This is a genomic window from Paraburkholderia phenazinium, assembly GCF_900142845.1.
GTDB lineage: Bacteria > Pseudomonadota > Gammaproteobacteria > Burkholderiales > Burkholderiaceae > Paraburkholderia > Paraburkholderia phenazinium_A.
On sequence record NZ_FSRU01000002.1, the window covers coordinates 402,632 to 515,432 of the forward strand.

Annotated in this window: 104 protein-coding genes, 4 tRNA genes and 1 pseudogene (1 of these 109 only partly in view); 53 read left to right on the plus strand and 56 right to left on the minus strand. The window is 64.6% G+C overall.

Features of this window, described 5'->3' with window-relative positions; all coding sequences use genetic code 11:
• The 7 genes in view from BUS12_RS18860 to BUS12_RS18890 are tightly spaced (at most 47 nt apart) and all read left to right on the plus strand, a layout consistent with a single transcriptional unit that may run on beyond the window.
• On the plus strand, positions 1-988 hold the 3' portion of the coding sequence (locus tag BUS12_RS18860) for a type II secretion system F family protein (RefSeq protein ID WP_074298195.1). It extends 23 nt beyond the left edge of the window; only the last 988 of its 1,011 coding nucleotides appear in the window; the start codon falls outside the window, past its left edge; the stop codon is at positions 986-988.
• Positions 988-2,004, plus strand: a complete 1,017-nt coding sequence (locus tag BUS12_RS18865; RefSeq protein WP_074301577.1) for a type II secretion system F family protein — start codon at positions 988-990, stop codon at positions 2,002-2,004. The genes BUS12_RS18860 and BUS12_RS18865 overlap by 1 nt, the downstream gene beginning before the upstream one ends.
• Positions 2,005-2,007: 3 nt before the next feature.
• Positions 2,008-2,910, plus strand: a complete 903-nt coding sequence (locus BUS12_RS18870) for a tetratricopeptide repeat protein (RefSeq protein ID WP_253190162.1) — start codon at positions 2,008-2,010, stop codon at positions 2,908-2,910.
• 23 nt (positions 2,911-2,933) lie between these two features.
• On the plus strand, positions 2,934-3,281 hold the full coding sequence (locus BUS12_RS18875; RefSeq protein WP_074298198.1) for a DUF3613 domain-containing protein: 348 nt from the start codon (positions 2,934-2,936) through the stop codon (positions 3,279-3,281).
• A gap of 8 nt (positions 3,282-3,289) precedes the next feature.
• Positions 3,290-5,077, plus strand: coding sequence for a TadG family pilus assembly protein (locus BUS12_RS18880; protein WP_074298200.1), 1,788 nt, complete (start codon positions 3,290-3,292; stop codon positions 5,075-5,077).
• Between the two features lie 10 nt (positions 5,078-5,087).
• The gene (locus BUS12_RS18885; RefSeq protein WP_074298202.1) at positions 5,088-6,479 is read left to right on the plus strand and encodes a sigma 54-interacting transcriptional regulator; all 1,392 of its coding nucleotides are present in this window, start codon (positions 5,088-5,090) and stop codon (positions 6,477-6,479) included.
• A 47-nt stretch (positions 6,480-6,526) separates the two neighbouring features.
• The gene (locus BUS12_RS18890; RefSeq protein WP_074298204.1) at positions 6,527-7,249 is read left to right on the plus strand and encodes a DUF2968 domain-containing protein; all 723 of its coding nucleotides are present in this window, start codon (positions 6,527-6,529) and stop codon (positions 7,247-7,249) included.
• A 96-nt stretch (positions 7,250-7,345) separates the two neighbouring features.
• Here BUS12_RS18890 and BUS12_RS18895 read toward each other — a convergent pair whose 3' ends face one another.
• Both BUS12_RS18895 and BUS12_RS38820 read right to left on the minus strand, forming a co-directional pair.
• On the minus strand, positions 7,346-8,563 hold the full coding sequence (locus tag BUS12_RS18895; RefSeq protein WP_074298206.1) for a low temperature requirement protein A: 1,218 nt from the start codon (positions 8,561-8,563) through the stop codon (positions 7,346-7,348).
• Between the two features lie 105 nt (positions 8,564-8,668).
• The gene (locus BUS12_RS38820) at positions 8,669-8,842 is read right to left on the minus strand and encodes a hypothetical protein (protein WP_171991680.1); all 174 of its coding nucleotides are present in this window, start codon (positions 8,840-8,842) and stop codon (positions 8,669-8,671) included.
• 204 nt (positions 8,843-9,046) lie between these two features.
• On the opposite strand from BUS12_RS38820, the gene BUS12_RS18900 reads away from it, so the two are divergent.
• A complete protein-coding gene (locus tag BUS12_RS18900) occupies positions 9,047-9,274 on the plus strand; it encodes a hypothetical protein (protein WP_074298208.1) in 228 nt (75 codons plus the stop codon).
• A 19-nt stretch (positions 9,275-9,293) separates the two neighbouring features.
• On the opposite strand, the gene hfq is transcribed toward BUS12_RS18900, so the two are convergent.
• Positions 9,294-9,788, minus strand: coding sequence for an RNA chaperone Hfq (gene hfq / locus BUS12_RS18905; RefSeq protein WP_074298209.1), 495 nt, complete (start codon positions 9,786-9,788; stop codon positions 9,294-9,296).
• A gap of 408 nt (positions 9,789-10,196) precedes the next feature.
• On the opposite strand from hfq, the gene BUS12_RS38825 reads away from it, so the two are divergent.
• The 6 genes from BUS12_RS38825 to BUS12_RS39120 all read left to right on the plus strand — a co-directional run bounded on the left by BUS12_RS38825 (position 10,197) and on the right by BUS12_RS39120 (position 14,309).
• Complete coding sequence (locus BUS12_RS38825) at positions 10,197-10,343, plus strand: hypothetical protein (protein WP_171991681.1); 147 nt, start codon at positions 10,197-10,199, stop codon at positions 10,341-10,343.
• Positions 10,344-10,367: 24 nt separating this feature from the next.
• Positions 10,368-10,886 (plus strand): sigma-70 family RNA polymerase sigma factor, encoded by a 519-nt coding sequence (locus BUS12_RS18910; RefSeq protein WP_074298211.1) that lies wholly within the window; start codon positions 10,368-10,370, stop codon positions 10,884-10,886.
• Complete coding sequence (locus BUS12_RS18915; protein ID WP_074298213.1) at positions 10,886-11,683, plus strand: anti-sigma factor family protein; 798 nt, start codon at positions 10,886-10,888, stop codon at positions 11,681-11,683. The genes BUS12_RS18910 and BUS12_RS18915 overlap by 1 nt, the downstream gene beginning before the upstream one ends.
• 254 nt (positions 11,684-11,937) lie before the next feature.
• Positions 11,938-12,417, plus strand: a complete 480-nt coding sequence (locus BUS12_RS18920; protein ID WP_074298215.1) for a hypothetical protein — start codon at positions 11,938-11,940, stop codon at positions 12,415-12,417.
• Positions 12,418-12,472: 55 nt separating this feature from the next.
• The gene (locus BUS12_RS18925; RefSeq protein WP_074298217.1) at positions 12,473-14,050 is read left to right on the plus strand and encodes an FAD-binding oxidoreductase; all 1,578 of its coding nucleotides are present in this window, start codon (positions 12,473-12,475) and stop codon (positions 14,048-14,050) included.
• A 70-nt stretch (positions 14,051-14,120) separates the two neighbouring features.
• Positions 14,121-14,309 (plus strand): hypothetical protein, encoded by a 189-nt coding sequence (locus BUS12_RS39120; RefSeq protein WP_074298219.1) that lies wholly within the window; start codon positions 14,121-14,123, stop codon positions 14,307-14,309.
• A gap of 300 nt (positions 14,310-14,609) precedes the next feature.
• On the opposite strand, the gene BUS12_RS18935 is transcribed toward BUS12_RS39120, so the two are convergent.
• From BUS12_RS18935 to BUS12_RS18975, 9 genes are all read right to left on the minus strand, one after another.
• Positions 14,610-15,653: a DUF1571 domain-containing protein gene (locus tag BUS12_RS18935; protein WP_074298221.1), complete on the minus strand. Its 1,044-nt coding sequence runs from the start codon at positions 15,651-15,653 to the stop codon at positions 14,610-14,612.
• Between the two features lie 78 nt (positions 15,654-15,731).
• Positions 15,732-17,501, minus strand: a complete 1,770-nt coding sequence (locus tag BUS12_RS18940) for an AMP-binding protein (protein ID WP_074298223.1) — start codon at positions 17,499-17,501, stop codon at positions 15,732-15,734.
• Positions 17,502-17,594: 93 nt separating this feature from the next.
• Entirely contained in the window at positions 17,595-18,896 is a 1,302-nt protein-coding gene (locus BUS12_RS18945; protein WP_074298225.1) for an acetyl-CoA C-acetyltransferase, read from the minus strand.
• 102 nt (positions 18,897-18,998) lie between these two features.
• Complete coding sequence (locus tag BUS12_RS18950; RefSeq protein WP_437123875.1) at positions 18,999-19,934, minus strand: MaoC/PaaZ C-terminal domain-containing protein; 936 nt, start codon at positions 19,932-19,934, stop codon at positions 18,999-19,001.
• A gap of 2 nt (positions 19,935-19,936) precedes the next feature.
• Positions 19,937-21,388: a 3-oxoacyl-ACP reductase gene (locus BUS12_RS18955; protein WP_074298228.1), complete on the minus strand. Its 1,452-nt coding sequence runs from the start codon at positions 21,386-21,388 to the stop codon at positions 19,937-19,939.
• 134 nt (positions 21,389-21,522) lie between these two features.
• Positions 21,523-24,021: an acyl-CoA dehydrogenase gene (locus BUS12_RS18960; protein ID WP_074298230.1), complete on the minus strand. Its 2,499-nt coding sequence runs from the start codon at positions 24,019-24,021 to the stop codon at positions 21,523-21,525.
• A gap of 143 nt (positions 24,022-24,164) precedes the next feature.
• Positions 24,165-25,025 carry a TetR/AcrR family transcriptional regulator gene (locus BUS12_RS18965; RefSeq protein WP_074298232.1) on the minus strand — a complete coding sequence of 287 codons (861 nt, stop codon included), beginning with the start codon at positions 25,023-25,025 and terminating at the stop codon, positions 24,165-24,167.
• Between the two features lie 306 nt (positions 25,026-25,331).
• Entirely contained in the window at positions 25,332-26,549 is a 1,218-nt protein-coding gene (locus BUS12_RS18970) for an MFS transporter (RefSeq protein WP_074298234.1), read from the minus strand.
• Positions 26,550-26,795: 246 nt separating this feature from the next.
• Positions 26,796-28,445, minus strand: coding sequence for a hypothetical protein (locus BUS12_RS18975; RefSeq protein WP_143788401.1), 1,650 nt, complete (start codon positions 28,443-28,445; stop codon positions 26,796-26,798).
• A 388-nt stretch (positions 28,446-28,833) separates the two neighbouring features.
• Between BUS12_RS18975 and BUS12_RS18980 the strand changes: the two genes are divergently transcribed.
• On the plus strand, positions 28,834-30,204 hold the full coding sequence (locus BUS12_RS18980) for a chloride channel protein (RefSeq protein ID WP_083640517.1): 1,371 nt from the start codon (positions 28,834-28,836) through the stop codon (positions 30,202-30,204).
• Positions 30,205-30,413: 209 nt separating this feature from the next.
• On the opposite strand, the gene BUS12_RS18985 is transcribed toward BUS12_RS18980, so the two are convergent.
• Positions 30,414-30,500: transfer RNA gene (locus BUS12_RS18985), tRNA-Leu, on the minus strand.
• A gap of 224 nt (positions 30,501-30,724) precedes the next feature.
• Positions 30,725-30,811: transfer RNA gene (locus tag BUS12_RS18990), tRNA-Leu, on the minus strand.
• A gap of 261 nt (positions 30,812-31,072) precedes the next feature.
• Between BUS12_RS18990 and rnr the strand changes: the two genes are divergently transcribed.
• From rnr to BUS12_RS19015, 5 genes are all read left to right on the plus strand, one after another.
• The gene (gene rnr, locus BUS12_RS18995; RefSeq protein ID WP_074298240.1) at positions 31,073-33,571 is read left to right on the plus strand and encodes a ribonuclease R; all 2,499 of its coding nucleotides are present in this window, start codon (positions 31,073-31,075) and stop codon (positions 33,569-33,571) included.
• A gap of 176 nt (positions 33,572-33,747) precedes the next feature.
• Positions 33,748-34,491, plus strand: coding sequence for a 23S rRNA (guanosine(2251)-2'-O)-methyltransferase RlmB (rlmB, locus tag BUS12_RS19000; RefSeq protein ID WP_074298242.1), 744 nt, complete (start codon positions 33,748-33,750; stop codon positions 34,489-34,491).
• A gap of 102 nt (positions 34,492-34,593) precedes the next feature.
• Positions 34,594-35,289: a ribose-5-phosphate isomerase RpiA gene (gene rpiA / locus BUS12_RS19005; protein WP_074298244.1), complete on the plus strand. Its 696-nt coding sequence runs from the start codon at positions 34,594-34,596 to the stop codon at positions 35,287-35,289.
• A 330-nt stretch (positions 35,290-35,619) separates the two neighbouring features.
• Positions 35,620-36,801 carry a glycosyltransferase family 4 protein gene (locus BUS12_RS19010; RefSeq protein ID WP_074298246.1) on the plus strand — a complete coding sequence of 394 codons (1,182 nt, stop codon included), beginning with the start codon at positions 35,620-35,622 and terminating at the stop codon, positions 36,799-36,801.
• A 184-nt stretch (positions 36,802-36,985) separates the two neighbouring features.
• Positions 36,986-37,408, plus strand: coding sequence for a helix-turn-helix domain-containing protein (locus BUS12_RS19015; protein WP_074298248.1), 423 nt, complete (start codon positions 36,986-36,988; stop codon positions 37,406-37,408).
• Positions 37,409-37,700: 292 nt separating this feature from the next.
• On the opposite strand, the gene BUS12_RS19020 is transcribed toward BUS12_RS19015, so the two are convergent.
• The 5 genes from BUS12_RS19020 to BUS12_RS19040 all read right to left on the minus strand — a co-directional run bounded on the left by BUS12_RS19020 (position 37,701) and on the right by BUS12_RS19040 (position 43,104).
• On the minus strand, positions 37,701-39,128 hold the full coding sequence (locus BUS12_RS19020) for a UbiA family prenyltransferase (RefSeq protein ID WP_074298250.1): 1,428 nt from the start codon (positions 39,126-39,128) through the stop codon (positions 37,701-37,703).
• Positions 39,129-39,279: 151 nt separating this feature from the next.
• Positions 39,280-39,729: a GtrA family protein gene (locus BUS12_RS19025; RefSeq protein ID WP_290439574.1), complete on the minus strand. Its 450-nt coding sequence runs from the start codon at positions 39,727-39,729 to the stop codon at positions 39,280-39,282.
• On the minus strand, positions 39,726-40,466 hold the full coding sequence (locus BUS12_RS19030; RefSeq protein WP_074298254.1) for an SDR family oxidoreductase: 741 nt from the start codon (positions 40,464-40,466) through the stop codon (positions 39,726-39,728). Before BUS12_RS19030 ends, BUS12_RS19025 begins: the two co-directional genes overlap by 4 nt.
• The gene (locus BUS12_RS19035) at positions 40,463-41,785 is read right to left on the minus strand and encodes an FAD-binding oxidoreductase (RefSeq protein WP_074298256.1); all 1,323 of its coding nucleotides are present in this window, start codon (positions 41,783-41,785) and stop codon (positions 40,463-40,465) included. The genes BUS12_RS19030 and BUS12_RS19035 overlap by 4 nt, the downstream gene beginning before the upstream one ends.
• A 128-nt stretch (positions 41,786-41,913) precedes the next feature.
• Complete coding sequence (locus tag BUS12_RS19040) at positions 41,914-43,104, minus strand: glycosyltransferase family 4 protein (protein ID WP_253190163.1); 1,191 nt, start codon at positions 43,102-43,104, stop codon at positions 41,914-41,916.
• A gap of 574 nt (positions 43,105-43,678) precedes the next feature.
• Between BUS12_RS19040 and BUS12_RS19045 the strand changes: the two genes are divergently transcribed.
• The 5 genes from BUS12_RS19045 to BUS12_RS19065 all read left to right on the plus strand — a co-directional run bounded on the left by BUS12_RS19045 (position 43,679) and on the right by BUS12_RS19065 (position 50,228).
• Positions 43,679-44,872: a glycosyltransferase family 4 protein gene (locus BUS12_RS19045; RefSeq protein WP_253190164.1), complete on the plus strand. Its 1,194-nt coding sequence runs from the start codon at positions 43,679-43,681 to the stop codon at positions 44,870-44,872.
• A gap of 114 nt (positions 44,873-44,986) precedes the next feature.
• Complete coding sequence (locus BUS12_RS19050; protein WP_074298262.1) at positions 44,987-46,147, plus strand: hypothetical protein; 1,161 nt, start codon at positions 44,987-44,989, stop codon at positions 46,145-46,147.
• An 82-nt stretch (positions 46,148-46,229) separates the two neighbouring features.
• Positions 46,230-47,432: a hypothetical protein gene (locus tag BUS12_RS19055; protein WP_143788402.1), complete on the plus strand. Its 1,203-nt coding sequence runs from the start codon at positions 46,230-46,232 to the stop codon at positions 47,430-47,432.
• A gap of 229 nt (positions 47,433-47,661) precedes the next feature.
• Positions 47,662-48,870 carry a hypothetical protein gene (locus tag BUS12_RS19060; RefSeq protein ID WP_143788403.1) on the plus strand — a complete coding sequence of 403 codons (1,209 nt, stop codon included), beginning with the start codon at positions 47,662-47,664 and terminating at the stop codon, positions 48,868-48,870.
• 194 nt (positions 48,871-49,064) lie between these two features.
• On the plus strand, positions 49,065-50,228 hold the full coding sequence (locus tag BUS12_RS19065; RefSeq protein WP_074298268.1) for an acyltransferase family protein: 1,164 nt from the start codon (positions 49,065-49,067) through the stop codon (positions 50,226-50,228).
• Positions 50,229-50,354: 126 nt separating this feature from the next.
• On the opposite strand, the gene BUS12_RS19070 is transcribed toward BUS12_RS19065, so the two are convergent.
• The 10 genes from BUS12_RS19070 to BUS12_RS19115 all read right to left on the minus strand — a co-directional run bounded on the left by BUS12_RS19070 (position 50,355) and on the right by BUS12_RS19115 (position 63,987).
• Positions 50,355-52,745: a polysaccharide biosynthesis tyrosine autokinase gene (locus tag BUS12_RS19070; protein WP_074298270.1), complete on the minus strand. Its 2,391-nt coding sequence runs from the start codon at positions 52,743-52,745 to the stop codon at positions 50,355-50,357.
• Positions 52,746-52,770: 25 nt separating this feature from the next.
• Complete coding sequence (locus tag BUS12_RS19075) at positions 52,771-54,021, minus strand: polysaccharide biosynthesis/export family protein (RefSeq protein WP_074298272.1); 1,251 nt, start codon at positions 54,019-54,021, stop codon at positions 52,771-52,773.
• A 40-nt stretch (positions 54,022-54,061) separates the two neighbouring features.
• The gene (locus tag BUS12_RS19080; RefSeq protein WP_074298274.1) at positions 54,062-55,006 is read right to left on the minus strand and encodes a glycosyltransferase family 2 protein; all 945 of its coding nucleotides are present in this window, start codon (positions 55,004-55,006) and stop codon (positions 54,062-54,064) included.
• 27 nt (positions 55,007-55,033) lie between these two features.
• Positions 55,034-56,437, minus strand: coding sequence for an undecaprenyl-phosphate glucose phosphotransferase (locus BUS12_RS19085; protein ID WP_074298276.1), 1,404 nt, complete (start codon positions 56,435-56,437; stop codon positions 55,034-55,036).
• A 30-nt stretch (positions 56,438-56,467) separates the two neighbouring features.
• Positions 56,468-57,202, minus strand: a complete 735-nt coding sequence (locus BUS12_RS19090; protein ID WP_074298278.1) for a Crp/Fnr family transcriptional regulator — start codon at positions 57,200-57,202, stop codon at positions 56,468-56,470.
• A gap of 612 nt (positions 57,203-57,814) precedes the next feature.
• Positions 57,815-60,394: a glycoside hydrolase family 2 protein gene (locus BUS12_RS19095; protein ID WP_437123876.1), complete on the minus strand. Its 2,580-nt coding sequence runs from the start codon at positions 60,392-60,394 to the stop codon at positions 57,815-57,817.
• A 24-nt stretch (positions 60,395-60,418) separates the two neighbouring features.
• Entirely contained in the window at positions 60,419-61,384 is a 966-nt protein-coding gene (locus BUS12_RS19100; protein WP_253190255.1) for a DUF1839 family protein, read from the minus strand.
• A gap of 47 nt (positions 61,385-61,431) precedes the next feature.
• Positions 61,432-62,463 (minus strand): amino acid--[acyl-carrier-protein] ligase, encoded by a 1,032-nt coding sequence (locus BUS12_RS19105; protein WP_074298282.1) that lies wholly within the window; start codon positions 62,461-62,463, stop codon positions 61,432-61,434.
• Position 62,464: 1 nt separating this feature from the next.
• Positions 62,465-63,739 carry an acyl-CoA dehydrogenase family protein gene (locus tag BUS12_RS19110; protein ID WP_074298284.1) on the minus strand — a complete coding sequence of 425 codons (1,275 nt, stop codon included), beginning with the start codon at positions 63,737-63,739 and terminating at the stop codon, positions 62,465-62,467.
• Complete coding sequence (locus BUS12_RS19115) at positions 63,736-63,987, minus strand: acyl carrier protein (RefSeq protein ID WP_074298286.1); 252 nt, start codon at positions 63,985-63,987, stop codon at positions 63,736-63,738. Before BUS12_RS19115 ends, BUS12_RS19110 begins: the two co-directional genes overlap by 4 nt.
• 259 nt (positions 63,988-64,246) lie before the next feature.
• Here BUS12_RS19115 and BUS12_RS19120 point away from each other — a divergent pair, with 259 nt between their 5' ends.
• The 4 genes from BUS12_RS19120 to BUS12_RS19135 are packed head-to-tail and all read left to right on the plus strand — an operon-like array spanning position 64,247 to position 68,615.
• Positions 64,247-64,780, plus strand: a complete 534-nt coding sequence (locus BUS12_RS19120; RefSeq protein WP_074301580.1) for a GNAT family N-acetyltransferase — start codon at positions 64,247-64,249, stop codon at positions 64,778-64,780.
• Between the two features lie 9 nt (positions 64,781-64,789).
• A complete protein-coding gene (locus tag BUS12_RS19125; RefSeq protein ID WP_074298288.1) occupies positions 64,790-66,292 on the plus strand; it encodes a hypothetical protein in 1,503 nt (500 codons plus the stop codon).
• The gene (locus BUS12_RS19130) at positions 66,289-67,467 is read left to right on the plus strand and encodes a glycosyltransferase family 4 protein (RefSeq protein ID WP_074298290.1); all 1,179 of its coding nucleotides are present in this window, start codon (positions 66,289-66,291) and stop codon (positions 67,465-67,467) included. The genes BUS12_RS19125 and BUS12_RS19130 overlap by 4 nt, the downstream gene beginning before the upstream one ends.
• Positions 67,464-68,615 (plus strand): glycosyltransferase family 4 protein, encoded by a 1,152-nt coding sequence (locus BUS12_RS19135; protein ID WP_074298292.1) that lies wholly within the window; start codon positions 67,464-67,466, stop codon positions 68,613-68,615. Before BUS12_RS19130 ends, BUS12_RS19135 begins: the two co-directional genes overlap by 4 nt.
• A 76-nt stretch (positions 68,616-68,691) precedes the next feature.
• On the opposite strand, the gene BUS12_RS19140 is transcribed toward BUS12_RS19135, so the two are convergent.
• Positions 68,692-69,867 (minus strand): glycosyltransferase family 4 protein, encoded by a 1,176-nt coding sequence (locus tag BUS12_RS19140; RefSeq protein WP_171991682.1) that lies wholly within the window; start codon positions 69,865-69,867, stop codon positions 68,692-68,694.
• Positions 69,868-70,234: 367 nt separating this feature from the next.
• On the opposite strand from BUS12_RS19140, the gene BUS12_RS19145 reads away from it, so the two are divergent.
• Positions 70,235-71,188: a glycosyltransferase family 2 protein gene (locus BUS12_RS19145; protein WP_171991683.1), complete on the plus strand. Its 954-nt coding sequence runs from the start codon at positions 70,235-70,237 to the stop codon at positions 71,186-71,188.
• Between the two features lie 42 nt (positions 71,189-71,230).
• Positions 71,231-72,412 (plus strand): glycosyltransferase family 9 protein, encoded by a 1,182-nt coding sequence (locus BUS12_RS19150; RefSeq protein WP_074298296.1) that lies wholly within the window; start codon positions 71,231-71,233, stop codon positions 72,410-72,412.
• A 58-nt stretch (positions 72,413-72,470) separates the two neighbouring features.
• Here BUS12_RS19150 and BUS12_RS19155 read toward each other — a convergent pair whose 3' ends face one another.
• The 3 genes from BUS12_RS19155 to BUS12_RS19165 all read right to left on the minus strand — a co-directional run bounded on the left by BUS12_RS19155 (position 72,471) and on the right by BUS12_RS19165 (position 78,261).
• Entirely contained in the window at positions 72,471-74,435 is a 1,965-nt protein-coding gene (locus tag BUS12_RS19155) for an ArnT family glycosyltransferase (protein ID WP_074298298.1), read from the minus strand.
• A gap of 12 nt (positions 74,436-74,447) precedes the next feature.
• Entirely contained in the window at positions 74,448-75,914 is a 1,467-nt protein-coding gene (locus BUS12_RS19160) for an oligosaccharide flippase family protein (protein WP_074301582.1), read from the minus strand.
• Between the two features lie 172 nt (positions 75,915-76,086).
• On the minus strand, positions 76,087-78,261 hold the full coding sequence (locus BUS12_RS19165) for an acyltransferase family protein (RefSeq protein ID WP_083640520.1): 2,175 nt from the start codon (positions 78,259-78,261) through the stop codon (positions 76,087-76,089).
• Between the two features lie 281 nt (positions 78,262-78,542).
• On the opposite strand from BUS12_RS19165, the gene BUS12_RS19170 reads away from it, so the two are divergent.
• From BUS12_RS19170 to lepB, 7 genes are all read left to right on the plus strand, one after another.
• Positions 78,543-80,411 (plus strand): alpha/beta fold hydrolase, encoded by a 1,869-nt coding sequence (locus tag BUS12_RS19170; RefSeq protein ID WP_074298299.1) that lies wholly within the window; start codon positions 78,543-78,545, stop codon positions 80,409-80,411.
• Positions 80,412-80,576: 165 nt separating this feature from the next.
• The gene (locus tag BUS12_RS19175) at positions 80,577-82,130 is read left to right on the plus strand and encodes a mannose-1-phosphate guanylyltransferase/mannose-6-phosphate isomerase (RefSeq protein ID WP_083640521.1); all 1,554 of its coding nucleotides are present in this window, start codon (positions 80,577-80,579) and stop codon (positions 82,128-82,130) included.
• Positions 82,102-82,650 carry a flavin reductase family protein gene (locus BUS12_RS19180; protein WP_074298301.1) on the plus strand — a complete coding sequence of 183 codons (549 nt, stop codon included), beginning with the start codon at positions 82,102-82,104 and terminating at the stop codon, positions 82,648-82,650. Before BUS12_RS19175 ends, BUS12_RS19180 begins: the two co-directional genes overlap by 29 nt.
• Before the next feature lie 326 nt (positions 82,651-82,976).
• A complete protein-coding gene (locus BUS12_RS19185) occupies positions 82,977-83,696 on the plus strand; it encodes a FadR/GntR family transcriptional regulator (RefSeq protein ID WP_074298303.1) in 720 nt (239 codons plus the stop codon).
• Between the two features lie 94 nt (positions 83,697-83,790).
• The gene (locus BUS12_RS19190; RefSeq protein WP_074298305.1) at positions 83,791-84,942 is read left to right on the plus strand and encodes an acyltransferase family protein; all 1,152 of its coding nucleotides are present in this window, start codon (positions 83,791-83,793) and stop codon (positions 84,940-84,942) included.
• A 219-nt stretch (positions 84,943-85,161) separates the two neighbouring features.
• Positions 85,162-86,139, plus strand: coding sequence for a Gfo/Idh/MocA family protein (locus BUS12_RS19195; protein ID WP_074298307.1), 978 nt, complete (start codon positions 85,162-85,164; stop codon positions 86,137-86,139).
• A gap of 215 nt (positions 86,140-86,354) precedes the next feature.
• On the plus strand, positions 86,355-87,053 hold the full coding sequence (lepB, locus tag BUS12_RS19200; RefSeq protein WP_074301585.1) for a signal peptidase I: 699 nt from the start codon (positions 86,355-86,357) through the stop codon (positions 87,051-87,053).
• A gap of 102 nt (positions 87,054-87,155) precedes the next feature.
• Here the strand turns inward: lepB and BUS12_RS19205 are convergent, their stop codons facing one another.
• From BUS12_RS19205 to BUS12_RS19230, 6 genes are all read right to left on the minus strand, one after another.
• Complete coding sequence (locus BUS12_RS19205) at positions 87,156-87,815, minus strand: amino acid ABC transporter permease (RefSeq protein WP_074298309.1); 660 nt, start codon at positions 87,813-87,815, stop codon at positions 87,156-87,158.
• Between the two features lie 173 nt (positions 87,816-87,988).
• Positions 87,989-88,786: a cystine ABC transporter substrate-binding protein gene (locus BUS12_RS19210; RefSeq protein WP_074298311.1), complete on the minus strand. Its 798-nt coding sequence runs from the start codon at positions 88,784-88,786 to the stop codon at positions 87,989-87,991.
• 176 nt (positions 88,787-88,962) lie between these two features.
• Complete coding sequence (locus tag BUS12_RS19215; protein WP_074298314.1) at positions 88,963-89,985, minus strand: quinone-dependent dihydroorotate dehydrogenase; 1,023 nt, start codon at positions 89,983-89,985, stop codon at positions 88,963-88,965.
• 129 nt (positions 89,986-90,114) lie between these two features.
• Positions 90,115-90,936: an arginyltransferase gene (locus tag BUS12_RS19220; RefSeq protein WP_074298316.1), complete on the minus strand. Its 822-nt coding sequence runs from the start codon at positions 90,934-90,936 to the stop codon at positions 90,115-90,117.
• A 72-nt stretch (positions 90,937-91,008) separates the two neighbouring features.
• Positions 91,009-91,746, minus strand: a complete 738-nt coding sequence (gene aat / locus BUS12_RS19225) for a leucyl/phenylalanyl-tRNA--protein transferase (protein WP_074298318.1) — start codon at positions 91,744-91,746, stop codon at positions 91,009-91,011.
• A gap of 11 nt (positions 91,747-91,757) precedes the next feature.
• Entirely contained in the window at positions 91,758-92,303 is a 546-nt protein-coding gene (locus tag BUS12_RS19230; RefSeq protein ID WP_074298320.1) for an NUDIX hydrolase, read from the minus strand.
• A 225-nt stretch (positions 92,304-92,528) separates the two neighbouring features.
• Here BUS12_RS19230 and BUS12_RS38830 point away from each other — a divergent pair, with 225 nt between their 5' ends.
• Positions 92,529-92,705 carry a hypothetical protein gene (locus BUS12_RS38830; protein WP_171991684.1) on the plus strand — a complete coding sequence of 59 codons (177 nt, stop codon included), beginning with the start codon at positions 92,529-92,531 and terminating at the stop codon, positions 92,703-92,705.
• Between the two features lie 2 nt (positions 92,706-92,707).
• On the plus strand, positions 92,708-93,049 hold the full coding sequence (locus tag BUS12_RS38260; protein ID WP_143788405.1) for a hypothetical protein: 342 nt from the start codon (positions 92,708-92,710) through the stop codon (positions 93,047-93,049).
• A gap of 115 nt (positions 93,050-93,164) precedes the next feature.
• Here the strand turns inward: BUS12_RS38260 and BUS12_RS19240 are convergent.
• Positions 93,165-93,241, minus strand: a tRNA-Met gene (locus BUS12_RS19240).
• 302 nt (positions 93,242-93,543) lie between these two features.
• Between BUS12_RS19240 and BUS12_RS19245 the strand changes: the two genes are divergently transcribed.
• Positions 93,544-94,041 (plus strand): heme-degrading domain-containing protein, encoded by a 498-nt coding sequence (locus BUS12_RS19245; protein ID WP_074298324.1) that lies wholly within the window; start codon positions 93,544-93,546, stop codon positions 94,039-94,041.
• A gap of 10 nt (positions 94,042-94,051) precedes the next feature.
• Positions 94,052-94,384, plus strand: coding sequence for a DMT family transporter (locus tag BUS12_RS19250; protein ID WP_429305257.1), 333 nt, complete (start codon positions 94,052-94,054; stop codon positions 94,382-94,384).
• Between the two features lie 11 nt (positions 94,385-94,395).
• On the opposite strand, the gene BUS12_RS19255 is transcribed toward BUS12_RS19250, so the two are convergent.
• A complete protein-coding gene (locus BUS12_RS19255) occupies positions 94,396-94,785 on the minus strand; it encodes a hypothetical protein (protein ID WP_253190165.1) in 390 nt (129 codons plus the stop codon).
• Positions 94,786-94,900: 115 nt separating this feature from the next.
• The gene (locus tag BUS12_RS19260; protein ID WP_074298328.1) at positions 94,901-95,098 is read right to left on the minus strand and encodes a hypothetical protein; all 198 of its coding nucleotides are present in this window, start codon (positions 95,096-95,098) and stop codon (positions 94,901-94,903) included.
• A gap of 301 nt (positions 95,099-95,399) precedes the next feature.
• Here BUS12_RS19260 and BUS12_RS19265 point away from each other — a divergent pair, with 301 nt between their 5' ends.
• Positions 95,400-95,687 carry a DUF1488 family protein gene (locus tag BUS12_RS19265; protein ID WP_074298330.1) on the plus strand — a complete coding sequence of 96 codons (288 nt, stop codon included), beginning with the start codon at positions 95,400-95,402 and terminating at the stop codon, positions 95,685-95,687.
• Between the two features lie 118 nt (positions 95,688-95,805).
• On the opposite strand, the gene BUS12_RS19270 is transcribed toward BUS12_RS19265, so the two are convergent.
• A complete protein-coding gene (locus BUS12_RS19270) occupies positions 95,806-96,774 on the minus strand; it encodes an NAD-dependent epimerase/dehydratase family protein (protein WP_074298332.1) in 969 nt (322 codons plus the stop codon).
• 132 nt (positions 96,775-96,906) lie between these two features.
• On the opposite strand from BUS12_RS19270, the gene BUS12_RS19275 reads away from it, so the two are divergent.
• Both BUS12_RS19275 and BUS12_RS19280 read left to right on the plus strand, forming a co-directional pair.
• Complete coding sequence (locus BUS12_RS19275) at positions 96,907-97,725, plus strand: TetR/AcrR family transcriptional regulator (RefSeq protein ID WP_074301587.1); 819 nt, start codon at positions 96,907-96,909, stop codon at positions 97,723-97,725.
• Positions 97,726-97,771: 46 nt separating this feature from the next.
• Positions 97,772-98,902 carry an enoyl-CoA hydratase/isomerase family protein gene (locus BUS12_RS19280; protein ID WP_074298334.1) on the plus strand — a complete coding sequence of 377 codons (1,131 nt, stop codon included), beginning with the start codon at positions 97,772-97,774 and terminating at the stop codon, positions 98,900-98,902.
• 76 nt (positions 98,903-98,978) lie between these two features.
• Here the strand turns inward: BUS12_RS19280 and BUS12_RS19285 are convergent, their stop codons facing one another.
• Positions 98,979-99,404 (minus strand): hypothetical protein, encoded by a 426-nt coding sequence (locus BUS12_RS19285; RefSeq protein WP_074298336.1) that lies wholly within the window; start codon positions 99,402-99,404, stop codon positions 98,979-98,981.
• Between the two features lie 601 nt (positions 99,405-100,005).
• On the opposite strand from BUS12_RS19285, the gene ssuD reads away from it, so the two are divergent.
• From ssuD to BUS12_RS19310, 4 genes are all read left to right on the plus strand, one after another.
• On the plus strand, positions 100,006-101,163 hold the full coding sequence (gene ssuD, locus BUS12_RS19295) for an FMNH2-dependent alkanesulfonate monooxygenase (RefSeq protein ID WP_074298340.1): 1,158 nt from the start codon (positions 100,006-100,008) through the stop codon (positions 101,161-101,163).
• A gap of 80 nt (positions 101,164-101,243) precedes the next feature.
• Positions 101,244-102,050: an aliphatic sulfonate ABC transporter permease SsuC gene (gene ssuC / locus BUS12_RS19300; RefSeq protein ID WP_074298342.1), complete on the plus strand. Its 807-nt coding sequence runs from the start codon at positions 101,244-101,246 to the stop codon at positions 102,048-102,050.
• Positions 102,047-103,045, plus strand: coding sequence for an ATP-binding cassette domain-containing protein (locus BUS12_RS19305; RefSeq protein ID WP_074298344.1), 999 nt, complete (start codon positions 102,047-102,049; stop codon positions 103,043-103,045). Before ssuC ends, BUS12_RS19305 begins: the two co-directional genes overlap by 4 nt.
• 48 nt (positions 103,046-103,093) lie before the next feature.
• Entirely contained in the window at positions 103,094-103,309 is a 216-nt protein-coding gene (locus BUS12_RS19310; protein ID WP_011488137.1) for a TOBE domain-containing protein, read from the plus strand.
• Between the two features lie 83 nt (positions 103,310-103,392).
• Here the strand turns inward: BUS12_RS19310 and BUS12_RS19315 are convergent, their stop codons facing one another.
• Both BUS12_RS19315 and BUS12_RS19320 read right to left on the minus strand, forming a co-directional pair.
• Positions 103,393-103,638: a hypothetical protein gene (locus BUS12_RS19315; protein ID WP_074298346.1), complete on the minus strand. Its 246-nt coding sequence runs from the start codon at positions 103,636-103,638 to the stop codon at positions 103,393-103,395.
• Between the two features lie 232 nt (positions 103,639-103,870).
• Positions 103,871-104,158 carry a hypothetical protein gene (locus tag BUS12_RS19320; protein ID WP_253190166.1) on the minus strand — a complete coding sequence of 96 codons (288 nt, stop codon included), beginning with the start codon at positions 104,156-104,158 and terminating at the stop codon, positions 103,871-103,873.
• A gap of 626 nt (positions 104,159-104,784) precedes the next feature.
• On the opposite strand from BUS12_RS19320, the gene BUS12_RS19325 reads away from it, so the two are divergent.
• Entirely contained in the window at positions 104,785-105,582 is a 798-nt protein-coding gene (locus BUS12_RS19325) for an SH3 domain-containing protein (RefSeq protein ID WP_074298350.1), read from the plus strand.
• 518 nt (positions 105,583-106,100) lie between these two features.
• On the opposite strand, the gene BUS12_RS19330 is transcribed toward BUS12_RS19325, so the two are convergent.
• The 6 genes from BUS12_RS19330 to BUS12_RS19355 form a co-directional block, all read right to left on the minus strand.
• A complete protein-coding gene (locus BUS12_RS19330) occupies positions 106,101-106,502 on the minus strand; it encodes a type II toxin-antitoxin system HicB family antitoxin (RefSeq protein WP_074298352.1) in 402 nt (133 codons plus the stop codon).
• Positions 106,503-106,554: 52 nt separating this feature from the next.
• Positions 106,555-106,737 (minus strand): type II toxin-antitoxin system HicA family toxin, encoded by a 183-nt coding sequence (locus BUS12_RS19335; protein ID WP_074298354.1) that lies wholly within the window; start codon positions 106,735-106,737, stop codon positions 106,555-106,557.
• 189 nt (positions 106,738-106,926) lie between these two features.
• Positions 106,927-107,619 carry a hypothetical protein gene (locus BUS12_RS19340; protein WP_074298356.1) on the minus strand — a complete coding sequence of 231 codons (693 nt, stop codon included), beginning with the start codon at positions 107,617-107,619 and terminating at the stop codon, positions 106,927-106,929.
• Positions 107,588-107,815, minus strand: a complete 228-nt coding sequence (locus BUS12_RS19345; protein ID WP_074298358.1) for a DUF4224 domain-containing protein — start codon at positions 107,813-107,815, stop codon at positions 107,588-107,590. The genes BUS12_RS19340 and BUS12_RS19345 overlap by 32 nt, the downstream gene beginning before the upstream one ends.
• Positions 107,812-108,024 carry a hypothetical protein gene (locus BUS12_RS19350; protein WP_074298361.1) on the minus strand — a complete coding sequence of 71 codons (213 nt, stop codon included), beginning with the start codon at positions 108,022-108,024 and terminating at the stop codon, positions 107,812-107,814. The genes BUS12_RS19345 and BUS12_RS19350 overlap by 4 nt, the downstream gene beginning before the upstream one ends.
• A complete protein-coding gene (locus BUS12_RS19355) occupies positions 108,021-108,452 on the minus strand; it encodes an ASCH domain-containing protein (RefSeq protein ID WP_074298362.1) in 432 nt (143 codons plus the stop codon). Before BUS12_RS19355 ends, BUS12_RS19350 begins: the two co-directional genes overlap by 4 nt.
• A gap of 35 nt (positions 108,453-108,487) precedes the next feature.
• Between BUS12_RS19355 and BUS12_RS19360 the strand changes: the two genes are divergently transcribed.
• Complete coding sequence (locus BUS12_RS19360; protein ID WP_143788406.1) at positions 108,488-108,961, plus strand: DUF2441 domain-containing protein; 474 nt, start codon at positions 108,488-108,490, stop codon at positions 108,959-108,961.
• A 32-nt stretch (positions 108,962-108,993) separates the two neighbouring features.
• On the opposite strand, the pseudogene BUS12_RS19365 reads toward BUS12_RS19360, so the two are convergent.
• Positions 108,994-109,350, minus strand: a pseudogene (locus BUS12_RS19365) (DUF5131 family protein); the annotation flags it as partial.
• Positions 109,351-109,433: 83 nt separating this feature from the next.
• On the opposite strand from BUS12_RS19365, the gene BUS12_RS19370 reads away from it, so the two are divergent.
• The gene (locus BUS12_RS19370) at positions 109,434-110,063 is read left to right on the plus strand and encodes a tyrosine-type recombinase/integrase (RefSeq protein ID WP_074298365.1); all 630 of its coding nucleotides are present in this window, start codon (positions 109,434-109,436) and stop codon (positions 110,061-110,063) included.
• 36 nt (positions 110,064-110,099) lie between these two features.
• Here BUS12_RS19370 and BUS12_RS19375 read toward each other — a convergent pair whose 3' ends face one another.
• The 3 genes from BUS12_RS19375 to dusA all read right to left on the minus strand — a co-directional run bounded on the left by BUS12_RS19375 (position 110,100) and on the right by dusA (position 112,131).
• The gene (locus BUS12_RS19375; protein ID WP_143788407.1) at positions 110,100-110,339 is read right to left on the minus strand and encodes a hypothetical protein; all 240 of its coding nucleotides are present in this window, start codon (positions 110,337-110,339) and stop codon (positions 110,100-110,102) included.
• Between the two features lie 626 nt (positions 110,340-110,965).
• Positions 110,966-111,041 (minus strand) — tRNA-His (locus tag BUS12_RS19385).
• A gap of 88 nt (positions 111,042-111,129) precedes the next feature.
• On the minus strand, positions 111,130-112,131 hold the full coding sequence (gene dusA, locus BUS12_RS19390) for a tRNA dihydrouridine(20/20a) synthase DusA (RefSeq protein WP_074298370.1): 1,002 nt from the start codon (positions 112,129-112,131) through the stop codon (positions 111,130-111,132).
• A 356-nt stretch (positions 112,132-112,487) separates the two neighbouring features.
• On the opposite strand from dusA, the gene BUS12_RS19395 reads away from it, so the two are divergent.
• On the plus strand, positions 112,488-112,742 hold the full coding sequence (locus BUS12_RS19395; RefSeq protein WP_074298372.1) for a hypothetical protein: 255 nt from the start codon (positions 112,488-112,490) through the stop codon (positions 112,740-112,742).
• The last annotated feature ends 59 nt before the right edge of the window (positions 112,743-112,801 follow it).

Consider the following 112,801-nt stretch of genomic DNA (forward strand, 5'->3'; position numbering starts at 1 on the left):
CGCGGCGCTCGCGGTGCTGTGTGCGGCCGGCGCGCTGCTGTTGTTGCAGCGCGGGGCGCAACGCGAAGAGCGGGCGAGCACGGAGCGCTTTATCGACAGCCGGATGGCGCCGACCATGCCGGGCGGCGTCAGCGCGGCGCGCACCGCGCCGCTGCGGCAAGCCACGGCGGCGCATGGCGGCATGGCCCCGCACGCCCCTGAGGAGGGCGCCGGTTCGCGCGTGCAATGGACCTACCTGAAAGCGCGAGTGGGCTTTGCCATCGACAACACGATGAGTCGCGCCGGCATCGCGAACGCCCGCACGCCGGCGCTCATCATGCTGGTTGCCACCTCGGTGCTGTGCTTCTGGGCGGTTCGCGAGGGCGGGGTGCTGGCCGGGGCCGTGACGCTGCTCGCGTGCCTGAGTTTCGTCTTCTTCCTGGTGTCGATGCGCACGCAAAAGCGCCGCCAGTCGATCGTGCGGCAACTGCCGTCGTTTCTCGACGGCATCGTGCGGCTCATCACGTTGGGCAACAGCGTGCCGGCGGCATTCCAGGGGGCGATGCAAACCACCGACGCGCCGTTGCGCGACTGTCTCGATCATGTGTCGCGCATGCTGCGCACCGGCGTCGAGATCGACCGCGCGCTCTCGCAGGCGGCGGTGCTGTACGGCGCCCGCGAGCTCGAACTGGTCGGCGCGGTGTTGCGCCTGTCGGTGAAGTACGGCGGCCGCGCGGATGTGATGCTCGACCGCATGGCTTCGTTCATGCGCGATCTCGAACAGGCCGAGCGCGAACTGTCCGCGATGTCTGCGGAGACGCGCCTGTCGGCATGGATTCTGGCGCTGCTGCCGGTTGGTATCGGCGGTTTTCTGATCCTCACCAATCCACGCTACTTCGGCGCCATGTGGTTTGATCCGACCGGACGCGAACTCGTGTATCTCGCGTTCGGCTTGCAACTGGTCGGCGCCTGGTTGCTCTACCGCCTCACGCGGCTGAGGGCGACATGATGCAAGCCGATCACGTTGCCGCCATCGCGCTGGGGCTCGGTGCGCTCGCCTTGCTGCTGATCGCCGGCGTGCTGCTGGCGCGGCTCGCCGCCGCGCGGCGCAGCGAGCGCACGCTGGCCCACGCACTCGATGAACGCGCGCTGCAAAGTGCTGCGCTCGCGGCCGCCAGTGCGACGGCGCGGGGGACGGACGCCGTCCCGAACGCGGCTGCCAGGACGACGAAGGCGGAGCACGCCACCGGTATCAAGGCCCTGGTGGAGCGCTTCGCGCACACCGGCATCCGCTGGCTCGATACGCCGTTCGGGCGCCAACTGGTCGCCGATGAAGACCGGCGCCTGCTCGAACAATGCGGCTTCGTCGACACTCGCACACGCGGACTGTTCCTGATCGCGCGGGTCGGCCTCGCGGCTGTCTTGCCGTTGCTCGCGGGCACGCTCGCAGGCGGGCATGTCGACGGCAAGCGCTATGTCGCGCTGGTGATCTGCGCGATGATCGTCGGCTTCATGCTGCCGAAATTCTTTATCCAGCGCCGCGCGGGTGCACGCCGGCGCGGGGTGATCGAAGAACTGCCGATGCTGGTCGACCTGTTGCGCCTGCTGCAAGGGGTGGGCCTGTCGCTCGACCAGAGCTTGCAGGTGATGGTGAGCGATTTCCGCGGCGTGCTGCCGGTGCTGTCGAGCGAGCTGGAAATCGCCCAGCGGCAGTTCGCGGCGGGCCGCACCCGCGAGCAGTCGCTGCAGCGGCTGGCCTCGAGCTATGACAACGAAGACATGCGCGCGATCGTGCGGCTGCTGGTGCAGGTGGACCGCCACGGCGGCGCGGTGCAGGAGCCGCTCAAGCAGTTCGGCGACCGCTTGCGCGAGACGCGGCGCTCGATGTTGCGCGAACGGGTCGGGCGACTCGCGGTGAAGATGACGGGCGTGATGATCCTGACGCTGCTGCCGGCGCTTCTGATCGTGACCGCGGGACCGGGCGTACTCGCGGTGACGCATTCGCTCAATTCAATGAGACGGTAAGCCATGCTAATGACGTACGACCTAACCCTCGATGGCGCCGCTCCTGCATGGCAGGCGGCGTCGGTGCGTACAGCACGCACAGCGTGCGGGGCACGCAGGGCGCGGCTGGTCCGGCGCGCGACCGCCGTGCTGGCGCTCGCGTTGCTCGGCGCTTGCGCGTCGAAGGAGTCGGGATACGGCGTGGGGCCGCAGGCCGAACGCGCGGCCGAGATCCAGCAGGCGGGCCGCGACCCGGCGCCCGACACGCCGGATGTGTACCTCGACCTGATCGGACGGATGCAGTCGGAGGGGCTTTACTACGCCTCGCTTGCCCATATCGACGCCTTCGAGAAGCAGTATGGCGTGAGACCGGAGACGATCCTGATGCGCGCAGACGCGCTGCGTATGACCGATCAACCGGATGCAGCTGCGGATGCCTATACGAAACTGCTGCCCACGCCGCTCGCGGCGCGCGGTTATCGCGGACTGGGCTTGATCGCGGGCGCGGCGGGCGATTTTCCGCGGGCCGCCCAGCAGTTGCAGGAAGCGGCGCGGCTCGCGCCGACCGATGCGCCGACCCTGTCGGATCTCGGTTACGCGCGCCTGCGCGAGGGCGACGTGAACGGCGCGCGCGTGCCGCTCATGAAGGCCGCGGAACTCGATCACAACAATCCGAAGATCATCAGCAACGTCGCGCTGTATCTGCTCGCCGACGGCGACAACGTGCGGGCGGCGACGTTGATGGATCAGCAGAAATTCTCGCCGGACGTGCGCGCGGCGATCCGCCGCGACGCGGCCAAGATCGCGGTGGCCGGCATGGCGCGGCCGGGCGTGGCGCAAACGCAGCAGGATGCCCGTAACGCGCCGGTCGCGAGCGCGTCGGCGCCCGGACCAGCGCCGCGCCTGTTGCAGCGATTCTCACAATAGCAGGGTGGCAGAAGGGGGCGAACATGACAAACCAATCCATCAATCGAAGCAAGGGCCGTCTGGCGAGCCTCGTGCTGACCCTGGCCGCGCTTGCGCTGGCCGGTGGCGCGAACGTGGCCCGCGCGCAGAACGACGCCAGCCAACCGCCTGTGCCGAACAGCGAAATCGACCACGCGACGAGCCAGTGGCTCGCGCTTCAGCGCAGCAATGCAATGGCCGCACCGGCCCAGCCGATGCTGGGCGCGGAAGCAAGCCTCGCCTACAAGCGCTACCTGGAGTCGTTCAATTCGAAGATCCCCGATTACTACGGTTCCGCGATAGGGCAGTCGAGCAGCGGCAGTTCACAGGGCGGCACGCTGCCGCAGAATTGAGAACTGATATGTCGGTCTCCGAATCATCCTCCTCGACGATTGGGCGCTTCGCGCAGCGGCGCCGCGCGGGCCATGTGTCCGTGCGCCGCCAGCGCGGCGTGACCGCCATCCTGGCGGCGGTCTGCATTGGCCTTGCGATCGCGGCGCTGGGGGTGATCGACGTCGGCAACTACTATTTCGCGCGTCGCGAGATGCAGCGGACCGCCGATCTGGCGGCGGCGGCCGGCGCGCAGACCATCAGCAACGGCGGCGGTTGCACGTCGGCCACCAACTCGGCGAACAACAATGCCGTGAAAGGCAACGGTCTGTCGACCGGCGCTACCGTCACGGTGGTGTGCGGCCGCTGGGATCCGACGGTCAATGCCGGTCAATCGTATTTCGCGACCAGCGGTGCGCCGATGAATGCCGTGCAGGTCACGGTCAGCCAGACCGTGCCGTATTTTTTCGCCGGGCCGGCGCGGGTGATCCAGGCGGTGAGCACGGCGCAGGCGACCAACATTCGCTCGTTCTCGGTGACCCCAACCGTGGCGAGCTTGTCGGGCGGCCTCCTGAATGGCCTATTGAACGGTTTGCTGCCTGGCGCCAACCTGAATCTTAGTGTGGCGTCGTATCAAGGCCTGGCCACGACCCAGATCAAGCTGGGCGATCTGGCGGCCGCACTCGGCGTCGGATCGATGAGCCAGTTGCTCGGGACGCAAGTGTCGCTCGCGAAACTCGTGTCGGCGATGATTACCGCTGCGGGCAAGAGTGCGACGGTGGGGGTGACCGCGATTACCGATCTGGGCACGATCCAGGCCGCCATCCCATCCGGACTCAACGTCGCGCTAGGCGCGAATTCGACCACCAACGGTCTGTTGACGGTGGCGCTCGACGATCCACAGGCGGCGGTCAACGCCACCGTGAACCTGCTCGATACGTTGCTGGTGGCCGCTGAGGTCGCGCAGGGGCAATCCGCGGTCAACCTTGGCACTGCGCTCAATCTGAGCCCGCTTGCCAACGTGACGGCGCAGGTGAAGATCATTGAACCGCCGGTGATTGCGGTTGGCGAGGCAGGGCAGAACGCAGACGGCACGTGGCGCACCAGCGCGCACTCGGCAGACGTGCGGCTCTACCTGAACATCAATCTGCTCAGTATCAACCTGGGACTGGCTACGGTGACTGCGTTAAACCTGCCCATCTACATCGAAGTGGGAACGGGCACGGCGTGGCTGCAGAGCACGCAATGCACCACCAGCAAGGCCACGAGCCAGAGCGTGATCTCGGCGCAGCCTGGCCTCGCTTATGTTTGCGTCGGTAACGACGCGATCAGTAACTTTACCAATACTACGACGACAGCCACGTGCAATCAGGCGGCGTTGGTGACCAATGCCACGGTGGGGACGTATTCGTTGATCAGTATTTACGCCGGCAATCCCACCACCAATGCCGGGTTGTCCTTCAAGGTACAGCCTCCTGCGGCGACCCCATTGACGTTCAACGGTATCTCGGGCGATTCCGACGACTATCAGACCGCCAACTCGAACGCCGTGGGCTCGGTGGCGATCAACCTCCTGACGCAAATAAATAACAGCTTGCTTTCGTCGCTCTATCTCACCGTGGGCGGTGTGAATCCTGGCCCCATCGTCGCGGCGCTGCTACAGCCCTTGCTGACCGCGGTGGATACGTTGCTGAGTCCGCTACTGACTGCACTCGACGGACTGCTCGTGCCTTTACTCCAACTGCTGGGGGTCCAGATCGGCGAAGTCACGGTCCACGACCTCGGACTCGCCTGCGGTCAGGCCCAACTGGTTTACTGATTCTTCGCCAATGAGAACCACCGCCAAAATCGACGAACTCGATATCTACGTTTGGGAAGGCAAGGCCGACATCGTCGACCGCGTCGCGCGCTGCATGGCGAGCTTCGACGTCGAGGTGATCCGCGCGGACGACATCGCGATTTCGCCCGAGCGCACCGCACTGCGGCCGTCGCTTGCGATCATCAGCGTTTCCGTGATCGATAGCGGCGCGCTGATCCTGCGCGACTGGCAGGCCGCGCACGGCATGCCGGTCGTGTGGGTCGGCGCCGCGCCGCGCGATCACGATCCCGCCATGTACCCGTCCGAGTATTCCCATATCCTGCCGCTCGACTTCACCTGCGCCGAACTGCGCGGGATGGTCACCAAGCTGGTGTTGCAAATCCGCGCGCACACGGCGCAGACGCTCGAGTCGAGCGCGCTGGTCGCCAACTCCGAATGCATGCAGGCGCTGCTGCACGAAGTCGACACGTTCGCCGACTGCGACACCAGCGTGCTCGTGCATGGCGAGACCGGTGTCGGCAAGGAGCGCATCGCTCAACTGCTGCACGAAAAGCACCGCCGCTACGGTCAGGGACCGTTCGTGCCGGTCAACTGCGGCGCGATTCCGGACGGCCTGTTCGAGTCGCTCTTTTTCGGCCACTCGAAAGGCTCGTTCACCGGGGCAGTGGTGGCCCACAAGGGCTATTTCGAGCAGGCCGACGGCGGCACGCTGTTCCTCGACGAAATCGGCGACCTGCCGCTCTACCAGCAGGTCAAACTGCTGCGTGTGCTGGAAGACAGCGCGGTGACGCGGATCGGCTCGGCGACGCCCATCAAGCTCGACTTCCGTCTGGTCGCCGCCACCAACAAGCACCTGCCGCAACTGGTCAAGGACGGCACGTTCCGCGCCGATCTTTACTACCGGCTTGCGGTGATCGAATTGAAAATCCCGTCGCTCGAAGAACGCGGCGCGGTCGACAAGATCGCCATCTTCAAGGCGTTCATCGCGTCGGTGGTCGGTCAGGAGCGGCTCGAGACCTTGCCCGACATCCCCTACTGGCTGGCCGACGCCGTCGCCGACACCTATTTCCCCGGCAACGTGCGCGAACTGCGCAACCTCGCCGAGCGGATCGGCGTGACGGTGCGGCAGATCGGCGCGTGGGACGCGGCGCGGCTGCAACGGCTGCTGGCGCTCGCGCGCAGCAATCAGCCGGTGCCCGCCGAGAGTGCGGCGGAGGTGCTGGTCGATCGCAGCAAATGGGACATGGCCGAACGCAGCCGCGTGCTCGCGGCACTCGACGCAAACGGTTGGCGCAGGCAGGATACCGCTGGTACGCTAGGCATCAGCCGGAAGGTGTTATGGGAGAAAATGCGTAAGTACCAAATTTTCGACGAAGAGCCCGAAACACGCGAAAGTGAGTAATAATGAGACAGATGTACTAAAACAAAAACTGTTCAAGCAGGATTTACATGGACCACAAGTCGAAACTTCGACAGATTGCCTTGGGCGCTTTGGTGGCGCTGGGGACCGTGCAGGGCGTTTATGCGCAGGCTCTGACGGATAGCGGGGCAAGCGCAGCCGTTGTTTCCCAGCCGGGTACGACGACAGCACTGCCGGCCACGACGCAGGACCAGGCGGGACAGTCGACGGCGCTCACGCCCGACGAGGCGAAGCAATCCGCCGCCGGCAACGTTGCGGAACTGCAGCAGATGATCCGGGGGTCGGATCTGAAGGAGCTGCGCACGACGTACAACGGTAGCTACGGCGCGAGCATGCTGTTCTACCCGAAGGAGATGACGTACTACGTCGCGCTGTTCCAGCAGAAGACCTTCTGGCGGGTCGTCAAGACCGAGGACGAAACGCGCGCTGAGATGATCTACAAGGACTTCGTCCGTCAGACCATGCAGTTGTCGGACGTCGAAATCCGCCGCACCCGCCTGGAGGCGCAAAAGGCCTTCACGGAGCGCATGATCGCCCTGTCGCAGGACCGTGCGAATCGTCTGCAGGCCGACCTCGACGTGGCCCATCAGCAACAGAACATCGTCAACAGCCAGCAGCAGCAGACGCGCGCGGAAGCCACGGCGCTTGCGCAGCAGAAGACTGCCGCTCAGGCCCAGTTGCGCGAAGCACAACGTCAGGTGCAGGAGCTGCAACGTCAGCTGGATAGCGGTCTGCCGACTACCCAGCACTAAGGCAGCAGCCAGTCTGCGTCGCCAGCGGGGCTGGCGGCAGACCCAAGACCTCGCCCGGTTCGCCGCGCGAGGTTTTGTCGTTTCCAGCGAGTTCGGCTACTCCGCGCCGAGCGGTCCCTCGGCTTGCGCCGACCTGCGCCGCGAGACGCTTTCCCACGCGGCCACCACGATCATCACGACGGTGGTGAGGCCGCCCGTCATCAGCAGATCGGTGTGGAACGCGAACGGCGCGACGAGCGCGAGGAGTCCAAGCCCGATCCAGTGCGACAGCGGAAACCAGCCGTAGACGACGCGCTTGTACAGTCCATTGCCCGCGATGTAGATCGCCGGACCGCCGAGCAGCAGCCAGGCCGTCGGCCAGTCGATGTGCTCGGGCGGATGCAGGATCACGAGATCGTCGGCGGCCGCCGACACGATCACGCCGGCCACCAGGATCACGTGCACGTAGTGGAAATACGCCGCCATCAGACCAGGCTCGCGGGCGCGCGCGATAGCGCGGCTGCCGGCGCTGCTGCTGGTGTCGAAGTAGACCCACCACATGGCGACGCTGCCGGCAAAACAGACCAGAAACGCAATGATCGACGGCGCGCTCCACGTGCCCAGATCCGAGAGCGTGCCGCCCGTCACGACCACCGACTCGCCGAGCCCGAGGATCACGAAGGCCTGACAGCGTTCGGCGATATGGCCGCCCTCGGTGCTGCGCCAGTCGGCGGCGCCCGAGCGGCCGAGCACGGGCAACGGGAAGCCGAACATCGGCGAAATGTACTCGCACAGCACCGCCACGCTCCAGCAGGCGAAGCGCGGCAGCCCGTCCAGCAGGCCGCCCGCGATCCACGCGATGCCCGAGATTGCGAGCCATCCGCAGATGCGGCGAAAGTTTGCAGTAAGCGCATGATGGCGGCCGAGAAACCCCAGCACCACGAGGCTGCGGCCCACCTGGATCGCCACGTAACTGATCGCAAAGACGAGCCCGCGCTCGCCATAGGCAAGCGGCAGGCTCGCGGCCATTACCATGCCGATCACCATCACGCCGAACAGCAATAGCCGCACCTGGATGCGCTCGGGGTTGAACCAGTTCGTCACCCAGCAGGTGTACTGCCAGCCGAGCCAGACCGCGAACCAGAGCACCAGCGTCTCCAGCGCTCCGAATGCAGTCAGGTTGTGCACCAGTCGATGCGAGAGTTGCGTAACCGCAAACGCGTAGATCAGGTCGAAGAACAGTTCGACGTTGGTGACACGGGCTTCGTGTCCGTCGCGTTCGCGCAGGTAGCGCGCAGAGGTGGGGGCGAGCGGGCGGGGGGTGTCGCTGGGCATGCTGTCGTTCCTTCTGGCGGGAGCGGGCAGGGGTCGGCGTGCCTGCTACGGTCAAGCTACGTCACACCGCGTGGTGTGACGTAGCGTGTCGTTCAGGTAATGCGTCTACGGATGTTTCTTTTCTTTGGCGGGCGAGCGCGGCGCCTTGTCGGGATGCGGCCGTTCGGTCGGATCGACGGCGATCGGGTCGCTGGCGGGGAAGGTTTCGTCGAGGGCCTCGTCGAGACGGTCTTCGGCCGTTTCACCGGGGGGCGGCGCGTGGGGCTTCGGCTTGGTCATGGGGTCCTCCGCATAGGGTATCGAGCAGTCAGGATAGCGCAATCCTGCCGCCGCTCGCACCCCTGCCTGCGCGCATGCCGCGCCGAGCCACACGACGCCACAAAATTCCTTGAAATTGACGGTGATTGACTCGTCTTGGGTGTGTCGCGGGAGATGGCCTGTACGGGCCGCCGCCGGGCGGCAACGAGACGAGGTGGCGCAGCTATGGAATCGAACGGGTCGCGGCAGGCGCAACGCTTTAACGCGTCACACGTCGTGGAGGCGGAACTGGAACATCTTGACTGGGCCACGCGGCAACCGATGGTCCGCATGTTCAGCGCCGACTACTGGCGGCGCCGCGTGCTGGCGGTGAAAGCCGCCTACGAACTGACGCACCAGCAGGGGGTGCGTATCGAACAGATCCTGCAGCGGCTGGGCGACCCGGTGGAGTAGCCCGCCGCGCTTCCAGGCCTTATTCGTGGCCGTTGTTGTTGCCGCCGCCGTTACCGTGGCCATTCCCGTCGCCATTGCCATTGCCGGTGCCGAACAGGCGCCGGCGGCGCGTGACGACCACCGGACCGTCCGACGGCGTGCGCTCGGATGACGGCGTACGTTCGGCAGGCGGCTGGGCGCCGTACGACTCGCGCGGTTCACGGGGTTCACGCGGCTCGCGATGCTCACGCGGTTCGCGCGAACCATGCGGGCCCCGCGTGGTGTGTTCGCCGTGCGACGGCCGGCCGGCGCGCGGCGCGGGCCGGGTGCCGGTATCCAGCTGGACGGTGGAGATGGCGCGCTTGTAGATGCCTTGCAAGCCGACCGGCGTGCGCAGCATCACCAGGTATTGATCGAACGACTCGATGCATCCCGTCAGGCGAATGCCATTGACAAGATAGATTTCGACGCGCTTTCGTTCTTTGCGCGCTGCGTTCATGAAGTCGTTTTGCGGATGCGATTCTGCGGATGCCATGGACAAGTCAGGTAAGAAGGACAGTTGCTCGCCGCGATTCTACCCTTTTCGGGGAAAAGCGCGCGGGGGGGAGCGATGTGGGTCCACTATAACGGCTTGCGCGCCTGGAAGCATCTGATAACTGGCCCTCGTAACGTTGAGTTACGAATCTGGCTAGGGATCTGGCCGACAAATGCTGACCGTTCAGCGCCGGGGTCAGAGATATCTGTAAGGGCGCGGAATAAAACCTCTCCTGGGTACGTTTATCCCTTATAGCAGCGCACATATCGTGGGCTGCAATTCGGCTTCGCACTGTCTGGCGGCCCACGTTGGGCGAGCTGCCGGACACGCAGGCTGCGACGGCTTGCTGCGCCCGCTGCGCGGCAATACGCCACGCCGGCGACGCCGAGCGCCTCCAGGAGACATTCTATGAAATTATTCCGTATTTTTTCGACTGCATGCATGCTCGTGGCGCTCGGTTTGGCGTCACTCGCCGTCACCGGCTGCACCTCGCCCGGCGACTCCGGTTCCAGCAACAGCAGCACCGGCTCGACCAGCAGCACCGGCGGTTACTGACCGCCCGCGCGTCGCGTTCGCCGCGTGAAGTTCGAAGCGGAAGTGATTTCATGGCTCCCGCAGTTGCGTCGCTATGCGCGCGCACTGACGGGCGATTCCGCATGGGCGGACGATCTGGTGCAGGACACCGCGGAGCGCGCCTTGGCGCGCTGGGCCGCGTTTCGTCCTAACAGCAATCTGCGGGCGTGGCTGCTGACGATTCTGCGCCATCTCTACATCGACCAGCTGCGGGCCCGCCGCGAGATCGCGGTTGACGAAGAGAGCGCACCGTGGCGCAATCTGGAAGCGCCGCCGGGAGAAGTCGACGGCCTCGTGCTGCGCGATCTGCAACGGGCGTTGTACTGCCTGCCGCTCGAGCAGCGCGAAGTGCTGCTGCTCGTTTGCGTGGAGGAGCTGACTTATCAGGAAGCATCGGTTGCGCTCAGCGTGCCGGTCGGCACGGTGATGTCGCGTTTGTCGCGTGCGCGCGAGCACATGCGTGTGCTTCTGATCGAAGGGCCGACGCGCAAATCCGCGCCGCTCAAAGTAGTGAGAAATCCGTGATGAGCCACAACGACCACGATCCCGCTGTGCCCAAGCCGCCTGACCCGGAGGCGCTGTCGGCGTTCGTCGACCGCGAGTTGCCGGACGAGGCGGACGCCGTCGTGCTCGAGCATCTCGCGCGCGATCCGCAGGCCGCCGCGCAGGTGGCGGCGTGGCGCGCGCAGAAGGCGGCGCTCAAGGCCTTGTGCGGAGCGCCGCTCGCTCACGAGCCGTCGTTCATCGTGTTGCGTGCGCCGGTGCCATGGTGGCGGCGTGCCGGCCTCGCCGCGTGCTGGCTCGTTGCCGGCGCGGGTCTCGCGCTGGTGTTAGGGCCGCTCGCGCCGCGCCTCTCGGGCGGCTTGATCGGCCATGATCCGATGGGCCTCGCGCAACGCGCCGACATCGCCTACGCCGTCTATACGCCGGAGCAGCGCCATCCGGTCGAGGTTGCCGCGAGCGAGGAACAACATCTGATTACCTGGTTGTCCAAACGCCTGAACCGGCCGCTCTCGGTGCCGTCGTTGCAGGAGTACGGCTATTCGCTGGTGGGCGGACGTCTGCTGCCGGGCGAAGCGGGGCCGGCGGCGCAGTTCATGTACGAGAATCCCACGGGTTCGCGGCTCACGCTCTACGTGACCGGCATTCCCGACGACGAAACCGCCTTCCGTCTGTTTCGCGACGGCAATCGCCGCACCTTCTACTGGGTCAGCGATCACATGGGCTATGCGTTATCCGGGCCGATCTCGGAGGGCAAGCTGCGCACGATGGCCATTGACGTGTGCAGCGCGCTCGGCGGCAAGCCGGAGTCCTGGCAGTAGGTCCCCGTCAGCGTGCTGCCCGGATTCTGCCGGGTATGTCGCGCGCTGAAACATGCTGTAACGCACACGCGTCGTGTGACTGACGCGCAGCCGGAATAGTGCGGTGCGGCGCCTCGTTTAGATAGTGCGGGTCCGTGCTGCTGCTGCGTTTTCACGCAGACGGCGGAGCGGACGGATGCGAGGCAAACGATGGGGTCTTCACGGTGACAACCGCGTGGGCGGTTGCGACGCCGGACCGTCGGGCGAGACGAATCATGCGTAATATCAAAGGGCGCTGCACCGTACTATGCCTGTGTCTGGCGTGTGCGGCGCCGGTGGCGGCGCAGTCCGCCGCGGACAGCGTGGCGAATGCCGCGCCGCCGTGCCAGACGATCGCGGGTGAGGCCGAGATCGACGGCACGATGCAGCAGATCACAGGCCTCGCGTGCCAGCAACCGGACGGCACCTGGCAGATCGTGCAGGGCGCCGACAATACCGTGGCGCTGTATCCGGCGCCGGTCTATCCGTACTACGATCCATGGTATTGGGGCGGTGTCGTTTCAGTCGGATTCGGCGGGACGTTTGTTTTCGTCGACCGCTTTCATCATCGCTATCCGATCGGTTATGTGCATTTCAGCCGTGCGTCGTACGGCGCGCGGGTGCGCACGGGCGGCTGGCACGGGGGTGCCGGCACCTGGCAGGGCAGCGGCGGAATGCATGGCGGCTGGGGCGGTGGGGGCGGGATGCATCGTTGAGCGCGGCCGCACTCCGGGTGGCCGTCCCCCGGCCGTCGCAGTCAAAGGAGTCGCCTTGACACGTATCTTGCCGCCGAACGTTTCGCAAGCGCAGTTCGACCGGGCGCTCGCCGCATGGAGCGCGGTGCTGGGCGAGCAGCATGTGGTGTCGTCCGGGTCCGAACTGGCCTCGTATCGCGATCCGTTTGCGCCGGGCCAGGCCGCGGCGTTCGCCGCGTCCGCCGCGCTGCGGCCGGACTCGGTCGAGGCTATCCGCGCCGTGTTGCGCATCGCCACGCAGTACCGCATGCCGCTCTGGACCGTTTCCACTGGCCGCAACTTTGCGTACGGCGGCGCCGCGCCGCGGCTGACGGGTTCCGTCGTGCTCGATCTGCAGCGGATGAACCGCATTCTTGAGGTGAACGAAACGCTGGCTTACGCCCTCGTCGAACCCGGCGTCAGTTACTTCGACCTGTATGCGTACCTGCGCAACAACGGTCATCGCTTGTGGGTCGATCCGCCGGCGGCCGGTTGGGGCAGCGTGATCGGCAATACGCTGGAGCGCGGTTTCGGCTATACGTCCTATGGCGATCATGCGGCCAGCCAGTGCGGCATGGAAGTGGTGCTGGCCAATGGCGAGGTCGTGCGCACGGGGATGGGGGCGATCGAGATCGGCACGTCATGGCAGGCGTTTCAGCCGGGCTACGGCCCGTCGTTCGATGCGATGTTCATGCAGTCGAACTACGGCGTGGTCACGAAGATGGGCGTGTGGCTGATGCCTGCGCCGCCGGCGTATCTGCTCGGCGAAATCCAGTTTCGCCGCGAGGAGGATCTGGAAGCGATCGTCGAGATTCTGCGGCCGCTGCGGCTGGACGAAACCATCCGCAACAATGCCGTGATCGAGGGTGGCTTGCGCCGCGCGGCAGGCCTGACGCCGCGGGCGCAATGGTACGAGGGGACGGGACCGATGCCGGAGCCGGCGATCGAGGCGATGCTGAAGAAGCTCGAAGTGGGGCGGTGGAATCTGCATTTCGCGCTATACGGTACGCCCGAATTGATCGACGCGCGTTACGCGATCGTGCAACAGGCGTTCGCGCGGGTGCCGCAGGCGAAGCTGCTCGCGCGTCTCTATCGCGGCGACGAGCAGCCCGCCGGCGGCGGCGATCGCAACATGGCCGGCATTCCCGCCATGAGCGCCTTCCGGATGCTCGACTGGCGCGGCGGCGCGGGCGCGCACGTCGATTTTTCGCCGGTGTGTCCGGCGACCGGGCGCGATGCGATGCGCCAGTACACGATGGCGAAGGCCCGCGCCGCCGAATACGGCTTCGATTACTACGGCGGCTTCACGGCCGGCACGCGCCATCTGAATCATATCTTTGCGGCCATTTTCGATCGCGACAACGCCGGGCAGGCGGAGCTGGCTGGCGATCTGCTGCGCGCGCTGATGAGCGATGCGCGTGCGGCCGGTTACGGCGAATATCGGGCGCATCTGGCGTATATGGATTTCGCGGCCGCGCAGTACAGTTTCAACGACGGTGCGTTGCTGCGCTTGTCGGAGACGATCAAGGATGCGCTCGACCCGGCCGGCATCCTGTCGCCGGGTAAACAGGGCGTGTGGCCGGCAGCGTGGCGCGATCGGCGCGGTTATACGTGACGGGGCGTGGTGTGTTGCGATGGACGGCGATGATGTTCTGACTTGCGATTGAGAGAACCGAAAACAGCCCATGGACAGACGCGCTTTTATCATGACCGGTGCGTGGCTTTCGGCGGCGACCGGCGCGTTGCCGTGGACGACGCAGACGCAGACACAGACGCAGACGCACGCCGCCGTGACGCGCAATACGATGGCGCTGGTGGACACGAGCCTCGCATCGGCACGCGCGTTCTCTCACGATGCCGCGCGCAGGGGATAGCCGTCTTCGAAATCGACCACGACGCCGGCAACGACATCGGCACGCTCTGGTACACGACCCTGGCGCCGCGCCTCGCTGCGGCACCCGGTCTCGTGATTGGCGTCGTGCGTGCGTCCGATTACTTTGTGCTTGGAGAACTCGCGTTGCGTTCAACGGGCCTGGTCGAACACCGCTGCGAACGATGCGCGGGCCGGCGCACGCCAGTGGCATTCCTGCTTGGACCTGCCACGAAGGCGACGCGCGGGACCCGCGGGTCCCGCGTCATACGATGCACGTCCGGGGCCTGAAGAACAACGTCGCTCAGAACTTGTACGCCGGATTCTTCGGATCGAAGGTCGCATCGTCGAGGGTCTTCGGCGTGACGCTTTCGAACACGATCTTCTCGAAGATCTTGCCGTCGTTCGCGTACGATTCGACCGTGCGGAAATACGGATGGCGCAGATCGAGCCCGAGCGTTTCCTTCTTCGCGTAGAACTGCGGCTGGCCGATCGGCGTTTCGTACGTGAAGGTGACGACCCGCACGCCTTCGATGGTCTGCACGGCGATCTGCGTCGAGCGCGGCACGCCGGCTTCGACGTACTTCTTGCCCTCGGCGAGATACTGGTTGGCGATGTAGCCGGTGCCGAGGTCGCGCACCTGGTGGTTCGACTGTGCGCGGGCCAGCGCGCCGGTCGTCGAGGTCCAGATGGGCACGACGCCGAGCAGGCCGCCGAGGTGCCCGTACATTTCGTCGGTTCGTCTGGATTCGTCGTAGATGATTTCCTGGCCGGCGTGCGCGCCATCCGGCAGCCATCTGGCGTAGATGCGCAGCGGATCGTGGGCGATGCGCACCAGCATGTGATCGGGCTTGTCCGGCCACTCGCCCTTGATGCGTTCCCAGCGCAACATCCTGAACTCATACGAGGGATAGCCGTTCGGCCCTTCCTGAATATAGCGCGGCAGCGTAAGCGGATCGAGCGACTGGAAGAGAGCCGTGAGCTGCGCATCGTCGAGTTTCTCGAGCACGCCGCTTTGCTGCGCTTGCCGTAGCCAATGCACCTGCTGGTCGAGCGTCAGCTTGCCCGCCTGCGCCGGTGGCGTGGACGGCGCCTGCACGGCGCTGGCGGCCTCGGTGTCGGCTGCGGGGTTTGCCGCGGGGTTTGCCGCTACGTCTGCAGCAGAGACCACACTGGCCGGCTGCGAGCCGGCTTGCGCGAATGCGACCGCCGACGCACAGGCGAGGACCGTGCCCGCGAGCCACGGCCGCAACAGGTTCAGGTTGCCAAAGCGCATCGGGCGCATTGAGCGCTTCAAGCGCACGAAGGCCGGCGCAGCTTGCGAACGCGTGAACAGACGATGCTTCATTCATTGCCCTCCAGATCCAGAATCGGCGGAACCGACCGCACTGTCGCCGTTCGACGGGTGCTCGATAGGTGCTGCTTGTCAGGCAGGCTTTTGTTTGGCGAGTTCCTCGTCGCGCAGCGCACGCCGCAGAATTTTTCCGACGTTGGTTTGCGGCAGCTCGTCGCGGAACTCGACCACCTTCGGCACCTTGTAGCCGGTCAGATTCTTGCGGCAGTGTTCGATGACCTGCTCGGCGGTGAGCGCCGGATTGCGCGAGACGACGAACACCTTGACGCGTTCGCCCTGCGCGACATCGGGAATGCCGATGGCCGCCACCTCGCGCACGTCGGGGTGCATGGCGATCACGTCTTCGATCTCGTTCGGGTAGACGTTGAAGCCCGACACCAGAATCATGTCCTTCTTGCGGTCGATAAGCCGCATGAAGCCGCGCGAATCCATTACGCCGATGTCGCCGGTGGCGAGCCAGCCGTCCTCGTCGAAGACCTTGGCGGTTTCGTCGGGACGGTTCCAGTAGCCCTTCATCACCTGCGGACCCTTGACGCACAATTCGCCCGGCTCGCCGATATTGGCGCAGCTACCGTCGTCCTTCCTGAAGCGCACCTGGGTGGAAGGCGCGGGCAGGCCGATCGAGCCTTCGAAATCGCGCATGTTTTTCAGGTCGACCGGATTCATCGACACGATCGGCGAGCACTCCGTGAGCCCATACCCTTCGATAATCGGCTGTCCGGTGACGGCCTTGAAGCGTTCGGCGACGGCCTTCTGCGTGGCCATGCCGCCGGCCATCGCGAGTTTCAGGTCCGAGAAGTCGCGCTTCCTGAACTCTTCGTTTTCGAGGAACGCGTTGTAGAGCGTGTTGACCGCCGTGATGCCGGTGAATTTCTCGTGACGGATGATCATCATCACGCGCTTTGTGTCGCGCGGATTGGCGATCAGGATGTTGCGCCCACCCAGTCCCATGAAGATCATCGCATTCACAGTGAGCGAATAGATGTGATAAAGCGGCAACGGCGTGAGCACGGTTTCGATGTCGCCGGTCAGTTGCCCCTGCGACCACACCTTGGCCTGCAGCAGGTTGGCGATGATGTTCTGGTGCGTGAGCATCGCACCCTTGGCGACGCCGGTGGTGCCGCCCGTGTATTGCAGGAACGCGAGGTCGCCATGCGTCAGGCGCACTGGCGTCAGCGGCCGGTTGTACCCGGTGGCGAGCGCATCGAGCAGACGCACGGCCTTCGGCAAATGATACTTCGGCACCATCTTTTTCACGTGCCGCAGCACGAAATTGAGCATCCGTCCTTTCAGGTTCAGCCCGTCGGCGAGCAGGTCGCCGAGACCGGTGACGATCACGTTCTGCACGCGCGTGCCCGGCAACGCATCTTCGACGGTCTTCGCGAAGTTCTCGAACACGATGATGGTCTGCGCACCGCTGTCCTTCAACTGGTGCGCGAGTTCGCGCACCGTGTAGAGCGGGTTCACGTTGACCACCACCGCGCCGGCTTTCAGGATGCCGAACAATGCAACCGGATACTGGAACGTATTCGGCAGCATGATGGCGACGCGCTCGCCCGGTTTGACACCGATGCTCTGCAGATACGCCGCGAAGGCGGTGGCCTTGCGCGCCAGCTCGCCATAGGTCAGGTTGGCGCCGACGCTCACATAGGCGACCCGCTCGCGGAACTGTGCAGTGCATTCGTCGAAGAACTGCACGATCGACTCGTACTGCCGCACGTCGATTTCGTGCGGCACGTCAGGCGGATACGAGGCGTACCAGATGCCGTCGGTGTTCGGCGCACGCGGCGCCGGTTTGGCTTCGACGGATGGAATCGGCGCCGATTGGGTAGGCTGGTTCATTGCATGTCTCCTGAAGCGCAACGCTTCGTCTGTGTCTGTTTATATGCTGCTGTATCGATGCTGCGATGACGCATAAAAAATACCGCTGGCGCGCTAGCGCTCAAGTATCGCGACGACCCCCTGGCCGCCCGCGGCGCAAATCGAAATCAGGCCGCGCGCGGTGCCGGCGGGTTTGTCGAGTTGCGCCAGCATCTTCGCGAGACCGGCGACGATCCGTCCGCCGGTCGCGGCAAACGGATGCCCGGTGGCGAGCGAACTGCCGTTGACATTCAGTTTTGCACGATCGATGGCGCCGAGCGGACCCGCAAGGCCAAGTTGCGTGCGGCAATACTCGTCGTCCTGCCAGGCGGTGAGCGTGCACAGCACCTGGGCCGCGAACGCCTCGTGAATTTCGTAAAGATCGAAGTCCTGCAGGGTCAGGCCGGCACGCGCCAGCATGCGCGGCACGGCGTAGGCCGGCGCCATCAGCAGGCCTTCTTTCCTGTCGAAGAAATCGACCGCGGCCGTTTCCGACCAGGTGAGGTACGCGAGCACCGGCAGACCATGAGCGGCGGCCCACGCCTCGCTGGCGAGCAGGACGGCTGAGGCGCCGTCGGTGAGCGGCGTGGAATTGCCGGCGGTCAGCGTGCCGGCGTCGCGGTCGAATACGGGCTTCAGGCCCGCGAGCTTCTCCAGCGTCAGGTCGGCGCGCAGGTTGTTGTCGCGCGCGAGGCCGCGGTATGGCGTCATCAGGTCGTTGAGGAAGCCGCGTGTGTAGGCATCGGCGAGCTTGCGATGGCTTTCGTAGGCCAGTTCGTCCTGGGCTTCGCGCGCGATTGCCCAGCGCTTGGCCATCAGTTCGCAGTGTTCGCCCATCGACAGGCCGGTGCGCGGTTCGCCGTTGCGCGGCAACAGCGGCTTGAAGAACATGCCCGGCCGCAGCTTGGTCAGCGCGCCGACGCGCTGGCCGGCGGTCTTGCCGCGATTCGCTTCGAGCAGGATCTTGCGCATCCGCTCGTTGACGCCGATCGGCGCGTCCGAGGTCGTATCGACGCCGCCTGCGATGCCCGCTTCGGTCTGCCCGAGGGCGATCTTGTTGGCTACCAGAATGGCCGCTTCGAGACCGGTGCCGCAGGCCTGCTGCACGTCGTAGGCGGGGGTTTCTTTCGCGAGGGTGGTCGAGAGCACGGATTCGCGCGTGAGGTTGAAGTCGCGCGAATGCTTGATGACCGCGCCCGCCGCCACTTCGCCGAGACGCTCGCCGTGCAGGTTGAAGCGGTCGATCAAGCCCTGCAGCGTGAAGGTCAGCATGTCCTGATTCGACGCGTTCGCGTAGGCCGTGTTCGAACGCGCAAACGGAATCCGGTTGCCGCCGATGATGGCGACGCGCCGCACAGCGGGAAGCGGGTGGGACATGCGTGACTCCTTTGAGGGCGAGGCGGGTTGAGGGTGGGTGCTTTGGCGTCGTGCGTTACGGGATGAACGGAGGCGCGCGCCAGCTCGTGAAGGGGCGTGGGTTCATAGCGTGGTCCACTGAAACCGGCCGCGCAAATGCGGTTTGTCGCCGGCCGCGTCGCGCACTTCGAGTTCGCGCGTGGTCGTCGCGGCGATCGCTGCCGCGGCCGTTGCGGGGATGTTGGTCCATAACGACGCGTCGCCGGGCAGCAGCATCGGCAGCTTGAACTCGGCGCTGATTACCGCTTCGGCGAGCGGCTTGGGCGGTTGCAGCGCGGCGGCCGCGCGTGCGAGGGTCCACATGCCGTGGGCAATCGCGCGCGGAAAGCCGAACGCCTTGGCGGACAGTGTCGTCAGGTGAATCGGGTTGTAGTCGCCGGACGCGTGTGCGTAGTCGCGCCCGAGTTGCGCGGGAAGCTGCCAGCGCGCCACGCGCTGCAACGCGCCGCGTTCGATTTCGAGCGCGGCCAGCGGGTCGCCCACCGGCGCGGCGCCGCGCTTCAGATACACGCTGTCGCCGTCCCATACGGCTTCGCCGCGTCGATACAGGCGCGTGTGCAGCACGAACGCCTGGCCCTTGTCATGACGCAGCAAGGCGCCGAATTCGACCTCGACGCGCAGCACTTCGTTGTACGCGAGCGGGCGTCGCATGCGCACATGATTGGCGAGGTGCACGAGGCCGAGCGCGGGCCACGGGAAGGCGGGGTCGGTCAGCATCAGCAGATGCAGCGGGAAGGCGAGCAGATGCGGAAAGGTCAGCGGCACGCCGTGCTCCGGGATAAAGCCGCAGACGCGCGCGTAGCGTTCGATGGCCGCGGGTTCGAGCGGCGCCGCGGGACGCACGAGGCGCAGCGCGGGCAACTGCGAGGGGCGGCCGCGCTTGATCACGCCGGACAAGGCGCGCGCATACAGCCTGGCGGGCGCGGGCAACTGTTCGACCACCACGGTGCGGGGGCGCGCCGCGCCGTAGGCTTGACCGATGCCGGAGGGCTCGCCCATGCTCATGCTCCGATCAGGCTTTGGCCGCACACGCGCACCACCTGGCCGGTGATGCCCGCGCAACCGGGATGCGCGAGCCATGCGATGGTCTGGGCTACATCCGCCGGCTGGCCGCCCTGGCTCATCGAATTCATGCGGCGGCCGGCTTCGCGGATCGCCAGCGGAATCTTCGCGGTCATCTGGGTTTCGATGAACCCCGGTGCGACGGCGTTAATCGTAATGCGCCGTGCGGCGAGCTGCGCCGCCATGCTTTGCACGCGGCCGATCACGCCGGCCTTCGAGGCCGCATAGTTGGTCTGGCCCAGGTTGCCGGCGATGCCGCTGATCGACGATACGCAGACGATGCGGCCACCGTCGCGCAGCGTGCCGGCGGCGAGCAAGGCCTCGTCGAGGCGTTCCTGCGCGGACAGGTTGATGTCGATCACGCTGTGCCACGCGGCCTCGGTCATGCGCGCGATGGTCTTGTCTTTGGTGATGCCCGCGTTGTGCACGACAATGTCGACACCGAGTTCGTCGAGTGCGGCGGCGATTTGCGCGGGCGTTTCGGGCGCGGCGATATCGAAGGCGAGGGCGGTGCCGGCGAGCGGCCGGATCGTCGTCTCTAACGCTTCGCGGGCGGATGGGATATCGATGCCGATCACATGCGCGCCTTCGGCGGCGAGCGCGTTGGCGATGGCCGCGCCGATGCCGCGTGCCGCGCCTGTGACGACGGCGCGTTTGCCGGCGAGCGGTTGGGACCAGTTGAGGGTGGTTGTGCCAGAGGCAGCAACTGCACCGGCGCCGGCGGTGGCATCCGGGTCCGCATGACCATGCGCGCCAATCCGCACCGCCTGCCCCGAGACATAAGCCGAACGCGGCGACAGAAAGAAGCGCAATGTCGCTTCGGCCTCGTCTTCGGCACCTTGCGCGACATACACCAGATTGGCCGTGATCCCGCGCCGCGCTTCCTTGCCTAGCGAGCGCGTCAGTCCTTCGAGCGCCCGTTGCGCGGTCCATTGCCGCGGACTCGCGCAGGCCTCGGGCGGCCTCCCCAATACAACAATTCGCCCGCACTTGCCGAGCGAGCGCAGCGTGTCGTGGAAGAACGCGAACAGGCTATCGAGCTGGCTGCTGTCTTCGATGCCGCTCGCGTCGAAGATCAGCGCGGCGAGCCGTCCGTGCGGCCCGGCGTCGGCCGGCTCGAAGCGGCCTGTCATCAGAGCGTGGCGCGCGGCGAGCGGTATCCACAGGCCGGCGCTTTCATGTGCGACGCTAGTGAAGCCGCTGCGTGCGATCACACCCGCCAGCGCATCGAGCAGATGCGGCTCGCGCCCCGCACCGATCGCGACGAGCCCGTCGAACTCGGGCTGATCCGCGCGATAGCGGCGCAATACCTCGGGCTTCGGCAAGCCGATCGAATGCGCGAGGCGCGCGCCGAACGGCGAGTTGACGAAGTTCAGGTAGGTGTCTTTCATCGTCGGTTGCTCCGCTGGCCGGTCGGGGTTGCGTCGTAGGGTTTCAGGGGTGCATCAAAGGGTGCATCAGGGGCGTCTCAAGGGTTTGCCTCAGTATGCACGGCGGCCTTGCCTCAGTGTGCACGGCGCGACACTCAGGCCGCAAGCTGCATCGCTTTTTCGAGCGCCTCCTTGCGCTGTTGCAGATCCTCGAGCATGCCGAAGTCGGGCGCGAAGTCGTCGACCTTCACCACCTCGGCGCCATAGCGCGCATAGTCGTCGAGCACCTGGCGCTCGTCGGCGTCGATCAGGCCCTGCTGTTGCGCTTGCTCCGTCCACGCGGCGAGGTGCGCGAGGCTTTGCGGCATCGGTGTGAGCAAGCCTTGCTTGACCGCCTCGCGCAGTTTCTGGTCGATCGCATTGATGCGCGGATTGAGCGCGAACAGCAGTTCGCCGTAGCCGAGCGGATCGACGTCCGGGTGCGGCACATACGAATCGGACACGAGCCGCTCGCGCGCGGCGCCCGGCGTTTGCATCAACTCGGCAATCGCGCCGCCGAGGTGGTCCGACGGCGCGCGATGCGGCAGGCCGAACGGAAACGCCAGCACCCGCACGAGACCCGCCGCTAGCCGGTTCGGATAGTTGACGAGCACGCCGTCGATGGCTTCCTGCGCCTGATGCAACGCATCCTCGACACCCCAGCGCACGAGCGGCAGATCGCTTTCCTGACGGCCTTCGTCCTCGAAGCGCTTGAGCGTCGCGGAGATCAGGTAGAGCTGCGACAGCACGTCGCCGAGGCGCGCGGAAATCCGCTCGCGCCGTTTCAGATCGCCGCCCAGCACGAACATCGAGACATCGGCGAGCAGCGCGAACACGGTGGAGATGCGTGTCGCCGCGCGGTAGTACGGCAGGAGCGGCGCATAGGCGCGCTGCGGTTGGCGGATGAAGGCGCCGGCCGTGATGCCGTAGACGAAACTGCGCACCACGTTCGACAGCGTAAAGCTGACATGGCCGAAGAACGCCTCGTCGAAATCGCGCAGGGCTTTGCCGCGATCGGCTTCGCGCGTCGCGGCCATTTCCTTCAGCACATACGGATGGCAACGGATCGCCCCCTGGCCGAAGATGATCAGGCAGCGCGTCAGAATGTTGGCGCCTTCGACGGTGATCGCAATCGGCACCTGTTGATAAGCGCGCGCGAGGAAGTTCGACGGGCCCATGCAGATGCCCTTGCCGGCGGCGACATCCATGCCGTCGTTGATGACCTTGCGGGCCCGCTCGGTGATGTGATACTTCGCGATCGCGGAGATCACCGAGGGCTTTTCGCCAAGGTCGACCGCATGCGCGGAGAGCCGCCGCGCCGCGTCCATCACGTACAGGTTGCCGCCCATGCGGCCAAGCGCTTCCTGCACGCCTTCGAACTTGCCGACGGCGGTGCGGAACTGGCGCCGCACGGCGGCATACGCGCCGGTGCCGCGCACGGCGATCTTCGCCATGCCCACGTTCGACGACGGCAGCGAAATAGCCCGGCCGGCAGCGAGACACTCCATCAGCATGCGCCAGCCGTTGCCCACTTGCGCGCGTCCGCCGATCACCCAGTCGAGCGGGATGAACACGTCCTTGCCCGAATTCGGACCGTTCTGGAACACCGCGTTGAGCGGCCAGTGACGGCGGCCGATGTTCACGCCGGGGTGCGAGGTGGGAATCAGTGCGCAGGTAATGCCGGGCTCGTCCGCGGAGCCGAGCAGATGATCGGGATCGAGCGCGCGAAACGCGAGGCCTAGCACGGTCGCAATCGGTCCCAGCGTGATGTAGCGCTTGTCCCACGTCACGCGAAAGCCGAGCGTCTCGCGGCCTTCGAAGCTGCCCTGGCAGACGATGCCGACATCGGGAATCGCCGCGGCATCCGAGCCGGCATAGGGGCTCGTCAGCGCGAAGCAGGGGATCTCCACGCCGCGCGCGAGACGCGGCAGATAGTAGTTCTTCTGTTCTTCGGTGCCGTAGTGCATCAGCAACTCGGCCGGGCCGAGCGAGTTCGGCACCATCACCGAGACCGCCGCCGCCGAGCAGCGCGTGGCGAGCTTCATGATGACCTGCGAATGCGCGTAGGCGGAGAACTGCTTGCCGCCATACTGCTTCGGAATGATCATGCCGAGGAAGCCGCGCTCCTTGATGTATTGCCAGGTCTTCGGCGAGAGGTCTTGCCATACGGCGGTGGTTTCCCAGTCGTTGGCGAGATCGCACAGGTGCTGGCATTCGACATCGAGAAACGACTGTTCTTCCGCCGTGAGCCTGGCGGGACCGTGCCCGAGCAACGTGTCCCAATGCGGACGTCCCGAGAATAAGGCGGCGTCCCACCAGACCGTGCCGGCTTCGATGGCATCGCGCTCGGTCGGCGACATCTCAGGCAGGATCTTGCGGAAGATTTCGAGCACGGGCCTGGCGAGCCACGCGCGGCGCAGCGGCCTAAGCGTCAGAACCAGCGCAGGCAATACAAGGACGATAGCGAGGAGGGCGGTGGCGAGCGGTCCTGCCGCGCCGCTCAGATGCGCGGCCGCGACCCAGACGATCAGGAAGGCGAGCCACCATGAGGCGCGAGCCTGAACGTAGACGAGCGCCGCAGCGGCGATGATCAGCACTAAGAAGAACCACGACATAACCCTTCCTCCTGTTTTCATGGTGCGTGCGGACGCTTCCGCTGGATGCGGAAGGCTCGCCTTGATTGTTTGACAGCACGTGCGGTGCCAGGTGCACCGCGGTGCCTGGGTGGCAACCTCTAAGCCACCCAGGCACGCCCGGTTCAGGCTGCGCCGTGTGCGAGGTGCCGCAAGGGCACCGAGCCGCTGCCGATACCGCCGTGACGCTCCGGTTCGTGCGACTGAACGTTGGACGCCGCGGCGCTCGCCTCGGCGCCGGACAGGCCGCCGCAAGCACTGTCCTGACCGTCGGCCGTACCGTCGGTGGCGTCGCCCAGCACGGCCGCGAAAGCGGCCAACTGGTTGGCGTCGGGCAGCGGCGCCTTGAGCGCTGCCACCATCAGCGACGCAAGCCGTGCGATCAGTTGCAGATCGTTCATCGACTTGCCCTGCGAGAACTCCGTGATGAGGCTGTCGGTGTCCGTGCCGGCCAGTACGCCGGACAGCGCGCCGATGGCGAAGTGCAGACGCCAGCCGAGTTCGTCGCGCGGCAGATGCGGCAGCGCGCGCTGGAACGCATCGAAGAAGCGCTCGGCCACCAGTGCGTAGTGCCCGTTCAGGAAGTCGCGAATGAACGACGACGGATCGGTGTAAGCGCGCCCGAGCAGTCGCAGGAACGCTTTGCCGCCCACCCGCGGGTCGCGCGAGAGGCGCAACGCCGGAATGAACATCGCGCCGAGCACGTGTTCGCAGGTGAGCCGCGGGCCGAGCATCGCATCGAAGCGATCGAGCAGCTTGACCCGTTCCTGGTTGAGATGATCGAGGCGGCGCGCGAGCATCGCGTGAATCAGCGCTTCCTTACTGCCGAAGTGATAGTTGACCGCTGCGAGATTGACCTCGGCACGCGAGGTGATCTGGCGCAACGACATGGCCTCATAGCCGCATTCGATAAAAAGCGCTTCTGCGGCGTCGAGGATGCGTGACTTCGTGTCGCCGGTATGCCGGCCTGTCGTGCGAACTGCCATGTTGCGTCTCCCAATTGCCGGTCACCCGGCCGCAAACAAGCGATTCAAATGCGCATTTGAAACGCGCGTTTTTTTCAGGATAAGAAGAATCTGGATCATCGGGCAAGGGCTCTGTGTGGACTGACTCCTCTAAAAAGGCACCGCTGCATTGCATCAAAACATTTCGGGCGCCGAATAAAAAAGGCCGTTCCGATCGAAATCGGAACGGCCTCGTCATTACTGCCTGGCGTGGCGGCCTGTGGCCGCCTGTATGTATTTCGTACTGCTCGCGTTCGTGCTGCGGGGTTGAATCCGCGTCAGGCCGCTTTAAACCGCGGCGACCTCTTTGGCAGATTGTGTCATATCTATGCCTCGACGTTCACGACTAAACGGAATCAGTACCGCAATTACCACGGCCACGATGCCGATGACCACCGCCATCACCATCGCATAGTTGTTGCCGTGCTGCTCGGCGAGGCCTGCTTGCAGCGGCGCGTTGACCGAGGCGAACAGGTTGCCGAGCTGGTACACGAGGCCCGGGAACGTGGCGCGGATTTCATCCGGCGAGATTTCGTTCAGATGCACCGGGATCACACCCCATGCGCCTTGCACCGAGATCTGCATCAGGAAGGCGCCCACTGCGAGCAGCACCGGCGTGGTCGAAAAGGCCCACACCGGCAGCACCGGCAGGGCGATCAGCGCAGCGATAAAGATGGCGCGCTTGCGGCCGATCTTCTCCGACAGGAAGCCGAAGAACAGCCCGCCGCAGATGGCGCCGATATTCAGCACGATGGAAATCAGCGAGACCGTATGCGCATCGAAGTGATGCTGTTCGCGCAGGAAGGTGGGGTACAGGTCCTGCGAGCCGTGCGAGAAGAAATTGAACGCGGTCATCAGGACGATCGCGTAGATCGACAATGTGACGTTCTTCTTCAGCGTGGCCAGCAGCCCCGGCCGTGCGCGCTTTTCCAGTGTCTTGAATGCCGGCGACTCAGGCACATGCGCGCGCACATAGAGGACCAGCAGCGCGGGCAGCACGCCGACCATGAACATGCCGCGCCAGCCGATGTACTGGTACAGCACCCCGAATACCACCGAGGCGAGCAGATAGCCGCTTGGATAGCCGGCTTGCAGCAGACCGGAGACGATGCCGCGCGATTTGGCCGGCACGGTTTCCATGGTCAGTGCGCCGCCGACACCCCATTCGCCGCCCATGGCGATACCGAACAACGCGCGCAGCACGAGCAGGGTGGTGAGGTTAGGCGAGAAACCCGATAACAGTTCGAGCAGCGAATAGCACGCGATGTTGACCATCAGCGTGGGGCGGCGGCCGAATTTATCGGCGAGCCAGCCAAAAATGAGCGCGCCGACCGGGCGCATCATGAGACTCAACGTGATCCCAAAGGCGACGGTCTTCACGTCGGTACCGAATTCGCTCGCGATATCTTTCAATATGAACACCATTAGAAAGAAATCGAATGCGTCCAGTGTCCATCCCAGGTACGCCGCAATCGTGACGTTTTTCTGTTCCCGAGTCCAACTCATGTGTTTTTTCTCCAAGTCTCCGAACAACCCGTGCCTTACGGCGGGCCGCTTTGCGACCCGCACGCCCCGTGGAGCGGGCTTCGGGGGAGTGTACGCCGACCGTTAAGCGTCTGCATGCTTGAAATGCGCTTTCTCAGTACATGTCCCTAAGTGCGGACGGCGCGGACGGCGAGATGGAGGACCGATTGTCGGCTATATGTAATGAATGCTGCGGAGGTGTTATTGAATTGTTTGTAAGGCGTAATGCTATTGTTTGGTGTCGATTTCGACACCCGACGCCGCCAGGTTCGCGACGATGGCATTCACATGGCTTCCCGATCGGGCGACACACACCACCTTGCCGATGCGATCGGCGTTGGCGGCGCTGTTGCAGACATAGAGCGTCTTGAAGTCGGGGAGAATCTCGAGAAAGGTGTAGCGGCTATCTCCGGTATCCGATTTTCGAACGTACACATCCGGCATGCCGAAATCGTTGCGCAGGTAATTCTCCAGCAGGACGGGGTAGTCCGGCTTGTTCCGGTTGTTCGCCACGAAGAAGTCATTGAGGCCGAGCGTGTCGAAGAATTTCTTGCCCGAATAGGCGGCCAGTTTGCCGGCTTCGGGCGAGGCAATGCTGATGCCGTCGATGGTGCCCAGTTCCTTGCCGATATCCGCGAAATCCGTATGGTCGACTCTGAGCATCTGCGCTTCCCGTTTGCCGGCAAACAGCAGGGTGGTATTGCCGATGGCCAGAAGCAGCCCGATCGAAAAGATCAGGATATGGGCACGTCTCGCAGGGACACCGGCTTTCACGATGAGGTCGAAGAAATGGACGATCGCAAACGAAAGCCCGATCAGCAAAGGCAGTTGAAAGCGGTAGGCAACGTCCATGATGGGCAGGACGGAACACAGATAGGCAAAGTAGACCGCACAGGCGCCGTAGACGGGGAGGTATTTCTTCGATTCCTGCAGGTCGAGCGCGATCATGGGAATCAGCGCCAGCAGGATCAACGGCAGCAAATAGCTGAGAAATCCCAGTTGGGAACCGAGGATGAAATTGTATTGCGACAGAGGCAGGCGCCCGAGCAACAGGTCGCTGAGCGCAAACTTCAGGCTGGCCGACAACGGCAATGCCGTGCCCGTAGCGATTTTCGCCAGAAATAACGAGAGGACCCCTGTCACGAGCGCGCCCATTAGCAACGCGAGCCCATTCCTGATCCGCAGGGTATTGCCTTCCGAATTGAGTGCGAAAGCAATGACGAATAGCGAAATGGGAAATAAAGGCAAATCCGGTCTGATCAATGCGGTGAATCCGGAGAATAAGCCGAGCCCAATGGCTTCCTTGAACGAGCCGCGACAAAACCGCAGCAGATAAATGGAAAGCGCCACGAAAAATAGTGTGATGGAGGTTTCAAGTCCATTCGCCGAGGTCCTCGTAAAATACGGGCTCGAAATGATCGGAATCAGGGCGCATACCGCCACCCAGCGGTTATTCCGGTTGAAGTTGCGCAGCGTCGCGGCGTACACCACCAGCAGCGTCAGGAGGGCGAAAATCAGACCCGTGTACGAATTGACGGCGATGACGTTGAAGCGGGTCAGGCGCGCCACCAGGGTGACCAGCGTGACCCAGGCGATTCCGGTGGTGCCCTGCACCGGCGCGGAGTCCCGGTTCCATTCGAACATGAAGCCATCGACGCCGTTCTGCGCATAGCGATGCATGATGTAGCTATCTTCGAAATCTGCCGGAAAAGGCATGAATGAGCAGGTCATCCAGAGATAGGTCATCAACGCCAGAAACAGCAGCGCATAACTCAAATGTTTCGGTTTCATTTTTAAATTTACGCTCTCTGTTTTGACCTGCGAAATTCGACCCGCGTGTCGAATGCCGTCCGGCGGAGGGGAAAAGCAGCACGCCATTGAATGGCTGACAATCTGCTTTCAAATCCAGTCTCTCGTGCGTTCTCTTCCGGTTCGAAGACCGTGCTGCACCACGCTAGTCGTGCTGCATGCAATTGTTACGGGGAAATCTAGCAGTACCGGAACGTCTACTATGTGCGTTGGGCAACGCGTATAAATCGCAGGCGATAAAAGGCTTTGATATAAGCAATTTGAAAGTAATTGGCGGAGAAAATGGCGGATATTGACTTGCTGGCGACATATCGTGGTCGAGGCTGCAAGCGCGGCCGTAGCAGGCGCGCCATATATGCAGCTAATGCATCAGTCGAGTCGAAAAATCAATTTGCCTCATGATGCTGTGCGCCATAACATGGCGTAATCCTGAAATTAGCCTCCATCGCCCGCCATCATGCCGCTCACCACGCCCACCCGATCGACTCCTCGCGAGCCCGTGACCTCCGAGCGTAGCCCGCTCACCGTGTTCATTGCCGTTACGCTGCTGACCGGCGTCGGCGCGGGTCTCGGCGGCATGCTGCTGGCGTTGTTGCTGCACTGGATCCAGCACGTCGCGTACGGCTACAGCATCGACCACGTCATCAGCAGCGAGAGCTTTCTGGACGGCGTGAGTGGCGCGTCACCCGAGCGGCGCGTGCTGGTGCTGGTGATCTGCGGGCTGGTCGCCGGTCTCGGCTGGTGGGCGCTGTATCGTTTTGGACGGCCGCTCGTCAGTATCAAGAAAGCGGTGAAGTCGGACGATCCGCGCATGCCCGTGGTCAGCACGGTTGTGCATGCGGTGCTGCAAATCGTGACGGTCGCGCTGGGCTCGCCGCTCGGCCGCGAAGTGGCGCCGCGCGAAATCGGCTCGGTGTGGGCCGGCTGGCTATCGCATCGCGCGGGGCTGTCCGCCGCCGAAAGCCGCATCATGGTGGCGTGCGGCGCCGGTGCGGGTCTCGCCGCGGTGTACAACGTACCGCTCGGCGGCGCGGTGTTCGTGCTCGAAGTGCTGCTGGGCACGTTCGGCTGGGCGGCGCTGGTGCCGGCGGTGGCGACCTCGGCGATTGCCGCGATCGTCGCGTGGATGGGTCTCGGCAACGAGCATCAATACACGGTCTCGCCGTTGATGCTGAGCACGCCACTGGTCGTGTGGTCGGCGTTGTGCGGTCCGGTTTTCGGCGTGGCGGCGTGGGGCTTCACGCAGTTGACCACACGCGCCCGGGCGCAGGCGCCGAAGGACTGGCGGCTGCCGGTTCTGGCGCTGCTCAATTTCGCCATCATCGGTGGACTCGCGATTGCGTTCCCGCAGTTGCTGGGCAACGGCAAGGGGCCGGCCGGTCTGTCGTTCAATAGCGAACTGACCATTGGACTTGCGGCGGTGCTGCTGGTGCTCAAGGTGGCCATCACGGCGGGCAGCCTGCGCGCGGGCGCCGAAGGCGGCCTGCTCACGCCGGGCATCGCCAACGGCGCGCTGCTCGCAATCGTGCTCGGTGGGGTGTGGAATCTGATCTGGCCGGGGACGTCGTCGGGCGCGTTTGCGGTTGTCGGCGCGGCGGCTTTTCTTGCCGCCTCGATGCAGATGCCGTTGACCGCCGTCGTGCTGATCGTCGAATTCACCCGCGTGAATCACGACTTCCTTATTCCGATTCTGTTTGCAGTGGCCGGTTCGGTGTCGACCTTCAAGTTGCTGGCGAAGGCGTGGGCCGCGCGCAGTGCGACGAGCGCGACGCCGGTGGCCAAGCCTGCGGGTGCGGCGCTGGCGCGAAATACCGTGGGGGGGAATTGAGGAGGAGGCGCGAGGAGGAGACGCGGAGGCACTGACTCGCGCGGGATCAATTTACGCAATATCAGCGCCATGCACTCGCTGCAGCACTGCAGCGACGGATGCAAGTACCCGGGAGTTTGGCTTGGACCAACCGGGCACGGACCGTAGAAAACAAAAAACCCCGCATGCTCATCGCCTTGCGGGGTGTTTCGTTTTTGCCTGAAGAGGGGTGGTGCCCAGGAGAGGACTCGAACCTCCACGATGTTGCCACCGCTAGGACCTGAACCTAGTGCGTCTACCAATTCCGCCACCTGGGCACGTCTTCAAGCTAGACCGCTATTTTAACGGGATGATTTAGCGTGTCAATGGGGACTTCAACAATCGCTTCATTAAACCGTTCGGATCTTCATGCATCGAATCGAGTTCGATATTGACTTCCCGCCCTGCCGATACTCCGCCATCTGTTCGAAACACGTTCGAACCCACAGCAGAGCCTTACATAAAAAGTAAAGCCGCTCGGAAGCGGCTTTACTTTTGAATCTGGTGCCCAAGAGAGGACTCGAACCTCCACAGTGTTGCCACCGCTAGGACCTGAACCTAGTGCGTCTACCAATTTCGCCACCTGGGCAGGTGTCTGTACAGCAGAGACCGCCATTATAGCGACAGATTCAGGCCTGTCAAGCATTTCGGGAAAGCCGCCAAAGGCGCGCCGATTGTGCCGCTGAGCGCCTGTTGACGCGGCGCGTGGCGCGCAATACGGGTGTTAGAATGCCTCGCAGTAGTTCGTTGGCACGGTGCACAAGCCCGTCGGACTCAGCCTTGAACGAGCCAGACCCGAGCAGTCAATCGCAGGTGCAACAGAGCCGCGTCATTACGCCGACCGACGTCCATGCAACGAGAAAAAATCATCGACAAGCCCTTGAGCAAATATCCGTACCCGATTCCGAGCCGCGAAGAAATCCTCGGCGTGCTACGCACGAGTGAAGCGCCGCTTGCAGCGAACGACATCGCCGAAGCCTTGTCGATCAAGCGCCAGGAGCGCGAAGGATTTTTCAAGCGTCTGGCGGCAATGGAGCGCGATGGCCAGATCCGGCTCGATCAGCGCAATCATTACCAGCTTACGCATCCCTCCAATTTCGTCGGCGGCCGCGTGCAGGGCCACCGCGATGGCTACGGGTTTCTCGTGCGCGACGACGGCCAGGACGACCTGTTCCTGCCCACCGGCGAGATGCAGAAGGTCATGCACAACGACCGCGTGCTCGCGCGGATCGTCGGCTACGACCGGCGCGGCCGGCCCGAAGGCCATATCGTCGAAGTCACGGACCGCGCCAACAAGCGCGTGATCGGCCGCCTGCTCAACGAGAACGGCGCCCTGATCGTCGCGCCGGAAGACAAGCGCATCGGCCACGACATTCTGATCACGCAAAACACCAAGAAGGCGAAGGTCGGCCAGGTGGTGGTGGTCGAACTGACGGATTTCCCGAGCCGCCATTCGCAGCCGCTCGGCCGCGTCGTGGAAGTGCTGGGCGATATCGACGACCCGGGCATGGAAATCGAAATCGCCGTGCGCAAGTACGGCGTGCCGCACGAGTTCAGCCAGGCCGCGCTGGATGACGCCGCGCGGCTGCCGGACGAAGTGCGTCCCACGGACATCCGCCATCGCGTCGACCTGCGCGATGTGCCGCTCGTCACGATCGACGGCGAAGACGCCCGCGACTTCGACGATGCGGTGTACTGCGAACCGGTGGCGGTCGGCAAGGGCGAGGGCTTCCGCCTGATCGTCGCCATCGCCGACGTCTCGCACTACGTGCATCCGAAGAGCGGCCTCGACGTCGATGCGATCGAGCGCAGCACCTCGGTCTACTTCCCGCGCCGCGTGATCCCCATGCTGCCGGAGAAGCTGTCGAACGGGTTGTGTTCGCTGAATCCGCACGTCGACCGCTGCGTGCTGGTGTGCGACATGGTGATCACCGCGCGCGGCGAGATCAAGGCGTATCAGTTCTATCCGGGCGTGATGCATTCGTCGGCGCGCCTGACCTATACCGAAGTCGCCGCGGTGCTGAAGAACACCAAGGGCCCCGAAGCGACCCGTCGCGCGGCCTTGCTGCCGCAACTGCAGAACCTGTACGGCGTCTACAAGTCGCTGTTCGCCGCCCGGCAAAAGCGCGGCGCGATCGACTTCGACACTACCGAGACCTACATCGTCTGCAATGCGCAGGGCAAGATCGAGCAGATCATTCCGCGCACTCGCAACGACGCGCACAAGCTGATCGAAGAATGCATGCTGGCCGCCAACGTCTGCGCGGCCGACTTCATGAAGCGCAACAAGCACCCGGGCCTGTACCGCGTGCACGCGGGGCCGACGACCGAGAAGCTCGAGAACCTGCGCACCTTCCTGCGCGGCATGGGCCTCACGCTGGGCGGCGGCGACTCGCCGCATGCGAGCGACTACGCCGCGCTGATGGCGCACATTCGCGACCGGCCCGACGCGCAGATGCTGCAGACCATGCTGCTGCGCTCGATGCAACAGGCCGTCTACAGCCCCGAGAACATCGGCCACTTCGGTCTCGCCTATGAAGCGTACGCGCACTTTACGAGCCCGATCCGCCGCTATCCCGATCTGCTGACCCACCGCGCGATCTACGCGATCCTGCAGGGCCGCAAGTACACGCCGGAGGCGCCGCACGGCGTCGATCTGAACACGGCCTTGTCGCCGCGTGCCCGCGCCATGCAGCAGGCCGACGACGAAAAGCGCGGCCGCACGCGTTCGAACAACGTGGCGATCTGGGAAGAGCTCGGCCTGCATTGCTCGGCCAACGAGCGCCGTGCCGACGAAGCCTCGCGCGACGTCGAAGCGTGGCTCAAGTGCTACTTCATGCGCGACAAGCTCGGTGAAGAATACGGCGGCATGGTGAGCGGCGTGACGTCGTTCGGCATCTTCGTGCAGCTCGACGCGCTCTTCATCGAAGGCCTCGTGCACGTCACCGAACTCGGCTCCGATTACTTCCAGTACGACGAGATCAAGAACGAGCTGCGCGGCGAACGCACGGGTATCCGCTATCGTCTGTCGGACCGCGTGCGCGTGCAGGTGAGCCGCGTCGATCTGGATGCGCGCAAGATCGATTTCCGGCTGGTGCGCGATACGCCGATCAAGTCGCCGGGCTCGCGTGCGCCGCTCGCCGACAAGGCCGTCGCCGAAACCGGCGGCGCGCGGGTGCGCTCGCTGCCGCCGGCAGAAGGCGGTGCGGGTGCGCGCCGTAAAAAGGCGGCACCGGCGCCGACGCTGGCAGTCAAGGAAGCACGCGCGGCACGCGGTGCGGCCAAGAAGCATGGCGCCTCGGCCAAGTCCACGTCGTCGTCGAAGCCACAGACGCGCAAGAAGCGCTGAGCGCGCGAGGCGGGCCGCCTGCCGGCGGCTGTGCTGCGGCGCCTGGCGTGCAGCGGGTTCACCGCGCGCAACGGGTACATGTCCATGTGCCGGTTGCGCGCGGTCTGCATTTGATTTGTCTTTATCCCAGTAGCGCATCCGCATGGCGGAGCGCTCAATCAAAGGTTGTTTCAGTCATGTCACGTCTCAAGGTTCTATACGGTTTTCACGCAGTGACCGCACGTCTGCGCCACGATGCTGCAACGGTCGAAGAGGTGTATTACGACGCGACACGCAAAGATCGCCGCATGACGGAGTTCCTGCATGCCGCGAAGGAAGCGGGCGTGCGTCTGATCGCGGCTGACGAAACGCGTCTGTGGGGCCTCGCGCACACCGAGCGGCATCAGGGCGTCGTGGCGCGCGCAGGCGACCTGCCGCTCGCGCAGAATCTCGCGGAACTGCTGGACGGCATCGCCGGTTCGCCGCTGATTCTCGTGCTCGACGGCGTGACCGATCCGCACAATCTCGGCGCGTGTCTGCGGGTCGCGGATGCGGCCGGCGCCCACGCTGTGATCGCGCCGCGCGACCGGGCGGTCGGCCTGAACGCCACCGCAGCGAAAGTGGCGAGCGGCGCTGCCGATACGGTGCCGTACATCACCGTCACGAATCTGGCGCGCGCCCTGCGCGAGCTCAAGGATGCCGGCGTGTGGGTGGTCGGGACGGCCGACGAAGCCACCGCAAGCCTCTACGACACCAAGCTCGACGGTCCGGTTGCGCTGGTGATGGGCGCGGAAGGCGAGGGCATGCGCCGTCTCACGCGCGACACCTGCGATATCGTGATGCAGATTCCGATGGCGGGTAGCGTCGAGAGTCTGAATGTGTCCGTGGCGAGCGGCGTGTGCCTGTACGAAGCGGTGCGGCAGCGCTCGGTCAAGAAATAGCCGGCTGCGCTCGCGGCCGTCTTTAGCGGACTTGCCGGATAAACCGGGGCGGCGCATGCTACTCCGGTAAACTTGCGGTTTTTCCGCCTCTCTGCAATTTCCATGACTCAAGACGAACTCAAGCAACTGGTCGGCCAGGCCGCCGCCGACTATGTGAATGCGAACGTGCCCGAAGGCGCCGTAATCGGCGTCGGCACCGGCTCGACGGCGAACTGTTTCATCGACGCGTTGGCCGCGACGAAGCATCGCTATCGCGGCGCGGTGTCCAGCTCGCTCGCCACCACGACGCGCCTGCAGTCGCATGGCTTCAAGGTGCTCGACCTAAACGAAATCGATTCGCTGCCGGTGTATGTCGACGGCGCCGACGAGATCGACCATAGCGGCGCAATGATCAAGGGCGGCGGCGGTGCGCTCACGCGCGAGAAGATCGTCGCATCGGTGTCGGACGTGTTCGTCTGCATCGCGGACACCACCAAGCGCGTCGACGTGCTCGGCCAGTTCCCGCTGCCGGTGGAAGTGGTGCCGATGGCGCGCACCGCAATCGGCCGCCGCGTGACGGCGCTGGGCGGCGTGCCGGTGGTACGCGTGACGAAGGACGGCGCACCGTTCATCACGGACAACGGCAACGAGATCATCGACATCAAAGGTCTGAAGATCGGCGATCCGCGCGCGCTCGAAGCGCAGATCAATGCGTGGCCGGGCGTCGTGACCGTGGGCCTGTTCGCAGGACGCGGAGCGAATCTGTGTCTGCTCGGTACCGACACCGGCGTCGAGACGATCCAGTATCCGCGGGACTGAACCCGGGTCTTGCCGGCAACGCGCGCCGTCGAATGCCGCGCGTTGCCGTTGTACTTTGCCACGCCTTGACGGGACACCGCGCTGCGTCATCCACACATGCCTCCGCGCACGCCGCGCATCTTCGCTTCGCCTGACACCCACTTCACGCAATCCCTGACGCGACGCTAAACACGCGACGCGTGCCGCGTGCCGCATTCACCGCGCTTCAGCAAGCTTGCACGCTTTGACGATTGTCGCGCGTGGAGTGTGGTCGTGCGCACGCACGCCCGGAAACGCTGCCCGTACACTGCTTTTCATGGCCGTGGGCCGTCTTCTACAGGTGTCGACATTATGAAAGTGGCGATCGTGCACGACTGGCTCGTCGCGCCAGGCGGCGCCGAGAAAGTACTGGAGCAGATCATTCAGTGCTTTCCCGATGCTGACCTGTTCAGCCTCGTCGACTTTCTCGAAGACCGCGCGCCGGTGTGCGGCAAGCCTGTGACGACCTCGTTCATCCAGCATCTGCCGTTCGCGCGCCGCCGCTATCGCGCCTATCTGCCGCTCATGCCGCTGGCGATCGAGCAGCTCGATCTGTCCAGCTACGACCTCGTCATCACGAGTTCTTATGCGGTCGCCAAGGGCGTGCTGGTCGGTCCGGATCAAACCCACGTGAGCTACGTGCACTCGCCGATGCGTTACGCGTGGGACCTGCAGCATCAATATTTACGTGAAGCGCGACTCACGCGCGGCCCGCGTTCATGGGCCGCGCGCGCGCTGTTGCATTACCTGCGCGGCTGGGATTCGCGTTCCGCGAACGGCGTGGACCGTCTGATTGCCAACTCGCAATTTGTGGCGCGTCGCGTGATGAAAACCTATCGGCGCGACGCGGCCGTGATTCCGCCGCCCGTCGACGTCCACAAGTTCGATCTGTGCGTACAGAAGGACGATTTCTATCTGACGGCATCGCGCCTCGTGCCGTACAAGCGGATCGACCTGATCGTCGAAGCCTTTACCGCGACGCCGCACCGCAATCTGGTGGTGATCGGCGACGGTCCGGAGATGGCGGCGATCCGCAGCAAGGCAGGGCCCAACGTGAAAATTCTTGGCTATCAAGCTTTCGCTGTACTAAAGGATTACATGCAGCGCGCCAAGGCCTTCATCTTCGCGGCTGAAGAAGATTTCGGCATTGTGGTGATCGAAGCCCAGGCGTGCGGCACGCCCGTGATTGCGTACGGCAAGGGCGGTGCGCTCGAGACGGTCGTGCCGCTCGGCGAAGCCCGCCCGACTGGCGTGTATTTCGCACGCCAGACGGTCACGGCGATTCTCGACGCCGTCGAGACCTTCGAACGGCAACGGTCGCTGATTACGCCGGCGGCTTGCCGCGCGAATGCCGAGCGGTTCTCCGCGGCGACGTTCCGGCACTCGTTCATGATCGAAGTGACCCGGACCATCGCCGCGGCAGCGGGGCCGCGCACGCGTGTCGAACGCGTGCAGGCGGATCTCGCATGGCCCGGCGACGCAGTGTCTCGCTAATGCTTTACCGCATGAGTGCAGTCAGACAGGTGTGCTGAGTCTGCGTCGTCGTAGTAGGAGGGGAACAATGCGCGGCGATCGGCCGCTGCTTGCCGGGGCCATCCGCCCTGGCGGACGGCGGCGCTTCGCCGCGTATTGCAGCACGCCATTCAATAAGACTTTCGAACAGGGATAATCGAAGCACATGAACGCCGATCGCCTTTCGGGACATTTCCCCGACATCATCGAAGCCTGGGCTGCCTTGCAGCAAACCGTCTCTATCAGGCCGATTCGCAACGAGAAGGACTACCAGACGATGCTGCAGCTCTCGAGGGAGCTCGCCACGCATCTGAACGGCGACGCGCAGAGCGCGCTCGACGATCTGCACGGCGTGCTCGTCACGTTGATCGAGGCGTGGGAAACGCGTGTGGTCGCCATGCCCAAAGCGGAGCCGCGCGAGGTGCTGCGCCATCTGCTGGAGACGCACGGTCTCAAGCAAAAGGATCTGGCCGGCATTGCTTCGCCGACGGTCGTCAGCGATATTCTCGCTGGGCGCCGGGCGATCAGCAAAAACGTCGCCAAGGCGCTTGCCGCCCGATTCCATGCGGACGTGAGCGTGTTTCTTTGAGGCGCTGAGACGCGGGTTTGGCCGTCGTTCGGGTTTGGGTTTGAGTTTGAGGTTGCCTGACGGCTCGATGCATCGAAAGACCGCGCGGTTGCTACGCGCGGTTTTTTCGTTTTCTATGGAAGTTCTGGCGAGGTGCAGCAGTCCCCACTGCGATAGAGCGGAGTGCTGACGAAAGCGTGAAGCAATGGGGGAGGCTGAAGCCGGACTGCAGAAATGAAACCGCCCGCCGGAACTGACGACGGGCAGCGGGTGGTGATCCGTTCGCTAGCTGGTGCGGGTTCTTGCCCGCCGCTCAGATGGCAAACAGCATGCACAGTCCGCACAATCCGATCACGCCCACACTGACACGATCCTTGAAGGCGAACACAATCGGGTCGTCGTGCATCTTGCCGCGAAACGCAAACATCCAGATGCGGCTGACCCAGTAGAGCGTCAGCGCAAACACGGCCCACAGTGCCGGCGGATGACGGTACAACTGCTTGAGTTCCGGCGAGTTCAGATAGAGCGCCAGCACCAGCACGGCGAGGTAGGCCGACGAGGTGCCGAACGAACGGAGAATCGACAGATCCTGCGTGATGTACCCGCGTCCGGCGGCTTCCACTTTGCCGTCGCGCAGGATCGCGTCGAGCTCGACATAGCGCTTGACCATGGCGAGGCTCAGGAAGATCGGCACGCAGAACAGGATCAGCCAGTACGACAGCGTGATGCCATTGGCGGCGCCGCCGGCAATGACGCGCACCGTGTACAGGCAGGCGAGGGCGAACACGTCGATCAGCGCCATGCGTTTGAGCGCGAACGAGTAGGCCAGCGTGGCGACGAAGTAGGCCGCCAGCACGGCGCCGAAGCGCCACGGCAGCAACACGCCGATCCCCACCGAGGCGGCCAGCAGCAACACGGTCAGCACCGCGCCGAACGACAGCGGCAGCTTGCCCGAGGCGAACGGCCGGTTGCGTTTGCGCGCATGCCGGCGGTCGGCGTCGAGATCGAGCATATCGTTGAGCAGATACACGGACGACGCACACAGGCTAAACGACAGGAATGCCAGGCAAACGGCGACGATCGAAGGGAGGTCGAAGCGGTGGGCGGTCAGGAGCGGTACGAACACGAGCACGTTCTTGACCCACTGGTGTACGCGCATTTCCTTGAGCACCAGCGGCAACAGGCGGCGCTTTTGCTCGAAGAAGATGATCGCCGCGTTGACCTTGCGCGCGGCGGCCGCAATGTGCTTGTCGCCGACCACAATGGCGCGGCGCGACTGGCGCCACACCGGCACGTCGGCCATCGCATCGCCGCAGTAATCGAAGCCGCCGTCGCCGAACTGGTCGACCAGCGCCTGCGCTTTGCTGCGGCCAAACAGGTTGCGGTCCTCGGTGCTCGCCAGCACGCCGGTAAACAGGCCGAAGTGCGCTGCGATCTGGGTGGCGAGACGTTGATTGGTGGCGGTGCACAGATAGAGGTGCCGTCCGCTCGAATGTTCGTCGCGCAGATATGCGACCAGCTCGGTGTTATACGGCAGCACGCCGACGTCGATCGTCACGCGGCGGGCAATCTGTTCTTTCAGATACGCGCGTCCGTGCAGCAGCCAGCCGATGCACAGGAAGATCGCAAAGGGGTTCTGCTTGAAGAGGACGAAGAAGGCTTCGAAAAGCAGATCGGTGCGTGTGAGCGTCCCGTCCAGATCGACGCATAACGGAACCGAATTGACTGCCGGGGTTGCCATGACCAATCTCCGCACCGGGGGAACAGATAGTCCGATCCGGTGCGATGCCGCAGCCGTATCAGCAGGTGGCGGGACGAACCAGCGTGGTCCGAGCCTGAATGCATGCTATCGACGGCACGGATAAACCTCTGTGCGCCAGCGCACTTCGCGCTTACGCAAAAACAAATCGTTTGTCGAGGTGATACTTCGCGACGTAGCCGATGGCGAGCCCCAACGCGCCGCCGGCAAGTCGTGCGTTCTCCGTATGAAAAACTGCGCTTGCTGCGAACTCCACCGCCCAGAACACGAAGGTCGTACCGAGCCCCATCAGGACGTAGAGCGCAAAGGTGCGCGCGCCGTGCGCGACGCTGCGATGCTCGTAGCGAAAGATCCATGCCTTGTCGAGCAGATACTTGACGACAAGTCCGGCGCCTGTGCCGACGCATACCGACAGCGGCACGGCAAACGCCGCCTGGTACACGAGGTAGGCGAGCTTCTGACTGCCCAGGTTCGAGGCCATCGAGATCGCCGCGAACACGGCATACCAGAAGACGAGGCGCGAGCGGCTCGCGGTCAATCCGCCGGCAGGACGGGCAGCGGAACTCGAGGCGGGACTGTTCACAGCGAGATCCGCTTGAACACGAAGTCGGGCACCGAGCGGATCACGAACATGATTTGCGCCCAGAACCACGGGGTGTAGAGCGAATCCTTGCCGCGCGCGATGGCGCGCACGATGTCGGTGGCGACCCGTTCGGGCGTGGCGACGAGCGGTCCGGGCAGCGGCAGGCCGGCGGTCATCGGTGTGTTCACGAAACCCGGCTTGATGGTCAGCACTTTCACGTTGAATTTGAACAGGCGCGCGCGCAGTCCTTCGCAGAACGTCGTGACGGCCGCTTTGGCGGTGCCGTACACATAGTTGGAAGGCCTGCCACGGTCGCCGGCAACGGATGAAATCACCGCAATCGATCCGCTTTTCTGCGCTTCGAAGGTGCAGGCGAGCAGCGTGAGCAGGGCGATGGTGGAGAGCGCGTTGGTCGAGATCTCGCGTACGGTCGCTTCCGGATCGCGTTCGCAGACGGATTGGTCGGACAGCGTGCCGTGCGCCAGCAGCACGATGTCGATGCGGCCCATGGCGGTCAGACAGGCATCGAGCATCGGGCGATGCTGCGGGTAATCGTTGACGTCGAGCACGTAGGTGCCGACACTGCCCGCTCCACGCACCCGCAGGTCCTGGGCGACGGCTTCAAGACGGGTTTCGTGACGTCCGGCGAGAAACAGGTTGGCGCCTTCCTTGACCCACTCGCGTGCGCACGCAACTGCAATCGCCGAGGAACCGCCGATGATCAGAATGTTTTTCATTGCTGTGTGGTCCGTTGCCAGAAACGCGACATCAAAGCGGGGTCGCGAAGTTGTTCGATTGCCTGCCACGCCGGATAGGCGGCGCGAAAATCCGCGCCGCTCATATGGGCGTCCTTGGCAGGATAGAGACGACCGCCTGCGTCGCGCACGATCGCGTCGAGCCTCGCGAACAGCGCCTGGTTCTTCGCTTCGTGTTGGGGAAAATCGAGCGCGAGCGAGATGCCCGGCATCGGGAATGACAGCAGTCCCGGCGAAGCCAGCGTGCCGCAGCGCTTGAGTACGGCGAGAAACGAACCGGAACCGCTCGACGCAATCGTCTGCAGGAAAGCGCGCAAGGCATCGCGCGCCGCCGTCTCCGGCACCACGAACTGGTATTGCTGGAAACCGAGGCGGCCATACATCCTGTTCCATTCGAGCAGGCTGTCGAGCGGATAGAAGTAGTCCGCGTAGTCCACCTCGGCGGTGCCTGCCCGGGCCGCCTGGCGGCGATAGTAGAGGGCGTTGAATGCCTTCAGCGTGACCCGGTTCACGGGCGACCACGGCAGCGCGAACGGCACCCGCCGCACGCGCCGTGCGTGGCTGGAATAGTGGCCGTCGGCCGCGTGATCCGCCGACATATAAATGCCGCGTCCGAGCGAGGCGCCGCTGCTGAGGCAATCGATCCACGCCACCCCGTATTCGTGGGCCGGATCGAGTACCTGCGAGAGCGCAAGGAATTCGTCGAGGTTGTCGAACGGCAGCGTCTTGACCGTGAGGCGGCTCGAGCCGACCTTCAGCAACTGTATTTCGACCCACTCGACGATGCCGGTGAGCCCCAGGCCGCCGATCGTCGCGCAAAACAGCGCGGCGTTGTCATCGGCGGCGCATTCGAGCGGCGCCGAGTCTGAGCGCAGCAGCGAAAAACGCCGCACATGTCGCCCGAAAGTCCCCCGCACATGATGGTTCTTGCCATGCACGTCGTTCGCCAGCGCGCCGCCCAAAGTCACGAACTGGGTGCCGGGCGTGACCGCCAGCATCCAGCCGTGCGGGACCGCGAGCGCCAGCACTTCGCCCAGCGTCACACCCGCTTCGGCACGCAGCACGCCCGTGTTCCAGTCGGCGCTGATGAAGCGATCGAGACCGCGCAGCGTGACCACGTGGTCAGTCGCGGCGAGGCAACTGTCGCCGTAGCTGCGGCCGTTGCCGAACGGCAAGGTCGTGCCGAAGCGCGTGCCCAGTTCGCGCAATGCCGTCTGCGTGCTTTGGCGCCACGCCAGCGGATGGCTCGCCTGGGGGGCGTAAGGGTAGTGGCCCCACGAGAGGAGCTTGGAGACGCTCATTGGATGGCAGAACCGTAAGCAGCGTGAACGATGAGCCATCTTAGGTCTGCCCGCACGCAGGCCACCGTTGGCTAGTACACACACCGCGGCAGGACCCTGCAGGCGTGGGCGTAGGCGTGAGCCCTGGCTCAGGCGCTGGCCGGACTGGCGGCGTTCGTGATGGCCGCGACGCCGGTGGCGAGCGCGATGGTCCGCTTCATCTGCTCGAGGTAAGCCTCGACCGAGAACTGGCGGCTGACGTCGATCAGGGCCTGATCCGCGAGGCGCTGGGCGAGTTCGGGCGCGGCGTGCAGCGTTTCGATCGCATCGGCGAGCGCCTCGACATTGCCAGGCGGCACCAGCCAGCCGTTCTTGCGATGCCGCACGATCTCCGTCACGCCGCCGGCGGATGCGGCGATCACCGGCCGGCCCGCGGCCATGCCTTCGATGATCACGCGCCCGAACGGCTCCGGCTCGGTGGAGGTATGCAGGATCACGTCGACCGCTTTCATCCACGCCGGCATATCGTCGCGAAAGCCGGCGAAGATCAGGCGGTCTTCGACGCCGAGGCGCGCGGCCTGCTCGCGCAGCGATGCCACATAGGCCTGTTCGCCGAACAGCGCCGAGCCGACCAGCACCAGATGCAGGTCGGGCAGCCGGGCGAGGGCCGCGAGCGCGATGTGCTGGCCTTTCCACGGCGCGAGGCGGCCAAACAGGCCGGCCAGGTAGACATCCTCGGGCAGTCCGAGGCGGCGGCGCAGCGCGCCGGTATCGGCATCGTCGACGTGGCTGAACTCGTTCAGATCGACGCCGTTATGCACGACCGGCACGGCTTCCGGCGCGCAGCCGGTGAGCGCAACGAGCGAGGCCGCCGAAGCATGCGAATTGGCGACGACGTGATCGACCGCATAGCGCGTGAGCCACCTGACGATGAGCCGTTGCAACGGCCCGAAGTGATCGCCCGACATGATGTCGTGCAGATGCCAGATGATCCGCTTGCGGTGCAGCGGCTTGCCGAGCGCACCGAGCACGAGCGCCTTCTGCGTGTTGAGAAACAGCACGTCGAACGACTCGGCATGCCGCGCAATGGTGCGGATTTGCCGCACGATACCCGGCAGCGCCATCAGCCAGTTCACATGCACTGCCCGTTTTCTGATCCCGGAAACGCGCGTGTCGCAGGCGACCCGAACCGGTACGCCGAGCGATTCGAGCCGCGTGCGAAACGGTCCATCGGAAAGCAACAGGACTTCGCGGCGGGCGGCCCAGGTGACGGCCAGCGGCAACAGCGAAAATTCGGCGCCCCCGAGTTGACCGCTCTGGTCCACGAACAGGATGCTCACGACTCTGCTTACATCTGCTGGGTAGCTGGGCGCATAGAGCGGTGTCGCTTGAGAAGCGATCACCGGTGCGTTCGCTGGGGCGGTTGACTTCATCTGGGTTCCCGGGCGAGGGTTTGTTATAGAAGGGGGGACCGAATCGGCATTATTCGGGTTCGATACCTGTTTCAATGTGCCCCGACGCACTTACGGCAACTGACAAACGCATTACGGCGGCCCGACGATTCATAAGATCAAGCAGGGCGTTTGTCAATTCCAGCGCCATTGCCCGGGAGGGCGGCAAGTGTCGATATAGTCAGGACACTTATCTATCCTTGGGCCGGCGCGTCTGGGCGCGCGCCGAGCTGCCGCGAGAGATGTCTGGCGGGCTTGCCTGCAGCGCATCAACACGCCTGCGCGTTCACCGGAAATCCACGTCGGATGTTTGTCGCGCTGAGTGCGGCCGGCCACATAGAGAACGTCGCGTCGCGCGAATAATGTGTCTTTGGATTTTCTTGCCGCCCGGTCAATCGCAATGAACACCTCCGCATCTGCGGCCGCGAAGACAATCGCGTCCGACACTGTAGCGCCAGTATTCATGGGTAGACAGGCCGCCAGTCTGCCGGCCGGGGCCGGGACGCCGAGCGTCCTGTTTGTCGACCAGAGCGGCCAGCTCGGCGGCGCGGAAGTCTGTCTGTTGCCGCTCGCCGCGACGTGGGCCGCACGCCGCGAAGTGCTGCTGCTTTCCGATGGGCCATTTCGCGCGCGGCTTGAATCGCTCGACGTGCCGGTGCGGCTCGCGTGCGACGCGCGCGTCTCCGGCATCAAGAAGCAGGCGGCTCGCCTCAGTTGGCTGATGGCGCTGCCGGGCATCGTCCGGCAGGTTCGCACGATCGCGACCCATGCCGAATCGTTCGACGTGCTGTTTCTCAATACGCAGAAGGCGCTCGTGCTCGGCGCCCTCGGCAAGCCGCTGCACCGCAAGCGGATCATCTGGCATCTGCACGACATCGTGTCGGGCGATCACTTCGGGCCGCTGCAGCGCTTTATCGTCAAGTGGCTCGCGCGCTACGCGGTCGATCAGGTGGTGGCCAACTCGCATGCTTCAGCGGCGTCGCTCGTCGCGCTCACCGGCTGCGAGCCGGCAGACGTGCCGGTGGTGCATAACGGCGTGGATCTGGACGAATTCAGCCGTGCGGACAACGACGATCGCGGCGCGCTGCGCCGCCGCCTGGGCCTGCCCGAGCACGTCTATCTGGCCGGCCTGTTCGGGCGCCTCGCGCCGTGGAAAGGTCAGCACATTGCGGTGGACGCGCTCGCACGGCTGCCCGGGCTGCACCTGGTGCTGGTGGGCTCGGCGCTGTTCGGCGAGCAAGCCTACGTCGAGTCGCTGCGCGAGCAGGCCGCGCGCCTGGGCGTCGCAGACCGCCTGATCTTCGCCGGCTTTCGCGACGACATGCCGGCCTGGATGAAAGCGGTGGACGTGATCCTGCATACGTCGACGGAGCCGGAGCCCTTTGGCCGCGTGATCATCGAGGGGATGGCCGCGGGCCGGCCGGTGATTGCGACGTCGGCCGGCGGCGTGAGGGAGATCGTGCGGCATCGCAAGAACGGCTGGCTGGTGGCGCCGGGCGATGCCGAGGCGCTGGCCGAGGCCATCGAAACGCTGCATGCGATGCCCGAGTTCGCACAACAGCTCGCCGCTCAGGCGCTGGTGGATGTGAAGCAGCATTTTTCCGTCGACGTCTATCTCGAGCAGATGACGCAGACCATTGCGGACGCGACCCGTTGATACGCCGCGCGCGCTCGCCGGGCGGACCAGTGTTCGGCATCGAACGATGCGCCGGTCGCGCTTCGCCTAGCATGTTCTGACGCGGCTGTTCCTGCCTGCCGAACGGAGACCACCATGAGCTTGCCTGGATTGCCGCGTGCGACGACGCGCTGGATCGTACTCCTGTGCGTCTACACGCTGGTCGCCAGCGCGTCGTATTGCGGTTTCTTCGCAAAGTATGCGCTGCGCGACGACTCGAAGAACGATGCGCTGACCCTGATGCTGGACGGCACGGCGGATCGTCCGTACGTGTACCGGCAATTGCTGCCGGCCACGGCCAATCTGCTCGAAGCGGCGCTTCCGCGCGCGGCGAGGCAGCGATTCCTCGATCATTTGCAGGCAGACTATCCGCAACACAACTGGCTGAGCAATACGTTCGTGCGGGCGACCGACGCCGCGAATCCGCACTACGCACTGCGTTATTACATGGTGTACGCCATGACGTTCGGCGCATTGCTGGGGGCGATGCTGATGCTCCGGCTGTTGTGCCTGCAACTCGTCGGCAACGAAATCGCGGCGACGTTGGCGCCGCTTGCCTTTGCGCTCGCGGTGCCTGTCGGCAATTTCTGGGACTTCCCCGAACTGCTTTTCATGACCGTGGCCGTCTGGATCGCCCTGCGTGCGAACCTGCTCTGGCTGCTGCCGCTCACGCTGGTTGCGACGCTCAACAAGGAATCGTTTCTGTTTTTCCTGATCGCGCTGTATCCGTTCGTCTCGATGCGGGTGTCGTCCCGATCGCGCGCGCTGCTCTTGCTCGGCACCTGCGTGGCGCTGGCCGCGGCGGTCAACCTCGCAACGAAACTGCACTACGCCGGCAATCCCGGCGAGCTTGCGCAGTTCCATCTCTGGGACAACCTGCGTTTTCTGGCCGATCCGCGTAACTACCTGCATGGCGAGTACACCTACGGGATCCTCTTGCCCAAGGGCTTCAATATTCTGCTGCTGTTTCTGGCGTTCGTCGTCGTGCGCGCCGGGTGGTCCGCGTTGCCGCCCGCTGCGCGGCACCATGCGCTGCTCGTCTGTGCGATCAATATCCCGCTGTACCTGCTGTTCGGCTATGGGGACGAAATTCGCGCCTTGAGCATGGTCGACGTCAGCGCAGCGCTGCTGATCTGCGGCGGCGTTGCGGGTTATGTGTCGCGTGCCCTGGAACCGGCGGCCGTGCCGGTTACGAAGCATCAGGCAGTCCCGCAGGCACGCAGACAGCCTGCGCTGGACTTGACCACAGATTCCTGAGCGCGCGGTAAAGAAGGGAAAGCGTACAGCGCGGCCGTTTTACTGTCGGCGCTGACCTGCTTCGTCAATTGTCGAGGTCTGCTTGAACATTCAGAGAAACCATTGGGCAGCCGATTCGCGGACCATGATAGGGGTCTGCTCGGTCGCGCTGCTCGTTTATCTGTTCATGGCGGCGGGCCACGCAATCTTTTGGGACCTGTCCGTCTACGAACGGGCGGTGCGCGATCTCGGCCTGGGTCTCGATCCTTACCGCACCGACGCCGGTCTGCCGTTTGTCTACCACCCGCTGGTGCTCGACGGGCTGTTCCTGCTGAACCGGCTTGTGCCGCTGCGCCTCGCGCTGGTACTCGTCTATGCGCTCAGCCTCGGTTGGTTCTGCGTTGAAGCCGGCCGCTGGCTTCGTCTGCATGCGGACGAACCCACAGGCGCAGGCGTTGCCGCGCCGCAGCCAGCCGGACTGCTGTGCGGTGCCTCATCGTTCATGGCGGCCCTCGTTTTTGGCGGGGTCGGTGTCACGTCGATGCTGTCGGGAAACCTCACGACCTTCATGCACTTCGCGTTGATCGCGGCCTTCCTGATGGCGCAGCGAACGCATGGTCCATTCGCCCGATACGCCCCCATAGGGCTGGTTTTGCTGCTCTCGATCGTCAAGCCGTATTTCCTGCTGTATCTGTTGATTCCCGTGCTGCTGACTAGCGACAGGCGCGCGGAACTGCTCAGAGCCGCAGGGGCGCTCGCACTCTTCGGCGTAGCGTGGCTGTTTCTCGCGCATGCCGATCCGCAAGGCTATGCCGCATTTATGGCGGCGCTCAAGTATCAGTCGCTCGGCAAAAGCGATCTCGGCTATTCGTTTTTCGCGACGTTCATGCGTGTGGTTCATCACGCCTGGCTCGCGCTGGGCCTGCATGTCGTCGCCTCCGTGGTCTTCGTGATGCTTGCGGTTGCGCTGTTCATGCGCAGGCCGGCGTCGGGCCGGTCCACGGGAGCGGCGTTCTTTCTGTTCTACATGGTTCTGACGTTAGCGAATCCACGTATGAAGGAGTACGATTTTTTCCCGGCCCTCGTCTGCTTCTTCATTTTTCTGCGCACGTTCTCGGCCAGAGCTGGCGCGATCATCTTCGTCGGTCTCGCGATTTCATGGATTCCGTTGCTGCTGAGCGGCGTCCGTGCCGCGGGGGTGACCTTCGTGACGCTATCGGGCGCGTCGAACACCTGGCAGATCGTTGGGCTGGCGGCGGTCGCGCTCACGTTGACGTTGACCACGTTCAGGGCGCGCCGGACGTGAGCGCATCGACCTGAGCGAACGGATCCATCCGCATCGATACGTCACGTATGGCCTGCAATCAGGCTGTGTTCGGGATCGAACGATCGGTCGCGCCAGGTTCGCCTACCATGCTCTGAGATCACTTTTCTGCGTAGTTGGCATGCTGTTGCGCGTCCGTCGGCGCGACCGTTGCTGGCCTGCCTGCGGACACCGGCAGACAACACATGGAGTAGCCGAATTGGACTTGAGATTGCCAAAGAAGGGATGGCGTACCGATCTGGGCGTGATGGCGATCTGCGCGCTGGGCCTGCTGGTCTATTTCTACACGCGGCCTACGCCCTTCCTGTTTTGGGACACCACCGTCTACGAGCGCGCGGTCGCCGACCTTGCCCGCGGCGCGAATCCCTACCGCATCGACGCAGGACTACCGTTCGTTTACCACCCGCTCGTGCTTGACGTGTTCGCCTGGCTGAACCGCGTCATCCCGTTAGGCGTGGCGCTGATTGCGTTATACGTGGCGAGCGTCGGATGGTTTGCGTTCGAGCTCGCCCTCTGGCTGCGCGCCGACGCTTCGAGGTCAGGCTCGGGCGCTGCGCGTCTCGTCGACCGCTCGCCGTGGCTTCGCGGCTGCGCGTCGGTCATGGCGGCGGCAGCCTTCGGCGGCGTGGGCGTCACGTCTACGATTTCCGGAAACCTGACGGTATTCATGCATTTCGCGCTGATCGCGGCCTTTTTGCGCAGCGGCCGCAGGGCAGGGTGGATGTCGAAGAACATGCCGCTGGCCCTGTTGCTGGTGTTCTCGATCATCAAGCCATATTTTCTGGTCTATCTGCTGGTGCCACTCGTGACCGCATGGCGCGGCTGGCGCGATCTCGTGCGCGTCGGGTCGGTCGTGGTGGGCTTCGCTCTGTCGTGGTGGGCCGTCAGCCGTATCGATCCGGTAGCGTATGGCGAATTCATGGAGACCTTGAAGTACCAGGTGCTGGATCGGGGCGACCTCGGTTATTCGTTCTTCTCGATCCTGGTCCATCTCACGCTCAACGACCGGTTGGCGCTAGCCATCCATGCAGTCGTGTCGCTGTCTCTGCTGGTACTGGTGACGGTGGCCTTTGCGGGAGAAAAGCCGCCGCCCGATCGTCTCGGGAGAGTCTTCTTTATCCTCTACATGGTGCTCACGCTGACCAATCCGCGGATGAAGGAATACGACTTCTTCCCGGGGCTGGTCTGCTTCTTCATCTTCTTGCGGGCCACGTCGAAGAGCGCGGAATGGATCATCCTCGCCGGCCTGTGTGTCTCTTCCATACCGCTCGTGGTAGCCGGTTGCACTGCCGCGGGACTGGTCCTTCCAGGTCTCTATAGCGCGGCGAAAGCCTGGCAGATCGTGGGCCTGAGCGTGGCGACCCTGGCGTTCGCATGGACCCGCGTGCGCCCGCTCGGCCGCCGCCGCGCTTGCCCATAGCGTACGGCGATGCAGGTGGTGCAGCATCGGCCCATAACGTGTGCGAACGTACTGTGCAGGGGCAACCCGCGTCATACATTGATGGACAACCGCTTGCAACCCTTCGTGCGATCTGCACGTCCGGGTTGTGATTCGCTGCGCGCCGCGTTGCTCGCGCGCGTTCGATCCACCTATGTTGTCGATCCCACACGCTCATGGCGCCGGCCATCAACAAGCACTGCGACACACTTGACCTGATCCGCGCGCTGGCTGCCGCCGCGGTGTGCGTGAGCCATATTCGCGCGCTGCTGTTCGTCGATTACCGCGCCGGCCTGCACCTCGGGCTGATCGGCCAGGCCTTCTATTTCCTCAGCAACTACGGCCACACCGCTGTGACGGTGTTCTTTGTGCTGAGCGGCTATTTCGTCGGCGGCACGGTGATACGCCAGGTGGCGGCGGGGACGTGGAGCTGGCAGCGCTATCTGGGCGAACGGCTTTCGCGGCTCTGGATCGTGCTGATCCCGGCGCTGATCTTGACCCTGTTCTGGGACCGGATGGGACTCGCGACCATAGGCGGTCCGTTTTATCTGGGCACCGAGGGTAATTTCGATCAACGCGTCAACGTCGCGGCGCAGCTCGGACATGCCACGCTGTTTTGCAACGTCGCGTTTCTGCAGACGCTTTACTGCGGCACATACGGATCGAATGGTCCCTTGTGGAGCCTCGCCAACGAGTTCTGGTACTACCTCTGGTTTCCCGCCTGCTATGTGCTGGTCGGACGGCGGCGCATGCTGCAGGGACTGGTCGTGCTCGGTCTGGCGCTGGGTTCGATGGTGTTGTTTCAGCCGCTGCTGAACGGTTTCGTGCTTTGGCTGCTCGGCGCGCTGATTGCCTGGATCGAAAAGCGCATACCCCGGCGCGCATGGCGAAGCCGCTATCCGGTGTCGACGTGGGTCAGCGGCGTGCTGTTCCTGGTTGCGCTCGCGGCGACCCGTTGGCAGAAGGAATGGGCTGACGAATGGACGGTCGGTTTTGCCTGCTTCGCTTTTATCGCCTGCGTCCTGCGCGAGGACGTGCGCCTGCGTTCGCCCAGGCTGTCGCGGCTCGCGATCGCGTTCTCCGGGTTTTCCTATTCGCTGTATCTGACGCACTTTCCGTTCGTGCTGTTTCTTATCGCCACCATGATCGGGCATCGCATCCAGCCCGACGGCTACGGTGCGCTTGTTTTCATCGCCTTGCTGGCCGCCTGTTATGTCTACGCGTATGCGGTGTACTTCCTGTTCGAGCGCAACACGCGGCGCGTGCAACGGCTGATCCAGCAGTTTCATCCGTTCGGGACGAAGCCGGAAGCGGAGACGGCCGGGCGGGTGGGAAGCTGAACTGATTGCGGGCGATTCGAACGCACTCCACGCAACCCCAGAAACAAAACCGGCGAGTCGCCGGGACGTTGAACTGTCCCGCGAACTCGCCGTGCCCTGAACTGCGAACAACCGTCTCGTCGGATCCTACCTCGGGTCGAGCGGATCGGCGGTCTCGTACGTATAAGCGTAGGCGTAATCGTAGGTCCCATAGCGGCCGTTGTGCTTGACGGACACCGCATTCATCACGCCGCCGATCACATGCGCCCGCGCCCGGCGCAGCTTCTTGAGCGCCTCGCTGATATGACGTTCCGTATGTGCCCCCGCGCGCATCACCAGCACGGTCGCGCCGGCGATGTTGGCGATGATCGCCGCATCGGCGACGGCCAGCAGAGGGGGCGTGTCCACGATGACCAGATCGAACTCCTGCGAAAAGCGGCGCAGGATCTCGCTGAAGCGATGCGAGGTGAGAATCTCCGACGGGTTGGGCGGATAGGCGCCGGCGGCGATGAAGTGCAGTCCGTCGACACCGGTGGCGCGCGCCGCCGTTTCCAGATCGACCTGTCCGGTCAGCAGTTCGGTCAGGCCGCCGTTCGGCGAGCGGCCGAAGTAGTGAGCGAGCCGGCCGCGGCGCAGATCGGCGTCGATCAGCAGCACCCGCTTGCCCGATTCCGCAAACAGCGCGGCAAGATTGGCGCACAGGAAGCTCTTGCCGTCGGCCGGCGCGGGGCTGGTGAACGCGATGACGCGGTTCGGCACTTCGATCAGGCCGAACTGCAAGGTGGCGCGCAACCCGCGCAAGCCTTCGACGGACGTATCGAACGGATGAGTCTTCGCGAGCAGCGAACGGGTCGCCGCGTACGGGGCCGGCATCACCGTTTGCGCACCCTGGCGCACCGGCGCCGGCGCAGGAGCGGGCGCCGCGCGCAGACCGAGCAACCTGCCGAGGCTCGCTGGCCCGCTCGCCAGCACGCCGCTCATGCGCTGTGTGCCGCTCGGCAACGCCGGGTGCCGCAGGCTGGCGATGAGCCGGTCGCCGCGCGACTGCTCGGCGCTGATCGGAATGGAGCCGAAGATCGGCAACTGAAAGCGGCGTTCGATCATTTCCGGATCGGCCACGCCGGTGAAAAAGGTGCGGCGGCAAAAGGCGAAACCGACGCCCGCGATGATGCCGAGCAGCGCACCCGCCGAAATGATCAGGCCGCTTTTCGGGCTGACCGGAGCGGAAGGCACCAGCGCCTCGTCGACGATGTGCACGTTGCCGATCGTCCCGGCACGCGTAATCGACAGTTCCTGGGTCTTGTTCAGCAGTGCCACATAGATTTCTTCCGCCACCTTGGCGTCGCGTTGCAGCGAAACGGCTTCGCGTTCCGAACCCGGCAAGGTCTTGAAATGGTCTTCGAAGCGGGTCTTCTCCGCGCTCAGCGCGGCGAGCTGCGCATCGACGGTGGCGACCTCGGGACTATCGGCCATAAAACGTTGCAGCAATTGCGCGCGCGCGATGCGCAGTCCGGCAATCTGCTTTTCGTACTCGAGTCCGCCCGACAGGTAAACCGAGGCTTCCTGAGTCGGCTGGAACGAACCCACGCGGGCCTGATACTCCGAGAGCGCCGTTTCCGAGCGCTTCAGGTCGTCGCGCAGACGCGGCAACTCGCTGTTCAGGAAGGTCAGCATCTTGCTCGCTTCTTCCTGGGCGCGCTCGGTGCGCTGGCGCAGGTACGACTGCGCCACCGCGTTGGTGATCGCGGTGATGGCCTTGGGATCCCCGCCCATGTACGAGAGTTGCACGATGCCGGTGTCGTGGCTCTTTTCGACCACTTGCAGACCGCCGGCCAGACCCATGACGGCGTCGAGCTGGTTGGCGCGCGTGACGAAAAATTCCGTGCCGGCACGGGCGACCAGTTTCGTCACCAGGATCGACACGCCATTGGCTTCGGCGAGCGTGCCCGCCTTGCCGGTCAGGATCGGCTGCTGGGTGGCGGGGTCGAGCAGTTCGTAGCGTCCGTCGCCGAGCGCGCGCAGCGTCATTTGCACGCCTTCCAGAGACTTTGGCACGCTGATGGAATCGACGTTGAACTCTTCGCCGCCCCAGGCGTACGAGCGCATGCCGAACCAGGCCGGAAGCGGGTGGCCGGGATGGGCAAAGAGCCGCGAGACGCGCCCGAGATACGGCATGACGTTGGCCGCCGTGCCGAAGTTGAGCTTGAACTGCTCGACGACCGGCTCGACCACGGCGCGGCTCTTGATGATTTCGATTTCGGCGTCGGTGCGGATGGTGCTGGTGCCGCCGGACGAGAGCGAAGCGATCGTCGAGACGGCGGACGAACCCGGCGACGACGGATCGATCTGCAGCATCGCATCGGCCGAATAGATGCGTGTCGCCACATGCGCGTAGATCACCGCGGCGAGCAGCACCGTGGCCGCAATGCCGATTACCCACCAGATCTGTTCGACCACCATGCGCACCAGGTCGCGCATCACCTCGTCTTCGTCGTTACCGGACGCGGGCGAGAATTCAGGCATGTCATAGGTACTCATTTTATTTTCTCTCGCTAGCCGTATGTTAAGGAGCCAGTTGCTTGGTGAAGAACAGCGTCTGCAGCGACGGCGTGATCAGATCGAGCAGGCGGTTAAAGCGGGCGGAGCTGGCGATCTGCACATAGATCACGTCGCGCGCCTGCAACTCGAACTTGGTCATCAGCATCAGCGCGTCGACCTGGGTCATGTCGAGCCGGTACACGTCGGGGGTGGTCAGTTTGGTGGTCACCTGGCCATTGGCGCCGGCCTCCGGATCGATGCCGCGAATCACGTAGATGACGTGCGGGTCGGACGTGTGGCTGTCGATGCTGCCCGCGCTCGTCAGCGCATCGGCGAGGGTCAGCCTGCCGCGGTTCATCGGCACGATCGACGGATGCGAGATCTCGCCGAGCACGAACACGCGGCTGTTGGTGCGATCCGGCACGTCGATGATGTCGCCGTCGTTGAGCACGACGTTTTGCAGCACGTTGCCGGATTCCAGAATCGAGGCGACGTTGATCGGGTAACGCTGGCCGTTGCGCGTGAGGCCGACATTCTGCAGGTCGGCGTCCGCATTGGCGCCGCCGGCGCGATTGAGCGCGTCGATGATCGTCAGCGGCACCGCGGTGATCGCCTGGGCCTGCGGCGCGTGCACGTCGCCCAGCACCTGCACCGCCTTGCTGTTGAAGCCGGTCACGCTGACGTCGAGTTGCGGGCCGCGGATGGTTTTGGCCAGACCGGCGGTGAGGCGCCTTTGCACCTGCTCGGCCGTCATGCCCTCCACCTTGATCCGTCCGACGCGCGGGAAAAACACCGTGCCGTTGGCGGCGACGCGCAGCGTCAGGCCGCCGGGCTCGCCGCCGCCGGTGGCGGCCGGGCTGGTGGACGGCGACGCGGCGATGGAATTGCCGCTGCCTTCGCTGCCGCCGCCGGACAGGGCGGGCAACGGCGGCGTACCGGCACTGCCGGTCCCGCCGCCTGGCGAGGTCAGCTCGGGGTGATCCCAGACGATCACCTGCAACAGGTCGCCCGGACCGATCCGATACTCGTATTGCGCGCGCGTTTTCGGCGTGAGACAGGTGAGCGGACAGGTTGCCGCGGGCGTGGCTTGCAGCGACGTCCGGCTGAAATACCCCGCGTTGATCGGCTGCACCTGAACCGTTGTGGCAACCGGTTCGGCGTCCTTGTTTTCCTGCAGATTGGTGGTGTCGAGAAAGCCGCCCGGCGTAAACGAACACGCCGAGAAGAGACACAACGACACAACCGCAAGCCCCGTTACTATCGTTCTGGATATCATGGTTTCGGTCCCTCGCATTACATGAAACGCCGCACCCCGCTCAGCGTTTTGCTTCCTGCCACGCACCGCGCATCGCGCGAATGCCGATCCACCACTGGCGAAGGGCGAGCGCCGGTCCGGCGCCGCCGATCGCAAGCGTCAGCGCGCGGGCCAACCCCGGGTCCGCGCGTGTGCCGATCAGCGTTGCATAGACGACGAACGCGCACCGTCCTGGCAGGGACAGGTGTTCGCGCATGATGAGCCGCAGGTTGAACGACGCGTTATAGAACGCGGCATAGTTGAAAATGAAGCGTTGGTCTTCGTCGCCGCGCGGCGCCGGATAATGCTCGACGAGTATCGACGGGTCGTAGATCAGGATCCAGCCGCGCCTCACGACGTCGAGGCTGAACTGCATTTCGCAATGCACCTGCGCGCCGGTACCGCGCAGTCTTTCGTCAAAGCGCAGGCCCGCTACGGCCGCGCGCCTGAATGCCATGTTGACGCCTTTCAGCACGTGCACCGGACGCGGCTCGCCGCAGCCGATGTGATGATTGCCGATGGCGCGTCCATACCAGCGCACGAGTCCCACGCGGCCGTTCGCGCCGGCGAGGATCGCGCCTTTTTCGTGCACGATGTCGCGTCCGCCGATGCCGCCCGCGTCGGGCCGGCGGGCAAGCCCGTCGATGAGGCGCTGCGTCCAGTCGGGATGCGGCGCGGCGTCGTCGTCGGTGAAGCAGACAATGTCGCCTTGCGCCGTTTCAAGCCCGCAGTTGTAGGCCGCGACCACGCCCGGCGTGCCGACGAACGCGACCCGCAACGCCTCGCTGCCGGCGTTCTGCAGACGTTCACGCAGCAGCGCATGGGTCGCGGCGTCCTCGGGACGCGCGACGACGATCACTTCGTCGGCCGGACGCAGTTGTGCATCGAGCGCTGCAAGGCAGCGCGCGAGATCCGCCGGCCGGCGGTAGGTCGGAACGATGACTGAAAGGCGTGGCGCCTCGTTCACCGCAGGCTCCTGTCGGTTCTGCTGCGTTTAGTAGGCATTGCGGTTCACAAAGCCCTTGAACAACGTGATCAGGACAATCTTGATGTCAAACCAGAACGACCAGTTGTGGATGTAGAAGAGGTCGAACTTGACGCGTGCTTCCATCTTTTCCACCTTGCGTGTCGCGCCGCGATAGCCGTTCACCTGGGCCCAGCCGGTAATGCCCGGCTTGATGCGGTAGCGATGCATGTAGCCGTAGACGAGGTCCTTGTAGAGATCGTCGTGTTCGAGCGCATGAGGGCGCGGTCCCACCACCGACATCTGGCCCATCAGCACGTTGTAGAACTGCGGCAGTTCGTCGAGACTCGTGCGGCGCAGGAAGGCGCCGATCTTCGTCACGCGCACGTCGTGCTGGGTCGCCTGGGTGAGCTGTCCGCCGCTTTCCTCGTGCACGGTCATGGAGCGGAACTTGTAGATCCTGAACGTGTGTCCGTCGATGCCCTTGCGCTGTTGCGCGAAGAACACCGGCCCGCGCGTGCTGACCTTGATCGCAATGGCAATCGCCGCGAACAGCGGCGTGAGCGCAAGCAGGGCGGCGAGCGCAAATAATCGGTCGAACACCAGCTTGGGCCACATTTGCGGCGGCGAGATCGGCGTGCCGGTCAGGTTGATGGTCGTGAGACCCATCACGTCGACCAGCGAATGGCCGAACAGCGTCATGCTGCGCGTATCCGGAATGAAGCGCAGGTTGACGAAGTCATGCTGGAACGTGCGCGTGAAGCGGTAGATCGTGCGTTCTTCCGAGAGCGGCAGCGCGAGCCACACTTCGTTGATGTGTTCGGCGCGTACCTTCGCCGCGAACGCATCCAGATCGCTCAACACCGGCAGACGATTCATGCGCGTGCCGGCCTCGGCGGGCTCGCCCGCTTCGGCGGCTTCGGCCAGCGTGGTGTCGAACACGCAGACGGGCTTGAAGCCGGCCTGCGGCACCTGCTCCAGATGGGCGAGCAGCATGCGGGCGAAGCCGGGCGAGCCGACCACCGCCACGCTGCGGAAGTTCAGGCCGCGCCGCCGTACCACGCGCAACATCAGATGGGCGGCGAGCTTGGTCGCGACGATCATGGCGCCGGAGATCAGCGTCGAGTAGCCGAACCAGAGCCGCGACACGGCATCCATCCGGTGCAGCGTGAAGACCAGCAGCAGGCCCGTCACCACCACGAAGAACCAGCCGGCGCAGACGCGCACCAGCATCTCCGCGAGCGACTTGCCGCGCCAGGTCTCGTAGATGCCGAAGACCGGGAACAGCAAGAGGACGAGCACGCAGTTAAAGGCGATCAGCAGCCGTTCGGTATCGGCGAGCGAGAGCGTGGCATCGAAGCGCATCCAGTGAGCGAGCAGTGCACCCGCGATCACGAATAACGCGTCGAGACAGCGCGCAGTATTGCGCAACATGGTCGGTCTACCTTGCAGGTCCGCGGCGGCTTAGTTGACGGCCTCGGCCTGATGCAGGCGCGGCAGCAGCCGGTCGAATTCGCGCTTCACGAGCCCGTAGCATTCGCAGGCGCGCGCTTCCAGACCTTGACGGTCGAGCACCTTGATGTGGCCGCGGCTGTGATGGATCAGGCCTTCGTCGTGCAGCTTGCCGGCCGCTTCGGTGATGCCCTCGCGGCGCACGCCGAGCATGTCTGCGATCAGTTGCTGCGTGACGGTCAGCTCGTTGGAGGCGACCCGGTCCACTTCGATGAGCAGCCACCGGCACAGTTGCTTGTTGAGCGAGTGGTGACGGTTGCAGGCGGCGGTCTGGGCGACCTGGGTGAGCAGCGCGTGCATGTAGAGCATCATCAGGCGGCGCAGCAGGTCGGAGCGCAGGAAATGCTGCTTCAGGCTCTGGGCGGTCATGCGATAGGCGAAGCCGGCGCTTTGCACCTGCACGCGGTTGGGCATGGTTTCGCCGCCGGTCAATACCGGCACGCCGGTCATGCCTTCGCGGCCGACCGCGGCGATCTCGACCGAGCTGCCGTCTTCCATCGTCGAGAGCATCGAGATGATCGCAGTGGTCGGAAAGTACACGTGATGAATTCGTTGTCCTGAATCGCAGAGCAACTGCTCGGTGCGCAGATGGACAAGTTCGAGGTGAGGGGCGAGTGCTTGCCACTCATGCGATGGCAGTGCGCCGAGCAAATGATTGCCGTGCAGATCGGATTGAAGCGTTAACATGATCGGTCCTCGCACGAAGTCGCTGACGCGACTCGTTGGTTTTTTTACCCGCCTCTGCATCCCTGGTGTATTGCCGCCTGGCGAGCGGCTATGGACGAACAGTGCGGGCCCCGTATGGCCTTTTTGCGCCGTCGTTTGAATGGTTGTTGGCGTCGGCGCTAGTGCTGCGCTTCTCATTTAGCGAGGACTGTGCCATGCAGGTCCAAAGCAAGCACTGGTGCGGCGCAGCGAAAAGCGGCATGGCGTTTTGCGAGGCAAAACGTGCGTTTTTGTTTCAATTTTGTACGACGCCCCAAGGCCACCCAGGGTTTGCCAGAGACTGTTAAATTCAACGCAAGTGATTGATAGAATTCGTTTAAAACGCGTTCTCGTAGAATCTGCATGAGGTCTTTCGCAGGGGGCGGGCTACGTGTGGTGGCGTTTGGCGCGGCGGTCCGGGATGACTCAGATTTGATTCATATGTGTTCCACCGGTTAGGTGCCCTGGCGCACGGAAGGAATTTTTGGCGAAGCGTGCGGGCGCTTGTGCTGACGTGATGACAGCGTCCGCGAAACTGCAGCAGAACGAGCGTCTGCGAGCCTTGCAGGGGAGCGGTGTGGGAGACGGGCGGATTCAGCCGTAGAACACGGGCGCGCTTGAGTTGATGGCGCGTACTTCGCCCGAGGGTGCGGGGTGTGTTGCGTCGGCGTTCATTGCCGGCAAAGGGCGCAGTGCGATCGTGCGCGGCTCGCCAGGCGGCAGATGAAACCAGTTGTCGACGGCACGGTAGTGCATATCTGCAACGTTGACGAAGCGCGCGAAGCGCTTCGCTTCGACGATCAGTTGCCAGCCGCTACCGGTGGCTTCGAGCGTGGCGCTAAGGCCCGTGTCGTAACGTTCGGCAGCGCGCCGCTCGGGCAGATGAAACGCTTGCGAGAGGATCTGTCTGCTCGCCGGATCGCGCAGCGTGGCAAACGTCACATCATGCGAACGTGGACCGAAACGATACGCATGCGTGAGATCGAAGAACTGCCCCAGACACTCCGCTGCCGCGAGACGCTGCTTGCTGCGCGGCGCGAGTTCCACCAGAGAGGTTGCGCCCGCAACCTTTACCGCGCCGTCGCGCAGGCACACCAGTTCAAGCTGTGCCGTCACGCTCTCGCAGGTCTCGTTGATGAGATGCAGGTCGAGTCCGTTGAGGCCTTCGTCGGTCATGACCACCTGAACCGGACGCAGCACCTGGGCGAGCGCGTGCCACGCGCTCTTGGGCCGTCCGGTCGAATCCACGATGCCCCAGCCGGCGCCCGCGCGCAGATCCTGGAACTGCCAGACGAGGGCGCCGCCGCACGGCGAACCGGCGCGCCGCCATTCGGCGAATACCTCGGTCATCAGCTCGGCCACCACCGCTCTCGAGAGCTCCAGATAGCGCTGCGGATCCTCGTAGCGCAGGCGGGCTGGCTCGATGCCATAGAGCGTGGCCAGGTAGTGGTCGCGCACGTCGTCGAAGTCCCAGCCGGCGCCCTGGTCGCGCGGCACGGCCGCCTTCCATCGCGGATCGTGAACTTGAATCGTGCCGAGCGCCTGCTGCAGGGTGGCGTCGTCGGGCACGTTGGCGAAGGCCAGGCATTCGGCTGCGAAGCGCACTTCGGCGCGCCGCACGTCGTCGAGTGGCCGTTGATACGCACCCACGCCGTAGTAGTGCGTGATGCCGGTGCGAGTCGAAAACGGCCACACGCCCCCGGTCGGAGAATTGTTCACATACGTTACATCGGGCCGTTCCTGCGCGGCGAGACCGGCCAGGCATTCGGTGAAAAGAGGTTGCGCGCGCATCGAAGGCGGCAGGCCGAACATCGCAGCTTGCTGATCGACCTCGCTGCCGCCGCACAGCACGGCCAGGGATGCGAAGCGGCGCGTGCGGGCCAGAAACTGCGTCGCCTCGCGACGCACGGAGGCGGCGAAGGCTTCGTCGGTGGGGTAGTCGAAGTTCGCAAAAGCGAAATCCTGCCAGATCAGGATTCCGAAACGGTCGGCGAGCGCATAGAAGGCGTCCGATTCGTACACCATCGTGCCGCCCACGCGCAGCATGTTCAGGCCGGCGTCGCGTGCGAGCGTGAAGGCGTGTTCGAGTTGCTGTGGCGTACCGGCGAGCGTGACGAGATCGGCACTGGTCCAGCAGGCGCCGCGGCAGAACAGCGGCACGCCGTTCACACGCAGGGCGAAGCCGTCGCCGTCCGCGCCGCGGTCCACTTCGATCTCTCTGAAGCCGAGCCGGCCCAGTTCGAAGCGCTGGCCGCCCAGTTCCAGCGCGACAGAATGCAGTGTGGGCGCGCCATGGGTATGCGGCCACCAGCGTTCGGCGCGCGGCACGCGCAGTTCGCCCGTGAGCGTGACTGCGTCGCGCCACTCGAGAGACGCACGGGCCGCGCCGCAATTCAACGTCGCGGGGACGGTCTCGCTCTGCGGATGCACGAAGCGCAGCGTGAGCGACACGACGCCGTCGTCGCCGTCGACGCGGCTCGCGAGGTCGATCGTATCGAAGGCTTCGCCGGCATCGCCGAGCAGTTCGATGGGGCGCCACGGACCGACGGCCTGCAGCGGCGGACACCAGCCGGGCATGTGTCCGAGCAGCGTCGTGCGGACGTTGCGCAAGGTGGGCGGCGAGGCGAGGCGAGGGCGCCAGCGGGCGCGCGAGCGGCGGGCGGCGAGCAACGGCGCGAGCGAACGGAAGCACAGGGCGAGCGTGGCCGGTCCGGTCAGCTCGAGCTCGAGATCGTGCGCGACGAACATCGAATCCGAGTCGAGCCGCTTCACGCCGTCGAGCCACACTTCGGCGAGCGTCGCGAGGCCGTGCAGACGCAGACGTTGCGGACCGCTGCCGGTCAGCGCGGGCGTCAGGCTCAGGCGATACCAGTGATCGTCGAAGGCAAACGGCGGCGGACGATCCGCGTCGAGCTGTCCAGCGGCCCGCCACGCGGCTGCCACCGTGCCGGGCACCTGCGCATCCAGCCAGCCCCCGGCAGGCCAGTCAGCCGGCGATACGCACGCGCCGGCGGCCGTGCTCACGCATTGCCAGCCCGTGTCGAGCGCACGCGGCCAGACGGTGCGGGCCTGCGTACCGTCCGCGGTTGCGAGCCCGCCGTGAGTTGTCCCGGCGGCGGGCGGTGCAGCGGCTTCGCGCACCAGGTCAGGCGGGGTGGTGGGCAAGGCGCGCACAGTGACTCCGGGCAGCGTAGCGCGTCAAAACGCGAGCGCGGCAAGCGGCGGCATGGTCTTGTCGTAGGCGTTTTCAAGCACGTCGAAGCAGTCGTTGCACAGGTCGTGGCGACCGCGCGCCATGGCCCGCACGAGGCGAAACTGCATCACCATCGACTCCGAGGCGATCTTCTGCGCCGAACCCGCAATCTCCGGAGGAATGTCGAAGCCTTGCACGGACAGCCACTGCAGGTACTTCGCCAGGAACTCGAAGTTCGCGCCCAGTTGCCGCATCAGGTTGAACGAATAGAGGTGGAAAAATTTCTCGCCGCGCGCGAGCACCGTGTCGAGCTGCTGCGGAAACTCGGCGCGCCACTGCGTGATGGGGTTGCGCATGGGACGGCGCGCCAGATGGGTACACAGCAGTTCCGCGGACGCTTCCGCGAGCGCGGTGCCTTCGAGCGCGGGCCGCACCTGCTTGGCGAATTCGACGTACGGGAACAGCAGGTCCGCCTGCCCGCTGAACTGCGGCAGCTTGCGAAACACCCCTTCGTAGTCCTCGCCTTCGAGCAGGTGATAACCGGTGTTGTGGAAATAGCCGAGGCGCTGCCCCGCCGGATCGATGAAGTCGATGCCGACGGTGGTCTTCGGATGTTCGCGCCGGTACGAAGTGGCGCGTGTGTTCGGCAGATAGTAGCCGTCCACCTCGACCAGCACCGTGTGGCCGCGCAGGGTCTGCGCCAGCACGCGGTCTTCCAGCGAGTCGTAGATCGCCAGTTCCTGCACCTGGGTGCCGTAGAGCCGCTCGAGATCCTCCAGCGGGAACTTGAAGAAGGTGAACTGGTCGCCCTCGAAGTCCTGCGTCACGGTGAACGCGAAGGCTGCCCGCGGGTCGAGCCCGAAGCCGTGCAGCAGCTCGATCCACAGGTCAACGTAGCAATTGGTCTCCTGCCAGACCCGGTCGCCCTGATGCAAGGCATGCGGCTGGTGCGAGCGCATCGGGTGGGGCATGGCCAGCGCGCGGAGCGAGCCGGTGAGCGCGGTCGTGAGCGGGGGCGTCATGCGGCGCCTCCCGCGAGTCCTTGCAGCACGCGCGCCCGGGTGTCGCCCCACAGCAGCGCGCGCACGTCGTCGGGCCAGACGTTGACGTCGAGGCCGTGATGGCGGAACAGCGCCAGCGTGATGCGCTCCATGCCGAAGCCCACGCAACCGGTATGCGCCACCGAGCCGTCCGCGCATTCGATCTTCCAGATCGCGCCGAAGTGGTCCATGTGATAGTTGAACGACAGGCAGGCCGTCTTGCCGTCGGCATTGGCCACCGGAATCAGCAGCTCGAACTTGAGCGCCTGGGCGCGCTGGCTGTCCGCGACGATCTTGCCGCCACGGCCGAAGAACGGATCGTTGGCGAGGTCGACGTCGACCGGCAACTGCAGCATGTGCACGAGCGCCGAGCCGCGTTCGATCCACATCTGACGAAACGCCATCACCTGGTCCGGGCTGCCGAGGCGCACGTATTCGCGCTGGCGGAACATCTGCATACGGGCCGGATCGAGCGACGGTTCGTGGCGGAAGCAATACGACAGCACGTCGATGGTGCGGCCTTCTTCAGGCAGCGGACCGCGCCGTGCCATCACCGGATAGATCGGATAGCAGGCAGCCGGCGTCAGCACCACGCGGGTGGGTTTCTGCTGCGCCATCCACTCGTCGCTGCGGTCGTCGTCGCGCTCGGTCATGGCGTCGTCGAGCGCGCGCAACAGGCGCTGGTGGCCCATGTCGTTGCCGCAGAACGAATGGATCGTGCCGGCGAGATTCGGGAAGCTCTTCAGATATTCGCTATCTTCGAAGTCGGTGCGGCGCATGGCCGGCGGAAAGCGCAGCACTTCCGGCTGCTGGTCGGCGCCGAGATGGGTAATCGCCACGTTCAGCCGTTCGACCACGTCCTCGAACACCTGGCTGCGGCCATACAGGCCGTTTTCGCCGGTATCGATCAGGATGCCCTTCTCGAGCAGTTCGTCGCGAAAGCTGGGGGCGGCCGGGGCGGCTTCGGCTTGCGCGGCGGCGAGGGCGGCGGTGTCGGTCATCGTGTTCATCTCAGGCTCTCCCCGGGGCGGCCGGACGCTGCGCCAGCAGCAGGCTCGCGGTGTTCTGTGCGATGCGGTCGTTGTTGATCATCAGCGGTGCGGAATACAGGTCGCGCAGATGGCGGCCCACGCTGTACTCGGTGCCGTTCTTGTAACCGGCCATGCCGCAGATCATCAGCACTTCGTGGACCACCTGCAGCGCGGTCGTCGAAATGCTGGTTTTCAACGTGTTCATGTCGGAGGCGAAGCCGAGCAGCGCCGACAGCGGCAGATCGGCCTGGCAGGCGCCCTGTTTGGCGTGATGCGCGACACGGGCGGCGTCGAGTGCGACGGCGAGGCGCGCCTGCATCATCTGCAGGAGGCCTACGGCTTCGGCGAGACGCAGGCCGGCCGGCGGCACCGAACCGGGTTTGGCGCGCGCCTGGGCGCGGAAAAACGCTTTCGCGCGATTGACCGCATCGGTGGCGATGCCGGTCCATACCGCGGCCCACAGCGTGTGCGAGATCGGCAGCATGGTCTGGTCGGCGATCTCGGCGAACGGCGTCGGCAGGATCTGCTCGGCCAGGCCGGTCGCGACGAGGCGAAAGCCCTCGCTGCAGGTGCCGCGCATGCCCATCGAATCCCAGCCGCCGCGTTTTTCGAGCGTCGTTTCGGCGCGCAACGCGACGATCATCACCTGGTCGGCCGCAGCCGATTCCGCCGTGCGGCGTGCCGTGACGAGAATGCCGTCGGCCTGCGCGCCGTAGGAGATGGTCGGCGCCAGCTTTTCGATGCGCAGGCGCTCGCCGTCGAGTTCGACCGAGCAGGCGCTGGTGCGCATGTTGCCGCCAATGGTCTCCTCGGAGGTCGCCGAGGCGAGCAGCCATTGCTGTTCGACCAGTTGCGCGAGGAGGGCCTGGTGCCACGGCGAGGCGCTGCCATGCGCTTCGATGCAGGCTACCTGGATCTGGTGCATCGCGTACACCATCGCGGTCGAAGCACAGCCTTGCGCGAGGATTTCGCAAATCGCGGCGACGTCGGCGAGCGGCAGGCCCGCGCCGCCGAACGCTTGCGGCACCAGCGCGGAGAGCAGCCGCTCGCGGCGCAGGGCGTCGAACGCTTCGCTCGGAAAGCGGGCTTCGCGGTCCACGGCGTCCGCATGCTGGGCGGCGACCTGCGCCGCGCGCTGGGCGGCGGCGCGCCAGCCGGCGTCGGCTTCGACGGCGGCGAGCGACGCGCCGCCGGCCGTCGGGTCGGGAGGTGGGCCGTCGAGCGGGCCCGCGTCGTGCATCAGCGGGGCGTTCATGCGGCCGCCTTTGCCTGTTGTAGCTCGCTCACCGCGGCGGCCAGCGAATCGATGCTGGAAAAGAGCCGGCGGGTCAGCATGCGGTCGGGAATCTCGATGTCGAACTCGTCTTCGATCGCGAGCATCAGGTGCACGGTCGCGAGCGACGACAGGCCCGCCGCGTAGAGGTCGGCGTCGTCCGCCAGGGTGTCGGGCGGCACGTCGAGACGTGCGGACTCGGAAAGAATGCGTCGCAGTGCAGTTTTCATGGGAAGGCGCCCCCTCAAGGACATGTCGCTAAGCCGCTTCTGGTTGGATTCGCCGCATTCGCCGCCCCCGGGCGGCGAATGCGTTGCCGGATGCGCCGAGCGCTGCAGGTTCGGACGATGTGTGCCGGCTGTCCGTATTTAACTGATCGCGATGCAGCATCGTCGGTGCGCTTCCGCACGGAGATTCAAGGGTCGCCGGAGGTAACGTGCAGTCATGGCAACGGGCTTGTCCCGTCAAACGAATCGCTGGGGGAATCTGATGAACTGGAAAACGCTCGAATTCGAACAGTTCACGGCACGCGAGTTGTATCTGGTCATGCGTGCGCGCAGTGCGGTGTTCGTCGTCGAACAATCCCATGTGTGTCTCGATGCCGATGGGCACGACGAGCAGGCCCTGCATGTCTTCGCAGTCGAAGACATGTCCCGGCCCATGCCGGTGATGGCGTATGCGCGCATTCAGCCTGGCGACGCGGAAGATCCGGAAGTGGTGATCGACAAGGTGTTGACGAGTCCCGCGCGGCGCGGCGACGGCACGGCGGAAATGCTGATCGAGCGGGTGTTGCAGGCGATTGCCGAGCGTTGGGCGGCGCGCGTCGTCCGGGTCACCGCGCCGGTCAGCCTGCGCGGTTTCTACGAGCAGTTCGGCTTTCGCAAGACCGAAGGTCCGTTTCTCGAACATGGGGTGCCGTTCATCGGCCTCACCTGCCAGTTGCGCGGCGCGCGCACGGCCCTGGGAAGCTGGCGCCGCGAGCGCACTGCCGCGCCGGTGGCCAGCACCTTCGAACTGCTCTAAGGGCGCGCGATGAATCGCACTGCGGCTCTGCCGTTGCCGCGCACCCGGGCGCATCCGAAGGCGAGCTCGTTGGCTTCGCGCGTCGCCGGGCCGGTGGGCATGCAGGTCAGCCTGCTGGTCGTGACGCTGGTCCTGATCGTCGCGCATCAGGGCAAGCTGCTCGAGCTGGCGTTCACCCCCATGACGGTGCCGATCGCCTGGCGGCTTTATCGCCGCTATCCGGCGCACTATCTCGGCTTCGTCTGCTGGCTGTTTTTTCTCACGCCTGAAGTGCGGCGCTTTGCCGACTTCTTCAACGGTTCGTTCAATCCGCGCAGCATGATCATGGTCGCGCCGCTGCTCGCGGCGGCCATCTCCGGCATGGCGGTGTTTACGCACTACCGCATGCTGGGGCAGCGTTGCGCCGCGCCGCTGCTGCTGATCATGACGGCGCTGCTGTACGCGTTCCTGATCGGCGTGGTGCGCGCCGGCATTGCGCCGGCGGCGTTCACGCTGTGCGGCTGGATGTTCCCCACGCTGATCGGCTTTCGCATGATCGTGACCTGGCAGGAGTATCCCGCCTATCACCGGGTGCTGCTGAAGACCTTCGTTTACGGCACCTTCGTGATGGGGGCGTACGGCGTGATCCAGTTCGTCAGCCCGCCGCCGTGGGACGCGTTCTGGCTCATCTCCTCGGGCATGGAGTCGGACGGTCTGCCCGTGCCGTTCAGCATGCGCATCTCGAGCACGATGAACTCGTCGGGTCCGTTCGGGATCGCCATCATGGTGGGCCTGTTGATGTCGCTCGCCGCGCGCGGCAAGATGCGCGCCGCCGCGGCCGTGGTGGGCGTGCCGGCGCTGTTGTTCACGTCGGTGCGGGCGGCGTGGGGCGGCTGGACGATCGGGCTGCTGTACCCGCTGGCGATGCTGGACGGCCGCAGCCGCGTCCGCCTGATCGTCGGCGTGGTGGCCTTCGCCGGCATCTGCATGCCGTTGACGATGATCGACGAAATCGCCACGCCGCTGATCAAGCGCGTCGAGTCGTTTCAGAACATCAACGACGACAGCAGCTACCGCGTGCGCGAAAACTTCTACAAGAATTTCCTGTTCACGGCCTTGTCCGATATCTCGGGCGAGGGCTTTGGAATGACCGGTATCGGCACCAAGCTGGCGGACGATCCCACCAAGGTCAACGTCGTGTTCGACAGCGGCCTGATGGAGGTGCCCTACGTGATGGGCTGGCCCGGCACGCTGCTGTATGCCACGGGCCTGCTCACGCTGATCTGGCGAGCCTTCGCCGCGAGCTACGCGCGCAAGCGGGACCGTGTGGCGATTTCCGGTGTCGGCACGGCGCTCGCGATCTTTTCGATGATGATCTTCATGAACACGCTGCAGGCGGCAGGGGGCATGTTCTTCATGATCGGCGTGGTGATGCCGGTGATCGGCCTGCGCTATTCCCGCGCCATGAATGCGCACGCGAGTCCGCACAAGACCGCGCGCGTCGATAACGTCCTATCCCCGGCGGTGCTATGAGAGTCCTGATCGTGACCCATGCCTTCGTGATCAACGACGGCCAGGGCCGGGTGAACTACGAGATCGTGCGCGCCGCGCTCGCGGCCGGCCACTCGGTGACGCTGGTCGGCTCGCAGGCGGCGCCGGCGCTGCTCGCGCTGCCGCGCGTGCGCTTCGTGCAGATCCCGGCGAGCCGTCTGCCGACCCGCCTGCTGCAGTACCAGATGTTTGCGGCGAAGAGCGCGCTGTGGATTCGCCGCCACCGCGCCGAGTTCGACGTGATTCACGTGAACGGTTTCATCACGTGGGCCCGCGCCGATGTGAACACAGTCCACTTCGTGCACGACGGCTGGTATCGCTGCGGCTTCTATCCGTTCCGGATTCGCGACGGCGCGTATCCGGCCTATCAGGTGCTCTATACGCGCCTGAACGCCTGGTGCGAGAAGCGCGCCTTGCGCCGCGCACGGGTGGTCGTGCCGGTGTCGCTCAAGGTGGCGGCCGAGGTGCGCGCGCTCGGCATCGGCGATGAGCGGATGCAGGTGATCCACAACGGCGTCGACGTGACGGAGTTTGCGCCCGGCGCGGCGGAGCGTGCGCGCTTCGGCTTGCCCGAGGCGCCGTTCATGCTGCTGTTCGCGGGCGACCTGCGCCTGTCGCGCAAGAACCTCGACGCGGTGCTGCGCGCGCTCGTGTCGATGCCGCCGCACGTGCATCTCGCCGTGGCCGGCGCGCTGCGCAACAGCCCGTATCCCGCCCTGGCGCAGACGCTGGGCGTCGCAGAGCGGGTGCATTTCGTCGAATTCGTGAAGGACATGCCGGCGCTCATGCGCTCCGTGGATGCGTTCGTGTTTCCGTCGCGCTACGAGGCGATGAGCCTCGTGATGCTGGAGGCGCTCGCGAGCGCACTGCCGGTGGTGACCGCCGCGACGGCCGGCGGCGCCGAAGTGATCGACGACGACTGCGGCGTCGTGCTGGGGAGTCCTGAGGATGTGGCCGGTCTCGCCGCGGCGGTGACGCGGCTCGCCTCTGACCCGGCCTATGCCGGCGCCATGGGACGCGCCGCGCGCGAGCGGGCCCAGACGCTCAGCTGGCAAAACATGGCGACGCGCTATCTGTCGCTCTACGAGGAGCTCTGCGCGCGGCGGGTGCCGCAACTCGCCCCGGTCGGGGGCTTTAGCGTGTCGACCGAAACATGAGCACGATCGATTCGCTGCAGATCGGCATGCACTGGTTCGGCGAGCGCCCAGGGGGCCTCGATCGCATGTTCAAGGAGCTGATCGAGTCGCTGCCCGGCCAGGGCGTGACGGTGCGCGGCCTGGTGGCCGGCAGCACAGGCGTGCTGGCCGACTCGCATGGCGTCGTCGACGCCTTCGCGGCGGCACAGGAGCCGCTCAGAACCCGGATGTGGCAGATGCGCGCGCACTCGCGCCGGCTCAAGCGCGTGTCGGTTCCCGATGTGGTGGCCACGCACTTCGCGTTGTATGCGGCCCCGACCATCGGGGTGTTTCCGCGTGTGCCGCGCGTCGTGCATTTTCACGGACCGTGGGCGGCCGAAAGCACGGCGGAAGGACGCGGCGGGGTATCGCGCGCGTTTCGCCATGCGCTCGAGTGGTCGGTGTATCGGGGCGCCCAGCGCCATATCGTGCTCTCGCACGCGTTCGGCGACATCCTGCGCAAAAGCTATGGGGTCTCGGACGAGACGATCCGTGTCGTGCCCGGATGCGTCGATGTCGACCACTTCCATACGTCGCTCACGCGGCAGCAGGCGCGCGCCGCACTGGGCTTGCCGAACGACCGCCCGCAGATCTTCTGCATCCGGCGTCTGGTGTCGCGCATGGGCCTCGAAAATCTGATCGATGCGATGTTTGTGGTCAAGCAGGCGGTGCCCGATGTGTTGCTGACGATCGCGGGGAAAGGCCCGCTGGAGTCGGCGCTGCTGATGCGGATCGAGCAGCGCGGACTCACTGGGCACGTCAAGCTGGCCGGTTTCGTCGCCGACGCCGCGTTACCCCTGTGGTACCGCAGCGCGGACGTGACGGTGGTGCCGACCGTCGCGCTCGAAGGCTTCGGCCTGACGACGGCGGAGTCGCTGGCGGCCGGCACGCCGGCGCTGGTGACGCCTGTGGGCGGCCTGCCGGAAGTGGTGGCGCCGCTCTCGCCGGATCTGGTGCTGGGTTCGGTCGGCTTTCATGCAATCGGCAGCGGCATCGTGGATGCGCTGCTGGGGCGCCGGGTGTTGCCGGGCAGCGAGGCCTGCAGTGCCTACGCGCGTGCAAACTTCGACCGCGCGGTGGTCGCGGCTCAGGTGGCCGATGTGTATCGGGAAGCGGTGAGCGAGCGCTGATGCGCTGACTGCACGTTGACGCACCGGCGCACCGACGCGCTGAGGGATGCCGCCGCACCCGAAGCGGCCGCGCGGCTTACTCGTACAGCAGCGCGGTGCGCTCCGCCATGCGTTGTTTGGAAAACAGCGCCTTGCCCTTCAGCACGGCATTGGCGGCGGTGCGCTGACGCAACTGCACATCCTCGAGCAACGTCGCGATGATGCGCGCGAGCGGTTCCGGCTCGTCGAACGGCGTGATGAAGCCGCACTCGCCGTCTTCGATCTGATCGCGCGAACCGCCGCTCGGCGTGCGCACCGGCAGCAGTCCCGCGCACATCGCCTCCGCGACGACCAGCCCGAACCCTTCATAGCGGCTGGGCAGCACGAACACGTCGCTGGCCCAATACACCGCCGGCAGATTTTTCACGAAACCGAGGAACGTGAAGAGTTCCGCGCCGGTGCCGTCCTTGAAGGCGTAGGCCTTGATCTCCTCTTCCTGATCGCCCGAGCCGACAAACACCACCCGGAACCTGGCCGTGGGCAGACGTGTCTTGACGATCCGCGCGGCATCGATCAGCACGTCGTGCCCCTTGTTCCACGAGAGACGGCCAGCCAGCAGGAAAATGCATTCGTCGTCGGCGATGTTCAACGCCCGGCGCGCGGCCAGACGTTCCGCGGGCGAAGGCTCACGGTAGGCGTCCGAATCGATGCCGAGCGGAATGTGAATGACCTTGGCCAGCGGCAGACCCACGTCGCCGAGCAGCCAGTCGCGGATTTCGAGCGAGGTGGCGATCAGGGCCTTGGGCGAGGCGAGCGTAAACAGCAGCCGGTATTTCAGCGACTGCTGACGCCGTCTGGTTTGCGACGTCATCTGTTGCGGATCGGTGCCGTGCAGCGAGGGGTGGAAGGTGGCGACGCAGCGCACGCCGGTCAGCAGGCGCAGCAACGCCGCGAGCGGCAGCGCCGAGAAGCCGTGGCCGTGCAGGATCGACACGTGGTGCTGCTTCATGACATGCCGGCAACGCGCGATGTGGCGGATCGACGGCGTGACCGTATTCAATCCTTCGATCACTTCCCAGTGCTCGACGAGCGACATCAGATTGCGATAGCGCATCTCCGAGCGGGCGTCGTAGTCGACCGCGCCGCTTATCACGATGACGCGCCAGCCATTGCGTTTCAAGGCGCCAATCAGGGTTTCGCAATGGGACGCCACGCCGTCGTTACAGTGCACCGAGCGCAGTAAAAAGCCGACTGTTTTACTCTTGTCTTGCACTGCTGCTCCCCTGTCCATAGCCGGTCTGTGCGGGCGTCGAGCGCGCCGCCGGGCGAACCGTCCCGGCGCGTCGCTCACGTGCCTTATCAGATTGCATTTCATCGACGCGCGCCGCCGGCGTCGGTTCGGCAGCACACGCAGCGCAGCATGGCCGCGCCGGCGCGGACGGGTCGGCCCGAGATCCGGGCGGCGGGACGCATGGCGCCGAAGGGAGGGCGAGCGCACAGACGGTAGAAGCCGCAGCTTTCATGATCACGATGCAGCGCACCATGCGGCGGTTTCGTAGCGGATGGCGCGCGTTAGGCAGATTCAGACAGGTGTGCCCGAGCGTGGCGCACCACGACGATTTCCCAGGCGGAGTGCGGCGATGAGCAACCCAGGGCCAGTGGCGCAAGCCGACTTGGCGATAGCGGAACCGGGCAACCCACCGGACTGGCAGCCGGCCTTCGCCGTTTGCGTGACGACCATGAACCGGGTCGACACGCTGGCGGCGTGCCTCGCCAATCTGGCGCGTTGCGAGCCGCCCGCGGCGCTCGTGGTGGTGAGCGACGATTCGCCCGAGCCGGCCGTGCGTGCGGCCAACGAAGCGGTGGTGGCCGCTCACGCCGGCGTCGTGTATCTCGCCGGACCGCGGCGCGGCGTCTGCGCCAATCGCAACAACGCAGTGAAATACTGCCTGGAACACGCGCCGAAATGCGACTACGTGTCGTTCGTCGACGACGACATTCTGGTCTACGCCGATTTCTTCGCCGTCGCGCGTCAGCATTTCGCCAGTCTGCCCGTCCTGCAGCGGCGCATGACGATGCTGACGGGCGGGGCGTCGAGCGGTCCAGGCCTGCACGAGTGCAAGCCGGTGCGCCTGTCGTTCACCGGCTATTTCAAGGAAGGCCGCGAGCCGCAGTGCGTGAACCTGCATGCGTCGGTCTTTCCGCTGGCGCTATTCACCCACGACCTGTGGGACGAAAACATTTTCTTCGGCACCGAAGATGCCGAGTTGTCCTTACGAGCGCTTAGGCGCGGCTACCGGATCGATCTGGAGCCCGCCTTGTGCTCGCGGGACACCATGCCGGGCGGCGGCGTCCTGAACGGCGCCGGTGCGGTGGACGGGCTCACGCGCTATCAGCTGAATTGCGAGGCGGCGCGCCTTTATATCGGCGTGAAACGATATCGGCTGATCGAGCCTAGCCTGTCGCGTTGCGCGGCTTTCTTGCTGATCTATTTTGGTCATCTCACACTGTATCTGGCGCGGCGCCGGGCGTTGTCCCAGCTCGTGCCGATCGTCAGGATATCGAAGGTATGGCGTGCCGGCGTGCAAGGCTGAGTGGCGCCGCGCCGTGCGGATGTCGAACCTGGAGGAGTCGCAATGGGGTGGAAGGGCGCATTACTGGAGATACCAGTCTGGGCGGCCGGGCAGTTTCATCGGCCGCGCATCGATCCGCTGCGCGAGACGCCGCGCGATATTCTCGTGCTGCGGCCCAACGATTTCGGCGACCTGCTGACCACGACGCCGCTCTTTCAGGCCTTGCGATGGCGCTTTCCGTCGACCCGCATCGTGGCCGGCGTGGGCCGCTGGGGGCGTCCGATCCTCGAGAACAATCCTTATGTCGACGAGATCGTCGAGCTCGACGCACCGTGGAACAACAAGGTCGTGCGCAACCAGTCGCCGCTCGACGTGGCGCAGTTCATCTGGCGCTCCGGGCAGGTTGCGGCCTTGCGCCGCCGCAATGGCTTCGACGTCGGCATCGATGTGCTCGGCTCGCACGTGGGCGCCTTGCTGATGATGCGCGCGAAAGTCCGCTACCGGGTAGGCGTGCGCGGGTATCGCGGCGGCTGGAGTGCCTGCCGTTCGCATATCGTGTTTACACCGGAGATCCACGTGGCGCGGGCGGCGCTGGCGCAGGCCGAATTGCTCGGCGCCAGCAGGCTCCCGGAGCCGCGGCCGCAGTTGTACCTCACCGACACCGAGCGCGCGCAAGCCGCCGCGCTCTGGCGCACGGCCGGTTCCAGCCAGCCTGAACCGCTGCGTCTGCTGGTGGGTTGCGCGGCCGGTCTGGTCGAGAAGAGCTGGCCGGCACAGGCGTTGATCGCGGCGCTCGAGGCCCTCTCGCACGCGCTCGGTCACGCGCTCGATATCGTGGTGGTCGGCGGTGCCGCCGATGAGGCGAAAGCCGCCGAGATCGTCGCGGCTTGCGGCAGCGGCGTGACGATCCGCTCGCTTGCCGGCCGAGTCTCGTTGCGGGGCACTTTTGCGCTCGCCGAGCAGGCCGACGTGGTGTTGACCAATCCGTCGATGCTCCTGCATGCGGCCGCCGCTTTTCGCCGTCCCACGGTGGCGGTGCTGGGTGGCACGTTTGCCGATGCGAAAGCGCACGATACCGTCTGGGGCTACGCGCCGCCGTATAGCAGCGTGGCGCCGTTGAAGAGCGCCACGGGCGCCGCTGCGGGCAACTGGCCGACCGTGGAGCAGGTCGTGCAGGCAGTGCTGCGCGCCATGCAGTTGCGCGGCGAAACGCAGCGCACCTTGAGCACGGAAGCACGCGGCTGAGACCCGGCCGAATGGGCCATCCATGCCCGCGCATGCCGCGCGTGGCGGGTCCGTCTCCCTACCGTTCGAGGATCGCGTCGAACCACACCTGATGGCTGGTCGAGCCGGCATTCGTTTCCTGAGCGACTTCCACTTCGTACCGATGCACCTGTCCGTCTCCGGAGACCGGGAACTTGTAGGTCGAGTCGAATACCGGCGCGTAGAGATCCACCGTGTCGAGCAGCACGCCGTCGCGATAGACATTAGCCATGCCGGACGATGCCTGACGCAGGAAGCGCAGATCGAACGGTCGATCGGACGAGAACGCTACGCGGGCACCGGGCGTCGCGCTCACGAGGGCATGGCGAAAGGTGGCATACGGTTGCGACGTCTCGGCCCATCCTGCTGCCGGTTCGGGTTTGCGGATCGCCTTGTAGGGTTCGCTGCCGATCCGGTAGATCGTGTAGAGATAGGCTGGATTGGCGTAGACCTGCGAAAGCCGCGCGAGGAAGCTGGCGCGATCCTGTTCGGTCTTCATGTCGCGGGTTAGCGAGAGCGGAAACGGATCCTCGTCGGCGATGAACTTGATGTTGTTTTGCGTGACGTATTCGTCGATCGTCTTGTTCATGCGCGCGTGATAGGCGTTCATGTTGACCACACCGTCCAGGTTGACGGCCCGGCCCTTGTCGTAGAAGTAGCCGGTGTTGCCGGTCTGGAACGCGCCCACGGTGTCGCCGGGCCGCGCGATGCGGTTCAGCACCCGGATGCCGTCATACCAGCCATACGTGCGCGTCTCTTCCGACAGCAGCTTGGCCTTCGAGGTCACACCGAAGCAGACCAGCGGCAAAACCACGGCGGCGGCTATCGTGGAGCCGCGCAGGCGGGCGGGAAAGCGCAGCGAAGCGAGCAGGCCGGTTGCGGCCACGGTCACGAGGATCGTGAAGGCGAAGATCGGCGGCAGGAAATAACGCTCATACGGCATCAGGCCGTAGAGGATATTGCCGAGCGTGTACAGGCCGCCCACCCCGGCGACGAACAGGATCTGGCGGCGGCTCGCGGGAAAGCTTCGATAGCTGAAGACCGCCGTTGCGACCAGCACCACAGCCGTGATCAGCGCAACGGGCCTCGACCACGTCGTCGAGAAGGGATCGTAGCCGTTCACCGAGGTGATGCCCACCAGCATCCGGCCGATGATGTAAAAGGCGCATAGCACGTGGTTGCGCAGTTCGGCCTGCGACTGGTTCGACAGCGGCGAGGAGAACAGACTCGATTTGCCCGTGGTCACCTGGCCGCTGGTCGGCAACGGCGAACCATAGTGAAGCTGGTTCCAGAGGCAATACGGACCGACCACCAGCGCGAACACCGCGAGCGTCACGATCAGGAATGCCAGGGTTTCCCGGCGGCTGGCCCGCTTGCCGGACAGGAAATACAGCAGCGTGACGGCGACGAGAAAGGCCGCGTCGACCCGGGCCAGAAAGGTGACACCCAGCAAAGCGCCTAGCGCGAGCGCCTTGCGCGTGGCGTGCTCGCCGATCTCGAGCGACACGACGTAGGTCATGGTCGCCGCGACCATCATCGTCGAGAGTCCGGTTTCGAGGCCGAGGCTGCCGTTGCGGGCGATCGCGAGATTGAACGCCCACAACGCGGCCGCGGCGATGCCGCTCCACTGGCGCTTCGTCAGCCGGGCGACGATGGCGTAGATGAACACCACGGTGACGCTATTGCAGATGGCGAGCAGCGTCTCGGCCAGATACACCGGAATTTCCAGATTCTTCGGGAAAATCCAGAAGACCGGCACCATCAGCCACACATAGAGCGGCTGGTAACCGCTCGTGAATACGACTCCGTCGAAGGTTTCTCCGAGCCCCAGCGCAATGTTGCGGGCGATTTTCAGCGAGTAGCCGAAGTCCTCGAACAGCCAGAAATTCGTGACCCATTCGATCGAGCGGTAGATGAAGACCGCGCGCCAGGCGAAGGCCAGCAGCACCAGGGCCATCAGGATGAAGAGCGGGTCGATCTTGAGGGGCGCTTTGATGGTTTTCACGAGTGACCCGAATTAGTGAGAACCGGCCGGCAAGGAGACCCGGGTCCAGAGCTTGCGCGCGAGTGCGCGCAATTCCTGCGAGCGGTACAGCGACCACGCGAGGTTCGCGCCGGTCATGACGCAGGCCGCGGCGATGATGGCGGGCAAGCCGCTCAGATTGCAGGCGAGCGCAAGCGAGACCAGCAGGAACGACAGATGCGCCAGCATGCTCGTGACAATTGCGCGCACATGCAGGCGCGCGAAGTAGAGGTAGGCGCCATAGTCGAACAGCGCCTTGGCGACCACGACGCTGCCGGCGCCCACCAGTCCGAACAGATGGGTCGCAAACCAGAGCGACGCGACGAACACCGGCAGTTGCAGCCAGCTCACCCGCGCGACGTAGGCCGGATTGGCCTGGGCCTGGATCAGGATGCCGAGAATGCCCGACTGGCCCGCGAGCCACACGCCGAGCACGAGGATGCGCCCAACCGGCGCCGACGCCGCAGCGATGGGCGCGCCGAGCCAGATCGTCAGAAACGGCGCGAGCGCGAATAACGCGACGATCATGCAGGGCGTGAACGCGCCGTTGAGGAACGCCAGCGCATCGCGGGCGAGATCGTCGGCGTCGGTGCGCGAGGCGGCCGAGAGACGCGGAAACAGCGAGCGCAGCATCGCGCTCGGCAGCATGTTCAGGCGTTGCACGAGGTTTTGCGGCGTCGCGTAGTAAGTGACGAAGCGCGCGCCGAGTATCGAGCCCACCAGCACCCGGTCGAGCGAGCCGGAAATCGCGCCCGCGCCGGAAAACAGCAGCATCCATTTGCCGTAGCCGAACAGCTCGCCGATCACGCGCCGTTCGGGCCAGCGCATGCGCTTGATGCCGAGTGCGCGGAACGTCGCGATGCCGAGCAGGATGCCGGCGATCAGGCGCGCCGCGACGGCCGCCGGAATCACCACCGCGAGCGACGGCGAAAAGCAGTAGATGGCGGCGAGCGGTAGCAACTGGAACAGCATCGTGCCCAGGGTCTGGTTCGCGTTATAGCTGGCAAAACGCTCGACCGCGGTGATGGCGCCGGCGAACACCCAGGTGACGTTGGCAAGCGGCACGGCGATCGCGATCCACGGCAGCGCGCTCATGACTTCGCGGCGGAAAGCGGGTTCGATATGCACGCCGTACGAGACGTAGAAATAGGTGCCGAAGTACACCATCAGGCCGCCCAGCACCCCGGTGCCGAGATTGAGAAAGCAGGCCCCCCAGAAGATCCGCTCGACCGAATCGTCCTGCGCTTCGCGGACTTTCGCGATCTGGTTCTCGGTGGCGAGGCTGGTGCCCAGATCGAGCAGGCTGAAGTAGCCGATCAGCGCCCACACGAGATTGATCACACCGTAGCGCTCGACGCCCATCAGATGAATGTACGCCGGCACGGTCGCGAGCGACACGATGGTCGGTGCGATCAACCCGGCGAAGTTGATGACGATATTCTTGAGAAGGGTTTTTTCCATGTGACCGGCGGGCTTGCGGCGAAAGGAGGCGACCGGCGCGTGGCGCCAGGCGCCCGATGCATCCACGCGACGCCCTGTTAGCCGCGATAGTGCCAGCGCAAGCCGCTCGTGTTTGTGCGAGGCCGCACCCAGTGGCACAGTCGGCCGCGCCGGCGCCGCCTGGGCATGGCGCTCACCCCGGCGACGCCAGCAGGCCGAGAAGCTGCGGCTTGAACAGGAGCGCCCCCTGGGCGCTGACGTGATTGTCGTCGTCATAGACCGGCACGCCATTCAGCACCGCATGGCACAGCGTGCCGTCGCACAACGCCGGGGTGGCGTCGAACAGCTTCACGCCGGGCGTTGCCCCCATGCGCTCGACGAGCGCGCGGTTGAACGCCTGGTCGGCCCGGTCCGCGGCCGCGGCAGGTTCGACCCGCGCGGGGTCCGCGTACGAGCGCGGTAACAGGTAGCCCTTCAGCGTGGGCGGATTCTGGAAGATCACGACCCGCGGCGTACTCTCGAGCAGCGCCTTGACCGTGAGCGGAAGCTGGCTGGCGAGGGCGTCGCGCGAACGGGTCTGGGTGGCGTCCGCATGCGCATCGGTGGTCACGAAATGGGTGGCCTTCTGCAGTTCGCCGTCGCTGATCCAGCCGTTGCTGTAGAGGCTCCAGCGCGCCACCAGAAACACCACCGCGGGCTTGAGGCTGTGAAGCGAAGCGACGATCGGCTCGGCGAGCCCCAACTGGCTGCAGAACTTGCCGCTCTCCGCGCCGTCGCTGCGCCGCGTATCGAGCAGCGGCGGGCAACCGAGATGCGAGAACAGCATGAGGCGATAGTTGCGCTCCTGCGCCATCGCGACGAAAACGGGTAGCCATGCCCCCGCGTGCGAGTCGCCCCACACCACCATCAGCGGTCCCGTGGCCGCGCTGTTGTAGGCCTTGCAAAACGAGTCCGCTTGCGCGTTGGCGAGATGGCAGGGTTCCTCGGGAACCTGATGTCTGAGCGACAGGTTGAGCGCAACCTGCGCGATGCCGGCATTCTGCGCCACCGGGCGCGACGGCACGCCGCCTTTCGCGTAGAGGAGCGCGCCGCTTGCCGCCAGCGCCGCGAGCGCGGCGCACAGCGTGCCGATCTTCAGCGGGTTGTTTTTCCAGGCACGCAGAGGACGTTCGAGCAGTTGATAGGTCAGCGTTGCCAGGACGAAGCTCGCCGCCAGCAGGGCCAGCTTCGTGCCGTTCGAGACGAGGCCGACGTCGATGATATTGGCGAGCGAGAGCAGCGGCCAGTGCCAGAGATAGAGCGGATAGCTGATCAGGCCGATTGCAACCATGAGGCGGTTGCCGAGCAGCTTGCGGTTGAGCCACGCGTCGGGCCCGGCGGCAATGATCAGGAAGGCGCCGACGGTCGGCAGCAGGGCGCGCCAGCCGGGAAAGACGTCGTTCTTGTCCAGCAGAAGCAGCGCCGCCGCGATGACAGCGAGGCCCGCCAGCGACAGGCGATTGCCCTGTTTCGACAGGCTCGCGGGCCGATGCAGCAGGACGTAGGCCAGCACGCTGCCGATCATCAGTTCCCACACGCGCGAGAGCGGCGAATAGAACGCGGCGGTCGGATCGGCCTTGACGGTGAGCATATTGACCGCGAACGACGCGCTGCCGACGATCGCCATGAGCGCGAGAAACCCGAGCTTGCGCCGCCATGCGAAGCTGACCAGCAAGGGCCAGAAAATATAGAACTGCTCTTCGATGCCGAGCGACCACAAATGCAGCAGCGGTTTGGTGGCGGCCGTATTGTCGAAGTAACCGGACTCGCGCCACAGCGCGATATTCGAAATGAAGCCGGCGCCGGTAAACACATGCTTGCCGAGCTGCTGATATTCGTCGGGCATCAGCGTGTACCAGCCGAACGCGAGACTCGCGAACAGTACGAGCACGAGCGCCGGGAAGATCCGCTTGATGCGCCGCATGTAGAACTCGGCGTAGCTGAAGCGGTTTTCTTCGAGGCTTTCGAAAATGATGGTGCTGATCAGGAAGCCCGAGATGACGAAGAAGATGTCCACGCCGATGAAACCGCCGCGCACGAGCGACGGGAACGCGTGAAAGCCCAGCACCGAGAGGACCGCGATAGCGCGCAGGCCGTCGATGTCGCGCCGGTACTTCGGTGCATGCAGAGGCCGCAGATGCGGCTGCGGACGTGGCTGCGCGGTCGCGCCGTGCGCCGGCCGCTTCGGGTGAGCCGGGCGGTCCGCGCTGGTGTCCCGGAACAGGGCGGCCGGCAGCGCCGTCGCGGCCGCTGCGCCTCCTTCGAGGTCGGCGGACGCTACGCGGGCTTCGGTCTCAGGCAATGAAGCGCCCTGGCTCTTGAATGGCATAGTGGACTCGTGCTGGGTGATTCGGCGGACGACGGCTCGCGCAACGCCTGCCGGGCCGCTGCACGCGCCCGCAGGCGTGGTCATCGCCCCGATTGTGAGACCTGGCCGCGACGCAATGTGTGGGCGGCCGTACAGATAGGCGGACGCGCGTTTGATTAAATTCCAACAAACACCTGACACACAGGCTTGCAAATACCAAATCGAGTTGCGGCGATGCCGATGCGATCGCGTGCCTTGCTGGCGCGCTTCGCTCCGGGGTCGCGATCGCACGAGGAATCACCATGAGACCTGTCGTCTTCGACGGCTGTGCGGGTTGGCTTCATGCGGGGAAAGGACGCCACGGCGTGGTGCTCTGCAATCCGTTCGGCTACGACGCGTTGTGCACCCACCGGGGCTGGCGCCGGCTGGCGGAACGGCTCGCCGCGGCGGGCATGCCGGTGCTGCGCTTCGACTACCCGGGAACCGGCGATTCGGCCGGCAGCGAAGAAGAGCGTGGCCGGGTCGATGCATGGCTCGCGAGCATCGCGTCGGCGATCCGCTATCTGCGCAGCAGCACGGGCGTCGAGCGGGTGTCGCTGTGCGGACTGCGCCTCGGCGCCACGCTTGCCGCACTTGCGGCGCAACGCAGCGGTGAGGTGGAGTCGCTGGTGCTTCTTTCGCCGGCGCTGTCGGGGAAGAACTATCTGCGCGAATTGCGGGCGCATCGCCAGAGCTGGTTGAGCACACCCGACGGCATCAACGCACAGCCCATTGCCGAGGGTACGGCCTATGTCGAGGCCTTCGGCTTCGGCGTGCACGGCGACGACATCGCGCAACTCGCGGCCATCGACTTGCGCCGCGATACCACGGCGCCCGCATCTCGCGTGATGATGCTCGATGCCAGCGACCGGGCGCGCGCCGCTGCGCTTGTGGATCACTACGCGGCGCATGGCGTGGCCGTTGAACGGCGTGCGTTCGACGAGGCCGATCGTTTTCTCATCGAAGCGCTTTATAGCGTGGAACCGGTCGAGGCGTTTTCCGCGGTTGCGGAATGGCTTGCCGCGCTGCCCGAGGCGAAGCGGGATGCAGGTGACGCGCATGGAGCGCATGACACGCATGACACGGCCAGCCACGCGGCCCTGCCTGCCGCCGGCCGCGAAGAAGAGGACCCCGAACAACCGTTGCTGCCTTTGCCGGAGGCGCAAGCCGTCGAGCGTCCAGTGGTTTTCGGTGCGTACTTCGGCGTGCATTGCCAGCCCGATACCCCGCGCGCCGAGGCGCCGGCCGTGCTGTTCATCAATACCGGCGCCAGTCATCACATTGGCGACGGCCGCATTTTCGTCCTGTTCGCCCGCCGGCTCGCCGCGCTTGGCATCGCCTCGCTGCGCATGGATCTGGGCGGCCTTGGCGACAGTACGCCGGCGGCGCAGAGCGTCACGCTCGATACGATCTACGCGCCGCAGTCCTGCGCCGATGCCATGGCCGGCGCGGACTGGCTGGTCGCGCAGGGGCACCGCCAGGTGGTGACGTTCGGGGTCTGCGGCGGGGCGTTCGTCGGCTTGCATGCCTGTGCACACCATCCCCAGATGACCGCCTGTTTCGGCGTGAATCTGCAGAAGTTCATCTGGGATGGCGAAGCGCGCTCGCCCGGCACGGCCGGTCTCGCCTCGTCGCGAGTCTTGCGGCGCTCGGCGCTGCGGCTCGACAAATGGAAGCGTGTGCTGCGCGGCGAAACCTCGCTGCTGCGGGTGTTGCGCGGCCTGTCGCAACGCGGCGCGCGCAGCGTGCTGTTGCGCGTGGCCGAGCGGATCGAGCAGGTCACCGGGCTCTCCCTCGTGCGCAACGAGGCGGTTGGGCTGCTGCAGAAGCTCGAGAGAAAAGGCGTCGACGTGCATCTCGTGTACGGCGAATACGACCTCGGGGTCGACGAACTGAAGATCCAGTTCGGCGCGAGGCTGCGCGCGCTGCGGCGCTTTTCGCGGGTCCGGGTGCTGACTTTGCCGACACTGGATCATGCGTTGTTCACCCGCGAGGCGCGCGAGGCGGCCATGGCCGATGCGCAGGCGTGGTTGCTCGAGCGCTGCGTGGCGTCGCCCGCCGCGTCCGGACATCACGGCGCGGTGCGCCCGGCCGGCGCGCCGGTGGGCGGCGTGCTCGGCAATGCGCCGTAAGCGCAGTGTCGCCGCGTGCGGCGACCGCATCGCGCGAAGCCAGTGTGGTCGCACGAACAGACCGGCGTTTGCGGCGATGCTTCAATGCCTCTGTCGCGGCGGACCGCGCGATCTCGGCGCTTCGTTGCGCAGGTCCGGCTTGCCGCACCACTTGGGGAATCCCGCATGAACGATTTTGCCTCGCCTGTCATGCTGCCCGCCCACGTGCGGCAAGCACAGGTGTGTTGCACGGTCCAGTCCGTGATCCTGGCCGGAGGTTCCGGCACGCGGCTGTGGCCGCTGTCGCGAGAACATAGTCCCAAACAGCTCGTCGATCTGCTCGGCGACCGCTCGTTGCTCGAAGCCACCGTGCAGCGCGTGAGCCACGTGTTCGATGCGCGGCGCTTCGTGCAACTCGAGCCGCTGGTGGTGTGCCGCGAGGATCTGCGCCTGCCGACGGCGGAGCGCCTGCTCGACTGCGCGCCGCACGCCCGCATCGTGCTCGAGCCGGCCTCGCGCAATACCGCGCCTGCGCTCACCGTGGCCGCGCTGGCAGCGCGTGCGGCAGCACCCGACGGCGACGATCCGGTGCTCATGGTGATGCCGGCCGACCATCTGATCGCCGGACAGGCCGCTTTTGCCGCGGCGCTCGGCTATGCCGTCGAACATGCGGCAAGCGGCGCGATCGTCGCGCTCGGCGTTCCGCCGCAGCACGCCGAAACCGGCTATGGCTACATTCGCACCGGTGCGCTGCTGGGCGAGGCCGGCTCGCGTGCGATCGAGCGCTTCGTGGAGAAGCCCGGTAGCGAGCTGGCCGAACACTATGTCGCGTCCGGCGAGTACTGGTGGAACAGCGGCATCTTCGTGGTGCGCGCTTCGGTATGGCTCGCGGCGATTGCGCATTACCAGCCGGCGATGGCGTCGGCGTGTGCCGATGCCTTCGCGCGCGCGGCGTCGGACAGCAGCGGTGCGCTTCATCTGGATGCGGCCGCCTTCGCGGGCTGCCCGTCCGATTCGATCGACTATGCGGTGATGGAACACCTCGGCTCCGATCCGCGTTTTGCCGGCGTGGTCGTGCCGCTCGTCGCGGGCTGGTCCGATGTGGGCGCATGGGATGCCGTGTGGCAGGTCTCGGACAAGGATGGCGACGGCAATGTGGCGCGGGGCCGCGTCATGTTCGAAGGCAGCACCGATAGCTTTGCGCACTCGGGCGGCCGGCTGGTGGCGTGTGTCGGCGTGACGGGCCTCGTGGTGGTCGAGACGGCCGATGCCGTGCTGGTCGCCGCGAAGGATCGCGTGCAGGACGTGAAGGCGATCGTCGGGCGCCTCAAGGCCGAACACGGCGCCGAGGCGCAAGAGCATCGCAAGGTGCAGCGGCCGTGGGGCTACTACGACTCGATCGACCGCGGCGAGCGCTTTCAGGTCAAGCGCATTGTCGTCAAACCGGGCGGGCGTCTGTCGCTGCAGATGCATCATCATCGCGCCGAGCACTGGGTGGTGGTGCGCGGCACGGCGCGCGTCACGCGCGGTGCGGAAAGCTTCCTGCTGTCCGAGAACGAGTCGACCTATATCCCGCTCGGCGTCACGCACCGCCTCGAAAATCCGGGCAAGACACCGCTCGAAATCATCGAGGTGCAATCGGGTGGCTATCTCGGCGAAGACGACATTGTGCGCTTCGACGATCAATACGGCCGTATGCAGGGGACCGCCGATGAATGCCCGGGCACTTCAAGTCAGTGATCTCGCCGGCGGCGCGGGCGTGGCCGATGCCCCATCCGCGTTCGACGAACGGCGCTTTCGCCATGCGCTGGGCCGCTTCGCCACCGGCGTGGTGGTGATTTCGACCGGCGCGGGCGAGAGCATGCACGCGATGACGGCCAACGCCTTTATGTCCGGCTCGTTGAATCCGCCGCTGATCGTGGTGTCGGTCGGGCACCGCGCGCGCATGCATCGCTGCCTGATGGATCACGCGCACTTCGGCGTCAGCGTGCTCTCGGACGAGCAGGAGTCGCATAGCCGCCACTTCGCCGGCGACGCGCAGACCGCGTTTGCGCCGCGCTTCGCCGAAGTCGACGGGTTGCCGGGCGTGGTGCTGCTCGAGCATGCGGTGGCGCGCTTTGCCGCGCGCGTGGTGGACCGTCATCCGTGCGGCGACCACACGCTCTTTATCGGCGAGGTGCTGGTGTTCTCACTCGATGAGCAGGCGCCGCTGGTGTTTTTTGGCGGACGCTATGCCTCGGTCGCCATGGGCCGCGCCTGAGCGGGCCGCCGCGCCGCTCGCGCAGGCCTCGCACGAACTGTGGTGGATTTGCCAATCGCTGCGCTTGCGTGCGTCTTCGCACGATGCAACTTTTCCATCTCCCGCACGCTTATCACGCAAGCTTGCAGCGCGTCGCTGCAAGGTGCGTTACATGAACGAAACAATTCTTCAGAGGGATAACCCTGTTAGGACGTTTCCCAACTGGCGCATCTGTTTTTATGCTAGCAACGTATCGATTAATACAACAAAACAAAAGAAAAAAACCGAGAGGGCCGTTTCATCAACAGGCTACGCGGGGGATACAAACCCGCAGCGGGGAGAGTGTCATGGAACAGGGAAACAAGGATCGATCACTGGTCAGCAAGGTGATGGATGGGCTGGTCACGGGTATCGTCGAAGAGAAGTACGGCGCCGTGCTGCCGCCGCAGGATGTGCTGTCCAAGGAGTTCGACGTGAGCCGGACGGTCATGCGCGAGGCGTTGTCGATGCTGCTCGCGCGTGAGATGCTCGACGTGAGGCCGAAGATCGGCACGCGTATCCGGCCCATGCGCGACTGGCGGATGATCGATGAGGACGTGGTGAGCTGGCGTTTTCGCGCGAAGCCCGATCCGGTTTTTCTGCGCGACGTGATCGAGTTCCGTGCGTTGATCGAGCCGCGCGCCTGCGCCCAGGCGGCCGCGCGCGGGACGGCCGCCGAGATTGCGGGAATCCGCGAAGCCTTCGATCTGTTCCGCTCGAGCCGGCCCGGCGAGAGCGGCTACCAGGGCGCCGACGAGCTGCTGCATACGCGGATCGTCTCGGCGAGCGGCAACCAGTTCTTCCAGCAGATGGCGACGATCATTCGTGGCGCGCTGTCGGCGATCAATCCGATCGTGGCGGGGCGCGAGGGCGGCTGGGAGGCTGTGATCGGCACGCATGGCCGCGTCGTCGAGGCGATTGAACGGCGCGATCCGAAGGAGGCCGAAGCGGCCTCGATTGCGATGATCGACTTTACCGCGGAAGAGATCCGTCACGCGCTGTCGATCGAGCCGCTCGGCCATACCTGAGCGGCACGCCGTGCGCGGCGCCAGTGTGGCGCCGCGTACAGACCACGCGGGCTGCATCGCGGACAGTGTCGCGAGAACTTCGCGGGAGTCCGCCATGTACAAATCGCTTCAGGCCTGCCGGGGACTCGCCGCGTTGATGGTGGTCTTCTATCATGCGCGTGGCGCGATTTCCCAACCCAAATACTTCGGCGAGTCTGTGCTCGGCAATGCGTTCATCTTCGGCGGCTCCGCCGGGGTCGACTTCTTCTTCGTGCTGAGCGGCTTCATCATCTTCTGGATCCACGCGAAGGACATTGGTCAGCCGAAGCGCCTCGGCAGCTATCTGGCCAAGCGGGCGATCCGGATCTATCCGACCTACTGGACGATCTTCGCCGTGGTGTGCTGCGCGGCGCTGGCCGTGCCCGCATTGCGCCAGACGGTGCCAGGCGATCCATGGACGCTGCTCAAGGCATTGCTGCTCGTGCCGATGGATCCGGCCACGCCGGGTGTCACCGCGACCGGAGCGCCGGTTCTGACCGTGGCGTGGTCGCTGCAATTCGAGGTGATGTTTTATCTGTTCGTTGCGCTGGCTATCATCGCGCCGCGTGCGTGTCTGCTCGTCGCGGCGCTGTGGGTCGTCAATTTCTTCACGTGCCGGACGGTTTGCAGTTTTCCGCTTGGCTTCTTCGCCGATTACCGCATCCTGCTGTTCGCGCTTGGCGGCGCGACCGCCTGGCTATGCCGCAGGACCGTGGCGAGCGGTGCGGCGGCTACGCTGCCTGCTGCGGTCGCGCGCGGCGGATGGCGCGTCGGGCCGTGGACGGACCGGCTATCGCTGATGCTCGGAGTGAGCATCCTGGTCGCCGCGGCTACGTTGCACACGCTGGGTTTGATGGACGCCGGCGTGGTACGGCAGGAGTCGCTGATCAGCCTGTATGGCCTCGCCAGCGCGCTGATCATTTTCGGCGTGGTCAAAGCCGAGGACCGTGGCGCGGTCCATGGCGCGCACGCAGGATGGCAAGTGCTGGGCGCCGCTTCCTATGCGCTGTATCTGCTGCACTATCCGCTCATCAGCGTGGTGATGAAGCTGATGATGGTGCTCGGCCTGCGAGGCCTGGGGGGTGCGCTGTTCGCGCTGGCTGTGGCCGTCAGCGTATCGGTGGCGGCCGCGGTCCTGTTTCATCTGCATGTGGAGCGGCCGATGCTGCGCACGCTTGGCGCCTGGCGCTGGCCGGCGCTGCGCGCGGCAGGCAGCCCGCGCGTGTGAGCGCGTTCGCTTCGCGTCTGCGTTTGCGTCGCGTCGCGTCGCGTCGCGTGCGCTGGGCGGTGCTCTCGCATGTCGAGCGGTGCGCCCTGCGCCTGTGTTGCTTCGTCACCGTCACCGCGGCAGTGGTCTGCGTGATATCGTCTTTTCCTTTTGATTTCTACCGGTAGGGCCGGGTCGTCTTGGCCTGCCCGTGCCGGGATCGATGGGAGAGAACGGGTCATGAACGACACCGCCGTGATTCACTGGGGCATCGTCGGCACCGGCCGCATTGCCCGCCGCTTCGCGCAAGGTCTGGCGCACGTGCCGGCCGCACAACTCACCGCGCTCTGGTCGCGCCGTCCCGAACCCGCCGCAGCCTTCGCCGAAGAATACGGCGGCAGCGTGTGCGCCGGCTTCGAAGCCCTGCTCGCCAGCGGCATCGACGCGCTCTACATCGCCACGCTGCAGGACAGCCACGTCGACTACGCGATCGCCGCGCTCGAAGCGGGCCTGCACGTTCTGTGCGAAAAGCCGGCCACCATCAACGCGGCGCAGCTCGAACGTGTGCTCGCGGCGGCCCGCCAGGCACAGCGGCTCTTCATGGAAGCGATGAAGCCGCCGTTCTATCCGCTCTACGAGGCGCTGCGCGCCCATCTCGCTGCCGACCCGATCGGCGAGATCGGTCTCGTGCGGGCCGGTTGTTCGGCGGCGAACGTGCCGCCCGACCATCCTTCGTTTTCCTTCGAGCACGCCGGCGGGGCGTTGCTCGATATCGGCATCTACGAGATGTTTCTCGCCGTCGACTGGCTCGGCGCGCCGCTCGAAGTGCAGACGCTGGGGCGGCTCGGCGCGACCGGCGTCGATACCTTCGCGAGCCTCAATAGCCAGCACGAGCGCGGTATCGCGCAACTGTTCTGCGGACTCGATCTGTACGGCAAGGGCGACGCGCTGCTGCTCGCGCCCGGCGGCCACGTGACGATTCACGAGAACTGGTGGAACCCGGCGCGCGCGACGATCCGTTATGGCGACGGCCGCGTCGTCGAACTGGATGTGCCGTTCGAAGGCGGCGGGCTCAACTACGAGACCGCGCATTTCTGCGAGCTGATCCGCGCGGGGCAACTGGAGAGTCCGGTGATGCCGCACGCCAAATCCTTGCAGATGATCGCGATGGCCGATGCGGCGCGCGCCGCGCTTGGGCTGCGGTTCGCGGGCGAGTGAGGGGCAATGAGGGGTAGTGGGGACAGTGAGGGGCAATGAGGGGCAGTGGGTGACGCCGCGGCGGCGCGAGCGTGCGGGTGCGTGGGCATGCGCGTCCCTATGTCGTCACGTTGACTGCAAGCCGCGGTGGTACGATTTGCGTCGGCGCGTTTGCGTCGGCGCGGCGCAGAGGTGCCGCCAAAGCTTTCGATTACCTTCCGCAGGAGCTGTCCTCGATGCGCATGCTTGGAAAACTGTGGCGCGACAACAAAAGTCTCGTCGCCTTTCTCGTTCTGATGGTGCTGTTCCGCAGCGCGATCGCCGACTGGAACGTGGTGCCGAGCGGCTCGATGCTGCCCACCATTCGCGAAGGCGACCGCATTTTCGTCGACAAGATGGCCTACGATCTGCGCGTGCCGCTCACGCATATCGCCATCGCGCATTTGCACGATCCGCAGCGCGGCGACATCGTGACGATCGAGTCGTCGGCCGCGCATGAACTGCTCGTCAAGCGGCTGATCGGCCTGCCCGGCGACAGCGTGGCGATGCGCGACAACGTGCTGTATGTGAACGGCGTGCGCGCCGCTTATCAACCGCTGAAGTTCGGGCCGCTGCCGGGCGATGCGACGTCGCCGGCCGACTATCTGACTGAGCGTTTCGACGGCGTGGTGCATACGGTGCGGCTCTCGCCCGAGTCGCCGAGCCCGCGCAATTCGTTTGGGCCGGTGATCGTGCCGCCGGGCCAATACCTGATGCTCGGAGACAATCGCGACAACAGCGCGGACTCGCGCTACTTCGGCTTTTTCCCGCGAGGGGAATTGATGGGCCGCACGCGCCGCGTGGCGTTTTCGCTTGACCCCGATCATTACTATGAGCCGCGCTTTAGCCGCTTCGGTGCGCGGCTCGATACGCCGCCGCCGCTCGCTGCGCGTTGAGCGTCTGAGCGGGGCAGCCACGGTCAACTTGACGCCGGGTGATACCGGCGGCTGCGCGGCCCGAGCAGCTAGCTTAAGCCCCGCGCAAGCGCCCCTGCCGATTCAATGCCGTGTGGGCAGCGCGAGACGCTGCTCATACCAGTGCTGCACCCATTCCAGCACCTGGCAGAGCACCCAATAGATCGCGGCCGCCGCGAGGTACAGCGGCAACGGCTGATAGGTCGACGCGATCACTTCCTGCGCGCTTCTCAGCAACTCGGTCACGGTGATCACCGAGACCAGTGAGGTGTCCTTGATCAGGCTGATCAGACTGTTCGACAGGCTCGGCACGGCAATGCGCAGCGCCTGCGGCGCAATCACATAGCGCAGGGTCTGGCGCCGCGACAGGCCGAGGCTATACGACGCCAGCCACTGGCCGCTCGGAATGCCGAGGATCGCGCCGCGCATGCTCTCGGACAGATACGCGGCCACATTGGCCGATAGCGCGATCACGCCCGCCGGCGTCGGATCGAGCGAGACGCCGAGGCTCGGCAGGCCGTAGTAGATCACGAAGATCTGCACCAGCAGCGGCGTGCCGCGCATCAGGCTCACATAGATCCGCGCGATCCAGTTCAATCCCCGGTTGTGGCTGATCCCCATCACGGCGAGCACGCTGGCGGCCAGCAACCCGAAGATCATCGACAGAACCGCGAACTTGACCGTCAGGACGGCGCCCTGAGCGAGCACCGGGAGCGATTGGACGAGCAGGGAAGTGGTGGACATGGGCGGTGAGTGTTGTGTGCAACAAAGCGCACATCATAAACGGGTGATGGGGCGCAGACGTATACGCGCGCTCACCAGGGCAGGGCGCATGGGCGTTGCTGCAAAGAAAAAGGCGGCATCGCCAGGATGCCGCCTTGTGTCCCGCGTGGGGTTTTCTACCGGCGCAGTCAGCTTCAGTTCGTGACGGGCTTGGTCACGTCGATGCCGAACCACTTGTCGGAGATCTTCGCGAAGGTGCCGTCCGCTTCGAGCTGGGTCATTGCCTCGTCGATCGCCTTGGCGAACTTCGGATTACCCTTCTTGAACGGAATGCCCGACGGCGTGCCCGCGCCGACCATCGCACCCGTGCGCAGCGGCAGCGGCGAGGTCTTCAGCAGGTAGGCGAGCATCAGGCGGTCATTCAGCGCGGCGTCGAGACGGCCGGCGGCCAGATCGGCCAGATACTCGGGCGCGCCCGGATAGGTCTTCACATCGATGCCCGGCACCGACTTCGCCATGTCCATGTAGTTCGTGCCCAGACCGACGCCGAGCTTCTTGCCCTTCAGATCGTCCAGCGACTTGAACTGGCGCGTGTCGTCCTTACGCTGGATCAGCTGCGCAGCCGAAAACGTGTAGCCGGGCGAGAAATCGAGCACCTGCTTGCGGGCGTCGGTGATGCCGACCTGGTTGACGATCACATCGAACTTGCCGGCCTGCAGGCCGGCGATGATGCCGCTCCATTCCGTCGTCACAAACTCGGGCTTCACGCCGAGTTTCGCGGCGACGGCCTTGGCGATGTCCACGTCGAAACCGACCAGCTCACCCGACGGCGCCTTCGAATCGAACGGCGGGAACGTGCCTTCGAGGCCGATGCGCAGCGTGCCGCGTTGCTTGACCTGGTCGAGCAGGTCGTCCGCGTGGGCCGTCGCGGCGGTGAACGAGGCGCCAATCAGGCCGGCCACCAGAATGTTTTTCAGCAAGCCAAACTTCATCGTGTTCCCTTATTCATGCTTGTTGCCCAGGAGGGCGGTTTGAACAGCGGAAAGGATAACAAAGCAGACTATCGGCACTTAAATACTGTTTGTTTATGTCTATATAACCTGGTCGGACCCTTGGCCTGTTGGTGCTTCAGCCCGCGCTTCAGCCCGCGCGCCGGCAGTGTCTCAGTTTAAGCCAGCGCCTGTGCGCATTCTGCCACCAGCGCGGGGCCGCGGTAGATAAAGCCCGTGTAGAGCTGCACCAGCGCCGCGCCGGCTGCGAGCTTGGTGCGTGCGTCCGCGCCCGAGAAGATACCGCCGACGCCGATGATCGGCACCGTCTCGCCGACCTCGGCGCGCAGCTTGCGGATCACTTCATTGGACGCGTCGAACACCGGCTTGCCCGACAGGCCACCGGCTTCGTCAGCGTGCGGCAGGCCCGTCACCGCGGTGCGCGAGAGTGTCGTATTGGTGGCGATCACGCCTTCGAAGCGGTGCCGCAGCAGCGTGTCGGCGATCGACTTGATCTGCTCGTCGTCGAGGTCCGGGGCGATCTTCAGCGCGAGCGGCACCAGCTTGCCGTGCAGGTCGGCGAGGCGCTGCTGCTTGTCCTTCAAGGCGGCGAGCAGGGAATCGAGTTCGCCCGCGCCCTGCAACTGGCGCAGGTTCTTCGTGTTCGGCGAGGAGATGTTGACCGTCACGTAGCTCGCAAACGGATACACGCGTTCGAGGCAGTACAGGTAGTCTTCGGCGGCGCGCTCGATCGGCGTGTCGGCGTTCTTGCCGATGTTCAGGCCCAGCGTGCCGCGATAGCGCGCGGCCTGCACGTTCTTCACGAACTGGTCGACCCCGGCGTTGTTGAAGCCCATCCGGTTGATCACGCCACCTGCCTCCGGCAGCCGGAACATGCGCGGCCGCGGATTGCCCGCCTGCGGGCGCGGCGTGACGGTCCCCACTTCGATAAAGCCGAAGCCGAGGGCCGCCAGCCCGTCGATGCACGCGCCGTCCTTGTCCAGCCCGGCGGCGAGGCCCACCGGGTTACGGAAGGTGAGCCCCATCACGGTGCGTGGCGCCTCGGGCACGCGCGGCGCGAGCGTGCCGGCGATGCCGGTGCGGCCGGCTGCGCCGAGCAGGCGCAAGGTCAGATGGTGAGCATCTTCCGCGTCCATGCGAAAGAGTTGGGCGCGTACGAGCGGATAGAAGGAACTGAACACAGGGCGGAGCCGGGCGGCTAAAAATGGGAACCCGCCATTTTACCGGCTTTGACGGGGCGGCAGGGTGCGTAGGACGCGATGGGGGCGATCGCGGACGCTGGTGCTTGCCTCAGCGCCGCGCCGCCGGCGTCACAGCCGTATCGGGCCGCGCCGGCCCTGGATGGCGGCGTCGACCGGCGCCAGCTCGAGGCTATGCGGATCGAGCGTTTTCCAGGCGCCGTCGACGAGGCCTTCGAGCGGCCGGAAATTGGCCTTGTACGCCATCTTCTGGCTCTCGCGGATCCAGTAGCCCAGATACACATAGGGCAGGCGCAGGCTGCGCGCCTGCTCGATCTGCCAGTAGATGTTGTAGGTGCCGAAACTGCTGTGCGGCAGCTCCGGCTCGAAGAAGGTATAGACCGAGGACAACCCGTCGCCGAGGATGTCGATCATGCTGATCATGCGCAGGATGCCTGGCGCATCGGGATATCCGGCCAGCGGCTCGCGGAATTCGACGAGCCGCGAGTTGATCCGGCTTTGCAGCAGGAACTGCTCGTACTGGTCGCGGCTGTCGCGGTCCATGCCGCCGCCCGCGTGCCGCGCCGACTGATAGCGCATGTAAAGCGCATAGTGTTCTTCGTCGTAATGCAGCGGGGCGACCGTGGCGATGAGGCCGCCATGTTTTTTCCACACTTTGCGCTGCGTGCGGTTCGGCTCGAACCGGTCCACCGGCACGCGCACCGGCACGCACGCGCGGCAGCCGTCGCAATAGGGGCGGTAGGTGAACACGCCCGAGCGCCGGAAGCCCGCCTTGACAAGGTCGGTGTAAACATCGGAGTTGATCAGATGGCTGGGCGTGGCGACCTGCGAGCGTGCCACGCGCCCCTCCAGATAGCTGCAGGGGTACGGCGCCGTTGCATAGAATTGCAGCGCGGAAAGGGGTGAAAGCGGCAGCTCGTTGGGGTGCGTCACGTTGGCAGCTCTCGAAGCGTCTCTGGTATTTCACACCCGCCGCAGTCTCGGCAGCGGGCCCGGCTTGGCACGTTACGCCGCGGGCGCGACGACATCGAGCAGGACCGTCTTGTCGAAGCGCCAGGGGATGGGCGCGGCATCGACAGACGCGCGGACATGCGCGATGAACGCCTTGCGCGCTATCTCGCGACCGCCCAGCGACGCCAGATGCGACGTGTTCTGCTGGCAGTCTATCATTTCTATTTTGTGACGTCGCAAGTGTCCGACGAGCGCGGAGAGCGCCATTTTCGACGCATCGGTCACCTCGGCGAACATCGATTCGCCGAAGAACATCCGGCCGAACGACACGCCATACAGACCGCCTACGCGCTCGCCCTCGAACCAGGTTTCGATGCTGTGCGCTTCGCCCGCGCGATGCAGCGACGAATAGGCTTCCACCACATCGGCGGTGATCCAGGTGCCGCGCTGCCCGCGCCGTGGCGCCTGCGCGCAGGCGCGCATCACGGCGGCGAAGTCGTGGTCGACGCGGATTTCCCACGCATCGTCGCGCAGCACGCGCTTGAGCGTCTTGCGCAGCGAAGGCGAGACCTTGAATTCAGCCGGACGCAGGATCATGCGCGGATCGGGGCTCCACCAGAGCACCGGCTGGCCGTCGGAGTACCAGGGGAAAATGCCGCGCCGGTAGGCGTCGATGAGGCGCGACGGCAGCAGGTCGGCGCTGGCGGCGAGCAGTCCCGGCGCGCCGCTCGACGCGCCGAGCGCGCGCTCGACGGCGGGGAACGGATCGTCGGGTCCGAGCCAGGGAACCATGCGTGCGCCGCTCAGCCTTCGCGCAGCGAGCGGAAGATGTCGCCGGTATGCAGGCCGTAGCTGCCGGATTGGCGGTCGGCAAAGAAGAAGCGCAGCGTCTGGCCGACGGTCGGAAAGGCGATGTCGTCCCACGGAATCTCGTGTTCCTCGAACAGCTTCACTTCGAGGCTTTCCTCACCGGCGTCGACGTCGAGATCGAGCAGCCGCGCGAGGTAGAACAGATGCACCTGATGCACGTGCGGCACGTTGAGCAGCGAGAACAGGCTCTGCACCTCGACGCGCGCACCGGCTTCCTCGAGGGTTTCGCGGGAGGCGCCTTCGGAGGTGGTCTCGCCCATTTCCATGAAGCCGGCGGGCAAGGTCCAGTAGCCGTAGCGCGGTTCGATGGCGCGACGGCACAGCAGCACCTTGTCGTCCCACACCGGGATGGTGCCCACCACGTTGCGCGGATTCTGATAGTGCACGGTACCGCAACTGGCGCAGATGAAGCGCTCGCGATTGTCGCCCGGCGGAATGCTCAGGCTGACCGGGTGACCGCAGACAGAACAGAATTTCATAGGAAGGGGACGAAGAGTGGTAACAGGAGTTTATCACCAGGGCGAATTATCAAGATGGCGGTGCCTGGCGAGGGCGCGAAATCGGAGCGGGAAGCCGCGCCGGCGGCCCTGGCCGGATGGCTAGTGTGGAAAAAATCGCTTAGCAAAGGGCTGGTGATTGCATTAGGATTGCTATTCAGTTTGGACGCCCTGACAAGGGCATTTTCAATGCGGTAGGAGGAGGGCATGATGCGCAACAAACAACGCTCCGAGCGGGTTCGGTTTATCGTCGCCTGCGGGGTCATGGGCGGGCTCGCGGTCAGCAAGTTCTTCGGCTGGATCGACCGGTCGGTTGACATGCAGACCATCGGCGTCGTGATCGGAGCAGGGGTGGGGTCGCTCAGAGTATTTACGCTCGTCTGAGCATGTCGCTTCAGGTTGGCATGTCTTTATTCGGACTACAGATTGATGGAGGTTGGATTGATGACTTTTCCTACGTGACGGCCGTTGCGTGGTCGTGGGCCCGCTATGTCAAACGCCGGCGTATGCCGGTGCGGCGTTCCGCGAGGCGGGTGCATCCCATGCGGGCGCTTTTCTGCTCGTCCACTGCTGCGGACTTTTTCAGCGGCCTCTGTCTTTTCCCGCTGTGCGCGCTGGCCGTATCGCTGTTTTCGGATCCGTTGCTGCACGCACTGCTGTCGGGTAACCGTTTGCTTCTGAGTGCGGCCGGGGTCGTTGCGCTGTGTTCGGTGACAGAGAATTTTTAGCGAGGCCGCGAACGAAACGCACAAAGCGCACAAACAAAAAAGGCCTGCCGGTTAGGCAAGCCCTTGATGTTTTCGACGTTAGCTATTCGATGCGTACGCGATACGATTAGCTGCTTGGTTGCGGGGGTAGGATTTGAACCTACGACCTTCGGGTTATGAGCCCGACGAGCTGCCAGACTGCTCCACCCCGCGTCCGTCGAAGAAAAGATTATAGGACAAACCGCATACCCGCGCAATACCTTTTTAAGAACAGACTTCAACATGGCGGTGAGCGCGCTGCTGATACGTATGCGCCGCGTTGTGTGCAGCCATGAGGGCGAAGGGTCTCGATGTCGTATTGCCACTGATGTTGTGCGGATCTCGAAGCGAGTCATCAGGACCGCTGCGCTAGAATCCGTTTTCCATCTGCGTCGCTACGCCGTGTCTATCCAACACCCGGCATTGATATCCGCCAGGTTGCGGCGACGCATCCCTCTCTCGTTCTTCTTCCGCCCATGGACATCGTTCAAGATCTGCAGTCGATTGCCGCTCAGGAAAACGCCCTGGTGTTCCCCCATTTCGATGCCGATCGCGCATGGCAACTCGGCGCGTATCTGCACGAGGTTGCGCAAGCGCGCGGACTCGCGCTCGCCATCGACATCCGCACCTTCGGCCAGCCGCTGTTCTTCAGCCTCCTCGCGGGCGCGACGCCGGACAATGTCGACTGGGCGCGCCGCAAGGGCAACGTGGTGGCGCATTTCCGCCGCAGCTCATACGCGCTCGGTTTGCGCATGCAGCAGGCGGGCAGCACGCTCGCCGAAAAGCACGGCTTGCCGCTCGGCGAATACGCCTCGCATGGCGGCGCGTTTCCATTGACGGTGGCGGGCGCGGGTGTGATCGGTTCGGTGACGGTGTCCGGCCTGCCGCAGCGCGCCGATCATGAGCTCGTCGTGGAGGCGCTGTGCGCGCACCTCGGTCAGGACTACAGCAAGCTCGCGCTTGCAAAGGCCTGAACTCATGCGCGTGCCTCCTTATGCGCTGCTCGCCATCGCCATCGTCGCCGAGGTGATTGCCACCTCCGCGCTGCGTGCGTCGGAAGGCTTCTCACGCTGGTTGCCTGCGGCGGTGGTCGTGCTCGGTTACGGCGTGGCGTTCTACTGTCTGTCGTTGACGCTCAAGACCATTCCAGTCGGGATCGTCTATGCGATCTGGTCGGGTGCCGGCATCGTTCTGATCAGTCTCGTCGCCCTGGTGCTGTATCGGCAGGTGCCCGATTTGCCGGCCATCATCGGGCTCGGGCTGATCATCTCCGGTGTCGTCGTGCTCAACCTGTTCTCGAAGATGCAGGCGCATTGAGGCGTTGCGCGTTACTTGCAGCGGACGATCATCGAACGGTTTTTCACGTTGGCCGATACGACGTTGGTAACGCTGCCGCCGGCGGCGCCGCCTTCATCGTTGTCTTTTGAAATGATGTCGTAGCCGGTGGCGCCGCAGGCTTGCCCCGCCTGGACATAGCAGGACGCCCAGCTCGACGCGGCGTCCGCGCCGCTGCAGTTCACCGCAAAGCCGGTCTGGCCGTTCGGCAGGTTGATCAGCGAGGTCGTATTCGACGACGCACACGCGCTCAAGGCGACGGCGGCCAGCAGCGCAACGGGCAGGGCGCCGATACGCGCCCACGCGCTGCGGCTCGCGCCGTGCGCTGCCTCGGTGGCAGGGCACTGGCCGGACGGGCGAAAGCGCCGCGTAAGTTGCTTCATGGTGTGTCCTCTTTAAACGGATGGCTAGACGAATGGCGAAAGCGACGGCGTTGCAAACGCCGCGCGGCCGGAGCGCGAGCAGCGCGAGTGGCGACCGGAGGCGCTACGGCGCGGCTCAGTCGAGCTCCGGGTCGATCGTAATGCCCGCGCTTCTGACAATGCGGCGGCTCTCGGCCCCGCTTTCAGTGGCCGCATCTTCCCAGATGCTGATGGCCTTTGGAATCTCGATGCCATGGTTGCCGGCATAGGCGAACCATGTGTTGGCCGCATCGGGCTCGGCGATTTCAGTTTGCTCTAAAAAATATTTTCCCATATTGCGGACTCCCGGATCGATTAGGTCCCACGCACATATCGTGCCGCGTACCGGGTTCGACCGTGTCGCGTCGCGCAAGTGCGGCGCAAGGCTTTTTTTCACGGAGAACTTATTGCCGCCAGATGCGACTTATACCTGTTGGATGCACGCAGTGGTCCGATTGCACCCAGGCTCCTGGTCGAGTACGTCCGAGGGTGGACCGCGGTGCAGTCCGGCGAGTACCATAAGTGCGAAGTCCGATTTCGCCGGGCCTGTGGTTCCGGCGTCTGACTTTCTGACGGATTCTTCTGATGAGGCGACCATGGAAATTCGGTTTCCCGCGGACGCGCCCGCTTACCGCGATTCCAACCTGACAGTCGTGTTCCGCGCGCTGGTGGACGGCGAGGCCGTGCCGTGCGCGATTTCGGTGGAAGCGCTTGAAGACCATTTCGGCGCATGCTCCGAAGACCGCGAAGGCTGGATGCGAGCCTTCGACGCGGGGCGTGGACGTATCGAAGAGGTGGCGCGCGAGCATCTGCAGATCAGCAACGGCACTCCCGTGCTGCTGAAGAGCGGGCATTTTCCGCCAGGCAATGTGGCTGGCCTGTAGCGGCTAGGCAAAGGGCGCTGCGTAGCGAAGGAGGGTGCGTGCCGCGCTGTGTCCCATCGTGCCGCAACTGCATGCCGCCATCTCATGTGCCACCCCGTGCGTCACCTTATGAGCCACCTCACGCCGCCACTTTCGCCGCGTCCTGCGCAGCGGCAAAAGCAAGGCGGATACCCTCGTCATACGAGGTCTTCCTGATCGGCCCAATCAGCGCCTGCAACGCACTGTCGTCGAGTATGAGCGGCTCGCTCATCAGGTAATTCATTTCCACCATTTCCCGCATGATCGGATTGAACAGGCCGAGCACGCGCAGCATCGGCTTGCCGGCAACCATCAGTCTGGGTTCGCGTCCGGCCAGCGCATAGGCTTTGGCGGCGATCTCACGCTGCGTGATCGTACCGGCGCCGGCGAGGTGCAGCCAACGGCCATAGGCCTCCGGCGTGCGCGTGAGGGTCTCGACGACCGGTCCGACATCCGGTACGAACACGAACTCATGCGGCACGTCGATCGGGCCGACCATCTGCGCCCGCGTGCCGCGCGCCGCGCTTTCGAACACGCCGTTCACAAAGCTGCGCTCGACGCCTGGGCCGTAAAAGTCGGGCAGGCGCAACACGAGCGTCGAGAGTCCATGATGGCCGTGCGCGTCGAGCACCAGATTCTCCTGGGCGAGCCGCATCTGGCCTTTGAACGTGTGCGGTTCACGGGGATGATTTTCCGTCACCGGTTGGCTGCGCGCGCGGCCGTACGGATAGACCGTGCCGATCAGGATCAGGCGCTCGACACCTGCCGCGCGCAGGCCGGCCAGCGTCTTCTCCATCAGCGGCGGGTGCGTCTCGAACTGGTTGTAGGGCACGCCCACCAGATATATGGCCGTTTGCAGGCCTTGGGCCGCAGCGACGACCGACGCCGGATCGTCCGGGTTCCACGTGACGATCTCCGCACGCGGATCCTGGCCGAAAGCCGCTTCGAGCGAACCACGCGAGCGCCCGATGACGCGGTAGTCCCGCCCGGTGGCGCCCAGCGCGTGAGCAATGCTTTGGCCGATTGCCCCGGCGGCGCCGAACAGGCCGACTTTCCCTACGTTTTCCATGACGACTCCTTGAACAAGGTGACGGACTTCGATGTGCCGCCAAATAACTGGATGAATTTTTATGAACATCGTTTAGTGAACGGTGTTCAGTTTAATTTGACTTTTCAGTTTGTCAACCGGAAAATGCGTGGCATGGGAATCAATGAACGAAAGACTCGCGAGAAGCAGGCGTTGCGCGACCGCATCCTCGAGGCGGCGCGGCGCATCGTCATACGCGAAGGGTTCGCGGCGCTGTCGATGCGCAAGATCGCCGACGCCATCGAATACTCACCCGCTACGCTATACCTGTACTTTGCTAGCCGCGACGAGATTGCGCGTGCGCTGTGCGCGCAGGGCTATGCGCAGTTGCTTGCCGGTTTTGAGCCGCTCGCGCAGATTGCCGATCCCGCCGAGCGGCTGAAGGCGCTGGCCCGTGCCTACGTGGCGTTCGGCGTGGCGCATCCGCAGACGTACCGGCTGATCTTCATGGAAGATCCGACCTACCTGGGCGCGGCGCTGGGCGGCGCGAGCGAAGCGGAGAAAGCGTCCGCCGGCGCGGCGAACGAGCGGGCGAACAAACCGGCGGGCAATCCGGCCGACCCCCAGGCTGCTCCCCAGGCCGACGCCCAGCTCATCAACCCCGCGGCCTCCGACGATTCCAGCGACGCGGCGATGCGCCTGATGGTGGGCGCGCTCGACGAGCTGAAAGCGGCGGGGCGCCTGCCGGCATCGGCGGACGGCGCGGTCTGGGCCGAGGCGTTGTGGGCCACGATGCATGGAATCGTGGCGCTCAATCTGACCTGTCCGGTGTTTCCGACTTCGCCGCTCGACACGGTCATCGACGCCGCGCTGGACGCCTGGTTCGGCGTACGCGAACAGCCGGCTGCGGCCGCCGCCGCGGCGCCGCCGGCCGCAGCCCGATCCACGCGCGCGCGCCGTCCGGCCGCGAAGCCGAAAGCCGTCGACGCGTGATAACGTTCAGCCTTCCATCCGAACACGCCTTTCCACCTGCTACGCCATGTCCACTCCTGAAGCATCCGCCGTCAGCGACGAAGTCACGACCTACATTGCCAACCGCATCGGCTTTATCGAACTGGAGCGCCCGAAAGCGCTGAACGCGCTCTCGACGGGCATGATCCGCGGGATGCATGCCGCGCTCGACGCCTGGCGCGAGGATCCCGATGTGCTGGCGGTGGTGGTGCGCAGCCAGCATCCGCGCGCGTTCTGCGCGGGCGGCGATATCCGCTTTCTGTACGAGTCGTTTCAGCGCGGCGACGAGGCGGCGCGCGACACCTTCTTTATCGAGGAATACCGTCTCAATCACGCCATCTTCACTTACCCGAAGCCCTATATCGCCCTGATGAACGGCGTGGTGATGGGCGGCGGCATGGGGATTTCGCAAGGCGCGCATCGCACGGGCGGCTTGCGGGTGGTGACCGGCTCGACCCGCATCGCCATGCCGGAGACGCGCATCGGACTCTTTCCCGACGTCGGCGCCGGCTGGTTTCTGGCGCGCACGCCGGGTGCGCTCGGCCGCTATCTGGCCGTGACCGGCGAGACCATTGGCCCCGCCGACGCGCTGTACGCCGGTCTCGCTGACGCCTATATCGACGACACGGCGTTGCCCGCGCTCGTCGACACCTTGCGTAGCGAAGTATTCGAGCGCGGCGTGGACGTGGTGGCATGCGTCGAGCGCGAAACGGCGGCGCACAAGGTCGTGCCGACGCCCGATACCTCGCCGCTGGCGGACACGCGAGCCTTTATCGACCGGCATTTTGCGCTGCCGGACGTGGCGCAGATCCTGGCGTCGCTCGAGGCGGTGAGCGGCTGCGAAGAGGCCGAGTGGGCCGAGCAGATCGTCGGCGTGCTGCGCGAACGTTCGCCGCTGTCGATGGCGGTGTCGCTGGAGGTGGTGACGCGCGCGGAGGGCGCGATGGCGGATTGTCTGCGCCGCGACCTGGACCTGACGCGCACGAGCTTCGCGCATGGCGATGTGGTGGAAGGCATCCGCGCCCGCATCATCGACAAGGACAACGCGCCGCGCTGGCGCTTCGCCCGCATCGAAGAAGTCCGCGCCGACGATGTGGCGCAGATGTTCGAGAGCCCGTGGCCGGCGGCGGAGCACCCGCTGGCCGATCTGCAGGGCTAGGCATCAAACGCAGGGACGATGCGTAGGGATCAGGCGCAGGATAGGCGGGTTCCGCGAGACCGGAACTCGGTGTCCCTCATTCCTCATCGTCGAACGCCATGAACGCGCGCATGAACACCAGCGCGCCCCAGCCCCACATGGCGTTGGCGGCGAAGCCCTCGGCGAGGCGCGGCAGCATGTTGCCGCTCGGCCAGATGCCGCGCAGCGGATCGACCACGAACACGCTCGCCGCCGTCAGCGCGATGCCGCCGAACACAAACGCCTGAATCCACGGCGCGCGGCGCTCGGGCGCGACGCGCAACAGCCATGCCATCAACACCGCCCACACGGCGCTCCACACGGCATTCGCGATGAATTCCGGCAGTCCCAGCGGCAGGAACGGCGCAGTCGAAAAACCTGCTGTTTCGATCAGCCCCGCGGCGTGCAGCAGCGCGAGGGTCGATTCGTGGAAAAACAGTGAAGCCAGAAAGCCGGATACGAACGGCAGGATGATTTTTTGCATGCGGTGCAGCGCCAAGGGCCCGGTTGGCGGCGACCGCGCGGCCCGGGCCGGATTATCGAAAGACGCGTCATTATATAGACGCAGCGGCGGGTTTCAGGGTGCCGTCTGTATGCTTAAGCGTCGGGCTAATCACGAAAGTGGAAAACCTAAGCTAAAAAAAATCGTTCAAAAGCCTGGGTCCGATCCATAGACTGTTTCTCCATGTAGACGGCATTGCCGCCGTCGTCCACTTACCGCGCGCCGGGAAGGCGCACGTTTCGTCAAGGGAAGCTGTCGCGATGTCCTTTCTGAAGCCGGTCTCCGCTGTTCCCCCTACGGCACCGCCGCGCTGTCGGCGCGGCCGCTAGCCGCGCGGCCAGCGACGCCCGTGAGCCTGCCCGGCTGCCGGTCCAACGGTCAGCGCAGCGTTCGCCGCCGGCTCGTCCGCGGTCTGGCGAGCGCGGGAGTCCTGAATCAACGCTTTTCCGATCTGTCTTGCGGTATGGCCGTGCCGGTTGACTGAGGCCGCGTCGCCGGCCCGGCGTGGCCGCGCCGCCATGGTGTGCGCGCGCCGGCCCATCCCGCCTTTATTAATCCAGTCTCGAACAAGCAGGAGCAGCAAATGAATGTGTTCTGGTTCATCCCGACTCACGGCGACAGCCGGTATCTCGGTACGTCCCAAGGCGCACGCGCAGCCGATTACGACTATTTCCAGCAGATCGCCGTCGCCGCCGATACGCTCGGCTACGAGGGCGTTCTGCTGCCGACCGGCCGCTCCTGCGAAGACGCATGGGTTGTCGCCTCGAGCCTGATCGCGGCCACCCGGCGCCTGAAGTTTCTCGTCGCCATTCGCCCGGGCATTACCTCGCCGGGTCTCGCGGCACGCATGGCGTCGACCTTCGACCGCCTGTCGGGCGGGCGTCTGCTGATCAACGTGGTGACGGGCGGCGACGCGGCCGAGCTCGAAGGCGACGGCGTGTTCGTCAGTCACGATACGCGCTACGAAATCACCGACGAATTCCTGTACATCTGGCGTCAACTGCTGACGGCCGCGCACACGAACGACGCGATCGATTTCGAAGGCAAGCATCTCACCTCGAAGGGCGGCAAGGTGCTGTATCCGCCGGTGCAGGACCCGCATCCGCCGCTGTGGTTCGGCGGTTCGTCGCCGGCCGCGCACGAGATGGCCGGCGAGCACATCGACACGTACCTGACCTGGGGCGAGCCGCCCGAAGCGGTCGCGAAGAAGATCGCCGACATCCGCGCCCGCGCCGCGGCGCATGGCCGCGAGATCAAGTTCGGGATTCGCTTTCACGTCATCGTCCGCGAGACGGAAGAGGAAGCGTGGGCCGCCGCCGACAAGCTGATCAGCAAGCTCGACGACGAGACCATCGCCCGCGCGCAGGCCTCGTTCGCCAAGATGGATTCGGAAGGGCAGCGCCGCATGGCCGCGTTGCACGGCGGCAAGCGCGGCAGCCGTGAGGATCTCGAGGTGTATCCGAACGTATGGGCCGGCGTCGGCCTCGTGCGCGGCGGCGCGGGTACGGCAATCGTCGGCAATCCTGAACAGGTCGCCGCGCGCATGAAGGAATACGCGGACCTCGGGATCGACACGTTCATCCTGTCGGGCTACCCGCATCTGGAAGAGTCGTACCGCTTTGCCGAACTGGTGTTTCCGCTGCTGCCGAACCGCAAGCGCGCGAGCGCGAGCGGGCCGCTGTCGGGGCCGTTCGGCGAGATCGTCGGGAACAACTATTTGCCGAAGGTTAGCCAGAGCTAGGCGTGGCCGGCGAGGTCCGGGGCTGCGGTTCAGGCAGGCGAGCGCAGCCTCTGTATGGATAAGAAGTGGAGTAAGCGATCATGGCTCGATCCAGTGGAAGTGAAAGTGCGGTACGGCGTCTCGGCGGACATGTGGCGCCGTGGATTGCGCCGCTTGTGATCCTGCTCGCGTGGGAGTTTGCCGCGCGCAGCGGCGTCCTCTCGACGCGCGTGTTGCCGGAGCCCATTGCGGTGGTGAAGGCGGCGTGGTCGCTGATCCAGTCCGGCGAAATGTGGGCCGACGTCAAGGTCAGCACGTGGCGCGCGGTGTCGGGCTTCGCGGTGGGCGGCAGCATCGGCCTGGCGCTCGGGCTGGCCACGGGACTCTTCAAGCCCATCGAAGTCGCACTCGATTCGACCGTGCAGATGGTCCGCAATATTCCGGCGCTGGCGATGATCCCGCTCGTGATCCTGTGGTTCGGCATCGAAGAGGAAGCGAAGGTGTTTCTCGTCGCGCTCGGGGTGTTCTTCCCGATCTACGTCAATACGTTCCACGGCATCCGTTCGGTCGACGCGAACCTGATCGAGATGGCGCGCAGCTATGGCGTCAAAGGTTTCCGGCTGTATTGGGACGTGATCCTGCCGGGCGCGCTGCCGTCGATTCTGGTTGGCGTGCGCTTTGCGTTCGGCCTGATGTGGGTCACGCTGATCGTCGCGGAAACGATCTCCGCGCAGTCGGGGATTGGCTACATGACGATGAATGCGCGCGAGTTCCTGCAAACCGATGTGGTGGTGGTCGGCATCCTGCTGTATGCCGGACTCGGCAAGCTCGCGGATGTGCTGGCGAAAACGCTGGAGCGCGTCACGCTGCGCTGGCATCCGGCTTATCAACGGGGAGCGAAAGCATGAGCGCGACGACCTTGTCGACGAGTTTCGGCGGCATCGCGGGCGGCGATCTCGAAGCGGAACTGGCGCAACCACGCACCCGCGATCACGATGCCGACGAGGCCGCAAGCCTGGAACGCGACGATGGTTCTTCGGGCGTTGTCGATTTTTCACGCGCTGCTGCAGGGGCCGGTCCGCTGACGCGCGACGCGTCGCGCAGCGCGGACCACGCGGTCGAGTTGCGTGGCGTCGGCAAGCAGTATGGCGAGCGCACGGTGCTGACGGATTTCGACCTGTCGATCGAGCGCGGCAGTTTCGTGGCGATCGTCGGCCGTAGCGGTTGCGGCAAATCCACCTTGCTGCGGCTCGTCGCCGGGCTCGAGAAGCCGACCGCCGGCGTGCTCGAAAAGCGCGGCGAGCAGGGGCAGCCGCTCGATACGCGCATCATGTTTCAGGACGCGCGCCTGTTGCCGTGGAAGAGCGTCTTGCACAACGTGATGCTGGGCCTCGGCCGCGGCGCTCGCGAGGATGCGCGTGCGGTGCTCGCCGAGGTCGGCCTGCTCGAACGCGCCAACGATTGGCCCGCGCAATTGTCCGGCGGCCAGCGTCAACGTGTGGCGCTGGCGCGTGCGCTGGTGCACCGGCCGCAACTGCTGCTGCTCGACGAGCCGCTCGGCGCGCTCGACGCACTCACGCGCATCGAAATGCATGCACTGATCGAACGCTTGTGGCGCGAACATCGTTTCACCGCGCTGCTCGTCACGCACGACGTGCATGAAGCGGTCGCACTGGGCGACCGGATTCTGTTGATCGAAGAAGGGCGCATTGCGCTCGATCAACCGGTGCCGCTCGACCGACCCCGCGCGCGCGCTTCGGCGGGGTTTGCCGCGCTTGAAGACCATGTGTTGCAGCGTGTGCTGAAGACCTCGCCGAACGACGACGGTCTCCCGTATCGCGCCGCTGATGCGCATCGCGACGACCGCCTCGTGCGGCCGACCGAAGTCCGTTGGGCTGTCTGACAGTCCCTTGCCTGACCGTTTTTTATCGATTCACTGGAGTCACTCGAAATGAGCATTTCCGCAATCAACGTACGTAATCAGTTCAAAGGCAAGGTCAAGGAAATCATCCGCGGACCGGTGGTGTCCGAAGTCGACGTCGATACGCCGTTCGGCATCGTCACGTCGGTGATCACGACGCGTTCGGTCGATGAGCTCGATCTCAAGGTCGGCTCGGAAGTGGTCGCGCTGGTGAAGTCGACGGAGGTGTCGATCGCGCGCCTCTAAGCGCGTGGGGCTGTGCTTGTCGCTGCCAGCCTGTCTGCGCTAGCCGCTGCCAGCCGCCGTTAGCCGATAACGCCGCCGTTGCGTTATTTCGCTTCGGCTGCGCTGGCGGGCGGCTTGTGCGTCATCTTGTCGTGCGTCGGCTTGGGCGGTCGCTTGACCGGCATATGATCCGGATTCGCCGGATTCTCCGTGCCGGCCGCCTCGGGTGGCTTCACCATTGAGGCGCCGCTGTCCACTGGCGGTGTCTGCGCGAGTACCGGTCCCGCCGCGACCGTGAATGCCGCAAGCGCGCAAAGCGCTGCGAACATTGCAGGTTTGTTCGGTTTCATCCGCTCCTCCCTGGTCTGGTCTGGCGGTTTTCGGCCACATGAAGCCGCCTGCGGCCACCGTCAGGCGCTCCGTTCCCTGGTAGACCGCAACCCGAGCGGAAAATTCGCTTCTCTTCCATGTTTCGCGACCCTGCCGCGTGCGTCCTGACGATGCACGCCCGAAGCCTTGCGCAACACGCAAGCGCCGCTTACTCCACGTGAATCGATTCGAAGCCGCGCGTTAGCGCAGACGCTACTTGGTCGGACACGGAAACGCAGCCTGCAGCGAGCGCAGGATCGCGAGACCGACCGGGAAATCGTCGGACAGGCCGGGGTGGTTGGTGAAGAATTCGTCGAGCAGCGGGTACACCGTCTGCGGGCCGATGGGCAGCTTTTCGGGCGGACAGAAGAGGGGCTTGCGTTTCTTCGATATCAGGTCGCCGTTGGCCCATCCCAGCTCGTTGAGCGCGCCGGTGATGTAGGCCGCGTAGATCGAATTGTTGTCGACGTGGTTCCACTGCTTGTATTGCTCGGCGGTCATCTCGGCGCTCGCGTTGAGCGTGAAACACGCTGTAAGCAAAGTCAGCGCGAGTGTTCGAATTCTTAACTGCATTATTGCATCCTCATACCGTATCGTTTAGCCCGCTATTGTAGGACAGGCGCCGGCTTGCGAGCGGATTGGCGTGACTGCGCGGCACGTGCTGCAGGGGCGCTCGGATCCATCGGCGATAAAAAAAGGCCCACCAGGGGAAGTGGGCCATAAAGAGTGATGAGAGACAAAATCCTCTCAGGGAAGAGGAGATGCCAGTGTAGAGCGGTTGACCTCGAATCAGGTTTCAGGGCTACTTACATGCCTTACGGCATCTAACCCTGGGTCGGGTTGGAGGGTGGAATTTCTTTGCGCGGATTGCCCGGCGCGGGGTGCCGACGGGGTGAAGGAGGGTGCCTTGATACCGGTTCGGTGAAGCGGAGGAAAGGCGTGCGCGCTGCCGGCATATAAAAAGGAATCCTGATTGAATGGGTTGCGTTTTGGGCGCTTGATAAGCGTTCTTCTTACGTTGCCGTCCGCCTCGGGAACAGTAATTGCTGCCCGGCAGATAGGGCCTATCAAGGGCAGCGTTCGCAGCATGCAGGACGTGAAGATGAATGAATCACACGGGAGGAACAATGCGAAAACGCATGATAAGTGGATTGCTTGCCGGCGCTGCCGGTCTGTTGACGTTACCAGGCGCGGCGTTCGCGCAGACTCAGGCGTACACCAATAGTCCGGTGAATCTGTACGCGGGCCCGGCGGACGATTATCCCGCTGTGTCCCAGTTGCCGGGCGGTGTGCCGGTTACCGTGATGGGCTGTGTCAGCGGTTACACGTGGTGCGATGTGGCGTTGCCGGATTTGCGTGGCTGGGTCTACGCGGGCAATCTCAGCTACCCGTATCAGGGCAATAACGTGCCGATCCTGAACTACGGTACGGTGATCGGACTGCCTGTCGTCACGTTTTCAATCGGCGCGTATTGGGGCAGCTATTACCGCGGACGGCCCTGGTATAACAACCAGGAACACTGGGCGCATCATCCACCGCCGCCGCCTGGACGCGGTGGTCCGCCTCCGGGGCATGGTGGCCCTCCGCCGGAACATGGCGGTCCCCCGCCGGGACATGGTGGTCCGCCTCCAGGCGTGGGTGGTCCTCCGCCAGGAGGAGGCCGTCCGCCTGAGGAGCGTGCTGCTCAGCCTCCGGGACGGGGTGGTCCGCCGGTGCAGCATGGTGGCCCAGCACCGCAAGAGCATGGTGGTCCGCCGCAGCAGCATGGGGGACCGGCGCCTCAAGAGCATGGCGCGCCTCCGCAGCAGCATGGCGGCCCAGCGCCTCAAGAGCGTGGCGCGCCCCAGCAACAGCATGGAGGCGCTCCGCAAGAACATGGCGGAGGAGGTGGCGGCCACGATAATCATGACCAGCACAACAATTAGGATGAGGGGCTGAGGTGGGGACGGCGGAGATCGCCGTCTTCGCTTTTGCGATCGTCGTGGAGAAAGTCGCGCACGCTGTCGCAGCTATATGCCGCCGCGATGCGATGACGAGCTTAATGCTGAGCGCAGAGCGATAGCGAAGTCACACGCTTTAAAGCGCAAATAATCGAGAAGGGGAGTTACTGCAGAACTGCTTGAGGAAAGTGGGGTGGCTGATGGGACTCGAACCCACGACGACAGGAATCACAATCCAGCCGTCAATTTCCGTGCAAGCATTGTCGCCTCGGGCTTTCGCCAATCGGCTTTCGGAATAAAAGTGGCAATTCGCCCCACGATTCTATGCGGTTCTCCGAAGACCCGTTCCGAAATATCCGGCGCAAAAATGTACAAAAAAACCGCCTCTTTTCGGAGCGGCTTCGATCCGGGGGGGCGGTGAATTTGACTCGATTCAATAAAAAGAGGCCCGCCGAAGCGGGCCTCTTATTTCTTACCAATGTGCTGCGTACTCTCCCGGTCCGTCAGTTGTGTGCTAACGCTTCTAAGGCTACTCGTGCAAGAAAACCACTCCTGGTTTCATGACGTGCCTCGACGTAAGCATCGATCTTATGTAACACAAATCGTGGAAGGCTCACGTTGATCCGTTCCGGCTTAGAATCAAGCTTAGTCAGATCAACATTAACGAGCGCCCACACCGCACCTGCAAACTCCGGTTTTGCTGCCAACTCTTCCACAGTAGAACAGGTGAAGCCGACCTCTTCTCCAAGTTCAACCAAGGTTGAGACGTGACCAACAATCGCGTCCTTCGCGTTCCTGATCGCATCATCGATGGTGTCGCCCCAGGAGTGGACGCCCGGAATATCCGGAACAGTCACTCCGTAGACGCTCCCATCGTCCTTATGAACTGCGATGGGAAATTCCATGAGCTATCTCCAGTGGTACCTCAATGCATCCTGTGTCGTGAAAAACCGCCGGTCAATCAAGACCGGCGGATTTCAGGATGCTCTTTACTGTGCCAATTGGAAGATCCTTTTTCGGGTGGGGCACCGTCACAAGGCCCTTCTTTTCAGCGTGTTTAAAGTGGTGGTGGCTGCCGGTAACTCTCACCTCATACCATCCATCCTCTTCGAGCACCCGGATCAGCTTTGATGAGTTCATCGCTCCTCCGCATGTCTTGTGTGTAAATATACACACTAGCTCGGAGTATAGCAATAAAAATGTGTATTTGTGTGTATAAAAGAGCGCGCGAGCGCGGGATGCAATATACTGTTCATCCATACAGCGCTTTAAGGGCGAGAAATGCCCAAATGCCCTCTCCCTGATTTCGCTTCCCCGACGACCGAACGACTACGCGAGCTCTATCGAACGTCCGATGACGAACTCGTGCGCCGTACGGTCCTGGAGGTCATTCGGCTCCGCGATTTGTTCGAGAAGATCGACCACTACCGGGAAACCGTCGACAGATGCTGGAGGGACGAAGGCCTCGGCCAACTGGTGGCTCTTTACCAGTTCAACGAACGGGTTGCTCCTCATCACCCCCCAGCGAATGGCGTAATGGCAGATCGTCTGCATTAGCGCCATGTCCTTGTTCGCGCCGATTGGCGCACCGGCCTTCGCACGGTCGTCCAGAAACTGATAGCCGTGCGTGGTCTCGAGCTTCGCCGGCGACATGCGGCCGAAGAACAGAGTCAGCCTCTCATACGCTCCTTTCCGCACGGATTTGCCTTCCGGCGACTGGTCCCGGTAGTGCGTCGGGTCTATGTCGTCGCGGAAGCGGTCAATCATGTCGGCCACCGAGCCGGCAATAATCTCCCCAGCCTGTATATCGAGCGCCTTGCGCTTCGCGATGCGTTCGGCGTTGGCCGTGCCCTGGCGATCGCCGCGCGTGGCCGTCGCGAACGTCTCGCTACGGCCGTCTGGATATTTGTACCAAAACGAGACCTTCCGCTTGCCGAAGCGCTTATACAGGCGATCGACGCCCGTTTGCTCGTTCGTGGCGGCTTCTCTGTCAGACGAAGGCTTGGCGGTTTGGCGAGGCATCGAATTTTGCTGTCTTGGGTTCTGCGGACAGGCCTAACTTCTGGTCGCGATACACGCGCGCGACCTTAGGTAGCCCGTTCTTGTCGACGACGAATCGCCAGTGGTTGTCACGCAGCCATTGCGTCATGGCCGCGCGTTGGTTCGGCTTGCAGCCGACGAGGTCGGCCAACTCCCCCGCGGTGAGATAGTCGCTCATGATTTGTATCCCTTCAGATCCTCGAGTGCCTGGATCATCGCGACGACGTCGCCTCGTGCGAGCGCCCGGGTCGCGAGGTCGAGCGAGGTACGGATCATCAGGGCACCCGGCGCGCCGGCGGGGCCGATCGCGACATAGTGGCCAAGGATCTTCGTTACGCGCGCAATTTCATCAGGCAGTTGGTCGGCCAGCGATTTGGTTTCGATCACTTGATTGCTCCGAGGTCATGCATCTGGCGCAACTGGGTGGCGACGTCGACGGGCACGTTGAAGAAACTGAGCGCTCCTTTGCACGAGATGAGCGGCAGCGGGCGGGCGTCGGCGATCTGGAAGCCGAATGCGCCCTCGACATGCCACGCCGAGGTGCGCCGCGCCGGCGGCACGCAATCCGTGATCGTGGCCACGCCGACAATGCCGCCGCGCGGTGCCCTCACCATTTCGCCGAGCGGCAGCGGATCGATCGGGCGGAACATAGCGATGGACATGGCGGCGTCCTCGAACTCCGCGTCGGTCATTTCCTTACCGGCGTGGATTAGCACGCGGCCGCGAAACTTCGTCGACCAGGAGCGGCTTTCGATGTCCTTGTGGCCGTTGACGATCAGCCACGCCCACGACTGGCGGATAGAAAGTGCCTTCATAATCTGAGGATATCCAACTCAAGGACAACAGGACGATGCAATCGATCTACTACTACGTAGCTCGGCGCCCCCACGCAGCCGGTGAACTTCTTGGCGGGGGCCATTTCGGCGCCGGCTATCGAAACTATGTTTTTGACGACGGATCGCAGCAGGGAGCTTTGAACGGGTGGAAGCTCGCAAGAGAACTCATTCTCGAGCGGGTTCGACAGGAACAGTTTGCGAATCTGCCAAGCCGATTTGACTGTTCGTTTGCCTATCTGGACAAGGCGACGGCCAGCCACAACATTTCGCCCAGTCTTTTCCTGCATGAGGTTGAATTGGTCGATCCGAACGCTATACGCCATATAGCGGACTTCAACGCGATCAACTACGGCACCGGCTATCCGCGCAATGAAAGCTTTCTGGACTGGGCCGAGAAAATCGCCCATGTCTATTGGTCGGGGCGAGATATTGCCGTGCCGGAATTGCTCACATTGTCGCCGCTTCGTGTGCGAGGCCGGGTCAGCTAGCAATCCATAATTCCGAATTCGAGTGATTCTGCTCATCGAATGCCTCGTGGAAATTCGTCGTGCTTGCGGCCGTCCAACTGGCGGCCAGCAGCTTTCTTGCCAGCGCGATGCACCATCGCCCATCCGTCGGCGCTCGTTGCGTCCGGTGGGTAACCGGCTTTGTCGTATCCGCCGGCGACGACTCGGCCGTCGAGCGCAATCGCGGCCGTTGCGAAGCGCCCGGCACCGAAGTCGCCAGATCCGGGGGCCCATTCGCCGTGCTGTTTGAAGAAGAAGCGGGTACCAGCAGCTTCGCACTGATTTCGCAGTGATCGTGGCCAGTCAGGATGCATCGGCCGCGCGTCGCGGCCACTTTCACCACCGACGATTACCCAGTCGATACGACGCAACGGCAGATCGCGGCCAGATCCGTCCCAGCGAGCTGTGTCGTTGTTCCATGCAAGGTTAAGGTCGTCGCCGCGGTGAGCTCGAGGTGAACCCGTGCAAAGGCATCGAATACAACATCACCAAACCGCGCAACCGATACGTCAGCCCGCACGAGGTCGAGCTGGCCGTGGAGATCGCAAGGCAGCGCCGCAGCGTTGGTGACAAGCATGCGAGTTCAAGTTACCTGATCCTTGCACTCTGCGTGCAGACCGCGTACTTGACCGTTAGCCGGCCGCAGGAAATGCGCGAATTGCGGCGCCAGTCGATTACCGATGAGGGCGTTGTCGTCCCTATCGGGAAACGCAAGCGAGGTCAGTCGGAGCGCGAAAAACTGGTGCTTTGGTCACCGGAATTGAAGTCGGTTATCGAAGAGGCGCTGGCGCTTCAGCGCACAAGTGGCATCTATGTGTTCGGCAACACGGCGGGGCAGGTCTATACGCGCAGCGGCTGGAACACGATCTGGACGCGGCTGATGGACTACTGCGAGAAGGAGGCGTTGAAGCGCGAAATCACGTTCGAGCGGTTCGCTCTGCGAGACATGCGGCCAGCTGCTGTCACGGACCGAAAAGAGGAGGGTGATACGAAGATTATCGATGCGACGGGGCACTCGGACGAGCGGATGGTGAACAAGACGTACGATCGCCGGCGCCAGCGGAAGGTACGAGCTACCCGATAGACACAAAAAAGCCCGCGAAAGAGCGGGCTTTTGCTTTCAATGCAGCAGCTTTAGTGCGGCCACTATTATTGCCGCAACGGCGAGCGCGGTCGCCACCATCCACTTAACGAGTGTCGCTTCTAGGGTGGAGACGTCCTTTTGGCTGGCAACGTGCCCCAAGCTACTTTCAATTTTCGCGAGCCGCTCGCGCAGAGCGGCGATGTCCTGTTGCTCGATCTTTGCCTTCAAATCGCCGATAGCATGCTCGAACTTCCCCGTTTGTTTCTGCAGATCCATGACGGCCTGCAGCGTAAAGCTGTGGTCAATCATAGGCGGGGCAGCGCTTGGCAATTCCGTCGGCGCGCTCGAAATCGCTTGTTGTGATTGAGGAGGTCGCGCCATCGTTACCCCCACCGGGACTGGAGCCATTCCCAGATGTTGGTCGGTGCGTGCCCGAAGTAGTTCAAGATCCCCACGACCACCGCACTACCCGACTCGCCATTCGTAATATTTAGCTGGCTCGATAGCTCCTGTGTTGTACCAGTAAATTTAACAAGCCACTCGCCTCTCGGCAGCTTAAGAGCATCGCTCGAGAACTGTTGCTGAATCGCCGTGTCCAGCTTCGCTGGATCGGATGTCGGTACGATCATGAAAACTGCCATAGGGCGCCCGTCGGTTGATGACCTTCTGCGCGAAGCGCCGCCGCGGAAGATCGGCTTTTCATTGATTAAATTGTCGCACAGTTGGCTGGCAACGCAACATCTACTCGCCCAGCTTAGGACTTTACGAAATCGTTGCCGGAAATAAAAAGGCCCGCGAGCAGCGGGCTTATCGATTGCCGCTCATCTTCCAAAATTTGGAATCTCATCTTCCAAAAGTTGTAATTAGTGAGGGGGTGCTAACGCGGAGAAGCTTATGGGGATTGGGGTGGCTGATGGGACTCGAACCCACGACGACAGGAATCACAATCCTGGACTCTACCAACTGAGCTACAGCCACCACTGGAACATCTGCTTGGCTTGCCATGAACTGGCTTGCCGATCAAGAAGCGAGATTATACAAACATGATTTGCGTTTGCCTAGCCCTTTATTCAAAGATTTCGGCGGGCTCACGCAGATGCTGTCTTGCTTCGTCGAAAATAGCGAGATCGCGCGCCGCCAGTTTCTTGTTGTCGGAGAGCACGCGCCGCCATCCACGCGCACCGGCTACGCCGCGATACAGCCCCAGCGCATGACGCGTAATGGAGCCGAGGAACGTGCCGCGCGCAAGTTCGGCCGCACAGTATTCGATCAGCTTCGCTTCGACCTGCTCGCGCGTCAGCGCAGCCTGCGTCGAGCCATAAAAGCGCGCATCGACGTCGGCCAGCACATAAGGGTTGTGATAAGCCTCGCGACCCAACATCACGCCGTCGACGTGCTGCAAATGCAGTTCGACCTCGTCGAGGGTCTTGATGCCGCCGTTGATGATGATCTCGAGTTGCGGAAAATCGCGCTTTAACTGATAGGCGAAGTCGTACTTGAGCGGCGGGATCTCGCGATTCTCTTTCGGGCTCAGGCCTTTCAGAATCGCATTGCGCGCATGCACGACGAACACTTCGCAACCCGCGTCCGCAATCGTGCCGACGAAGTCGCGCACGAAGCCATATCCCTCTACCGCATCGACGCCGATCCGATGCTTCACGGTCACCGGCACCGATACGGCATCGCGCATCGCCTTGACGCAATCGGCGACGAGCTGCGGTTCGTTCATCAGGCACGCACCGAATGCACCGCGCTGCACGCGCTCCGACGGGCAGCCGCAATTCAGGTTGATTTCGTCGTAGCCCCACTGTTCGCCGAGTCTGGCCGAGCGGGCGAGGTCGTCGGGTTCGCTGCCGCCCAGTTGCAACGCGACCGGCGCTTCCTGCGGCGTGAACGCCAGATGCCGGGGCACATCGCCATGCAGCAGCGCGCCGGTGGTCACCATCTCCGTATAGAGCCACGTGTGGCGCGACAGCACGCGATGCAGCGACCGGCAGTGACGATCGGTCCAGTCCATCATCGGGGCAACCGAGACGCGACGGGGATTGGCGGGAAGAGCGAGGGACATGAGGGACGGCCGGCGGCATGAATCAAACTGCGATTTTACCGCAAGCTGGCGGGGCGGCTTACGGCCGGCGCTGGAAGCCGGAAACCGGCAGAGTCGCCGGCCTATGACAAATCAAAGTAGGGCCGGAAGAAAAACGCCCCCATGGCCTATTTAAGCGGCCTTGACCCCATTGTTTCCCGCGCCAGAAAAGCCCCTTACCGATTGTTTCAGGCAGGAGAAAAGTAATTTCGGATTATCGATACAAATTCTTGATAGTAAGGGAATACACTGATTCCATCAGCGTTGCAGACAAACCGGCTCGGTCACTGTTGCGACGTCTTCCTGAACCGAAGTCCGAAACGCTTATTGGAGTCATCATGAAGAACACGCTTCTTGCCGCCCTGTTGGTTGCCGCTTCCGCTACGCTTGCCGCTCCCGCTTTTGCTAGCGGCTACGGCCCGGCACCGTTCTATCGTCCGGCTGTTGGCGCACCTGCGTCGCAACAAGGCCAGAACGCACAGACGGTTGCAGCTGAACGCGCCAATGCCGATGCTAACGCATACGGTGGCGTGAACGCACCGTCGTCGCAATCGGGTAACCGCCAGCCGGTCGCCGCTTCGCAAGCGAACTAAGCGAGCCCGTGCCGGGCGTTCGTCACGAACGTCCGCTGAAAACGCCGGAGTGTCCGGGC

What these genes read in the sequence shown, in the direction of transcription:
- BUS12_RS18885 (WP_074298202.1), top strand. Translation starts at nt 5,088, where the DNA reads ATGAGAACCACCGCCAAAATCGACGAACTCGATATCTACGTTTGGGAA.
- BUS12_RS19065 (WP_074298268.1), top strand. Translation starts at nt 49,065, where the DNA reads ATGGCGCCGGCCATCAACAAGCACTGCGACACACTTGACCTGATCCGC.
- BUS12_RS19130 (WP_074298290.1), top strand. Translation starts at nt 66,289, where the DNA reads ATGAGAGTCCTGATCGTGACCCATGCCTTCGTGATCAACGACGGCCAG.
- BUS12_RS19205 (WP_074298309.1), bottom strand. Translation starts at nt 87,815, where the DNA reads ATGTCCACCACTTCCCTGCTCGTCCAATCGCTCCCGGTGCTCGCTCAG.
- BUS12_RS18900 (WP_074298208.1), top strand. Translation starts at nt 9,047, where the DNA reads ATGGAATCGAACGGGTCGCGGCAGGCGCAACGCTTTAACGCGTCACAC.
- BUS12_RS18875 (WP_074298198.1), top strand. Translation starts at nt 2,934, where the DNA reads ATGACAAACCAATCCATCAATCGAAGCAAGGGCCGTCTGGCGAGCCTC.
- rlmB (WP_074298242.1), top strand. Translation starts at nt 33,748, where the DNA reads ATGTCACGTCTCAAGGTTCTATACGGTTTTCACGCAGTGACCGCACGT.
- BUS12_RS38260 (WP_143788405.1), top strand. Translation starts at nt 92,708, where the DNA reads ATGTCGCTTCAGGTTGGCATGTCTTTATTCGGACTACAGATTGATGGA.
- BUS12_RS39120 (WP_074298219.1), top strand. Translation starts at nt 14,121, where the DNA reads ATGGACAGACGCGCTTTTATCATGACCGGTGCGTGGCTTTCGGCGGCG.
- BUS12_RS19175 (WP_083640521.1), top strand. Translation starts at nt 80,577, where the DNA reads ATGAACGATTTTGCCTCGCCTGTCATGCTGCCCGCCCACGTGCGGCAA.
- BUS12_RS19265 (WP_074298330.1), top strand. Translation starts at nt 95,400, where the DNA reads ATGGAAATTCGGTTTCCCGCGGACGCGCCCGCTTACCGCGATTCCAAC.
- BUS12_RS19260 (WP_074298328.1), bottom strand. Translation starts at nt 95,098, where the DNA reads ATGGGAAAATATTTTTTAGAGCAAACTGAAATCGCCGAGCCCGATGCG.
- ssuD (WP_074298340.1), top strand. Translation starts at nt 100,006, where the DNA reads ATGAATGTGTTCTGGTTCATCCCGACTCACGGCGACAGCCGGTATCTC.
- BUS12_RS18980 (WP_083640517.1), top strand. Translation starts at nt 28,834, where the DNA reads ATGCCGCTCACCACGCCCACCCGATCGACTCCTCGCGAGCCCGTGACC.
- BUS12_RS18970 (WP_074298234.1), bottom strand. Translation starts at nt 26,549, where the DNA reads ATGAGTTGGACTCGGGAACAGAAAAACGTCACGATTGCGGCGTACCTG.
- BUS12_RS19050 (WP_074298262.1), top strand. Translation starts at nt 44,987, where the DNA reads ATGAGCTTGCCTGGATTGCCGCGTGCGACGACGCGCTGGATCGTACTC.
- BUS12_RS19305 (WP_074298344.1), top strand. Translation starts at nt 102,047, where the DNA reads ATGAGCGCGACGACCTTGTCGACGAGTTTCGGCGGCATCGCGGGCGGC.
- BUS12_RS19135 (WP_074298292.1), top strand. Translation starts at nt 67,464, where the DNA reads ATGAGCACGATCGATTCGCTGCAGATCGGCATGCACTGGTTCGGCGAG.
- BUS12_RS19015 (WP_074298248.1), top strand. Translation starts at nt 36,986, where the DNA reads ATGAACGCCGATCGCCTTTCGGGACATTTCCCCGACATCATCGAAGCC.
- BUS12_RS19010 (WP_074298246.1), top strand. Translation starts at nt 35,620, where the DNA reads ATGAAAGTGGCGATCGTGCACGACTGGCTCGTCGCGCCAGGCGGCGCC.
- BUS12_RS19330 (WP_074298352.1), bottom strand. Translation starts at nt 106,502, where the DNA reads ATGGAATTTCCCATCGCAGTTCATAAGGACGATGGGAGCGTCTACGGA.
- aat (WP_074298318.1), bottom strand. Translation starts at nt 91,746, where the DNA reads ATGGTTCCCTGGCTCGGACCCGACGATCCGTTCCCCGCCGTCGAGCGC.
- BUS12_RS19270 (WP_074298332.1), bottom strand. Translation starts at nt 96,774, where the DNA reads ATGGAAAACGTAGGGAAAGTCGGCCTGTTCGGCGCCGCCGGGGCAATC.
- BUS12_RS38820 (WP_171991680.1), bottom strand. Translation starts at nt 8,842, where the DNA reads ATGACCAAGCCGAAGCCCCACGCGCCGCCCCCCGGTGAAACGGCCGAA.
- BUS12_RS19115 (WP_074298286.1), bottom strand. Translation starts at nt 63,987, where the DNA reads ATGAAAACTGCACTGCGACGCATTCTTTCCGAGTCCGCACGTCTCGAC.
- BUS12_RS19090 (WP_074298278.1), bottom strand. Translation starts at nt 57,202, where the DNA reads ATGTTAACGCTTCAATCCGATCTGCACGGCAATCATTTGCTCGGCGCA.
- BUS12_RS19165 (WP_083640520.1), bottom strand. Translation starts at nt 78,261, where the DNA reads ATGCCATTCAAGAGCCAGGGCGCTTCATTGCCTGAGACCGAAGCCCGC.
- BUS12_RS18920 (WP_074298215.1), top strand. Translation starts at nt 11,938, where the DNA reads ATGCGTAATATCAAAGGGCGCTGCACCGTACTATGCCTGTGTCTGGCG.
- BUS12_RS18940 (WP_074298223.1), bottom strand. Translation starts at nt 17,501, where the DNA reads ATGAACCAGCCTACCCAATCGGCGCCGATTCCATCCGTCGAAGCCAAA.
- BUS12_RS19230 (WP_074298320.1), bottom strand. Translation starts at nt 92,303, where the DNA reads ATGAAATTCTGTTCTGTCTGCGGTCACCCGGTCAGCCTGAGCATTCCG.
- BUS12_RS19195 (WP_074298307.1), top strand. Translation starts at nt 85,162, where the DNA reads ATGAACGACACCGCCGTGATTCACTGGGGCATCGTCGGCACCGGCCGC.
- BUS12_RS19100 (WP_253190255.1), bottom strand. Translation starts at nt 61,384, where the DNA reads ATGCCCCACCCGATGCGCTCGCACCAGCCGCATGCCTTGCATCAGGGC.
- BUS12_RS19210 (WP_074298311.1), bottom strand. Translation starts at nt 88,786, where the DNA reads ATGAAGTTTGGCTTGCTGAAAAACATTCTGGTGGCCGGCCTGATTGGC.
- BUS12_RS19035 (WP_074298256.1), bottom strand. Translation starts at nt 41,785, where the DNA reads ATGAGCGTCTCCAAGCTCCTCTCGTGGGGCCACTACCCTTACGCCCCC.
- BUS12_RS19355 (WP_074298362.1), bottom strand. Translation starts at nt 108,452, where the DNA reads ATGAAGGCACTTTCTATCCGCCAGTCGTGGGCGTGGCTGATCGTCAAC.
- BUS12_RS18945 (WP_074298225.1), bottom strand. Translation starts at nt 18,896, where the DNA reads ATGTCCCACCCGCTTCCCGCTGTGCGGCGCGTCGCCATCATCGGCGGC.
- BUS12_RS18965 (WP_074298232.1), bottom strand. Translation starts at nt 25,025, where the DNA reads ATGGCAGTTCGCACGACAGGCCGGCATACCGGCGACACGAAGTCACGC.
- BUS12_RS19070 (WP_074298270.1), bottom strand. Translation starts at nt 52,745, where the DNA reads ATGAGTACCTATGACATGCCTGAATTCTCGCCCGCGTCCGGTAACGAC.
- BUS12_RS19105 (WP_074298282.1), bottom strand. Translation starts at nt 62,463, where the DNA reads ATGAACACGATGACCGACACCGCCGCCCTCGCCGCCGCGCAAGCCGAA.
- BUS12_RS19340 (WP_074298356.1), bottom strand. Translation starts at nt 107,619, where the DNA reads ATGCCTCGCCAAACCGCCAAGCCTTCGTCTGACAGAGAAGCCGCCACG.
- BUS12_RS18915 (WP_074298213.1), top strand. Translation starts at nt 10,886, where the DNA reads ATGAGCCACAACGACCACGATCCCGCTGTGCCCAAGCCGCCTGACCCG.
- BUS12_RS19170 (WP_074298299.1), top strand. Translation starts at nt 78,543, where the DNA reads ATGAGACCTGTCGTCTTCGACGGCTGTGCGGGTTGGCTTCATGCGGGG.
- rpiA (WP_074298244.1), top strand. Translation starts at nt 34,594, where the DNA reads ATGACTCAAGACGAACTCAAGCAACTGGTCGGCCAGGCCGCCGCCGAC.
- BUS12_RS18890 (WP_074298204.1), top strand. Translation starts at nt 6,527, where the DNA reads ATGGACCACAAGTCGAAACTTCGACAGATTGCCTTGGGCGCTTTGGTG.
- BUS12_RS18880 (WP_074298200.1), top strand. Translation starts at nt 3,290, where the DNA reads ATGTCGGTCTCCGAATCATCCTCCTCGACGATTGGGCGCTTCGCGCAG.
- BUS12_RS18935 (WP_074298221.1), bottom strand. Translation starts at nt 15,653, where the DNA reads ATGAAGCATCGTCTGTTCACGCGTTCGCAAGCTGCGCCGGCCTTCGTG.
- BUS12_RS19185 (WP_074298303.1), top strand. Translation starts at nt 82,977, where the DNA reads ATGGAACAGGGAAACAAGGATCGATCACTGGTCAGCAAGGTGATGGAT.
- BUS12_RS19285 (WP_074298336.1), bottom strand. Translation starts at nt 99,404, where the DNA reads ATGCAAAAAATCATCCTGCCGTTCGTATCCGGCTTTCTGGCTTCACTG.
- BUS12_RS18895 (WP_074298206.1), bottom strand. Translation starts at nt 8,563, where the DNA reads ATGCCCAGCGACACCCCCCGCCCGCTCGCCCCCACCTCTGCGCGCTAC.
- BUS12_RS38825 (WP_171991681.1), top strand. Translation starts at nt 10,197, where the DNA reads ATGAAATTATTCCGTATTTTTTCGACTGCATGCATGCTCGTGGCGCTC.
- BUS12_RS19245 (WP_074298324.1), top strand. Translation starts at nt 93,544, where the DNA reads ATGGACATCGTTCAAGATCTGCAGTCGATTGCCGCTCAGGAAAACGCC.
- BUS12_RS19160 (WP_074301582.1), bottom strand. Translation starts at nt 75,914, where the DNA reads ATGGAAAAAACCCTTCTCAAGAATATCGTCATCAACTTCGCCGGGTTG.
- BUS12_RS19030 (WP_074298254.1), bottom strand. Translation starts at nt 40,466, where the DNA reads ATGAAAAACATTCTGATCATCGGCGGTTCCTCGGCGATTGCAGTTGCG.
- BUS12_RS19110 (WP_074298284.1), bottom strand. Translation starts at nt 63,739, where the DNA reads ATGAACGCCCCGCTGATGCACGACGCGGGCCCGCTCGACGGCCCACCT.
- lepB (WP_074301585.1), top strand. Translation starts at nt 86,355, where the DNA reads ATGCGCATGCTTGGAAAACTGTGGCGCGACAACAAAAGTCTCGTCGCC.
- ssuC (WP_074298342.1), top strand. Translation starts at nt 101,244, where the DNA reads ATGGCTCGATCCAGTGGAAGTGAAAGTGCGGTACGGCGTCTCGGCGGA.
- BUS12_RS19045 (WP_253190164.1), top strand. Translation starts at nt 43,679, where the DNA reads ATGGGTAGACAGGCCGCCAGTCTGCCGGCCGGGGCCGGGACGCCGAGC.
- BUS12_RS38830 (WP_171991684.1), top strand. Translation starts at nt 92,529, where the DNA reads ATGATGCGCAACAAACAACGCTCCGAGCGGGTTCGGTTTATCGTCGCC.
- BUS12_RS18960 (WP_074298230.1), bottom strand. Translation starts at nt 24,021, where the DNA reads ATGTCGTGGTTCTTCTTAGTGCTGATCATCGCCGCTGCGGCGCTCGTC.
- BUS12_RS19120 (WP_074301580.1), top strand. Translation starts at nt 64,247, where the DNA reads ATGAACTGGAAAACGCTCGAATTCGAACAGTTCACGGCACGCGAGTTG.
- BUS12_RS19190 (WP_074298305.1), top strand. Translation starts at nt 83,791, where the DNA reads ATGTACAAATCGCTTCAGGCCTGCCGGGGACTCGCCGCGTTGATGGTG.
- dusA (WP_074298370.1), bottom strand. Translation starts at nt 112,131, where the DNA reads ATGTCCCTCGCTCTTCCCGCCAATCCCCGTCGCGTCTCGGTTGCCCCG.
- BUS12_RS19280 (WP_074298334.1), top strand. Translation starts at nt 97,772, where the DNA reads ATGTCCACTCCTGAAGCATCCGCCGTCAGCGACGAAGTCACGACCTAC.
- BUS12_RS19085 (WP_074298276.1), bottom strand. Translation starts at nt 56,437, where the DNA reads ATGTTGCGCAATACTGCGCGCTGTCTCGACGCGTTATTCGTGATCGCG.
- BUS12_RS19275 (WP_074301587.1), top strand. Translation starts at nt 96,907, where the DNA reads ATGGGAATCAATGAACGAAAGACTCGCGAGAAGCAGGCGTTGCGCGAC.
- BUS12_RS18955 (WP_074298228.1), bottom strand. Translation starts at nt 21,388, where the DNA reads ATGAAAGACACCTACCTGAACTTCGTCAACTCGCCGTTCGGCGCGCGC.
- BUS12_RS19255 (WP_253190165.1), bottom strand. Translation starts at nt 94,785, where the DNA reads ATGAAGCAACTTACGCGGCGCTTTCGCCCGTCCGGCCAGTGCCCTGCC.
- BUS12_RS19150 (WP_074298296.1), top strand. Translation starts at nt 71,231, where the DNA reads ATGGGGTGGAAGGGCGCATTACTGGAGATACCAGTCTGGGCGGCCGGG.
- BUS12_RS19335 (WP_074298354.1), bottom strand. Translation starts at nt 106,737, where the DNA reads ATGAACTCATCAAAGCTGATCCGGGTGCTCGAAGAGGATGGATGGTAT.
- BUS12_RS18870 (WP_253190162.1), top strand. Translation starts at nt 2,008, where the DNA reads ATGCTAATGACGTACGACCTAACCCTCGATGGCGCCGCTCCTGCATGG.
- BUS12_RS19020 (WP_074298250.1), bottom strand. Translation starts at nt 39,128, where the DNA reads ATGGCAACCCCGGCAGTCAATTCGGTTCCGTTATGCGTCGATCTGGAC.
- BUS12_RS19125 (WP_074298288.1), top strand. Translation starts at nt 64,790, where the DNA reads ATGAATCGCACTGCGGCTCTGCCGTTGCCGCGCACCCGGGCGCATCCG.
- BUS12_RS19180 (WP_074298301.1), top strand. Translation starts at nt 82,102, where the DNA reads ATGAATGCCCGGGCACTTCAAGTCAGTGATCTCGCCGGCGGCGCGGGC.
- BUS12_RS19395 (WP_074298372.1), top strand. Translation starts at nt 112,488, where the DNA reads ATGAAGAACACGCTTCTTGCCGCCCTGTTGGTTGCCGCTTCCGCTACG.
- BUS12_RS18950 (WP_437123875.1), bottom strand. Translation starts at nt 19,934, where the DNA reads ATGGGCGAGCCCTCCGGCATCGGTCAAGCCTACGGCGCGGCGCGCCCC.
- BUS12_RS19075 (WP_074298272.1), bottom strand. Translation starts at nt 54,021, where the DNA reads ATGATATCCAGAACGATAGTAACGGGGCTTGCGGTTGTGTCGTTGTGT.
- BUS12_RS19375 (WP_143788407.1), bottom strand. Translation starts at nt 110,339, where the DNA reads ATGGATCTGCAGAAACAAACGGGGAAGTTCGAGCATGCTATCGGCGAT.
- BUS12_RS19315 (WP_074298346.1), bottom strand. Translation starts at nt 103,638, where the DNA reads ATGAAACCGAACAAACCTGCAATGTTCGCAGCGCTTTGCGCGCTTGCG.
- BUS12_RS19325 (WP_074298350.1), top strand. Translation starts at nt 104,785, where the DNA reads ATGCGAAAACGCATGATAAGTGGATTGCTTGCCGGCGCTGCCGGTCTG.
- BUS12_RS18865 (WP_074301577.1), top strand. Translation starts at nt 988, where the DNA reads ATGCAAGCCGATCACGTTGCCGCCATCGCGCTGGGGCTCGGTGCGCTC.
- BUS12_RS19360 (WP_143788406.1), top strand. Translation starts at nt 108,488, where the DNA reads ATGCAATCGATCTACTACTACGTAGCTCGGCGCCCCCACGCAGCCGGT.
- rnr (WP_074298240.1), top strand. Translation starts at nt 31,073, where the DNA reads ATGCAACGAGAAAAAATCATCGACAAGCCCTTGAGCAAATATCCGTAC.
- BUS12_RS19345 (WP_074298358.1), bottom strand. Translation starts at nt 107,815, where the DNA reads ATGAGCGACTATCTCACCGCGGGGGAGTTGGCCGACCTCGTCGGCTGC.
- BUS12_RS18975 (WP_143788401.1), bottom strand. Translation starts at nt 28,445, where the DNA reads ATGGCGTGCTGCTTTTCCCCTCCGCCGGACGGCATTCGACACGCGGGT.
- BUS12_RS19310 (WP_011488137.1), top strand. Translation starts at nt 103,094, where the DNA reads ATGAGCATTTCCGCAATCAACGTACGTAATCAGTTCAAAGGCAAGGTC.
- BUS12_RS19145 (WP_171991683.1), top strand. Translation starts at nt 70,235, where the DNA reads ATGAGCAACCCAGGGCCAGTGGCGCAAGCCGACTTGGCGATAGCGGAA.
- BUS12_RS19320 (WP_253190166.1), bottom strand. Translation starts at nt 104,158, where the DNA reads ATGACCGCCGAGCAATACAAGCAGTGGAACCACGTCGACAACAATTCG.
- hfq (WP_074298209.1), bottom strand. Translation starts at nt 9,788, where the DNA reads ATGGCATCCGCAGAATCGCATCCGCAAAACGACTTCATGAACGCAGCG.